Origin of the sequence: Microbacterium sp. Leaf159, assembly GCF_001423615.1 — a bacterium.
GTDB lineage: Bacteria > Actinomycetota > Actinomycetes > Actinomycetales > Microbacteriaceae > Microbacterium.
Window position 1 is genome coordinate 1,543,590 of record NZ_LMOU01000001.1, and the last position, 113,849, is coordinate 1,657,438.

Annotated in this window: 112 protein-coding genes (1 of these 112 only partly in view); 48 read left to right on the forward strand and 64 right to left on the reverse strand. The window is 67.7% G+C overall.

Annotation, left to right across the window (positions count from 1 at the left end; translation table 11 throughout):
• The coding region (locus tag ASF80_RS07375) for a sugar ABC transporter substrate-binding protein (RefSeq protein WP_056309368.1) at positions 1-1,274 on the reverse strand (1,274 nt) is incomplete at its 3' end.
• Between the two features lie 144 nt (positions 1,275-1,418).
• On the opposite strand from ASF80_RS07375, the gene ASF80_RS07380 reads away from it, so the two are divergent.
• From ASF80_RS07380 to ASF80_RS07395, 4 genes are all read left to right on the forward strand, one after another.
• Positions 1,419-2,678: an LCP family protein gene (locus ASF80_RS07380; RefSeq protein ID WP_056309370.1), complete on the forward strand. Its 1,260-nt coding sequence runs from the start codon at positions 1,419-1,421 to the stop codon at positions 2,676-2,678.
• A 17-nt stretch (positions 2,679-2,695) separates the two neighbouring features.
• Positions 2,696-3,556: a spermidine synthase gene (locus tag ASF80_RS07385; protein ID WP_056309373.1), complete on the forward strand. Its 861-nt coding sequence runs from the start codon at positions 2,696-2,698 to the stop codon at positions 3,554-3,556.
• Positions 3,557-3,658: 102 nt separating this feature from the next.
• Positions 3,659-4,186: a hypothetical protein gene (locus ASF80_RS07390; RefSeq protein WP_056309374.1), complete on the forward strand. Its 528-nt coding sequence runs from the start codon at positions 3,659-3,661 to the stop codon at positions 4,184-4,186.
• Positions 4,187-4,232: 46 nt separating this feature from the next.
• Positions 4,233-4,721, forward strand: a complete 489-nt coding sequence (locus ASF80_RS07395; RefSeq protein ID WP_056309376.1) for a SprT-like domain-containing protein — start codon at positions 4,233-4,235, stop codon at positions 4,719-4,721.
• Positions 4,722-4,756: 35 nt separating this feature from the next.
• Here ASF80_RS07395 and ASF80_RS07400 read toward each other — a convergent pair whose 3' ends face one another.
• From ASF80_RS07400 to ASF80_RS07450, 11 genes are all read right to left on the reverse strand, one after another.
• Entirely contained in the window at positions 4,757-5,254 is a 498-nt protein-coding gene (locus ASF80_RS07400) for a DUF3054 domain-containing protein (protein ID WP_056309378.1), read from the reverse strand.
• A 72-nt stretch (positions 5,255-5,326) separates the two neighbouring features.
• A complete protein-coding gene (locus tag ASF80_RS07405; RefSeq protein ID WP_056309380.1) occupies positions 5,327-5,983 on the reverse strand; it encodes a 2-phosphosulfolactate phosphatase in 657 nt (218 codons plus the stop codon).
• A 96-nt stretch (positions 5,984-6,079) separates the two neighbouring features.
• A complete protein-coding gene (locus ASF80_RS07410) occupies positions 6,080-7,552 on the reverse strand; it encodes an ABC transporter permease (RefSeq protein WP_056309382.1) in 1,473 nt (490 codons plus the stop codon).
• The gene (locus tag ASF80_RS07415) at positions 7,549-8,310 is read right to left on the reverse strand and encodes an ABC transporter ATP-binding protein (RefSeq protein WP_056309384.1); all 762 of its coding nucleotides are present in this window, start codon (positions 8,308-8,310) and stop codon (positions 7,549-7,551) included. The genes ASF80_RS07410 and ASF80_RS07415 overlap by 4 nt, the downstream gene beginning before the upstream one ends.
• Before the next feature lie 92 nt (positions 8,311-8,402).
• On the reverse strand, positions 8,403-9,038 hold the full coding sequence (locus ASF80_RS07420; protein ID WP_056309386.1) for a response regulator: 636 nt from the start codon (positions 9,036-9,038) through the stop codon (positions 8,403-8,405).
• Positions 9,035-10,210 (reverse strand): histidine kinase, encoded by a 1,176-nt coding sequence (locus tag ASF80_RS07425; protein ID WP_056309388.1) that lies wholly within the window; start codon positions 10,208-10,210, stop codon positions 9,035-9,037. Before ASF80_RS07425 ends, ASF80_RS07420 begins: the two co-directional genes overlap by 4 nt.
• Positions 10,211-10,274: 64 nt before the next feature.
• Entirely contained in the window at positions 10,275-11,066 is a 792-nt protein-coding gene (locus ASF80_RS07430) for a class I SAM-dependent methyltransferase (protein ID WP_056309390.1), read from the reverse strand.
• 43 nt (positions 11,067-11,109) lie between these two features.
• Positions 11,110-12,270 (reverse strand): AMP-binding protein, encoded by a 1,161-nt coding sequence (locus ASF80_RS07435; RefSeq protein ID WP_056309391.1) that lies wholly within the window; start codon positions 12,268-12,270, stop codon positions 11,110-11,112.
• A 31-nt stretch (positions 12,271-12,301) separates the two neighbouring features.
• Positions 12,302-13,213: a 1,4-dihydroxy-2-naphthoyl-CoA synthase gene (locus ASF80_RS07440; protein WP_056309393.1), complete on the reverse strand. Its 912-nt coding sequence runs from the start codon at positions 13,211-13,213 to the stop codon at positions 12,302-12,304.
• Between the two features lie 80 nt (positions 13,214-13,293).
• Positions 13,294-14,253, reverse strand: coding sequence for a permease prefix domain 1-containing protein (locus ASF80_RS07445; protein ID WP_056309395.1), 960 nt, complete (start codon positions 14,251-14,253; stop codon positions 13,294-13,296).
• 1 nt (position 14,254) lies between these two features.
• Entirely contained in the window at positions 14,255-14,587 is a 333-nt protein-coding gene (locus ASF80_RS07450) for a PadR family transcriptional regulator (protein ID WP_056309397.1), read from the reverse strand.
• Between the two features lie 89 nt (positions 14,588-14,676).
• Here ASF80_RS07450 and ASF80_RS07455 point away from each other — a divergent pair, with 89 nt between their 5' ends.
• Positions 14,677-15,696 carry a GNAT family N-acetyltransferase gene (locus ASF80_RS07455; protein WP_056309399.1) on the forward strand — a complete coding sequence of 340 codons (1,020 nt, stop codon included), beginning with the start codon at positions 14,677-14,679 and terminating at the stop codon, positions 15,694-15,696.
• 59 nt (positions 15,697-15,755) lie between these two features.
• Positions 15,756-16,733, forward strand: coding sequence for an o-succinylbenzoate synthase (locus ASF80_RS07460; RefSeq protein WP_056309402.1), 978 nt, complete (start codon positions 15,756-15,758; stop codon positions 16,731-16,733).
• Between the two features lie 99 nt (positions 16,734-16,832).
• Here the strand turns inward: ASF80_RS07460 and ASF80_RS07465 are convergent, their stop codons facing one another.
• Entirely contained in the window at positions 16,833-17,456 is a 624-nt protein-coding gene (locus ASF80_RS07465; protein ID WP_056309404.1) for a TetR/AcrR family transcriptional regulator, read from the reverse strand.
• A gap of 121 nt (positions 17,457-17,577) precedes the next feature.
• Here ASF80_RS07465 and ASF80_RS07470 point away from each other — a divergent pair, with 121 nt between their 5' ends.
• From ASF80_RS07470 to ASF80_RS07480, 3 genes are all read left to right on the forward strand, one after another.
• Complete coding sequence (locus ASF80_RS07470) at positions 17,578-20,367, forward strand: MMPL family transporter (protein ID WP_056309406.1); 2,790 nt, start codon at positions 17,578-17,580, stop codon at positions 20,365-20,367.
• Positions 20,364-22,247 (forward strand): YhgE/Pip domain-containing protein, encoded by a 1,884-nt coding sequence (locus ASF80_RS07475; protein ID WP_056309409.1) that lies wholly within the window; start codon positions 20,364-20,366, stop codon positions 22,245-22,247. Before ASF80_RS07470 ends, ASF80_RS07475 begins: the two co-directional genes overlap by 4 nt.
• Before the next feature lie 185 nt (positions 22,248-22,432).
• On the forward strand, positions 22,433-23,029 hold the full coding sequence (locus tag ASF80_RS07480; protein ID WP_235559905.1) for a 2'-5' RNA ligase family protein: 597 nt from the start codon (positions 22,433-22,435) through the stop codon (positions 23,027-23,029).
• 31 nt (positions 23,030-23,060) lie between these two features.
• Here the strand turns inward: ASF80_RS07480 and ccsB are convergent, their stop codons facing one another.
• The 5 genes from ccsB to ASF80_RS07505 all read right to left on the reverse strand — a co-directional run bounded on the left by ccsB (position 23,061) and on the right by ASF80_RS07505 (position 27,840).
• Positions 23,061-24,050 (reverse strand): c-type cytochrome biogenesis protein CcsB, encoded by a 990-nt coding sequence (ccsB, locus tag ASF80_RS07485; protein ID WP_056309411.1) that lies wholly within the window; start codon positions 24,048-24,050, stop codon positions 23,061-23,063.
• A gap of 4 nt (positions 24,051-24,054) precedes the next feature.
• Positions 24,055-25,893, reverse strand: coding sequence for a cytochrome c biogenesis protein ResB (locus ASF80_RS07490; RefSeq protein ID WP_164481741.1), 1,839 nt, complete (start codon positions 25,891-25,893; stop codon positions 24,055-24,057).
• Between the two features lie 28 nt (positions 25,894-25,921).
• Positions 25,922-26,701: a cytochrome c biogenesis CcdA family protein gene (locus ASF80_RS07495; protein ID WP_056309414.1), complete on the reverse strand. Its 780-nt coding sequence runs from the start codon at positions 26,699-26,701 to the stop codon at positions 25,922-25,924.
• Between the two features lie 16 nt (positions 26,702-26,717).
• Complete coding sequence (locus ASF80_RS07500; protein WP_082488215.1) at positions 26,718-27,371, reverse strand: TlpA family protein disulfide reductase; 654 nt, start codon at positions 27,369-27,371, stop codon at positions 26,718-26,720.
• A gap of 64 nt (positions 27,372-27,435) precedes the next feature.
• Positions 27,436-27,840, reverse strand: coding sequence for a MerR family transcriptional regulator (locus tag ASF80_RS07505; RefSeq protein WP_056309416.1), 405 nt, complete (start codon positions 27,838-27,840; stop codon positions 27,436-27,438).
• A gap of 6 nt (positions 27,841-27,846) precedes the next feature.
• Between ASF80_RS07505 and ASF80_RS07510 the strand changes: the two genes are divergently transcribed.
• Positions 27,847-28,800 carry an NAD(P)/FAD-dependent oxidoreductase gene (locus tag ASF80_RS07510; protein ID WP_235559906.1) on the forward strand — a complete coding sequence of 318 codons (954 nt, stop codon included), beginning with the start codon at positions 27,847-27,849 and terminating at the stop codon, positions 28,798-28,800.
• Positions 28,801-28,874: 74 nt separating this feature from the next.
• On the opposite strand, the gene ASF80_RS07515 is transcribed toward ASF80_RS07510, so the two are convergent.
• Both ASF80_RS07515 and ASF80_RS07520 read right to left on the reverse strand, forming a co-directional pair.
• Positions 28,875-29,504, reverse strand: a complete 630-nt coding sequence (locus ASF80_RS07515) for a histidine phosphatase family protein (protein WP_056309420.1) — start codon at positions 29,502-29,504, stop codon at positions 28,875-28,877.
• Position 29,505: 1 nt separating this feature from the next.
• Entirely contained in the window at positions 29,506-29,880 is a 375-nt protein-coding gene (locus tag ASF80_RS07520; protein ID WP_056309422.1) for a DUF5684 domain-containing protein, read from the reverse strand.
• 130 nt (positions 29,881-30,010) lie between these two features.
• On the opposite strand from ASF80_RS07520, the gene aspS reads away from it, so the two are divergent.
• Positions 30,011-31,792, forward strand: a complete 1,782-nt coding sequence (aspS, locus tag ASF80_RS07525) for an aspartate--tRNA ligase (protein ID WP_056309424.1) — start codon at positions 30,011-30,013, stop codon at positions 31,790-31,792.
• Positions 31,793-31,847: 55 nt separating this feature from the next.
• On the opposite strand, the gene ASF80_RS07530 is transcribed toward aspS, so the two are convergent.
• A complete protein-coding gene (locus ASF80_RS07530) occupies positions 31,848-32,675 on the reverse strand; it encodes a sulfite exporter TauE/SafE family protein (RefSeq protein ID WP_056309427.1) in 828 nt (275 codons plus the stop codon).
• Between the two features lie 25 nt (positions 32,676-32,700).
• Between ASF80_RS07530 and ASF80_RS07535 the strand changes: the two genes are divergently transcribed.
• The 6 genes from ASF80_RS07535 to ASF80_RS18690 all read left to right on the forward strand — a co-directional run bounded on the left by ASF80_RS07535 (position 32,701) and on the right by ASF80_RS18690 (position 37,580).
• Positions 32,701-33,231: a GNAT family N-acetyltransferase gene (locus tag ASF80_RS07535; RefSeq protein ID WP_056309428.1), complete on the forward strand. Its 531-nt coding sequence runs from the start codon at positions 32,701-32,703 to the stop codon at positions 33,229-33,231.
• Positions 33,232-33,362: 131 nt separating this feature from the next.
• Positions 33,363-34,502 (forward strand): ABC transporter substrate-binding protein, encoded by a 1,140-nt coding sequence (locus ASF80_RS07540; protein WP_056309430.1) that lies wholly within the window; start codon positions 33,363-33,365, stop codon positions 34,500-34,502.
• Positions 34,499-35,449 carry an ABC transporter permease gene (locus tag ASF80_RS07545; RefSeq protein ID WP_082488359.1) on the forward strand — a complete coding sequence of 317 codons (951 nt, stop codon included), beginning with the start codon at positions 34,499-34,501 and terminating at the stop codon, positions 35,447-35,449. Before ASF80_RS07540 ends, ASF80_RS07545 begins: the two co-directional genes overlap by 4 nt.
• A complete protein-coding gene (locus tag ASF80_RS07550; RefSeq protein WP_056309434.1) occupies positions 35,446-36,240 on the forward strand; it encodes an ABC transporter permease in 795 nt (264 codons plus the stop codon). The genes ASF80_RS07545 and ASF80_RS07550 overlap by 4 nt, the downstream gene beginning before the upstream one ends.
• Complete coding sequence (locus ASF80_RS07555; protein WP_056309436.1) at positions 36,237-37,316, forward strand: ABC transporter ATP-binding protein; 1,080 nt, start codon at positions 36,237-36,239, stop codon at positions 37,314-37,316. The genes ASF80_RS07550 and ASF80_RS07555 overlap by 4 nt, the downstream gene beginning before the upstream one ends.
• An 87-nt stretch (positions 37,317-37,403) precedes the next feature.
• Positions 37,404-37,580, forward strand: a complete 177-nt coding sequence (locus tag ASF80_RS18690; protein WP_082488216.1) for a YegP family protein — start codon at positions 37,404-37,406, stop codon at positions 37,578-37,580.
• Positions 37,581-37,670: 90 nt separating this feature from the next.
• Here ASF80_RS18690 and ASF80_RS07560 read toward each other — a convergent pair whose 3' ends face one another.
• From ASF80_RS07560 to ASF80_RS07595, 9 genes are all read right to left on the reverse strand, one after another.
• Positions 37,671-38,426: an amino acid ABC transporter ATP-binding protein gene (locus tag ASF80_RS07560; protein WP_056309438.1), complete on the reverse strand. Its 756-nt coding sequence runs from the start codon at positions 38,424-38,426 to the stop codon at positions 37,671-37,673.
• A complete protein-coding gene (locus tag ASF80_RS07565; RefSeq protein WP_056309440.1) occupies positions 38,423-39,220 on the reverse strand; it encodes an amino acid ABC transporter permease in 798 nt (265 codons plus the stop codon). Before ASF80_RS07565 ends, ASF80_RS07560 begins: the two co-directional genes overlap by 4 nt.
• 34 nt (positions 39,221-39,254) lie before the next feature.
• Positions 39,255-40,067, reverse strand: coding sequence for a transporter substrate-binding domain-containing protein (locus ASF80_RS07570; protein WP_056309442.1), 813 nt, complete (start codon positions 40,065-40,067; stop codon positions 39,255-39,257).
• Between the two features lie 149 nt (positions 40,068-40,216).
• Entirely contained in the window at positions 40,217-40,516 is a 300-nt protein-coding gene (locus ASF80_RS07575) for a Dabb family protein (protein WP_056309444.1), read from the reverse strand.
• Positions 40,513-40,803, reverse strand: a complete 291-nt coding sequence (locus ASF80_RS07580; RefSeq protein ID WP_056309447.1) for a glutaredoxin family protein — start codon at positions 40,801-40,803, stop codon at positions 40,513-40,515. The genes ASF80_RS07575 and ASF80_RS07580 overlap by 4 nt, the downstream gene beginning before the upstream one ends.
• Positions 40,800-41,102: a rhodanese-like domain-containing protein gene (locus tag ASF80_RS07585; protein WP_056309450.1), complete on the reverse strand. Its 303-nt coding sequence runs from the start codon at positions 41,100-41,102 to the stop codon at positions 40,800-40,802. The genes ASF80_RS07580 and ASF80_RS07585 overlap by 4 nt, the downstream gene beginning before the upstream one ends.
• A gap of 81 nt (positions 41,103-41,183) precedes the next feature.
• A complete protein-coding gene (locus ASF80_RS18695) occupies positions 41,184-41,282 on the reverse strand; it encodes a 30S ribosomal protein bS22 (RefSeq protein ID WP_003792170.1) in 99 nt (32 codons plus the stop codon).
• A 135-nt stretch (positions 41,283-41,417) separates the two neighbouring features.
• Positions 41,418-41,609, reverse strand: coding sequence for a helix-turn-helix domain-containing protein (locus ASF80_RS07590; protein ID WP_042538977.1), 192 nt, complete (start codon positions 41,607-41,609; stop codon positions 41,418-41,420).
• Between the two features lie 284 nt (positions 41,610-41,893).
• On the reverse strand, positions 41,894-42,310 hold the full coding sequence (locus tag ASF80_RS07595; protein ID WP_056311905.1) for an ArsR/SmtB family transcription factor: 417 nt from the start codon (positions 42,308-42,310) through the stop codon (positions 41,894-41,896).
• 104 nt (positions 42,311-42,414) lie between these two features.
• On the opposite strand from ASF80_RS07595, the gene ASF80_RS07600 reads away from it, so the two are divergent.
• Positions 42,415-43,845: a TrkH family potassium uptake protein gene (locus ASF80_RS07600; protein ID WP_056309453.1), complete on the forward strand. Its 1,431-nt coding sequence runs from the start codon at positions 42,415-42,417 to the stop codon at positions 43,843-43,845.
• Positions 43,838-44,509 carry a potassium channel family protein gene (locus tag ASF80_RS07605; RefSeq protein WP_047520565.1) on the forward strand — a complete coding sequence of 224 codons (672 nt, stop codon included), beginning with the start codon at positions 43,838-43,840 and terminating at the stop codon, positions 44,507-44,509. The genes ASF80_RS07600 and ASF80_RS07605 overlap by 8 nt, the downstream gene beginning before the upstream one ends.
• Positions 44,510-44,527: 18 nt before the next feature.
• Here the strand turns inward: ASF80_RS07605 and ASF80_RS07610 are convergent, their stop codons facing one another.
• Entirely contained in the window at positions 44,528-44,815 is a 288-nt protein-coding gene (locus ASF80_RS07610; RefSeq protein WP_056309454.1) for a DUF1905 domain-containing protein, read from the reverse strand.
• A gap of 1 nt (position 44,816) precedes the next feature.
• Positions 44,817-45,656: a pyrroline-5-carboxylate reductase gene (gene proC / locus ASF80_RS07615; RefSeq protein ID WP_056309456.1), complete on the reverse strand. Its 840-nt coding sequence runs from the start codon at positions 45,654-45,656 to the stop codon at positions 44,817-44,819.
• Between the two features lie 60 nt (positions 45,657-45,716).
• Here proC and ASF80_RS07620 point away from each other — a divergent pair, with 60 nt between their 5' ends.
• A complete protein-coding gene (locus tag ASF80_RS07620) occupies positions 45,717-46,688 on the forward strand; it encodes a cation diffusion facilitator family transporter (RefSeq protein WP_056309458.1) in 972 nt (323 codons plus the stop codon).
• Positions 46,689-46,709: 21 nt separating this feature from the next.
• Here ASF80_RS07620 and tadA read toward each other — a convergent pair whose 3' ends face one another.
• On the reverse strand, positions 46,710-47,165 hold the full coding sequence (gene tadA, locus ASF80_RS07625) for a tRNA adenosine(34) deaminase TadA (protein WP_056309460.1): 456 nt from the start codon (positions 47,163-47,165) through the stop codon (positions 46,710-46,712).
• A 93-nt stretch (positions 47,166-47,258) separates the two neighbouring features.
• Between tadA and upp the strand changes: the two genes are divergently transcribed.
• On the forward strand, positions 47,259-47,891 hold the full coding sequence (gene upp, locus ASF80_RS07630; protein WP_056309462.1) for a uracil phosphoribosyltransferase: 633 nt from the start codon (positions 47,259-47,261) through the stop codon (positions 47,889-47,891).
• A gap of 40 nt (positions 47,892-47,931) precedes the next feature.
• On the opposite strand, the gene ASF80_RS07635 is transcribed toward upp, so the two are convergent.
• The 3 genes from ASF80_RS07635 to nadE form a co-directional block, all read right to left on the reverse strand.
• Positions 47,932-48,657, reverse strand: coding sequence for a hypothetical protein (locus ASF80_RS07635; RefSeq protein WP_235559907.1), 726 nt, complete (start codon positions 48,655-48,657; stop codon positions 47,932-47,934).
• 78 nt (positions 48,658-48,735) lie between these two features.
• Positions 48,736-52,206, reverse strand: coding sequence for a TM0106 family RecB-like putative nuclease (locus ASF80_RS07640; protein WP_056309465.1), 3,471 nt, complete (start codon positions 52,204-52,206; stop codon positions 48,736-48,738).
• 70 nt (positions 52,207-52,276) lie between these two features.
• Positions 52,277-53,095, reverse strand: a complete 819-nt coding sequence (gene nadE, locus ASF80_RS07645) for an ammonia-dependent NAD(+) synthetase (RefSeq protein ID WP_056309467.1) — start codon at positions 53,093-53,095, stop codon at positions 52,277-52,279.
• 112 nt (positions 53,096-53,207) lie between these two features.
• Here nadE and ASF80_RS07650 point away from each other — a divergent pair, with 112 nt between their 5' ends.
• On the forward strand, positions 53,208-53,765 hold the full coding sequence (locus ASF80_RS07650) for a nucleoside phosphorylase (RefSeq protein WP_056311907.1): 558 nt from the start codon (positions 53,208-53,210) through the stop codon (positions 53,763-53,765).
• A gap of 64 nt (positions 53,766-53,829) precedes the next feature.
• On the opposite strand, the gene ASF80_RS07655 is transcribed toward ASF80_RS07650, so the two are convergent.
• The 5 genes from ASF80_RS07655 to ASF80_RS19275 all read right to left on the reverse strand — a co-directional run bounded on the left by ASF80_RS07655 (position 53,830) and on the right by ASF80_RS19275 (position 60,697).
• Positions 53,830-56,826, reverse strand: a complete 2,997-nt coding sequence (locus ASF80_RS07655) for an AAA family ATPase (protein WP_056309469.1) — start codon at positions 56,824-56,826, stop codon at positions 53,830-53,832.
• 72 nt (positions 56,827-56,898) lie between these two features.
• Positions 56,899-58,053 (reverse strand): exonuclease SbcCD subunit D, encoded by a 1,155-nt coding sequence (locus ASF80_RS07660; protein WP_056309472.1) that lies wholly within the window; start codon positions 58,051-58,053, stop codon positions 56,899-56,901.
• A 109-nt stretch (positions 58,054-58,162) separates the two neighbouring features.
• On the reverse strand, positions 58,163-59,608 hold the full coding sequence (locus tag ASF80_RS07665; RefSeq protein WP_056309474.1) for an MFS transporter: 1,446 nt from the start codon (positions 59,606-59,608) through the stop codon (positions 58,163-58,165).
• 329 nt (positions 59,609-59,937) lie between these two features.
• Positions 59,938-60,405, reverse strand: a complete 468-nt coding sequence (locus ASF80_RS07670; protein WP_056309476.1) for a DIP1984 family protein — start codon at positions 60,403-60,405, stop codon at positions 59,938-59,940.
• 52 nt (positions 60,406-60,457) lie between these two features.
• Positions 60,458-60,697, reverse strand: coding sequence for a GNAT family N-acetyltransferase (locus tag ASF80_RS19275; protein ID WP_056311909.1), 240 nt, complete (start codon positions 60,695-60,697; stop codon positions 60,458-60,460).
• Positions 60,698-61,097: 400 nt separating this feature from the next.
• Here ASF80_RS19275 and ASF80_RS07680 point away from each other — a divergent pair, with 400 nt between their 5' ends.
• Genes ASF80_RS07680 through ASF80_RS07690 form a run of 3 tightly spaced genes read left to right on the forward strand, consistent with a single transcriptional unit; the run spans position 61,098 to position 63,029 of the window.
• A complete protein-coding gene (locus ASF80_RS07680; protein WP_056309478.1) occupies positions 61,098-61,799 on the forward strand; it encodes a winged helix-turn-helix domain-containing protein in 702 nt (233 codons plus the stop codon).
• 34 nt (positions 61,800-61,833) lie between these two features.
• Positions 61,834-62,793 (forward strand): DNA-3-methyladenine glycosylase family protein, encoded by a 960-nt coding sequence (locus tag ASF80_RS07685; protein WP_056309480.1) that lies wholly within the window; start codon positions 61,834-61,836, stop codon positions 62,791-62,793.
• Between the two features lie 38 nt (positions 62,794-62,831).
• Positions 62,832-63,029: a hypothetical protein gene (locus ASF80_RS07690; RefSeq protein ID WP_056309485.1), complete on the forward strand. Its 198-nt coding sequence runs from the start codon at positions 62,832-62,834 to the stop codon at positions 63,027-63,029.
• Between the two features lie 6 nt (positions 63,030-63,035).
• Here the strand turns inward: ASF80_RS07690 and ASF80_RS07695 are convergent, their stop codons facing one another.
• The 4 genes from ASF80_RS07695 to ASF80_RS07710 are packed head-to-tail and all read right to left on the reverse strand — an operon-like array spanning position 63,036 to position 66,836.
• Complete coding sequence (locus ASF80_RS07695) at positions 63,036-63,791, reverse strand: ABC transporter ATP-binding protein (protein WP_056309487.1); 756 nt, start codon at positions 63,789-63,791, stop codon at positions 63,036-63,038.
• The gene (locus ASF80_RS07700; RefSeq protein WP_056309489.1) at positions 63,788-64,813 is read right to left on the reverse strand and encodes an iron chelate uptake ABC transporter family permease subunit; all 1,026 of its coding nucleotides are present in this window, start codon (positions 64,811-64,813) and stop codon (positions 63,788-63,790) included. Before ASF80_RS07700 ends, ASF80_RS07695 begins: the two co-directional genes overlap by 4 nt.
• On the reverse strand, positions 64,806-65,792 hold the full coding sequence (locus ASF80_RS07705; RefSeq protein WP_056309491.1) for an iron chelate uptake ABC transporter family permease subunit: 987 nt from the start codon (positions 65,790-65,792) through the stop codon (positions 64,806-64,808). The genes ASF80_RS07700 and ASF80_RS07705 overlap by 8 nt, the downstream gene beginning before the upstream one ends.
• Before the next feature lie 54 nt (positions 65,793-65,846).
• Positions 65,847-66,836, reverse strand: a complete 990-nt coding sequence (locus ASF80_RS07710; protein WP_056309493.1) for a siderophore ABC transporter substrate-binding protein — start codon at positions 66,834-66,836, stop codon at positions 65,847-65,849.
• A gap of 103 nt (positions 66,837-66,939) precedes the next feature.
• On the opposite strand from ASF80_RS07710, the gene ASF80_RS07715 reads away from it, so the two are divergent.
• Together ASF80_RS07715 and ASF80_RS07720 are read left to right on the forward strand one after the other, a co-directional pair.
• Positions 66,940-67,707, forward strand: a complete 768-nt coding sequence (locus ASF80_RS07715) for a siderophore-interacting protein (RefSeq protein WP_056309495.1) — start codon at positions 66,940-66,942, stop codon at positions 67,705-67,707.
• A 242-nt stretch (positions 67,708-67,949) separates the two neighbouring features.
• Entirely contained in the window at positions 67,950-68,261 is a 312-nt protein-coding gene (locus ASF80_RS07720) for a hypothetical protein (RefSeq protein ID WP_056311910.1), read from the forward strand.
• A 2-nt stretch (positions 68,262-68,263) separates the two neighbouring features.
• On the opposite strand, the gene ASF80_RS07725 is transcribed toward ASF80_RS07720, so the two are convergent.
• Together ASF80_RS07725 and ASF80_RS07730 are read right to left on the reverse strand one after the other, a co-directional pair.
• Positions 68,264-69,718, reverse strand: a complete 1,455-nt coding sequence (locus tag ASF80_RS07725; protein ID WP_056309497.1) for an MFS transporter — start codon at positions 69,716-69,718, stop codon at positions 68,264-68,266.
• Between the two features lie 58 nt (positions 69,719-69,776).
• Complete coding sequence (locus ASF80_RS07730; RefSeq protein ID WP_056309499.1) at positions 69,777-71,120, reverse strand: M20/M25/M40 family metallo-hydrolase; 1,344 nt, start codon at positions 71,118-71,120, stop codon at positions 69,777-69,779.
• A gap of 140 nt (positions 71,121-71,260) precedes the next feature.
• On the opposite strand from ASF80_RS07730, the gene ASF80_RS07735 reads away from it, so the two are divergent.
• The 4 genes from ASF80_RS07735 (at position 71,261) to ASF80_RS07750 (ending at position 73,548) form a co-directional block, all read left to right on the forward strand.
• On the forward strand, positions 71,261-72,271 hold the full coding sequence (locus ASF80_RS07735; protein WP_056309501.1) for an FUSC family protein: 1,011 nt from the start codon (positions 71,261-71,263) through the stop codon (positions 72,269-72,271).
• 38 nt (positions 72,272-72,309) lie between these two features.
• Complete coding sequence (locus tag ASF80_RS07740) at positions 72,310-72,708, forward strand: DUF1801 domain-containing protein (RefSeq protein WP_056309503.1); 399 nt, start codon at positions 72,310-72,312, stop codon at positions 72,706-72,708.
• Between the two features lie 63 nt (positions 72,709-72,771).
• The gene (locus tag ASF80_RS07745; protein WP_056309505.1) at positions 72,772-73,038 is read left to right on the forward strand and encodes a thioredoxin family protein; all 267 of its coding nucleotides are present in this window, start codon (positions 72,772-72,774) and stop codon (positions 73,036-73,038) included.
• An 81-nt stretch (positions 73,039-73,119) separates the two neighbouring features.
• Complete coding sequence (locus ASF80_RS07750; protein ID WP_235559908.1) at positions 73,120-73,548, forward strand: VOC family protein; 429 nt, start codon at positions 73,120-73,122, stop codon at positions 73,546-73,548.
• A 118-nt stretch (positions 73,549-73,666) separates the two neighbouring features.
• Here the strand turns inward: ASF80_RS07750 and thrC are convergent, their stop codons facing one another.
• Complete coding sequence (gene thrC / locus ASF80_RS07755; protein ID WP_056309507.1) at positions 73,667-75,070, reverse strand: threonine synthase; 1,404 nt, start codon at positions 75,068-75,070, stop codon at positions 73,667-73,669.
• An 86-nt stretch (positions 75,071-75,156) separates the two neighbouring features.
• A complete protein-coding gene (locus tag ASF80_RS07760; protein WP_056309509.1) occupies positions 75,157-75,663 on the reverse strand; it encodes a methylated-DNA--[protein]-cysteine S-methyltransferase in 507 nt (168 codons plus the stop codon).
• Positions 75,664-75,791: 128 nt separating this feature from the next.
• Between ASF80_RS07760 and ASF80_RS07765 the strand changes: the two genes are divergently transcribed.
• Genes ASF80_RS07765 through treZ form a run of 4 tightly spaced genes read left to right on the forward strand, consistent with a single transcriptional unit; the run spans position 75,792 to position 82,382 of the window.
• Positions 75,792-76,076: a hypothetical protein gene (locus tag ASF80_RS07765; protein WP_056309513.1), complete on the forward strand. Its 285-nt coding sequence runs from the start codon at positions 75,792-75,794 to the stop codon at positions 76,074-76,076.
• Positions 76,073-78,283: a glycogen debranching protein GlgX gene (gene glgX / locus ASF80_RS07770; RefSeq protein WP_056309515.1), complete on the forward strand. Its 2,211-nt coding sequence runs from the start codon at positions 76,073-76,075 to the stop codon at positions 78,281-78,283. The genes ASF80_RS07765 and glgX overlap by 4 nt, the downstream gene beginning before the upstream one ends.
• Positions 78,280-80,628 (forward strand): malto-oligosyltrehalose synthase, encoded by a 2,349-nt coding sequence (gene treY, locus ASF80_RS07775; RefSeq protein ID WP_056309517.1) that lies wholly within the window; start codon positions 78,280-78,282, stop codon positions 80,626-80,628. Before glgX ends, treY begins: the two co-directional genes overlap by 4 nt.
• Positions 80,625-82,382, forward strand: a complete 1,758-nt coding sequence (treZ, locus tag ASF80_RS07780; protein ID WP_056309519.1) for a malto-oligosyltrehalose trehalohydrolase — start codon at positions 80,625-80,627, stop codon at positions 82,380-82,382. Before treY ends, treZ begins: the two co-directional genes overlap by 4 nt.
• Before the next feature lie 6 nt (positions 82,383-82,388).
• Here treZ and ASF80_RS07785 read toward each other — a convergent pair whose 3' ends face one another.
• Entirely contained in the window at positions 82,389-82,871 is a 483-nt protein-coding gene (locus ASF80_RS07785; RefSeq protein ID WP_056309522.1) for a GNAT family N-acetyltransferase, read from the reverse strand.
• 123 nt (positions 82,872-82,994) lie between these two features.
• Here ASF80_RS07785 and ASF80_RS07790 point away from each other — a divergent pair, with 123 nt between their 5' ends.
• Together ASF80_RS07790 and ASF80_RS07795 are read left to right on the forward strand one after the other, a co-directional pair.
• A complete protein-coding gene (locus tag ASF80_RS07790; RefSeq protein WP_200934749.1) occupies positions 82,995-83,327 on the forward strand; it encodes an ArsR/SmtB family transcription factor in 333 nt (110 codons plus the stop codon).
• Positions 83,327-84,004, forward strand: a complete 678-nt coding sequence (locus ASF80_RS07795) for a cation transporter (RefSeq protein ID WP_056311914.1) — start codon at positions 83,327-83,329, stop codon at positions 84,002-84,004. The genes ASF80_RS07790 and ASF80_RS07795 overlap by 1 nt, the downstream gene beginning before the upstream one ends.
• A gap of 214 nt (positions 84,005-84,218) precedes the next feature.
• Here the strand turns inward: ASF80_RS07795 and ASF80_RS07800 are convergent, their stop codons facing one another.
• Together ASF80_RS07800 and ASF80_RS07805 are read right to left on the reverse strand one after the other, a co-directional pair.
• Positions 84,219-84,821: a response regulator transcription factor gene (locus tag ASF80_RS07800; RefSeq protein WP_056309526.1), complete on the reverse strand. Its 603-nt coding sequence runs from the start codon at positions 84,819-84,821 to the stop codon at positions 84,219-84,221.
• The gene (locus ASF80_RS07805) at positions 84,818-86,041 is read right to left on the reverse strand and encodes a sensor histidine kinase (protein WP_056309528.1); all 1,224 of its coding nucleotides are present in this window, start codon (positions 86,039-86,041) and stop codon (positions 84,818-84,820) included. Before ASF80_RS07805 ends, ASF80_RS07800 begins: the two co-directional genes overlap by 4 nt.
• 154 nt (positions 86,042-86,195) lie before the next feature.
• Here ASF80_RS07805 and ASF80_RS07810 point away from each other — a divergent pair, with 154 nt between their 5' ends.
• The gene (locus ASF80_RS07810) at positions 86,196-86,735 is read left to right on the forward strand and encodes a hypothetical protein (RefSeq protein ID WP_056309530.1); all 540 of its coding nucleotides are present in this window, start codon (positions 86,196-86,198) and stop codon (positions 86,733-86,735) included.
• 98 nt (positions 86,736-86,833) lie between these two features.
• On the opposite strand, the gene ASF80_RS07815 is transcribed toward ASF80_RS07810, so the two are convergent.
• The 4 genes from ASF80_RS07815 to ASF80_RS07830 form a co-directional block, all read right to left on the reverse strand.
• Positions 86,834-88,432: an Ig-like domain-containing protein gene (locus ASF80_RS07815; RefSeq protein ID WP_157520999.1), complete on the reverse strand. Its 1,599-nt coding sequence runs from the start codon at positions 88,430-88,432 to the stop codon at positions 86,834-86,836.
• 146 nt (positions 88,433-88,578) lie between these two features.
• Complete coding sequence (locus tag ASF80_RS07820; protein ID WP_056309536.1) at positions 88,579-89,397, reverse strand: carbohydrate ABC transporter permease; 819 nt, start codon at positions 89,395-89,397, stop codon at positions 88,579-88,581.
• The gene (locus tag ASF80_RS07825; RefSeq protein WP_056309538.1) at positions 89,390-90,316 is read right to left on the reverse strand and encodes a carbohydrate ABC transporter permease; all 927 of its coding nucleotides are present in this window, start codon (positions 90,314-90,316) and stop codon (positions 89,390-89,392) included. Before ASF80_RS07825 ends, ASF80_RS07820 begins: the two co-directional genes overlap by 8 nt.
• Positions 90,309-91,649, reverse strand: coding sequence for an ABC transporter substrate-binding protein (locus ASF80_RS07830; RefSeq protein WP_056309541.1), 1,341 nt, complete (start codon positions 91,647-91,649; stop codon positions 90,309-90,311). The genes ASF80_RS07825 and ASF80_RS07830 overlap by 8 nt, the downstream gene beginning before the upstream one ends.
• Before the next feature lie 179 nt (positions 91,650-91,828).
• Here ASF80_RS07830 and ASF80_RS07835 point away from each other — a divergent pair, with 179 nt between their 5' ends.
• The 4 genes from ASF80_RS07835 (at position 91,829) to ASF80_RS07850 (ending at position 96,612) form a co-directional block, all read left to right on the forward strand.
• Positions 91,829-93,325, forward strand: a complete 1,497-nt coding sequence (locus ASF80_RS07835; protein ID WP_157521000.1) for an LLM class flavin-dependent oxidoreductase — start codon at positions 91,829-91,831, stop codon at positions 93,323-93,325.
• On the forward strand, positions 93,322-94,548 hold the full coding sequence (locus tag ASF80_RS07840; RefSeq protein WP_056309544.1) for an acyl-CoA dehydrogenase family protein: 1,227 nt from the start codon (positions 93,322-93,324) through the stop codon (positions 94,546-94,548). Before ASF80_RS07835 ends, ASF80_RS07840 begins: the two co-directional genes overlap by 4 nt.
• Positions 94,548-95,771 (forward strand): acyl-CoA dehydrogenase family protein, encoded by a 1,224-nt coding sequence (locus ASF80_RS07845; protein WP_056309546.1) that lies wholly within the window; start codon positions 94,548-94,550, stop codon positions 95,769-95,771. Before ASF80_RS07840 ends, ASF80_RS07845 begins: the two co-directional genes overlap by 1 nt.
• Positions 95,772-95,922: 151 nt before the next feature.
• Positions 95,923-96,612 carry a GntR family transcriptional regulator gene (locus ASF80_RS07850; RefSeq protein ID WP_235559909.1) on the forward strand — a complete coding sequence of 230 codons (690 nt, stop codon included), beginning with the start codon at positions 95,923-95,925 and terminating at the stop codon, positions 96,610-96,612.
• Between the two features lie 109 nt (positions 96,613-96,721).
• Here the strand turns inward: ASF80_RS07850 and ASF80_RS07855 are convergent, their stop codons facing one another.
• A complete protein-coding gene (locus tag ASF80_RS07855; RefSeq protein WP_056309551.1) occupies positions 96,722-97,861 on the reverse strand; it encodes a zinc-binding alcohol dehydrogenase family protein in 1,140 nt (379 codons plus the stop codon).
• Between the two features lie 78 nt (positions 97,862-97,939).
• Between ASF80_RS07855 and ASF80_RS07860 the strand changes: the two genes are divergently transcribed.
• Entirely contained in the window at positions 97,940-98,503 is a 564-nt protein-coding gene (locus ASF80_RS07860; protein WP_056309553.1) for a TetR/AcrR family transcriptional regulator, read from the forward strand.
• A gap of 338 nt (positions 98,504-98,841) precedes the next feature.
• Here the strand turns inward: ASF80_RS07860 and ASF80_RS07865 are convergent, their stop codons facing one another.
• From ASF80_RS07865 to ASF80_RS07895, 7 genes are all read right to left on the reverse strand, one after another.
• On the reverse strand, positions 98,842-99,054 hold the full coding sequence (locus ASF80_RS07865) for a hypothetical protein (protein WP_056309555.1): 213 nt from the start codon (positions 99,052-99,054) through the stop codon (positions 98,842-98,844).
• 259 nt (positions 99,055-99,313) lie between these two features.
• A complete protein-coding gene (locus ASF80_RS07870; RefSeq protein ID WP_056309557.1) occupies positions 99,314-100,507 on the reverse strand; it encodes a hypothetical protein in 1,194 nt (397 codons plus the stop codon).
• A 262-nt stretch (positions 100,508-100,769) separates the two neighbouring features.
• Positions 100,770-103,013, reverse strand: coding sequence for a hypothetical protein (locus ASF80_RS07875; RefSeq protein ID WP_056309559.1), 2,244 nt, complete (start codon positions 103,011-103,013; stop codon positions 100,770-100,772).
• 245 nt (positions 103,014-103,258) lie between these two features.
• Positions 103,259-104,341: an SIR2 family protein gene (locus ASF80_RS18705; protein WP_162239118.1), complete on the reverse strand. Its 1,083-nt coding sequence runs from the start codon at positions 104,339-104,341 to the stop codon at positions 103,259-103,261.
• Positions 104,342-104,510: 169 nt separating this feature from the next.
• Positions 104,511-105,617 (reverse strand): hypothetical protein, encoded by a 1,107-nt coding sequence (locus ASF80_RS07885; protein ID WP_157521001.1) that lies wholly within the window; start codon positions 105,615-105,617, stop codon positions 104,511-104,513.
• 205 nt (positions 105,618-105,822) lie between these two features.
• Positions 105,823-106,458 carry a hypothetical protein gene (locus tag ASF80_RS07890; protein ID WP_056309566.1) on the reverse strand — a complete coding sequence of 212 codons (636 nt, stop codon included), beginning with the start codon at positions 106,456-106,458 and terminating at the stop codon, positions 105,823-105,825.
• Between the two features lie 308 nt (positions 106,459-106,766).
• A complete protein-coding gene (locus ASF80_RS07895; protein ID WP_056309568.1) occupies positions 106,767-107,345 on the reverse strand; it encodes a TetR/AcrR family transcriptional regulator in 579 nt (192 codons plus the stop codon).
• Positions 107,346-107,491: 146 nt separating this feature from the next.
• Between ASF80_RS07895 and ASF80_RS07900 the strand changes: the two genes are divergently transcribed.
• The 5 genes from ASF80_RS07900 to ASF80_RS07920 form a co-directional block, all read left to right on the forward strand.
• A complete protein-coding gene (locus ASF80_RS07900; RefSeq protein ID WP_056309570.1) occupies positions 107,492-108,619 on the forward strand; it encodes an alkene reductase in 1,128 nt (375 codons plus the stop codon).
• A gap of 94 nt (positions 108,620-108,713) precedes the next feature.
• Complete coding sequence (locus tag ASF80_RS07905) at positions 108,714-109,271, forward strand: MarR family winged helix-turn-helix transcriptional regulator (protein WP_056309573.1); 558 nt, start codon at positions 108,714-108,716, stop codon at positions 109,269-109,271.
• A gap of 83 nt (positions 109,272-109,354) precedes the next feature.
• Complete coding sequence (locus ASF80_RS07910; protein ID WP_056309575.1) at positions 109,355-110,665, forward strand: MFS transporter; 1,311 nt, start codon at positions 109,355-109,357, stop codon at positions 110,663-110,665.
• A 23-nt stretch (positions 110,666-110,688) separates the two neighbouring features.
• Complete coding sequence (locus ASF80_RS07915) at positions 110,689-113,361, forward strand: alpha-L-rhamnosidase (RefSeq protein ID WP_056309577.1); 2,673 nt, start codon at positions 110,689-110,691, stop codon at positions 113,359-113,361.
• Between the two features lie 163 nt (positions 113,362-113,524).
• On the forward strand, positions 113,525-113,849 hold the start of the coding sequence (locus ASF80_RS07920) for an MFS transporter (RefSeq protein ID WP_162239120.1). It continues 899 nt past the right edge of the window; 325 of the gene's 1,224 nt are visible here — the first part of the coding sequence; its start codon is at positions 113,525-113,527; the stop codon falls past the right edge of the window.

A 113,849-nucleotide genomic window follows, 5' to 3' on the forward strand; every position in this document is an offset into this window, starting at 1 on the left:
GTCATCTCAGCAGCGGCATCCTTCGTCGCCGTGGCGACGTCCTTCTGCCCGCTGAGGATCGCCTGGATCATCGAGTTGGTGGTCTTCTTGGCCTGCACGGCGCCGAAGTTCGGGGTCACCGGCACGGATGCGCCACCCTCGACCATCTGCTGCGCGAACGGAGCGACGAGCGGGTCGGTCGAGGCCAGGGCCTCTTCCATCGCCGACTGGACTCCGGGGAAGTATCCGGTCTCGTCGGCCCACTTCTCGGCGAACTCGCCCGTGGTCATGAGCTTGACGAACTGCCACGCGAGGTCGGCGTTCTCGGTCGTGTTGAAGACCGACAGGTGCGAGCCGCCGAGCACGGACGGAGCGATTCCGCCGTCCTCACCGGGGATCACAGCGGCGCCGATCTTGCCATCGAGCTCGGGGTTCGCCTCGATCAGAGCCTTCGGAGTCCACGAGCCCGAGAGCATCATGGCGACGTTGCCCTGCGTGAACGAGTCACGGAGGTCCGTCTCCTTCCACGTGGTGGCGCCGGCCGACGAGAAGCCGTGCTCGGTCGCGAGTCCCGTGTAGAACTCGATGCCGGCCTGCGACTCCTTGCTGTCGAGCTCACTCGTCCAGGTCTTGCCGTCGAGGGTCGCGACCTCGCCGCCCGCGCCCCACACCCAGGGGTAGACCTGGAACTCGGCGTCTCCGGCGACGGGGAAGGGGAGCATGTCGGGCTTGGCGGCCTTGATGGCCTCACCGGCGGTGACGATGTCGTCCCAGGTCTTCGGGGCCTCGAGGCCGAGCTCCTCGAACACGTCGGTGCGGTAGACGATCGAGCGGACACCGGCGTACCACGGCATGCCGTAGAGCTCGTCCTCGTAGGTCCCGGCGACCGCGAGGCCCTCGACGAGGTCGTCGCGCAGGCCCTTCTCGGCGTCGACGTACTCGTCGAGCGGCTCGAGCGCGCCCGCGTCGGCGAACTCGGCGGTCCAGGTCGTGCCGGTCTCGGCGATGTCGGGCGTGGTGCCACCGGCGATCGACGTGACGAAGCGGTCGTGGGCGTCGGCCCACTGGATCTCCTCGATCTTGACCGTGGCTCCGGTCTCGTCTTCGAAGGCGTCCGAGACCTCGTCGTAGAACGCGCTCGCGTCGGGGTTGGTGCCCTTCATGATCCAGACGGTGAGCTCCTGGCCCTCTCCGTCGACGGCTCCACCGTTGTCGGCGCCACCGCCGGCGCAGGCCGCCAGGCCCAGGGTGGCCACGGCGCCGAGCGCCACGGCCGGAAGAATGCGCTTGTGCATCAGGGTTCTCCTCTTTGAACGTCCTGGCGGCATCGGGTGCCTACCACGTAGGAAAAAGTATTCATCACTAACTAATTCCCTGCAAGTTATTCTCAGAAACGTCATGCGGCCGTAACATCGTGCTCCGCGGGTAGGCTCTGCGGCATGTCAGGGGCTCTCGACGACGCGAAGCGCACCACGGTCGCGCGCCATGCCGACCTGCCGACACCGAGTGCGCTGTCGACCTTCCTCAAGCTCCTCGGCGTCGCGCTGAGCGTGCTCCTCGTCTCCTCCATCGCCGTGGCCGGCTTCGTCTTCGTCGATGTACTGAACAGGGTCGGCGAGGGCGCGGTCGCACTGGAGGACGACGCGGAGGTGGCCCCTCCCTCACTCGGCGCCTACCCGAGCGACAAGGCCTTCAGCATCCTCATCGTAGGCACGGACGAGTGCGGAGAGGTCTCGACGCAGCTGCTCGGTGAGCGCTGCGAGAAGAGCGACGAGGGGTCACGCAACGATGTGAACCTGCTCGTGCATGTGTCGGCGGCTCCCCGCAACGTCACCGTCGTGTCGTTCCCCCGCGACCTGATGGTCGAGGTTCCCGAGTGCACGCGCGACGACGGCTCGACCGCGTCGTCGATGGCGAAGGCACCGCTCAACTCGCTCTTCGACCACGCCGGCATCTCGTGCATCGCGAAGACCGTCAGCGACCTCAGCGGCATCCCTATTGAGTTCGCGGCCAAGATCAGCTTCGACGGCGTGATCGCGATCACCGACGCGATCGGCGGGGTCGAGGTGTGCGTCGCCGGCGAGGGCATCCATGATTCGCAGGCGGGCATCGATCTACCCGTGGGGACCCACACCGTCTCGGGAGCGAACGCTCTCGCCTTCATCCGCACCAGACACGGTGTGGGCGACGAGAGCGACCTCGCCCGCATCTCGAACCAGCAGCAGTACATGTCGCGTCTGGCGAAGAAGATCCTGAGCGCAGAGACGCTGACCGATCCGTCGAAGGTGCTGCGACTGATGAACACGGTCGCCGACAACATCGTGCCCAGTGAATCGCTCAGCAACGCGCTCACCCTCACCCAGCTCGCGCTGGCATTGAAGGACGTGCGGTTCTCGGACTTCGTCTTCGTGCAGTACCCGAATCTGGACGACCCCGACAACCCGGGGATCAAGGTCGTTCCCGACTATGACGCCGCCGAACCGCTCTGGGCGGCGCTGATCGCCGGCGAGCCGATCACGCTCTCGGGCGACGTCGCGACGAATCGCAGCGTCGAACTCGCGACCCCGCCCGCGACCGGAGAGACCCCCGAGACCGCCGCCCCGTCCGAGGTGCCCGAGACCCGCGCGACGCTGCCTCCGGAGATCTCGGGTCAGAGCGTCGATCAGGACACCTGCTCGGTCGGCAACCAGGCGAAGTGAGCGCGTAGTCTCGGATCATGGGCAGGACGCGAGCACGAGACACCGAGCATCCTCAGGCCCGACTCGACCACGGCGGCATCGCGCGCATCGTGCCGTCGGAGTTCACGAGCGGGTTCGAGCTCATCGTCGACGACACCCCGCAGTCGCACGTCGACCTGGACGACCCCACCCATCTGCACTTCGAGTACATCGTGCGCATGGGCGCGGTGATCGACCAGCTGCCGACCGGTCCCCTCACCGCCGTGCATCTCGGCGCCGGCGCACTGACCATCCCCCGTTACATCGATGCCACGAGGCCCGGCTCCCGCCAGCAGGTCATCGAGCTCGAGGCGCCGTTGGCGACCCTCGTGCGCGAGCACCTTCCGCTGCCCAAGGGCGCCGCGATCCGACTGCGCATCGGTGATGCCCGCGAGGGCGTCAAGCGACTGCCGGCGGCCATCATCGGCAGCTGCGACCTGGTCGTCTCGGACGTGTACTCGGGTGCGCAGACGCCCGCCCACCTGACCAGCCTGGAGTTCTACCGCGAGCTCGCAGAACTGCTCTCCCCCGGCGGCGTCCTGCTCGTGAACGTCGCAGACGGCCCCGGCCTCGCCTTCGCCCGCCGACAGGTCGCGACGATCGCGGAGGTGCTTCCCGAGATCGGAGTCCTCGCCGACACGCAGGTGCTCAAGGGACGCCGCTTCGGCAACCTCGTGATCGCCGCCTCGGCCGCACCGCTGCCCACCGAGTGGCTGCCGCGGATGCTCGCGGCAGGCCCCCATCCGGCCAAGATCGCCCAGGGCGCCGAGGTGACCGCCTTCGTGCAGGGCGCGCGAGTCGTGACAGATGCGGATGCCGTGGCATCCCCCCGCCCGGACGCATCGCTCTTCCTGCGCTGAGCGCATCGATCTCGATCCGGATGCGAGCCCGTGGGGCGTGCCGCCCCGACGAGCGCGCGGTCGCGAGGCACACTTGTCGGGGGACGCTGCGGAAGGAGAGCAATGAGTTTCATCCAGGGTTACGACCAGGAGAGCCTTCGCGAGCTGGTCGACCTCGGTGAATGTGCGGCACGGCTCGAGGAGATCGAGGGCCAGCGCAGTCTTCCCGCACTGCTGGAGCGCGTCTGGCTGCTGAAGGTCCTCGACCGTCTCGACGAAGCCCTTCCGCTCGCCGATGAGGCCGTCCGCCAGTCGCGCATGGCCGGCACCCGCAAGGACGTCCTCCGTGCACGCGTGCTGCACGCCACGATCCTGCAGCACCGCGGAGCCTATGCCGCGGCCGAGCAGGAGCTCGCGACCTGCGCGGCGGAGGCCGAAGGGCAGCGCTGGGTGTCGATCGCCGCTTTCGCGCACCACCATCACGGCAAGAACGCGTACGAGGCCGGCGACTACGAGACGGCCCGCGAGAGCTTCAAGCAGTCCCTGTTCCTCCGGCGTGAAGCAGGCGCAGAGGATCGTGAGCTCGAGACCGTTCTGCTCGCGATCGAGGCCGCCGAACGCCGCCGTACGTCACAGCTCGTCTCGGGCTGACGCGTTCCTGCGTCGCGATGTCGGCGGCATGGCTTAGCCTGATCGCATGGCGGAACTTGACCGGGTGCGCGTCTGGGGCGAGGCACTGATCACGCTGCATCTCGATGACAGCTGGTCGTTCGGCTTCGACAATGCGAAGCGTCGTGCCGGGCAGTGCGATTACACGAAGAAACGCATCACCGTGTCGCGCTATCTGGCGGCGCGTTTCGAGGACGACGAGATCCATCAGGTGCTGCTGCACGAGGTCGCGCACGCGCTGGCCGGGCATGAGGCGGCTCATGGCTCAGCCTGGAAGCGGGTGGCCCGCGACCTCGGCTACGTCGGCGGAACGACGCACCACGGCGAGACAGCGGTCGAGCTCGCACCGTGGGTGGGTGCATGCCCCTCGGGTCACGTCACCTACCGCCACCGGCGTCCCTCGCGGGCGACGTCGTGCGCGCGGTGCTCGCGGTCGTACGACGCTCGTTATCTCTTCGAATGGACGCGCCGCGAGATCACGGCCGACACCCGGCTCGCAGCGCAGATATCGCGCTGAGCCGCCGTCGCACCGGCACGGTCACTCGGAACGGGTCAGCGTGAGTGCTGGTCCGAGTCGGGATCATCGTCGCGTGTCTGCGACGGCTCTGCGGCTGCGCTCCCTTCGGCTGCGTCCGCGTCGGCGGGGGTCGCGTCATGCGCCCTTTCGTCCGCACTACGGTTGTCGCGAGCACGTGCCGCACGGCGACGGAGCAGTGCTGCGACAGCGCGCCACCCGATCAGGAAGACTCCGAGCACGAGCGTCGCGACGATGATGAAGGCGACCTGAGCGGTGTCGCCCGAGGCGACGCGAAGGAGCAGCCCCCCGACGACCGTGACGGCCCAGACGACCGCGCCCCAGGCGAGCGACCAGGGCCGGCGCGGCCTGCCCGGAAGCAGCGCGGCGACGAAGTGGCCGACGAGGAGCGCGACGATGAAGGGCCAGGCGGTCAGCAGGAATCCGCCGGGATCCTCGTCGTGCGACGCACGACCGATCACGGCGAAGACGAGCACCAGGACGGCGTCGAGGACGAGAGCGGGGACGAACCTCATGCCACGACCCTACGTCGAGGGCGCCGAAACAGGTGCCGAGTGCGCGGCCTGTTGCCCGAGTGGGTCGACGTATCAGTCGAAGGCGACGAACAGCCCGTCGCGGAGCACGGGAACGACATCGTGCGCGTCGAGTTCGGCGGCGGCGACGGTCGACGTGGGGACGAGCCCTGCCGATGTGATCCGCCCTGTCGCGTCCACACCTTCAGCGATCTCGCGCGCGGATCCGCTGGCGCTGATCATGTGCCGCAGAGCCCTCTTGAGAGCCCGGAATCCTTCAGCGGCGACCGCCGCGTCCGGAGCGGTGTGGTCGATGCCGAGATCCGTCAAAGCGGCGATGACCGCGCCTGAGCCGAGGTGGTCCTCCACCGCGAAGCGCACGACTCCTGCAGCATCCGCCTCTCCTGCGGCGATCACGGCGACCGAGGTGCGGGCCTGCCTGCGCTCCTGCACCGTCGCCACGGCGCGCGCCACGGCCGAGGCGTTGCGAAGGCTGCCGACGAGCACCACGGATTCCGCCGCACGCGCGGCGACCGCGGCACCGTTGCGGGACCAGCCGACGGCATCCTCGAGAGAGACCGACGATCCGGATGCGACCGCATCCGCCACCGTCGACGAGAAGCGCAGGACGTCGACGACCACGACGACGTCGGCGGACGCGAGACGGTCGAGCCCGTCGACGCCCCAGTCGAGGCGCACCTGATACGTGGACTGATCGAACGGAGACGGCATCCGTCCAGCCTAGAACGACGCCGCACGAGCCCAGGCCCCGATGACGAACCGAGTCATCGGGGCCCGGGCGGCTGCAGCTCCCCCGGCCGGCTCGAGTCAGTCGGCGGCGAGCGCCTCGACAGGAGCCACCCGGGTGGCGAGCCTGGTCGGTGCGGCGGCGGCGACCAGGGTGAGCACGGCGGTCGCCGCGACGATGATGACGATCGGCAGCCAGGGCACGTGCGGTGCGACGAGCCCCGCCGGTTCGAAGTCCGGAAGCGTGGGCGTCGAGCCGAGCAGCGACTGCGCCGCGATCCATCCGTAGACGATGCCGAGGACGAGACCGGTCAGAGTGGCTGCGACCGTGATGTGTGTGGCCTCGAGCAGCACCATGCGGCGCACCTGACCGTTGGACAGGCCGATCGATCTCAGCAGCCCGAGTTCACGGCGGCGCTGCACGACCCCGATCGTGAGCAGGTTGACGAGTCCGACGGCGGCGATGACCGCCGACACGGCCACGAGGACCATCATCACGGCGGCGAACGCGTCGAACGGCGTGAAGAACTCTGCGGGGATGTCGCCCTCGACCTGGCCTATCAGCATCTGTTTGACCGACTCGAGCGCGACGGCGAACATCGTGACGAGCGTGACGCCCATGACCACGCCGATCGCCATGCGGGACGACCGCTCGGGGTAGCGCAGCGCGTTCTCTGCGGCGAGCCGCGCGGTGGCGCTCGATCCGAACATCCGCCCCACCAGACGCAGCACGGGCGGCATGAACAGCACCGAGCCGAGTGCGAGCCCTGTGAACGAGAGCAGTCCTCCGAAGAAGGCGACGACGACACCGAGCGGATGCACCAGCCCCACCACCACGCCCGCTGCGAGGAGGACCGCGCCCGAGACGAGCAGCACCCAGGCACCGATGTGGCGACCGGCGCGCGAGACCTCTTCGTGGGTGCGCTCGACCGAGCCGCCGATCGCCTGCAGCGGCGTGACCGCGAGGACCCTGCGGGATCCGGCCCAGGCCGCAGCCCATGTGGTCAGGGCGACGCCCACGGCAGGCAGAGCGATGAACGGCTGTGCGAGCGAGAACCCCTCCGACACGTTCGCGATGAGGCTGCTGCCGATCTGGACGCCGATCGCGGCGATTCCCAGTCCCGCGAGCAGGCCGAGGGCTGCGCCGATGACGCCGACGACGAATCCCTGCTTCCCCACCTCCGCGCGCTGCGACCGAGCGGTCGCACCGATCAGGCGCATGAGTGCGATCTGACGCGTGCGGCCCGCGATGATCGTCGAGAACGTGTTGGCGGTGACGATCGCCGCGACGTACATCGCGACGCCCGTGAGCAGGATCGAGAGCAGGCCGACGATGAAGGCGAGGGTCTCGCTGTCGCCGATGAACGGGTCGGCCTGCAGCACTGCGCCCAGATAGGCGGTGGTCTCGACCAGCACCACTCCGAACGCAGCAGAAAGAGCGGCGACGAGGATGCTGGCACCCATGCCGCGGTCGCGCAGCCAGCTGAGGCGCGGACCGGTCGCCGTGGTCTGCGGCACGACCGTGCGGGTCGGGGAGTCGATGACGGCGCTCATGCCGCCACCTCGGCGGCGAGCATGTACGCCGAGATCTCCTCGGCGCTCTGGCGGGGGTGGTCGGCGACGATGCGTCCGTCACCGAGGAAGAGCACGCGGTCCGCGTGGCTGGCCGCGATCGCGTCGTGGGTCACCATCGCGATGGACTGCCCGTGCTCGCGGCTCGCCGTGGCCAGCAGCTGCAGCACCTCGCGCCCGGTCTTGGAGTCGAGGTTCCCGGTCGGCTCGTCCGCGAAGACGAGATCGGGCGCGGTGGCAAGGGCTCTCGCGATCGCGACGCGCTGCTGCTGTCCTCCCGAGAGCTGATGCGGACGGTGCTGCAAACGGGAGCCGAGCCCGAGCGTCTCGATCAGTCCGTCGATGCGGGCCTTCTCGATCGCGCTGGGGCGTCGGCCGTCGAGTTCGAACGGCAGCATGATGTTTCCGAGCGCCGTGAGAGTCGGCACCAGGTTGAATGCCTGGAAGATGAAGCCGACGCGGCGGCGGCGCAGGATCGTCAGATCGAGGTCGCCGAGGCCGGTGATCTCGGTGTCTCCGATCCAGGCGCGTCCCTGCGTGGGGGTGTCGAGGCCCGCCATGATGTGCATGAGCGTGGACTTGCCCGAGCCGGAGGGGCCCATGATCGCGGTGAACTGACCGCGGCGGATGCCGACGCTGACGTCGTCGAGCGCGCGGACGGTTCCCTCGCCGGCGCCGTAGGTCTTGTCGAGGTGCTGGACGCGGGCCGCGAGCCCGAGGTCGGTGGTCGTGATCTCCATGCTTCGACGCTACGGAGCGCTCCCCCGTCGCCGCGTCGCCCTGGCGACGCATCCGCGTACATCGCAAGGATGATCCCGCGATCGACCTCGAGTCAGGCGAGTCCGTGCTCGAACGCGAAGACGACGAGCTGCACACGGTCGCGCAGGGCCAGCTTCGTCAGGATGCGGCTGATGTGCGTCTTCACGGTGGCCTCGCTGAGATACTCGCGGGCGGCGATCTCGGAGTTCGAGAGCCCCCTCGCGGCGAGCGCGAAGATCTCGCGCTCACGATCGGTCAGCGACGCGAACTGGGCGGGAACCGGCTTCGGAGCCTCGGCGAAGTGCTCGAACAACTCGCGCGTGGCGGATGCCGCGATCACGCTCGACCCGGAGTGGACGGTGCGGATCGCGGCGAGCAGGAACTCGGGATCCGCATCCTTCAGCAGGAAGCCGCTGGCTCCCTGGCGGATAGCGCGGGCCGCCGCCTCATCGAGGTCGAACGTGGTCAGCATCACGATCTTCGGCGGGTCGGGCTGCCCGAGGATCTCCGCTGTCGCGGTGAGACCGTCCATCACCGGCATCCTGATGTCCATCAGCACGACGTCCGGTCGGGTCACGCGGACCAGTTCGATCGCCTCGCGCCCGTCTCCGGCTTCACCGACCACGTCGATGTCCGGCTGTGATGCGAGCAGCATGCGGATGCCGGCGCGGAAGAGCGACTGATCGTCGACGAGGACGACTCTGATCATGCGGCTTCTCCGATCGGCAGCGAGGCGTGGACGACGAACTGCACGCCCTGACGCTCCGCCTGAAGGCTACCGCCGACCAGCTGGGCGCGTTCGCGCATGCCGATCACGCCGTGCCCGCCGCTCCCCTGCGTCTGCTCGCGGCCGACGGTGTTGCGCACCTGGATGTCGACCCGCTCGGGGAGCCACGCGAGGTGCACGTCGACTGCGCCGTCGCCATGCCGGATGGCGTTGGTGAGCGCCTCCTGCAGGATCCGGTACACGGCGAGCTGGATCGCCCCGGGCGGTTCGCCGGGAGGAGTGGGATCGACCGTGATGCGCGGTTCGATGCCCGCCTGCCGCACCTGAGCGAACAGTGCTTCGAGGTCGGCGAGGGTCGGTTGCGGGCCGTCTCCCTGCCGGTGGCGCAGCTGCGTGAGCAGCAGCCGCACGTCGCTCAGCGCCCCGCGCGCGGTCTGGGCGATGGTGCCCAGCGCCTCGGTCGCCATCTCCGGCTTCGCTGCGGCGGCATACCGGGCGCCGTCCGCCTGCGCGATCACGACGGCGAGAGAGTGCGCGACGATGTCGTGCATGTCGCGGGCGATGCGCACGCGCTCCTGCTCCTCGGCTGCGAGAGACTCCGCCTGCAGCTGCGCAGACCTGGTGCTCCGTGCACGCAGGACCACGCGCCAGAGCAGGCCGCAGACCCAGGCGAACCCGAGCGCGAGCACCGAGAGAACGAGGAGCAGCGTGCCGGTCGTCAGCTGATCCCAGCCGCTCGCACCGGAGGCGACACCGTTGACGGCCACCATGTAGACGGCGGCGACGAGGCCACCGAAGAGCGCCGAGCCGAAACCCCACCAGAGCACGACCCGCGAGCCCCAGGCAGCGGTCGCGTAGAGCACCATCAGGATCGCCAGGTCGATGGGGAGCGGACCGAAGCTCGCCGACATCTGGATGATCGCACCGGCCCAGGCGGCGACGAGTGCGAGCCCCGGGGCGAGTCTGCCGATCGCGACGCCGCCGCACATCAGCAGACCCGCGACGATGACTGCTGCGGCGCCTGCACCGTCGACTCCCACGCCACCCGCCCCCGGTCCGTAGAAGGCGACGGAGAACGGGGTGAGGATGACGAAGAGCAGCGCCGCCCCGACGATGTCGAGGATCAGCGCCGTGCGGGAGAGCGGGCGGATCACTCCTCCACGCTACGGGGCACGGCATCCGCCCCGCATCCGCCTGCAGATGTATCCGCCGGATGCGTCAGGCGCGCGCGATGATCTCTCCGTGCGGCACCAGGTACCAGCCGTCGCCGTCGTCGGCCCAGCGCTTCCAAGCGTCGCTGATCGCCTGCAGGTCCGCGGAGGTCGCCATGTCGCTGTCGACCAGCTGCCGGGCGAGCGCGGACTCGAGGATGCGGTCGGCCCACATGCCGCCCCACCAGGCGCGCTCCTCCGGCGTCGCATAGGTCCAGGTGGAAGTGCTCGCCGTGATGTCGTCGAAACCGGCGGCCCGCGCCCAGGCGAGCAGTCGACGGCCCGCATCGGGTTCGCCGCCGTTCGCCCGCGCGGCTCGTCGATAGAGGTCGAGCCAGCGGTCGAGCTCGGGGATCACCGGGAACCAGATGAAGCCCGCATAGTCGGCGTCGCGCACGGCGACGACCCCGCCCGGCGCCGTGACCCGGCGCATCTCACGGAGCGCCTGCACGGGATCGCCGACGTGCTGCAGCACCTGGTGCGCGTGGACGACGTCGAAGCTGTCGTCGGCGAAGCTCAGGGAGTGGACGTCCTCGACCGAGAAGTCGAGATTCGTGAGACCTTGACTCGCCGCGAGGCCACGCGACAGCGCGAGCGCGTTCTCATCGATCTCGGTGGCCGTGACGTGGCCGACCACGCCGGCGAAGTCGACCGTGATGCTCCCGGGCCCCGCTCCGACGTCGAGAAGCCTCGTGCCGGCCGTGAGGTGCGGGCGCAGGTACTCCGCCGAGTTCGCGATGGTGCGACTGCTGTGAGAGCGGAGGACGGTCTCGTGATGTCCGTGCGTGTAGGTGGCCATGCCTCACTCTTGCAGGAGGTTTCCCGCCCCGGCGAATCGACGGTCAGTGCAGCTCGGCGACGGCTCGTCTGATCGCCTCGCGATCGGGCTTGCCCGACGAGAGCACATCGAGCTCGTCGACGAGGATCAGCCGCGTGGGCCTCGCGTGCTTGCCGAGTTCTTCGGCGACCACGTCCCGAGCATGCGCGAGCTGCTCGGACTCGCTGCGCCGCAGAGCCTCGCCACGAGGAGCTACGATCACCGAGGCCTCACCCCAGTGCTCGTCCTCGACACCCACCACGACCGCTCCGGTGAGCCCGGGGACGCGACGCACCAGCCTCTCGACGCGGTCGAGTGAGATGTTGAGGCCACCGGAGACGATCACGTTGTCGGCTCTGCCGTGCACCCGCACCACGCCGTCGTCCAGGAGCCCGAGATCGCCGGTGTGATACCAGCGGATGCCGTGCTCGTCGTGCGAGAAGTTCTTCGCCGTCAGCTCACCGTCACCGAGATACCCGTCGGCGAGCATCGGACCGGCGATGCGCAGTTCGCCGTCGACCGTCCGCACGCCGACGGTGTCGAGCGGGACGCCGTCGTACACGCATCCTCCGCTGGTCTCCGTGGAGCCGTAGGTGCGCACCAGCCGGATCCCGAGATCGGCCGCGCGGTCGCGCAGCGGCTCGGGCAGCGCCTGACCGCCGACGAGGATCGCGCGGTACGCCTGGAGCGCGGCACGTACGGGCGCATCGTCCGCCGCGTCGAGCAGGGTCGAGAGCTGGGCGGGCACGAGGGACGTGTAGAGGTCGGGCAGGGAGCCGGATGCCCCCGACGACGGTCGGAGCATCGACAGCGTCGACTCGGCGAAGGATGCCGGCGAGAAGCGTCCGCTCAGAGCGACCGGATGCGTGCCCGCGACCAGAGACCGCACGACGACCTGGAGCCCCGCGACGTAGCCCGCGGGGAGGGCGAGCAGCCAGCGGCCCGCACCGATCCGCGCTGCCGTGGCATCCGCGCTCGCACGCAGGGCCTCACCGCTCAGGGCGACGCGCTTGGGGATGCCGCTCGACCCCGACGTCGCGATCACGACCGCGGTACCCTCGGACACCCAGCTCGGGGCGTCTCCGAGCATGCCGAATCCGAGCGCAGGGCCGCCGTCGAGCGCACGGGCGAGAGCCTCACGGAGCTCAGCCGGATCCTCGGCATCCGTCGATCTCAACGCGACCATGTGATCCTCGCTCCGCTCCGTCGTTCCAGGATCAGTAATGCCAGGGGAACGAGGTCCAGTCCGGATCCCGCTTCTCGAGGAACGAGTCCCGCCCCTCGACGGCCTCGTCGGTGCCGTAGGCGAGGCGCGTGGCCTCCCCCGCGAACACCTGCTGGCCCACGAGTCCATCATCGACGGCGTTGAACGCGAACTTCAGCATCCGTATCGCGGTCGGCGACTTGGTGAGCACGGTGCGCGCCATCTTCAGCGCCTCGCGCTCGAGCTCCGCATGCGGCACGACACGGTTCACGGCACCGGCCTCGTAAGCGCGCTGCGCCGAATACTCCTCGGCGAGGAAGAACACCTCTCGAGCGAACTTCTGTCCCGTCTGCCTGGCCATGTACGCCGAGCCGTAGCCCGCATCGAAGCTCCCGACGTCGGCGTCGGTCTGCTTGAACCGCGCTTCTTCGGCAGAGGCGATTGTGAGGTCGCACACGACGTGCAGCGAGTGCCCTCCACCGGCAGCCCAACCGGGGACGACCGCGATGACGACCTTGGGCATGAAGCGGATGAGCCGCTGCACCTCGAGGATGTGCAGGCGGCCGGCGCGGGCCGGATCGTGCACGGTCGTCTCGTCGTCGGAGTACTTGTAGCCGTCGCGTCCGCGGATGCGCTGATCGCCGCCGGAGCAGAACGCCCAGCCCCCGTCCTTCGGGCTCGGACCGTTGCCCGTCAGCAGCACGGCGCCGATGCGCGGATTCTGCCGTGCATCGTCGAGCGCTCGATACAGCTCGTCGACGGTGTGCGGGCGGAAGGCGTTGCGCACCTCCGGGCGGTTGAACGCGATGCGGGCGACCCCGCCATCGATGCTCACATGCGCCGTGATGTCGGTGTAGTCCTCGGCACCGGGCGCGAGCACCCATTCGTCCGGGTCGAACAGGTCTGAGACGAATGCGCTGGTCACAGCATCCAGCCTATTCCTGTGGAGGTTGCAGACGCAGACGGCGCCACCTGCGAGCAGGCGACGCCGTCTGTGCTCCGTGTTCAGATGCGGCGAGCGCGAGCGGTCTTGATCCAGCCGTCGACGATGTCCCAGGTCGGGAAGGCGACGAGGCAGAACCCTGTGATCACTGTGAGGATGCGCATCGTCTCGTCGGTCACACCGCTGTCGGTGAAGACGAAGCTCAGGAACTCGGGGTTGATCAGCGCTCCTTGCAGCAGCAGCGTCATCGACCAGGCGGCGAAGACGACGGCGAGCAGTGTGTTGACCACCGCAGCACCGACCGTCCACCGTCGCTTCGCGTAGACCACGACCGCCAGCAGCGCCTCTGCGGCGAACAGCACGAAGAAGAACGTGATGCCCCACGGCCAGAGCCCCGGGTCGAGGATCGCGATCGGGTCGCCGCCGGTCGGGAAGAAGCCGACGAGTGCGTCCCAGAACACCGCGCCGACCCCGAGAGCCAGGAACACGAGGGAGGCGATCGCATCTGCCCGCCCCGCGCCGTTCTGCGTCGGCTCGGGAAGCTGATCGACATCCCACTTCACACCGGTGTCCGTGCCGGCGCGCTCGAGGATGACGAAGACCAGCGTCACCCAGAAGCCGATGTGCACGACCGAGCCGAGTGTCGCGACGACCGCGGTGCCGATGATCTCGCCGGTCGGAGCACCGTCGAGCAGTTGCCCGAGGACCACCCCTCCGAAGACGCACACCGGGACGATCCAGAGCAGCAGCTTGAGCAGGCGCCACCACACGAGGTAGTACTTCGGGCCGATCAGGTGGAGCGGACGGTCGGCATAGCCGGCGGCGAGGATGCCGGGATCGCCGAGCTCCGTGAGGACCGCGCGCTCGGCGTCCTCAGGGGCCTCGCCCTGCTCGAGCCTGGCATCGATCGCGTCGGCGATGGAGCCTTCGAGTTCGGCGCGCACGTCGCCCTGCACCTCGGGGGTGAGGCTGCGGATCGTGGCGCTGATGTATCGCTCGGTGAGCGTGGCGGTCGTGTTCATGTCAGTTCTCCTCAGCTGTGAGGGTCGCGATCGCAGTCGTGAGCGATCGCCATTCTTCGGTCAGGGTGTCGGCGAGCCGGATGCCGGCCTCCGAGGTGCGGTAGAACTTGCGCGGCCGCGCCTCGTCGGTGTTCCACTCGCTCGTGAGGTACTCCTGCTTCTCGAGCCTGCGAAGCAGCGGGTACAGCGTGTTCGCGTCGGTGGCGAAGCCTCGGCGCTCGAGTTCCTCGAGCAGCGCGTAGCCGTACCCCGCCGTGCGCAGCAGCTGCAGACAGGCCAGCACCACGGTGCCGCGACGCAATTCCTGCAGATGCGTGTCGAGGGTTTCGTTCATGTCCGTCACAGTACTGTGTGTCACACACTATTGTCAATCACACATTTATGTAGCGCCCGTCAGTCACGTCCACGAAGTACCGTGGGCGCATGGCCATCGAGATCTCGCGCATCGATCCGTTCGATCCTGTCGAGATGGGTGCCTGGTGGGAGGCGTATTCGGCAGCCGAGCGCGCGGACCGCGGTGCGGACGCTGTCGTGTGGTCGCTCGCGGAATCCCGCAGCGAGCTGCAGCAGGAATCCGCCGTCGTCGATCGGCGGGCCTACCTGCTGCGCGACGGCGATGAGGTGGTCGGCTCCGCGAGCCTCGCTCTGCCACTCAAAGACAACACGCACACAGCCCACCTGGCGGTGAGCGTGCCGCCGCGCCACCGACGACGCGGCATCGGATCGGCCGCGCTGGCGTTCCTTGAGGGCGAAGCCGTGGCATCCGCCCGGACCACCGCGCACGGCTCGACGTCCTGGCCCTACGAACGCGGATCGGAGGGAGCCGATTCCCCCGGGCGCGAGTTCGCCCGCGCGCACGGATACGCGCTCGCCCTCGGCGACGTGCAGAGCAGACTCGACCTGCCCGTCGATCCCGCACTGCTCGATCGGCTCGAGACCGACATCGCCGGCTCGACCGACGGCTATGAGCTCCGCAGCTGGGTCGGTCGCGTCCCCGACGACGTCGTGGAACGCTGGACGATCCTCGACGCGACTCTCGAGACCGAGGCACCGACCGGCGAACTAGACATCGAGCCGCAGAAGCCCGATGTCGACAGCATCCGCGAGAGCGAGGAGCTGATCGACCGACAGCGGCGCCTCTCGTTCGGCACCATCGCCCTCGCTCCGGACGGCGACGCGGCCGCGTACTCCCAGCTGGTGGTCTCCCGCGACGACGGGAACGCCTACCAGTGGCGAACCCTCGTGCGCGCGGCCGACCGCGGGCATCGGCTCGGCCTCGCCGTGAAGGTCGCCAATCTGCGGATGCTGCACCGCGAGGCGCCCCGAACGACAGCGGTCTACACCTACAACGCCGAGTCCAACGCGCACATGCTCGCCGTCAACACGCTGCTCGGCTTCCGGCCGAGCGAGCGACTCGGCGAGCTGCAGAAGCGACTGACCTGACTCACCCCCTTCGGCACGGCGGATGCCGTCCGCGCGCGGGCACAGAGCAGAATGAGCACATGCTCCCACCGCTCGCAGACCTGCTCAGCTCGGCCCGGATCGTCGCGCTGCCGATGCACACCCGATTCCGCGGGGTCGACACCAGGGAGGCGCTGCTCTTCGAAGGACCGCAGGGCTGGGCGGAGTTCTCCCCGTTCCTCGAGTATGAGGACGCGGAGGCGGCGACCTGGCTCGCGGCTGCGATCGACTTCGCCTGGAGGCCGCAGCCCGAGCCGCTGCGCGAGCGGATCGGGGTCAACGCCACGATCCCGGCGATCGAGGCATCGCGGGTGGCGGAGGTGCTGGCGCGATTCGCCGGATGCCGCACCGCCAAGGTCAAGGTCGCGGAGCCCGGGCAGACGCTCACCGACGACATCGACCGAGTCCGAGCAGTGCGCGATGTCATGGGTCCCGAGGGTCGCATCCGCATCGACGCCAACGGACTGTGGAACGTCGACGAGGCCGAGCACGCGGTGCACGCTCTCAACGAGTTCGATCTGGAGTACGTCGAGCAGCCGTGCGCCACGGTGCCCGAACTCGCCGAGGTGCGCACCCGCGTGAAGTACATGGGCATCCCGGTCGCCGCCGACGAGAGCATCCGCAAGTCGTCCGACCCGCTCGCGGTCGCTCGCGAGAAGGCCGCCGACCTGCTCGTGATCAAGGCCCAGCCGCTCGGCGGCATCACACACGCGCTGCAGATCATCACCGCCGCGGGTCTGCCGGTCGTGGTCTCCAGCGCGCTCGACACCGCGGTCGGTCTCTCTCAGGGCGCGGCTCTCGCGGCCGCCCTCCCGACCCTCGACTACGACTGCGGGCTCGGCACCGCGTCGCTCTTCCTCGACGACGTCGCCGACCGCCGCCCCGTCGACGGCTCGATCCCCGCAGCGCGCGTCACCCCGGATGCAGCGGCGCTCACGCGTCTCGCAGCCTCGGACGAGCGTCGCGACTGGTGGCTCGATCGCCTCGCGCGGTGCTACGCGGTGCTCGACGCGCGCTGACCTCACGCTTCACCTGCATGCCAAGATCACGGATGCAGGTCGCGATCGCCCGTCTCAGCAGGCATCCGTCATCCCGGCATGCATTTGTGCCGGACGGGGTCACTCGGCGAGGAGCAGCTGCACGAGCCTTCCGAGTTCCTCACTGCCCGAGTGGCGCAGCTGGTCGGAGTCCTGACCGGCCATCGCGCCGCGAACGGTCATGCCCTCCCAGATGATCATCAGCATGCGCGCCGCTTCGTCTGCCGGGATCTTCAGCTCGAGCGAGCTCACCGAGACGATGTCGGTGATGATGACGGCGATGCTCGAGACCATCTCGCGCTCCTGCACGAGGTAGGCGGCACCGAACTGCGCGTCCCGCAGTGCACGGATGCGGATCTCGCTCATGAGCATCACGCCGAGGCGGTCGTCGCCTCCTGCATCCATGATCTGCTGCACCAGCTCGACCGGATCGCACCCTTCCGAGAGGCCGCCGTCGGCGGCGATCTCCTCGACGCGGGCGCGCACGGCGTTGACGCGCTGCTCGGCGACGCTTCCGGCGAGCATCAGGAACAGCTCATCCTTCGACTCGAAGTTCGAATAGAAGGCGCCGCGCGTGAATCCGGCACGGTCGCAGACCGCCTCGACGGATGCACCATCGAGGCCGACCTCGGCGAAGACCTGCGCTGCGGCATCCAGAAGCCTGGCTCGCGTGTTCTCGCGACTACGGGTGGCGGGTGTCGTCATCGAATCCTCCTGCCTCTCATTCTCACACCCCGCACACAGACTCCGGGGCTCGGATCACCTTACGATACATCTATGTATCGGATACACCTGTGTATCCAACCCGGATTCCCTGAGGTGCTTCGTGTCCACACTCCTGTCCTCGCTCGGCCGCTGGTCCTACCGGCACCCGTGGCGCGTCCTCGTCTCCTGGCTCCTCGCGCTCGGCATCGCCGGTGCGGGTGCACTCGTTCTCGGAGCGGGCACCGACAACTCGTTCTCGATCCCCGGGACCGAGTCGCAGGCGGGTCTCGAGCAGCTCAACCGCTCGTTCCCCGCAGTGAGCGGAACCAGCGCGCAGATCATCGTGGTCGCGGCCGACGGCGACTCGATCACCGACGACACGTATCGGGATGACATCGAGGATGCCGTCGCCGAACTCGCCGATCTCGACGACTCCGTGCTCTCGGCGACCTCGCCGTTCGACGAGATGGTCAGCGGCATGATCAACGACGACGAGACCGCCGGGATCATCCGCCTGCAGTTCGACGGCCAGGCGAGCGATGTCTCGGACGCGACGCAGGACGCCCTCCGAGCCGTCGTCGCCGACCTCACCGACGAGCTCCCGGCCGGATCCCAGACCGCGCTCGGCGGCGACCTCTTCGCGACGTCCATCCCCGGCGTGACCCTCACCGAGGCGGTCGGGCTCCTGATCGCCCTGCTGGTGCTGATCGTCACGTTCCGCTCGTTCGTCGTCGCGGGGCTCCCGCTCCTCACCGCCATCCTCGGTGTGGGCATCTCGATGGCCGGCATCTTCGCCGCCACCGCCTTCGCCACGGTCTCATCGACCACCCCCCTACTCGCCCTCATGCTCGGACTCGCGGTCGGCATCGACTATGCGCTGTTCATCATGGCCAGGCACCAGGACCAGGTCCGCGAGGGCGTCGACCCCGAGGAGTCCACGGCCCGCGCGGTGGGCACCGCCGGCTCCGCCGTCGTGTTCGCCGGCGTCACGGTGCTGATCGCGCTGATCGGACTCGGCTTCGCCGGCATCCCGTTCCTCACGACGATGGGAATCGCCGCATCCGCCGCGGTCGCCGTCGCCGTGGCGATCGCCGTTACCCTGACCCCCGCGCTGCTCGGCTTCATGAAGGGCCGCGTCGCGGGGCGCCCGCGCAAGGCGCCGAAGGCGAAGGAGGGCAAGCCCGCTCCTGCCCCGCGTCGCCGGTTCAGCGAGCGCTGGGTGACCGGGGTGACCACGCGTCCGATCCTCGTGTCGCTCGCCGTCGTGATCGGACTCGGCATCGTCGCGGTGCCGGCCCTGAGCCTGAACCTCGCCCTACCCAACGCCGGAGTGCTCCCGAAGGACTCCGAAGCCCGACAGAGCTACGACCTCGTCGGCGAAGAGTTCGGCCCCGGCTTCAACGGCCCCCTGATCCTCACCGGCACCATCGTCACCTCCACCGACCCGCTGACCCTGATGGACGACCTCGGCGATGCGGTCGCGAAGATCGACGGGGTCAAAGAGGTCGCCCTCTCGACCCCCAACGAGACCGCCGACACCGGCATCGTGCAGATCATCCCCGAGACGGCCGCCGACGACCCTGCGACCGCGGATCTGGTGCGCGAGCTCCGATCCCATCACGACGAGTGGCTCGACGAGTTCGGCATCGATCTGAAGGTCACCGGGTTCACGGCCGTGGGCATCGACATCTCCGACCAACTCGGCAATGCCCTGCTGCCGTTCGGCATCTTCGTGATCGGTCTCTCGCTGATCCTGCTGACGATCGTGTTCCGCTCGCTCTGGGTGCCGATCACGGCCGCCGCCGGCTATCTGCTCTCGATCGTCGCCGGGTTCGGCGTCGTGGGTGCGGTGTTCGAGTGGGGCTGGTTCGCCGACGCCCTGCACGTGGCGAAGGTCGGCCCGATCATCAGCTTCATGCCGATCATCCTGATGGGAGTGCTGTTCGGACTCGCGATGGACTACCAGGTCTTCCTCGTCTCGCGGATGCGCGAGGACTTCGTGCACGACCCCGAGGGCAGAAGCCCGGATCGAGCGACCCGCCGCGCCGCCGCGCTGCGTGCTGTGCGCACCGGTTTCACGGGCTCGGCCAAGGTCGTCACCGCGGCGGGGCTGATCATGTTCGCCGTGTTCGTGGCCTTCGTCCCCGAGGGCGACTCGTCGCTCAAGCCGATCGCGCTGGGTCTCGCCGCGGGTATCGCGATCGATGCGTTCCTCGTGCGGATGACGCTGATCCCCGCGCTCATGGCGATCCTCGGCGAGCGCGCCTGGGAGATCCCCGCCTGGCTGGAGAAGATCCTGCCCAGCGTCGACATCGAGGGCGAGGCGGTCGAGCGCGAACGGCACCTGGCCGCGTGGCCGGGAGACGGCTCGGTCGTGGCCGCCGATGACCTCGCGCTCGCAGATGCCGGCATCGACCGGCTCCACATCCGGCTCGCTCCCGGCGCTGCCGCCGTGCTGACCGGCACCTCGGCCGGCGCGCTCCGCGCCCTGTCGCTGGCGATCGCCGGGCGTGTGACCCCCGACGACGGCCGCCTCCGAGTGGCCGGACATCTGCTGCCCGGGCGGGCTGCCTGGGTGCGCTCGCACGTCGGCGCCGTGATGGCCGCGGACAGGGGAGACCTGTCCACCGATCTGTCGGAGGCGCTGCGAGGACGTCCTGCTCTCGTGGTGATCGACGGCGTCGATCGACTCTCCCGCCCCGAGCGCGATCAGCTCGCAGCCCGACTGCGCGACGCCCGTAGATCGACCGCGGTACTGCTCACCGCACTCTCCCCCGAGATCGCCATCGACGTCCTCACGGATGCCGGGCGCAGCCCCGCCGACGTGATCGACATCGATGCACCCGCCGCACTCTCTTCCGCCCTTCACGGCGCGGAAGAATCCTCCGAATCGACCGAGGTGAACGCATGACCCTCCCCATCGAGCGCGCCCGTTCGCGCAAGCCCATCACCTGGCTGACCATCCTGGGCATCCTGCTGCTGCCGGCAGCGGTCGGCGGCATCCTCGTCGCCGCGTTGCAGAACCCGACCGACCGCTTGGACTCGATGACGGCAGCGATCGTCAACCTCGACGAACCGGTCGAGATCGACGGGCAGCTCACTCCCCTGGGTCGCCAGCTCGCGTCAGGGCTCGTCGAGGGTTCCGACGAGCTCGACTCGAACCTCACCTGGGTGATCTCGAACGAGGATGACGCGGCCGAGGGGCTCGCGGACGGCTCGTACCAGGCGGTCATCACGATCCCCGAGGAGTTCTCCGCGGCAGCGACCTCCGCTGGTCAGGCGATCTCGGAGGGCGGCGGCGAGGCCGAGCAGGCCACGATCCAGGTCACGACGCCCGACGACGGCCTGGTCGCCGACGATCTGATCACCAGCCAGATCGCGAACGTCGCAGCCTCGAGCATGGGCACGCTGCTGTCGGAGGCGACGACCGAGAACATCCTCGTCGGCTTCACCACCATCGGCGACCAGATCGGCGAGGCCGCAGACGGTGCCGTGCAGCTCGCCACGGGAGCACGGGATGCCGCGACCGGTGCCGCAGCGATCCCGGACGGTGCGACCCAGTTGGCATCCGGGGCTGCCGAGCTCGGCACGGGCGCCTCATCGCTCGCCTCCGGTCTCGACACGCTCGCTGCGAGGACCCGGGAGGCCGCCGGCGGAGCCACGACACTCGGTCAGGGCCTCACCGCAGGCGCGGCGGAGTTGCAGAGCCGCGCGGCCGGCGCGCAAGAGGTCGCAACCGGTTCCGCGGGCGTCGCCGCGGGCCTGAACAAGCTCTCGAGCGAGTGCGTGGCGAGTGGGGCGGCTCAGGCCTACTGCGACCAGATCGCCGCGCTGTCGGCTGGCGCGACGGAGACGGATGCCGGAGTACAGCAGCTCGCTGCTCTGCCGTCCACCATCGCCGCCCAGATGGGCCAGGCCGGCGCCGGCGCAACCACCCTCGCCGACGGCCTGAACCAGCTCGCGTCGCAGGGTCTCGACGAGTCGGCCGCCGGTGCGCGCGCGCTGTCGAGCGGGGCGGGTCAGCTCTCCGGTGGAGCGACCGAGCTCGCCACCGGAGCCACGGAGCTCTCGACCGGACTCGACACGCTCGCGACCGGCACCGGTGACCTCGCCGGCGGCCTGCGCACGGCAGCCGACTCGCTCCCCTCGTTCAGCGACTCGGAGTCGACCTCGCTCGCGTCCGTGATCGCCGACCCTGTCGCATCGAAGGGTGCCGACGGAGCAACGATCTTCGGGCCCACCGCCATCCCGCTGCTCGCCGCGGTCGTGCTGTGGTTCGGTGCTCTCGCCTCGTTCCTCGTCATGCGCGCCCATACGGCCCGCACCCTGACGTCGCGTCGATCCTCCGCCGGCCTCGCTCTCCGCGCCTTCGCCCCCGCCGCCGCCATCGGTGCGGCCCAGGGCCTGCTGGTGTCGCTGATCGTGCAGATCGTCGCGAGCTACGACGCCGGCACCTGGTGGGCGTTCGCGGGCATCGCTGTGCTCGCGGGAATCGTCTTCGCGGCCGTCAACCAGGCCCTGGTGGCGGTGTTCGGCGGCATCGGCCGCTGGATCAGCGCTCTGGTGGGAGTCCTCGCCATCGCGACGGGTCTGATCTCGACGGTGCCGGGATGGCTCGCCGACCTCGGAGCTGCGCTCCCGACCGCACCCGCCTTCACCGGCCTCATCGCCGCGACCGGAGGCGCCGCCGCGGGACTCGTCGTCTGGGGTGTGCTGTCGCTCGTCGCCACCACCGTGGCGGTGGCGCTGCGTCGCACCACCTCGGCCAAGGCGGCACTCGCGACCGCCTGAGCATCCGATCCGATCGTCCCTCCGGGCACAGTTTCAGACCTCGCCCGAGCACAGCTTCGGACGCCATCCGCTGACGCGCCGCGCATCGTCCTCGATGCGCGGCGCGTCGCGTATCCGCTCCGAATCCGTGCCCGCCGGGCAGGAGGCGGTATTCAGCCCTCCCTCGACGCACGTACGATCAGGAGATGCGCCGCCCCTTCATGACCTCGCCCACCCAGCTCGCTTCGCTGGAAGGGCAGCAGTACCTCGTGCTGCGCCCGACGAGGGCCGTCTCCGATGTGTACCGAGCCGAGCAGAGGTCCGCGCTCGGCCGCATGGATGCACCGCACCCGCACACCGAGCACGTCACGCTCCGCGCCTTCCACGAGCCCGAACGGCGCGACGAGCTGCTCTCGCTGATCCGCGAATGGGCGGTGGCGCAGCGTCCGATCGAGGTCGTCGCAGAGGCCGTCGACGTGTTCCCGACACCGTGGCAGACCGTGATCCTGCGACTGACGCGCACGTCGTCCCTCGTCTCCGCCTATGCGAACCTCAGCACAGCGCTGGAGGCCACAGACTTCCGCCGCCTCGACGAGCGCAGCACGGAGGAGTGGACGTTCCACCTCTCCGTGATCTACGCGAAGACCCTGTCGGTCGCGGCCTGGACCGAGCTGTCGCACAAGTCACGCCGGTCGCTCAGCAAGCGCCCTGCAGAGACCATCACCGAGGCGGAATTCGTCTGGTACGAGGACGGCGTCGAGCACTCCGAGGTGATCCCGTTCGGACTGCGCTCGTTCCGCTGACGCGCGGTCAGCCGGTGTTCGATCGGGCGGTCTAGCTCAGGCCCGAGTATGCGTGCAGACCCTTGAAGAACACGTTGACGATCGTGAAGTTGAAGAGCACGGCCGAGAAGCCGACGATCGCCAGCCAGGCCGACGGGTTTCCGCGCCAGCCGCGCGTCGCACGGGCGTGGATGTATCCGGCGTAGAGCACCCAGATGACGAAGGTCCAGGTCTCCTTGACGTCGAAGCCCCAGAAGCGGCTCCACGCGTAGTAGGCCCAGATGGATCCGGCGATGAGGGTGAACGTCCAGAGGATGAACCCGATGATCGTGAACCGGTAGGCCATGCTCTCGAGGCGGTCGGACCCGGGGAACGTGCGCAGGAACCCGGGGCCGGTCTTCTCCGCACCCTCGGAGATCAGGCGCTCGCGGCGCGACTGCATCAGCTGGATCACCGAGAGCGAGAACGCGAGAGCGAAGAACGCGGTGCCCAGCGAGGCCACGAAGACGTGGATCACGAGCCACACGCTCTTGAGCGGGTCCATCAGCGGCGACACATCGACGTAGAAGTTCGTGGCGGCGAGGCCGAGGAGGATCACGACGAGGCCCGTGATGAACGTGCCGAGGAAGCGCAGGTCGATGCGCGTCAGCACCACGAGGAACACCGCGACGATCAGCAGCGTGCCCATCATCGCGAACTCGTACAGGTTCGCCCACGGCACGCGGCCGGCGGCGAAGCCGCGTGTGAGGGTCGCCGCGAGGTGGAAGACGAATGCCAGGACGGTCAGCGAGGTGCCGATCCGGGCCATCACGAATCGCTGCGGGGCGGCGTCGGAGTCGGATGCCGCTGAGGCGCCCTTCGCTGCCTTGCCCCCGCGTGCGGCAGCGCCGGCACCGACGAGCTCGAATTCGCGAACGCTCGCCGAGTCGGCCGACAGCTGCGACCGGCGGGCGAGGTCGAAGGCGAAGGCCACGAAGGCCGCCGCGTAGATCGCGATCGCCGTCCACAGCAGGATCGGCGAGATCACTTCGAGGTCGAACATGATGTCAGTCTACTTTCGGGATGTCGGATGCGGGGCGGTCGGGGTCGCCCTCGGATTCGGTCGCAGGGGTCGTGCCCGGCTCGATCTCGGACTCGTCGGAAGGAGCCGCGGGCTCGCCGGGACCCTCGGGCTCCTCGGCATCCTCAGGCTCGGCATCCTCAGGCTCGGGCACAGCCGCGGTGACTCCTGCCGCGTCGAGCAGTCGGGCATGACCTGCCACGAGGTCGTCGACGGCCGTGGCGAGCGTGGGGTCCTCGCCTCGGGCGAGACCGGCATACTCGATCGAGACGGCGCCGTCGGCAGCCGTCGCCTTGACCCACACGCGGCGGCGCGGGATGAACAGCGCGAGCATCAGGCCACCGAGGGCGAGCAGCGCGAAGCCCAGCACCCACGGCCCGGAGGCATCGCGGTGGATCTGCAGCGACGCGAAGCGCTTGACCGACTGCGAGGCGTCGGTCGCCCCCGCCGGGGACTCGTCCTCGAACGTGACGGTCCCGAGACCGTTCGGCAGATCGGCGGTCTGTCCTGGAGTCAGCTCGATCGACTCGAGGTCGGTCGTGCGGCCCGTGACCTTCGTCATTCCGGTGGTGTCGAGCACGTAGACCGACCGCGGGATGCCCTCGTTGATGCCGAGGTCGCCCGTGTAGACGTCGAGCGTGAGAGTGGGGTTCGTCAGATCACCGAAACCTGAGAAGAAGGCCCCCGTGTCGAGCACACCGGTGGTCGGGTAGAAGAAGCCGACCAGGCCGACCTGCTCGCTGAGTCCGTCGGGGATCTTGATGACGCCCAGCGAGGTCATGTTGTTGTCCTGGGGCAGGAACGGCGTGCTGTTCGTGAACACGACATCTCCGGCGGGGTCGCGCACCGTGATCGTCGGCGCGTAGCCGTTGCCGAGCAGGAAGACGTTGTCGTCGGCGACCCCGAGCGGCTCGTTCACCTTGACCGATCCGGTGCGCTCCTCACCGTTCTCCTGCACCGTGACGTTGGCCGAGAAGTCGCCCGCCTGTCCCGATCCCGGCTCGCCGAACGGCTGGTAGGTGACGTCGAAGCTGTCGAGGCGCATCGAGTACGGGGCGAGTGCGCCGTCGCTCACGAAGCGTCCGCGGTTCATCGAGTCGTAGTCGAGCAGGGTGTTCGCGAAGGTCTCGCCCTCGACCAGCACGCGCTGACCCGTGTAGGCGAATCCGCCGCCGACGCCCACCGTGATGAGCACGCCGACGAGCGCGAGGTGGAAGAGCAGGTTGCCGGTCTCGCGCCAGTAGCCGCGCTCGGCCGAGACCGATGACGATCGCTTGTCGTCATAGCGCTCGACGCGGTAGCCCAGGGCTTTGAGCTGCTTCTGCGCGATGTCGATCGACGCGGCAGCCTCGGCAGGAGCATCCGTCGACGTGCGCTCGACCGCGCGGAAGTCGGCGAGCCGCTTCAGACGTGCGGGAGTGCGCGGCGGTCGCGCCTGCAGAGCCTTGGCGTGGTGGCGGATGCGCGGAATGACGCAGCCGACGAGCGAGGCGAACAGCAGCAGGTAGATCGCCGAGAACCATGGCGACAGGTAGACGTCGAAGAGCTTCAGGCCGTCGAGGATCGGGAAGAGATCGGGGTTGTCGCGTTCCCACTGCGTGACGCCGTTGGGGTCGGCCATCCGCTGCGGGAAGATCGAGCCGGGGATCGCCGCGATCGCGAGCACGAGGAGCAGGATCAGCGCGGTGCGCATGGAGGTCAGCTGACGCCATCCCCAGCGCAGCCAGCCCACGAAGCCGAGGCGGGGCTGGGTGATCGACTCTTCGCCGTCGACGTGGTCTGACGGTCGGAGCGGATCGCTCGACCTGTCGGTAGTGCTGCTCACGTCATCCTTCCGATGCGTCTTCTTCTGATCAGAACGGGAGGGGGACACTGCTGATCACCGCCGTCAGTCTCGACATGATGTCGGTCCACAGCCCGGTCACCATCAGCACGCCGAGGACGATCAGCAGCACGCCGCCGATGATGTTCACGACGCGGATGTGGCGACGGAGGAACCCGATCGTCTTCGTGGCCCACCCGAATCCGAGGGCGACGAGCAGGAACGGGATGCCGAGGCCGAGCGAGTAGGCGAGGCCGAGGAACCCGGCGCGCACCGGGTCGCCGGCGTTGAACGAGAGCGCGATGATCGCGCCGAGGGTGGGCCCCATGCACGGCGCCCAGCCGATTCCGAGGGCGACTCCCAGCAGCGGTGCGCCGATGATGCCCACCTTGGAGTCGACATGGAAGCGGATCTCTCGCTGCGCGAACCCGAAGGCTCCCAGGAAGATCAGGCCCATGACGATGATGAAGGCGCCGAGGATGCGGGTGATCAGATCGCCCCAGCGGATGAAGAAGACTCCGAACGTGCCGCTGAGCACCGTGTAGAGGATGAAGACGACGGTGAAGCCCAGGATGAAGAGCAGCACGCCGAGAACGAGCCGGCTGCGGGCGGGAGCCTCGACCGTCGAGACGCCGGTGCCGTCTGCCGTGTTCGGCGCGCGACGCGGAGCGACCGCTCCCCCGAGGAACCCGAGGTAGCCCGGCACGAGCGGCAGGACGCACGGCGACAGGAAGGAGACGAGGCCGGCGAGCATCGCGACCGGGATCGCGAGCCAGAGGGCCCCCGATCCGATGATGGCTTCGGGGTTCACGCCGCTCCCGAGAGACTCACGAGTCCTCCGCGAGCGCGTCCTTGACGAGCGTCGAGAGGATCGAGGTGCCGTCGATGGGGCCGATGATGCGCGCGGCGACCCTGCCCTGCTTGTCGAGCACGAGGGTGGTCGGTGTCGCTTGGATCGGCACGGAGGACGAGAAGGCGAGCTTCGCCTCGGCCGTGTCGACGTCGATCAGGCTCGGGTAGGTCACGCCGAACTCGGCGGAGAACGCCTTGGCGGTGTCGGCCTGGTCGCGCGTGTTGATGCCAAGGAATGCGACATCGTCGCCTCCGTGCTCCTGCCACACGCTCTCGAGGTCTTCCGCCTCGACGCGGCACGGCGCGCAGCCGGCGTACCAGAAGTTGACGACCGTGACCTTGCCCTCAAGGTCCGAGCTGCTGAAGTCCTCGCCGTTCTCGGTGACCCCACCGAACTCGGCGACCGGCTCACCGCGGTCGGCGACGGGGATCTCGACGATCGCTCCGTCTGCGGCCACGTATCCCGGGTTGTCGCCGCTGAGGAACGAGTCGTTCACGGGATCGGGAGCGCAGGCGCTCAAACCGATGGCGAGCACCGCGGCGAGCGCGACACCGACCGCGCGGCGGGAAGGCCGGATGCGGGAGGAGCGGCCGCTGCGGATCGGACGGACCGTCGAGGCGAGTGGCACGATTCCCAGTTTACGCAGGGGTTCCTATGCGTGGGCCGGGCGCGCGAGGGCCGCAGAACGTCGGTCAGAGGCGGGCCAGCACGTCGTCCACACTCGCGCGGAAGCGTGGGCAGGTGGCGATGTCGTGCGAGCGGCATCCCATCGCATGCTCGGTCATCTCGCGCGAGCGGCGCATGTCCTCCATCCGCCTGTCGAGATCATCGAGATGCTGCTGCAGCACCTCGTGACGCCCGGCGCTCCCGTCGTCGAGGAGCACGGCGATCTGGTCGAGCGTCATGCCCGCCGCTTTGCTCCGCTGGATCACCGCGATGCGCACGACGTCGTCCTGTCCGTAGCGGCGGCGACCGGCGGCATCGCGAGCAGGCGTGAGCAGACCCACGGTCTCCCAGTGCCGCAGCACGTTCGTCGGCAGCTCGAAGCGGGCGGCGACGTCACCGACGGACCAGGGACTCTCGACACTTGACTTCATGTTGACATGAAGTCACAGACTGGGGACGAACGCAAGCGCGACCCCTCGGAAGGACCCCACATGTACGACGCGATCGTCATCGGCGCAGGCCCCGCCGGCCTGCAGGCGGCACTGACACTCGGGCGGATGCACAGGAGCACCCTGCTTCTCGATTCCGGCGAGTACCGCAACGGCACCGTGCGGCACATGCACAACGTGGTCGCGAACGACGGCACTCCTCCGGCCGAATTCCGGGAGACGGCCAGGACGCAGCTCGCCGAGTACTCCGACGTCGAGATCCGCGACGTCAGCGCACAGACCGTCACCGCGATCGAGGGCGGACACAGCGTCATGCTGGCGGACGGGGATGCGGTCGGTGCACGCCACGTGGTCCTCGCAACCGGAGTCGCCGACGACCTCCCGTCAATACCGGGGTTGCAGGAGCTATGGGGCACCCAGGCGTTCAGCTGCCCGTTCTGCGACGGTCACGAGCATGCGGGCCGATCCATCGGCATCCTCGGGCCCGCTCCCCGCGCCGAGCATCTGATCGGGCTCCTCGGCCGGATCGTCTCGGACATCACTGTCTATCCCGTGGAGGCCACCTTCACCGCCGACGAAGCCCGGACGCTCGAAGAGTTGGGCGCGCGGGTCAGCCCGGAGCCCGTGACCGCCGTGGCCCCGGACGCCGACGGCGTGCGCGTCACCACGGCGTCCACTGAGCGCTCTGTCGCCGGCGTGTTCGTCGCTGCCGCCTCCCTGCGTCACCGCGCCCCGTTCGCCGATCAGCTCGGTCTGCAGATGCTGCCGTCCGGCTCGATCGAGGTCGACGAGTTCGGTCGCACCTCGCTGCCCGGCGTATACGCCGCAGGAGACCTCGCGCACCGCGCATCCCTGCCCGGACCGATGGCATCCGTACTGCTGGCCGCCGCGGCAGGTCAGATGGCGGCGGTCGGGGTCATCCAGTCGCTGATGACCCCCTGACCGGTACGAATCGCGCACTTTGCGGATGGGGAGCCCCGTGAGCCGCCAGGTGCGCGACTCGAACGCGGAGGCGGTCAGACCGCCCCGACGTCGACCGCACCCCCGGTCGCCGCAGGCTCGGCGTAGGCGACCTCGCGCCACACGTCACCGACGAGTTCGAACGATGTGACGCTCGACAGCGCGCAACGGCGAGTGCGCGGATCGTGCCGGAGGGGCAGGCCCGCGACCCTGAGGTGCGTTATCCAGATCGGCGCCTGATGCGACACCATCACCAGATCGCCGTCGTCGACGGATCGCCAGGCCTCACCCATCGCGCTCAGCATCCGCTCGGCGATCGACGTGTACGGCTCACCCCAGCTCGGAAGAGCCGGCTGCCGCAGATGCCACCAGTTGAGCGGGTTCATCAGGGAGCGCCGCATCTGCGTTCCCTCGAACACGTTGGTCGGCTCGATGATGCGGATGTCGATCTCGGGCACCAGATCGAATCCGGAGGCGAACGGCTCCGCCGACTCCTGGGCACGCTCCAACGGAGAGGAGTACAGCGCGGCGACCGGCCTGTCGAGCGAGGCGACGTGGTCGGCGGCCGCCTGGGCCATCTTCCGACCTTCCCTGCTCAGGTGATAGTCGGGCAGTCGACCGTAGAGGACGCGCTTCGGGTTGTGCACCTCACCGTGGCGGACGAGGTGCAGTCGCGACGCCACCATGTCAGACCTGGCGGTAGCGGGACTCGCCGAAGCCGATGATCAGGTACCCGATGTAGGGGAAGACGAACAGCAGGAAGAACGAGAAGAACCCGCCCTTGCCGAACCGTTCGCCGAGCTTGATCGCGACGATGATCCCGAAGATGAAGCCCACGATCGGGATGATGTAGAGCAGCGCGAGCCAGCCCGACATCCCGGCGATCTTGACGAGGAAAATGATGTTGACGAAGGGGATGATCGCGAGGATGCCGGGGTATCCCGCCTTCGTGAACACCTTCCACAGACCGATGACGACGAGGACGTAGAAGGCGAGCGTGATGAGGCCTGTCGTGCCGGAGAAGATCTGGGCGTAAAGTTCCGAGATGCCGTTGGAGTCCATGATGACCCTTTCGCTGGTCGAGCGGCTGTCGTGGCGATCCTACTGAGCGATATGCCGCGCGCGAAGGAGGCGACACCCGCGCACGTAGAATGGGCGGGTTCATCATTTCCCAGATCAGGAGGAATCCTCCGTGCTTCGCACCCACTCGGCAGGCTCACTGCGAGCCGAGCATATCGGTCAGACCGTCACCCTCTCGGGTTGGGTCGATCGCCGTCGTGATCACGGAGGAGTCGCTTTCATCGATCTTCGGGACGCGTCGGGCATCGCCCAGGTCGTCATCCGCGATGAAGAGGTCGCACATCCGCTGCGCAACGAGTTCGTCCTCAAGGTCACCGGCGAGGTCTCGCGTCGCCCCGAGGGCAACGCGAACCCGAACCTGCCGACCGGCGACATCGAGCTCATCGCGACCGACGTCGAGGTGCTGAACGAGTCCGCTCCCCTGCCGTTCCAGGTGTCGACCGCTGTCGCCGACACCGAGACGGTCGGTGAAGAGGCTCGCCTCAAGTACCGCTACCTCGACCTGCGTCGCCCCGCGACGGCATCCGCTCTGCGTCTGCGCTCGAACGTCTACAAGGCCGTCCGCGACGTACTGCACGGCGAGGACTTCACCGAGGTCGAGACGCCGACGCTCACGCGTTCGACCCCTGAGGGCGCCCGCGACTTCGTCGTGCCCGCTCGCCTGCACCCCGGCAGCTGGTACGCGCTGCCGCAGTCGCCGCAGCTCTTCAAGCAGCTGCTCATGGTCGGCGGCGTCGAGAAGTACTACCAGATCGCCCGCTGCTATCGCGATGAGGACTTCCGCGCCGACCGTCAGCCGGAGTTCACGCAGCTCGACATCGAGATGAGCTTCGTCGACCAGGAAGACGTCATCACGCTGATGGAGTCGCTCATCCAGGCGATGTGGAAGACCATCGGCGTCGAGGTGCAGACCCCGCTGCCGCGCATGACCTACGCCGAGGCGATGGCCAAGTACGGCTCCGACAAGCCCGACCTGCGGTTCGGACTCGAGCTCGTCGAGGCGACCGAGTACTTCGCGAACACTCCGTTCCGCGTCTTCCAGGCCGAGTACGTCGGCGCCGTCGTCATGCCGGGTGGCGCGAGCCAGCCCCGCAAGCAGCTCGATGCGTGGCAGGACTGGGCCAAGCAGCGCGGCGCCCGCGGCCTCGCCTACGTGCTCTTCAACGAAGACGGATCGCTCGGCGGCCCCGCCGCCAAGAACCTGTCCGAGGCCGAGCAGGCAGGGCTCGCGGAGTTCGTCGGCGCCTCCGCCGGCGATTGCGTGTTCTTCGCCGCAGGATCGACGAAGGAGAGCCGTGCGCTGCTCGGCGCCGCCCGCGTCGAGATCGGCCGCCGTCTCGGGCTGCTGAGCCCCGACGAGTTCGCCTTCACGTGGGTCGTCGACGCACCGATGTTCGAGCCGGCAGCGGATGCCGTCGCATCCGGTGACGTCGCCGTCGGCGCCGGAGCCTGGACCGCGGTGCACCACGCGTTCACCGGCCCGAAGCCGGAGTTCCAGGACACCTTCGACACCGACCCCGGTTCGGCTCTCGCCTACGCGTACGACATCGTGTGCAACGGCTCGGAGCTCGGCGGAGGATCGATCCGCATCCACCGCGAAGACGTGCAGAAGCGCGTGTTCGAGGTCATGGGCATCAGCGACGAGGTCGCGCAGGAGCAGTTCGGATTCCTGCTCGACGCGTTCAAGTTCGGCGCCCCGCCCCACGGCGGAATCGCGCTCGGAATGGACCGCGTGCTGCAGCACCTCTCGAAGACCGAGTCGATCCGCGACGTCATCGCGTTCCCGAAGTCGGGCAACGGCTTCGACCCGCTGACGGCGGCTCCGGCTCCCATCACCGCGGAGCAGCGCGCCGAGGCCGGCGTCGACTTCGAGCCTGAGGACGACGAGGCCTGACCCTCGCACCCCGAGGCCCTCTCCTGCGTACGCGGGAGAGGGCCTCTTCGCATGCTCAGCGCAGCGACGCGAGCGCGGGCGCGATGTTCTCATTCCACACGTCGACACCGAGCTTCGCGATGAGGGCGACCACCACGATGAGGAACACGACGCGGATGAAGGTCGTGCCGCGCGAGATCGCCATCCGCGAGCCGAGGTAGCTGCCGGCGACGTTGGCGACCGCGAGGATACCTCCCAGCAGCCACAGCACGGCGCCGTGGGGGATGAAGAGCAGCAGGGCGCCCGTGTTCGTGGCGAGGTTGACGATCTTCGCCTTGGCGCTCGCCTGCAGGAAGTCATAGCCCAGCAGCGCGACGAGCGAGATCACCAGGAAAGTCCCGGTGCCGGGCCCGATCAGACCGTCGTAGAAGCCGATCACGAGACCCGACAGCCCCGCCATGATGTGGTGCTTGTGCCCGCTGAAACGCAGACGGGTCGCGGCGCCCATCTGCGGGCGGAACGCAGTGAAGAGTGCGACGGCGAGCAGCGCGACCACGATGATCGGCTTGAACGCCGCAGCCGGCAGCACGGTGGCGACTGCGGCTCCGCCGAACGACCCGACGAGCGCGATCGCGGCCATCGGCAGAGCTGTGCGGATATCGGGTTTCGCGCGCCGGTAGTAGGTGACGCTGCTCGTCGCCGTGCCGAAGACGGAGGCGAGCTTGTTCGTCGCGAGCGCCTGGATCGGCGAGATGCCGGGGATCAGCAGCAGAGCGGGAAGCTGCAGCAGCCCTCCCCCACCCACGACGGCGTCGATCCACCCGGCCGCGAACGCCGCGACGACCACGAGGATCAGCGTGCCCCAGGTGAGCTGCTCGAGCCCGAGCACACTGCCGATGTCCATCCGTCCAGGATGTCAGACTGGGCGCATGCTCGACGCTCTCCCGCTGCCCTTCTCCATCGATTCCCGAGCGGGCACCGCGACCCTGCGCAGAGCCGTCACCGGCGACACGGATGCGATCATCTCGCTGCTCTCGGACGACCCGATCAGCGCCTCGCGCGGCGACGTGGCCTCGGTAGCGGATCGCCCCGCCTACGCATCCGCCCTCGACGAGATCCTCGCCGAACCGTCGAACGACCTGCTCGTGGTCGAGTTCGACGGAGCGGTCGTCGGCACGCTGCAGCTCACGTCGATCCCCGGGATGGCCCGCAGGGGCGCGAAGCGCCTGCTCGTCGAGGCCGTGCGGGTGCGCAGCGACCTGCGCTCCGCAGGCATCGGGTCGGCCGTGATGCGGTGGGTGTCCGATGACGCGGCACCGGCTCTCGGCACGGCGATGGTACAGCTCACCTCGGATGCCGCTCGCGCCGACGCACACCGGTTCTACGAGCGCCTCGGCTATGTCGGTTCGCACGTCGGCTTCAAGTACTCGGTGCCGCAGCGCTCGGTGCCGCGCGACTGAGCTCCGCTCCGACCCGCCACGACCCGGACATCTCTCGTTCACCAGGCTCGCTGCGATCGGCAACCCTCGGCTCATAGTGTCCTCTCGCAACCCGAATCCGGCTGACAGCGCCGGGCACCGAGAGGACCCTGATGACGAACTTCCACCGCCGCGCGCGCATCGGCGCGGGCATCGCCCTGTTCACCACCGCCGCGCTCGGCCTCACCGCCTGCGCCACGGGTGCGGAGACGCCCGCCGCCGGCAGCGACGCGGTCGACGCCGCAGCCGCGACTTCAGTCGAGGACTTCGGCTCGTTCGCCGACCTCGAAGAGGCCGCCAAGGCCGAAGGCCAGCTCAACGTCATCGCGCTTCCGCGTGACTGGGCGAACTACGGCGAGATCCTCGACCTGTTCACCGAGAAGTACCCCGAGATCACGATCAACGAGGCATCGCCCGACGTCTCGAGCGCCGAGGAGATCCAGGCTGCCAAGACGAACGAGGGCCTCGACACCGCACCCGACGTGTTCGACCTCGGCCTCACGGTCGCGCTGCAGAACACCGACGTGTTCGCGCCGTACCAGGTGCAGACGTGGGACGAGATCCCCGATGCCCTCAAGGAGCCGACCGGTCTCTTCGTGGGCGACTACGGCGGATACATGTCGATCGGCTACGACTCCTCGAAGTTCGACGCTCCCGAGTCGCTCGACGACCTGACGGACGCTGCCTACAAGGGCGCCGTCGCCATCAACGGCGACCCGACGCAGGCCGGTGCGGCCTTCGCCGCCGTGGGCCTCGCCACAGTGCAGTCCGACGGCACGCTCGACGACTTCCAGCCGGGCATCGACTTCTTCTCCGACCTGCAGAAGGCGGGCAACCTGCTCAAGGTCGACGTCACCACTGCGACTGTCGCGAGCGGCGAGACCCCCGTCGTCTTCGATTGGGACTACCTGAACGCCTCGCACACGGCCGACAACAAGGACTGGAAGGTCGTCGTGCTCGACGGCACCGGATACGCCGGCTACTACAACCAGGCGATCAACAAGGATGCCCCGAACCCCGCGGCCGCACGTCTGTGGCAGGAGTTCCTCTACAGCGACGAGGTGCAGAACCTGTGGCTCAAGGGCGGTGCTCGCCCGGCACGCATGGAGGCCATGACCGAGGCCGGCACGATCGACGCCGATCTGGCAGCAGCCCTTCCCGAGGTCCCGAGCGAGACGGTCGTCCCGACCGAGGCGCAGTCGACCGACGCCGGCACGCTTCTCGGCGAGAAGTGGGCAGCGGCGGTCCAGTGACCACTGCCACCGCAGCGGGGGCGGATGCTTCGGCATCCGCCCCCGTCTCCCCCGCAGCGCACAGCGCTGGGCCGGCGACGTCGTCGCGGGCCCAGCGCTCCGCGCCGTCCATCGCGTGGCTCGGCCTCGTGCCGTTCGCGGCATATGTGCTGCTCTTCCTCGCCGTGCCGACCGTTCTCGCGATCGGCTCCGGCTTCTTCGCCAAGGACGGGAGCTTCACCTGGTCGAATGTCTCCGCTCTCGGGGATCCCGTCGTCCTCAACACCTTCGCGAACTCCGCCGGACTGTCGTTGCTGACGGCTGTCGTCGGCGCGATCATCGGCGCGCTCGTCTGCTATGCCCTGCTCGGCATGAACCCGGACGGCGCCGTGCGCTCGACCGTGGATGCCGCGGCCGGCGTGCTCGCCCAGTTCGGCGGCGTCATGCTCGCGTTCGCGTTCATCGCCACGATCGGCATCCAGGGCGTGCTCAAGCTGTTCCTCCAAGACTCCTTCGGCATCGACATCTACGCGAACGGGACGTGGCTGTACGAACTCCCAGGGCTCATCCTGCCGTACATCTACTTCCAGATCCCGCTGATGGTCATCACCTTCATGCCCGCTCTCGCCGCTCTCAAGCCTCAATGGGCCGAAGCGAATCTCACGCTCGGCGGAACCCGCTCGAGCTTCTGGCTGCGCATCGGCATCCCGGTGCTGGCCCCCTCGTTCCTCGCCAGCCTCCTGCTGCTCTTCGCCAACGCCTTCTCGTCGTACGCGACCGCCGCCGCTCTCGCCAGCCAGGGATCGCAGATCGTGCCCCTGCAGATCCGCGCTTCGCTCACGAGCGAGACAGTGCTCGGCCGTGAGAACCTCGCTGGCGCCCTCGCGCTGGGCATGATCGTGATCGTGGGAGTCGTGATGGCCCTGTACTCGCTCATCCAGCGCCGGGCAGCGAGGTGGCAGTCGTGAACCGTCTCGGTCCGTCCGTCGTGACCCGGTGGGTCATCGGCATCGTCGTCGGCGCGTTCTTCGCGATCCCGCTCGTCTCGACCTTCCTGTACACGCTGCGCCAGACCGACGGTGCCCTCGGCTTCGAGCGCTGGGCGGCGCTGTTCGACCCGGCGAAGTCCGCCGCGATCAAGCCGATCTGGATGGGTCTCGGCAACTCGCTCATCCTCGCCGTGGTGACCGTCGCGATCGTGTTGCTGCTCCTCGCACCGACGATGATCCTGGTGAACCTCCGCTTCGCGAAGCTCAAGCCACTGTTCGAGTTCGCCGTCCTGCTGCCGATCTCGATCCCCGCGATCGTGCTGGTCGTCGGTCTCGCCCCGATCTACCTGCAGATCGGCCGCGCGCTCGGCACCGGCACCTGGACGCTGGCCTTCGCCTACGGCATCACCGTGCTGCCCTTCGCCTATCGCTCGATCCAGGCGTCGATCGATGCGGCCGACCTCCGCACACTCGCCGAGGCTGCTCGCTCACTCGGCGCCAGTTGGCCGACCGTCGTGCTGAAAGTCCTCGCCCCGAACCTGCGTCAGGGCCTGCTCGCCGCTTCGCTGATCTCGATCGCGGTCGTGCTCGGCGAGTTCACGATCGCCTCGCTCCTGAACCGTCAGGTGTTCCAGACGGCCATGGTCGTCGTGCAGAAGCAGGATCCCTACGCCCCGGCGATCTTCACCCTCCTGGCGCTGCTGTTCGTCTTCCTGCTGCTCCTCCTCATCGGCCGCGTCGCTCGCGGCACCGGAAAGGCCCGCTCATGACACTTCCCCACACCGCCGACAACATGCTGCTCGCCGAGGCGGGCGAGGGCACCCGGGTGCAGTTGCAGGGCATCGTGAAGAGCTACTCGGGCACCACCGTGCTGCACGGGGTCGACCTCGACATCGCGCCCGGTGAGTTCGTGTCGCTGCTGGGGCCCTCGGGGTGCGGAAAGACCACGCTCCTGCGGGTGCTCGCCGGTCTCGAAGGGCTCGACAGCGGCGCGGTAATGCTCGACGGCGGAGACGTCTCTCGGGTGCCGACGAACAAGCGCGACATCGGCATGGTCTTCCAGTCGTACTCGCTGTTCCCCCACCTCCGCGTCGCGGAGAACACCGCGTTCGGGTTGCGTCGGCGGGGCATCGGAAAGAGCGAGGCCGCGAAGCGCGCGCTCGACGCCCTGGCGCTCGTGGGGCTCTCCGACTTCGCCGACCGCTTCCCGCACCAGCTCTCCGGCGGACAGCAGCAGCGCGTGGCGCTCGCGCGGGCACTGGTCACCGAGCCGAAGGTGCTGCTGCTCGACGAGCCTCTCTCGGCGCTCGACGCGAAGGTGCGTGTGCAGCTGCGCGATGAGATCCGTCGGATCCAACTGCGCCTGGGCATCACGACCGTCTTCGTCACGCACGACCAGGAAGAGGCCCTCGCAGTCTCCGACAGGATCGCCGTGATGAACTCGGGCCGGATCGAGCAGATCGGAACTCCGGAGCAGCTCTACACGACACCGTCCACGACGGGCGTGGCTGCCTTCGTCGGCCTGTCGAGCGTCGTCTCCGGCGTCGCCGAGGGCGACCATGTCGTGGTGTGGGGCCAGCGGCTGCCCCTGCAGTCGCCGGCCGATGGCCCCGTCGATGTCTACCTGCGCCCCGAGAACGTGCACTTCGCGTCCGAGGCGGATGCCGCGACCGACGCGCTCGTGCAGGAGAGCACGTTCCTCGGCAGCATGCGCCGCACGCTCGTCCGCACGGAATCCGGTGAGCTGGTGCGTCTGCAGCACTCCCCCGGCATCCACCCCTCTTTCGGCGACCGGGTGCGCATCGCCGTGGCGCCCGAGCCCGTGGCCGTGCACCCTCGGGGCTGAATCGTGCTCTAGCCCTGGGCCAGTACTCCGGGATACCGTGATCGTCGAGGGCGTCACTCCCTCGATCCGTCAGAGAAAGGACGCCTCATGGCAGGCAAGTTCGAGCTGTACACCGACAAGTCCGGCGAGTACCGGTTCCGCCTCAAGTCCGGCAACGGCGAGGTCATCGCGATCAGCGAGGGCTACTCCTCGAAGGCCGCCGCGTTGAACGGCATCGACTCCGTCCGCCGCAACGCTGCGGATGCCGAGGTCGTCGAGGCCTGACGCCCCATACGACACCTTCATACGAAGACCCCCTCCTGCTGATTCCGCAGGAGGGGGTCTTCGTGTGAAGCGGGTCGTGAGACCGAGAACTCAGAGCACGCGGGCCAGGAAGTCCTGCGTTCGCGGATGCTGCGGGTTGGCGAGCACCTCGCGCGGGTCGCCCTCTTCGACGATGTGCCCGCCGTCCATGAAGATCAGACGCGAGCCGACCTCGCGGGCGAAGCCCATCTCGTGCGTGACGACGAGCATCGTCATGCCCTCGTCGGCGAGCGAGCGCATCACCTGCAGCACCTCGCCGACCAGTTCGGGGTCGAGCGCAGAGGTCGGCTCGTCGAACAGCATCATGTCGGGGTTCATGCAGAGCGCCCGAGCGATCGCGACGCGCTGCTGCTGACCACCCGAGAGGTGACCGGGGAATGCATCCGCCTTCTCGGCGAGCCCGACCCGGCCGAGCATCTCCTTCGCGACCCGCTCGGCCTCAGCCTTGGAGCGCTTCTTCACGCGCTGCTGCGCGATCATGAGGTTGCCCATCACATCGAGGTGCGGGAACAGGTTGAAGCTCTGGAAGACCATGCCGATACGGGTGCGCACGCGGTCGATGTCGACATCGGGATCGGTGATGTCGATGCCCTCGATGAGCACCTTGCCGCCGGTGGGCTCCTCGAGCAGGTTCACCGAGCGCAGCAGCGTCGACTTTCCCGAACCCGACGGGCCGATGATGCAGACGACCTCTCCGGCGGAGACGGTGAGGTCGATGCCCTTGAGCACCTCGTTGTCGCCGAAGCTCTTCACGAGCCCCTGCAGGTCGATCGCGGGCGCGTGGACGTCAATCAGATCGGTGATCATCGCTGCCTCGACATCCTTCGTTCCAGGTACGCGCTGAAGCGCGTGAGGGGGATCGTCACGATCAGGTAGAGGGCCGCCGCCATGATGAGCGGCGTTCCGTTCGCGTTCTGCGTGCTCGCGTCACGGGCGAAGTTCGTCAGCTCCTTCGACCAGATGAAAGACCCTGCGACGAAGAGCAGCGAGGTGTCCTTCAGCAGCAGGACGAACTCGTTCGTCAGCGGCGGGATGATGATGCGGAACCCCTGCGGGACCACGATCCAGAACGTCGTCTTCATGGGCGACATGCCGAGCGAACGTGCCGCCTCGGTCTGCCCCTTGGGAACGGCCTGGATGCCGGCGCGGATCGTCTCGGCCATATAGGCCGATGCGACCAGGATCAGACCGATCAGTCCGAGCACCACAGGTCCGCCGAGCTTCGTTCCCGGCACGCCGAGTCCGATCGGCAGGATGAAGGCGATGGCGAAGATCGTGAGGATCGCGGGGAGCCCGCGGAACAACTCGATCCACGCCGTCGCGATCCATCGGAAGGGTCCGATGCTCGACAGCTTCAGCAGCGCCAGTATGACGCCGAGCAGCAGGCCGCCCGCGAACGCGACGGCCGTGAACCACAGCGTGTTCACGAGCGCAGTCGTGATGATGCCCGGGAGCATCTTCGCCGCGATCTCCGGGTTGAAATACAGCTGCGCGATCCGCGGCCAGTCGGTGCTGACGATCAGCCATACGGCGACCGCGATCAGCACCACATAGACGGTGTACCGATACAGCTTGCTCTTCGTGGTGCGCCTCAACGCCATTGTCAAGGTCTCCCTGTCCTACGTCGCTCGCCGATTACTTCGCGGTGAAGTAGGTGTCGTAGATCGTCTGGTAGTCGCCGCTGTCGCGGAGATCCTGCAGAGCGCCGTCGATCGCCTCGCGCAGAGCATCCTTCTCGCCCTTCGCGAAGGCGAAGCCGTAGGACTCGCCGGTCTCGTACTCCTCGACGATCTTGTAGGCGCTGTCGGCCTTCTCGTGCTCGAGGTTCACCGGCTGGTCCTGCAGGATCGCGTCGATCTGACCGGCCTGCATGGCGGGCCACAGCTCACCGTCGGAGGGGTACTGCACGAGCTGCGCACCCTCGGCGTTCTCGGTCGCGTACGACTCGCCGGTCGTGCCCTGCTGGACACCGACGTTCTTGCCTGACAGGTCGTCGATCGACTCGATGCCCGAATCCGTGCGGACGAGCAGCGACTGCAGCGACTCGTAGTACGGCTCGGAGAAGTCGATGTTCGCCTTGCGCTCGTCGGTGATCGTCATCGCGGAGGCGCCGATGTCGCACTGGCCTGCGGCGAGGGTGGTGCCCGACTGCAGAGCGTCGAAGCCGACATCCTGCACCGCGAGCTTGAGGTCGAGCTCCTTGGCGATCGCGTCGAGCAGATCGATGTCGAAGCCGGTGTAGCCGGTGCCGTTGTCGCCGCCCTCGAACTCGAACGGAGCGTAGGGGATGTCGGAGCAGACCGTCAGCGTGCCGGCCTCGATGAGGTCGTACTCGTCGCCCGCCGCCGGCTCACCGGATCCGGCACCTGCCCCGGTCGCACAGCCTGCGAGGGCGAGGGTGGCGGTCGCGGCGAGCGCGATCCCGGCGATGATGTTGCGACGCTGCATGTCAGCTCCTGAAGGACGAGGGTGTGTTTCCCACGGACGGGTAGGAGAACATCTAAACATGCGCCACCGGGCCGAACATGCCGCCAGCCGCCCTCAGCGGATCACATTTGTGTTGCAAGTGTGACCGAATATGACAGCCGTGTTACAGGTCAGACCTCGAAGTCGACAGCGGCACGCGAAGCGACCACCGACCGCACGTAAGCGACGACTTCTTCATGCGCCGGATGCACCTGGTACTCCTCGAGTGCGGCGATCGAGTCGAAGTCCGCGACGAGGGTGACATCCCAGTTGGTGTCGGGATAGGCGGCGTTCGCGCCCGCCGAGATCGAGCGCAGCTGCGGCACGACGCCGTCGAGGGCGTTCAGCCGCCGGGCGACCTCTGCGGCCTGCGCGGCGCGCTCGCCGGCGTCCTCTGCAGCCAGCTTCCAGGTGACGACGTGACGGATCATCGCGAATCCTTTCCCAGCGCATCCTCTTGGACGGCCTCTTCGAGAGCCTCACGCAGCCGGTCGGCGGACAGCCGCCAGTGCGCGTGCAGGTCGCCGTCGATCAGGACGACGGGGATCTTCTCCCACCACAGCTCATAGAGTGCGGGGTCGTCCTGGATGGACGCCTCGACTATCTCGATGCGCTCAGCCGCGGCATCCGGAAGTTCCGCGACCACCGCATCGATGATCTCGGAGGCGACGTCGCACAGGTGGCAGTCGGGCTTGCCGATGAGGGTCAGCGTGGTCACGCCGAAGGCACCTCGACAGAGCGCCCCTGTGCGATCCACTCGCCAGTGCCGCCTTCGACGTTGGTCGCGTCGTAGCCGCGCGACTCGAGCGCCTCGACGACGCGGGCCGAACGGCCGCCCGCCTGGCAGATCACGTCGAACGACTCCGACGGAAGCTCCTCGAGCCGGTTGCCGATCTCGGACATCGGGATGTTGACGGCTCCCGGGACGTGACCCGCCGCGAACTCGTCGACCTCGCGGACGTCGATGAGCGGGGTGTTCGAGCGCTCGGCGAGCTCGGTGACGGTGATCGACTTCATGGCGTGCTCCTGCGACGAGTGGGAAACCGGGGGTAGAGACACAAAGCGCCCGTCCGGAGACAGGCGCTCGTGTCTGGTCGCTTACTTCTTGTTGCGACGCTGGTGGCGAGTCTTACGAAGCAGCTTGCGGTGCTTCTTCTTCGCCATGCGCTTGCGGCGCTTCTTGATGACAGAACCCACGGAAACCTCACTAAGTCAGTGGCTGGGTGTCGTCGGTGACGGACACCCGGGTACGGGCACGGAAAAATGCCTCGGATCAGTCTAGCAAATCGTGGAGCTCCTGCTGCACGCCTCTGCGAGACCGACGTCGAGGGGTCAGCCCACGTCGGCGATGGGCCGCTGCAGCGCGTCGGCGACCGCAGACTCCGGAACCCGGAAACTGCGACCGAAGCGGATGGCAGGCAGCTCCCCAGCGTGCACCATCCGATAGACGGTCATCTTCGACACGCGCATGAGCTCGGCGACCTCGGCCACCGTAAGGAACCGGACATCAGGAACCTCGGGCATCCCACGTACCCCTTTCTCGATTGTGCACACTCTATGGGGAACCTGGGACGCGTGTAAACCCATGTGGCCTGTGTGATCAGTGAGGATCTGCCTGGTCAGTGAGGATCAGCCTCGATCTCAGCAGAGACATAGGATGTATGCCGGATCCGCTCAGAATCCTCTGAGAAGCTGATCGCACGACTCACGATGGCACCATCCCGAGTCCACGCGGGCTGGGGCCCGCGGCTTCGCCCCTGACGACACGCCCCCCGATCGTCAGGGGCGACGTGTGTCTGCGGTCGGAGTCAGGCCCCGAACCGCTTGAGCGCCGTCTCCACGACGTGCTTCGCGGAAGCGGCCGCACGACCGACGACCTCGGCGGCGTGCGCAGCGCTGCCGGTCAGCGGCTGACCCGGGTAGTCGATGTCGGGTGCGTCGTCACCGTAGGCGTCCATCAGGAAGGGCACGAGCCAGTCGTCGACGACCCCGAGCGGCTGGACGGCGAGGCTATAGAACCGACGCTGACCGTCTTCTCGCACACTGACGAGTTCTGCCTCGCGGAGCACCTTCAGATGCTTCGAGACGGTGGGCTGGCTGATGCCCAGATCGGCGACGATCTGGCTGACGCTCGTGCCGGCATCCCCTTCGGTGGTGCGACGCAGGAGGAGCTGGAGGATGTCTCGCCTCGTACCGTCTGCGATCACGTCGAAGATGTCCGTCATGTGATCAGGGTAGTCGTCCCCGGCACGGAGTACCATGACGAAGGCTCGGCGATCGGCGTCGTGCTGCCGCAGAGCGCGGAGCAGGAAGAACAAAGGGGGACGCGATGTCGGGCATCGTTTCGGCGTCGTCCCCTCGACAGCGGCTCCAGAACGCCGCCTCCTGGGGCAAGCACCTGATCACGTCGTCGCCCTCGCGCTTCGCGATCGTCATCTTCGCCCTCCTCATCCTCGTCTTCACCGTGCTGCTCTCGCTGCCGATCGCGTCGGCGTCACGAACCGTCACACCGCTGGCAGACGCACTGTTCACCGCGGTCTCCACCATCTGCGTCACAGGCCTCGCGACCGTCGACATGGCCACGCACTGGTCGCCGTTCGGTCATGTGCTGATCTTCGTCGGCGTGAACATCGGCGCCCTCGGCGTGCTGACCCTCGCGTCGCTTATGGGCATGCTGATCTCCAAGCGGCTCGGCCTGCGCGCCAAGCTCATGGCCGCCGGCGACACGAACCCGATGCGCGCACACGGCGGCGTGGTCAACGAGAGCCAGACCGTGCGACTGGGCGAGGTCGGCCAGCTCCTCACCACCGTCGCCGTCTCGGCCCTGATCATCGAGGGCGCGCTCGCGATCCTCCTCTACCCCGCGCTCGTGATGGCCGGTGTCGAACCGATCGCCGCGCTGTGGGAGGCGCCGTACTTCGCCGCCATGGCCTTCACCAACACCGGCTTCGCGCCGAACGCCGGTGGTGTCGCGGTGTTCGCGGACGACTACCTGGTGCTGTCGCTGCTGATGGTCGGAGTGTTCCTCGGAAGCATCGGCTTCCCGGTGATCTACACCCTCGCCAAGCACGTCTGGCACGTGAAGAAGTGGTCGCTGCACACCAAGCTCACCCTCGTCACCACCGTGCTGCTGTTCGTGCTCGGCGCGGTCGTGTTCCTGGTCCTCGAATATGCCAACCCGAAGACCTTCGGATCGATGGATGCGGCGGACACCACGTTCCAGGCTTTCTTCCTCTCGGCGATGACCCGCTCCGGCGGCTTCAACGTGATCGAGATGGACGACCTGAACGGGTCGTCGCTCCTGGCCGCCAGCATGCTGATGTTCGTCGGCGGCGGCTCGGCATCCACCGCCGGCGGTATCAAGGTCACCACGCTCGCGGTGCTCGCGATCGCCGTGTGGTCGGAGGCGAAGGGGCGCCAGTCGGTCGAGGCATTCGGTCGCCGCATCCCCAGCGACGTCCAGCGCGTCGCGCTCAGCGTCGTCGCGTGGGGCGCCACGATCGTGGCGCTCTCGACGATCATCATCTCCCAGATCACCAAAGCCGACATCAGCCACGTCCTCTTCGACGTGATCTCGGCCTTCGGTACCGTGGGCCTGTCTACCGGGCTCACCGCGGAGCTCCCGGACTCCGCCTCATACGTACTGGCGACCACCATCTTCATGGGGCGCGTTGGTACAGTGACTCTCGCCGCGGCGGTCGCCGCGACATCGCGAACGCAGTACTACTCACTGCCCGTGGAAAGGCCGATCGTTGGTTGAAGTCCTCCGGGGCGACGCGCCCGTCCTCGTCATCGGTCTCGGCCGGTTCGGCGCCGCCTGTGCGGGCGAACTCGACCGCCTCGACCGCGAGGTGCTCGCGATCGACGACAACCTCGAGCTCGTGCAGAAGTGGTCCGACCGCGTCACGCACACGGTGCAGGCCGACGCGAAGAACATCGACGCCCTGCGTCAGATCGGTGCTCAGGACTTCCAGGTCGCCGTCGTCGCCGTCGGCTCGTCGATCGAGGCGTCGGTGCTGATCACCGCGAACCTCGTCGACCTCAAGGTGCCGCAGATCTGGGCGAAGGCGGTCTCGCAGTCGCACGGCAAGATCCTCGCCCGCGTCGGCGCCAACCACGTCATCTACCCCGAGCGCGAAGCCGGCGAGCGCGTCGCACACCTCGTTTCGGGTCGCATGCTCGACTTCATCCGCTTCGACGACGACTTCGTGCTGGCAAAGATGTACCCGCCGAAGTTCATCCGCGGAGTCGGACTCAACGAATCGGGCGTGCGCAGCAAATACAAGGTCACGGTCGTCGGTGTGAAGAGCCCCGGCAAGCCGTTCCGCTACGCCGAGGCGAACACGATCGTCACCAATCACGACCTCATCATCGTCTCGGGCACCAACAGCGACATCGAGCGCTTCGCCGCCCTCGACCGCTGAGCGGCGTCGGCACGCGCGTCAGGCGTCGATGTCGAGCGTCAGGTCGACGATGTCATCGATCGTGATGCTCTCGCGATCCTGAAGGACCTTCTTGATCGGCACGATGTATCCGCCGTCCTTCGGCCAGAGGGCGGTCGTCACCGTGGTGCTCCCGATCGTCACGGATGCCGGGATCATGCCCCATCCGTAGGTGACCACGCTCGCCACGTCACCGATCATCTCGCTCTCGGCAGGCGGCACGGTCACGAAGTGGAACGGCGCGGGGCCGCGCCAGAACCAGATCGCGCCCGAGAACCGCAGCTGCATGTCAGGCTCCGGCCGCCAGTTCCTTCGCGCGGGCGAGGGCCGCGGCGGCAGCCTCGGCGAAGGTGCGGTCGAGGTGCGCGTCCTGCAGCACGGCGACCGCTCGCTCGGTGGTGCCCTTCGGACTCGTGACGCGGCGACGGAGCTCAGACGGCTCCTCCCCCGACGCATCGAGCAGCGCGGTCGCCCCGATGAACGTCTGCTCCACCATGGTGCGCGCGTCGGTCTCACTGAATCCCATGCCGACAGCGGCCTTCGTCAGCTCCTCGATCAGCAGGTAGACGTAAGCGGGACCGGAGCCCGAGATGGTCGACAGCGCATCGATCTGCGACTCGGGAACCTCGACGACCGCCCCCACGGTCTCGAAGAGGCGGTGCACGAGGGCGAGGTCGTCGGCGGACGCCGATGCCCCCGCGGCGAGACCTGTGACGCCCTTGCCGACCGTCGACGGCGTGTTCGGCATCGACCGGATGACCCGCACGTCGGCGCCGAGGTTGTCGGCGAAGGTCTGGAGGGTGACGCCCGCGGCGATGCTCACGACGATCGCGTCGTCGGCGAGATGAGGTGCGATCTCGCGCAGCAGATCGGGCACCATCGCGGGCTTCACGCCGACAAGGACGATCCGGGCCTTCGCGACCGCATCCGCGTTGCCGTCCGTGGTCTCGGACAGGGCGATGCTCCTGACCCCGTCGAGGTCGGCGAAGGCCGCCGCCTTCTCGGGCGTGCGGTTCGTGGCCGTGATTCCGCCCTCGACCCGGATGCCGGATGCGACCACCCCTCGGAGGATCGCACCGCCCATCGAACCGGCACCGAGGAACGCGAGAGCGGGAAGAGAGTCAGCCATGTCGTCATCCTACGGCGGGCGCACCCGGCGTCAGCCGGGTGGCGGACCTAGACTCGACGCATGAGTGCATCCGGCGGCGGCAAGGCCATCATCGCGGCGTTCCTGGCGAATCTCGGCATCGCCCTGGCGAAGTTCCTCGCGTGGGCGCTCTCGGGATCCGCATCGATGCTCGCCGAGGCGATCCACTCGGTCGCCGACTCCGGCAACCAGCTGCTGCTGATGCTGGGCGGACGGAAGGCGCGTCGAGAAGCGGATCGGGCGCACCCGTTCGGCTACGGACGCGAGCGCTACGTGTATGCGTTCGTGGTGTCGATCATCCTGTTCTCGGTCGGTGGCCTGTTCGCGATCTACGAGGCGATCGACAAGCTCACCCACCCGCACGAGCTCGACAAGACGTGGTGGTGGCTCCCGATCGTCGTGCTGGTGATCGCGATCGGACTCGAGTCGTTCTCGCTGCGGACCGCGGTGAAGGAGAGCAACCTCGTCCGCGATGAGGATCAGTCCTGGGTGTCGTTCGTCCGGCGCGCGAAGGCGCCGGAACTGCCCGTCGTGCTGCTGGAGGACGTCGGGGCTCTCACCGGACTGACCTTCGCTCTGCTCGGTGTCGGTCTGACAGTCATCACCGGCAACCCCGTCTTCGACGCCCTCGGCACGCTGATGATCGGCATCCTGCTGGTGGTCATCGCGATCGTGCTCGGGATCGAGACGAAGAGCCTGCTCGTGGGCGAGGGCGCGACCGCTGCGGATCACGACCGCATCGTCGACGCCATCAACGCCGGCGACGAGATCGAGAAGATCATCCACATGAAGACGCTGTATCTCGGGCCCGATGAGCTGATGGTCGCGGCGAAGATCGCGCTCAACGCCGACAAGCCGCTGCGCGAAGCAGCCGTGGACATCGATGCGATCGAGGCTCGTATCCGCGAGGCGCTGCCGATCGCGCGCGTCATCTACATCGAGCCCGACGTCTACCGGCCCTCACTCGACCCCGAACCGTCCACCGACGTGTTCGTGCTCAAGTCGTCCGACTGACCTCGGTCGCTCCCCGCCGCCTCAGCGGCGCTGCTCGAAGAAGTCGCGCAGCAGAGCGGTGGCGGCGTGCGCGTCGACTCCGCCGATGACCTCCGCCCGATAGGGAAGACGCCGGTCGCGGAGAACGTCGTACATCGACCCCGCCGCACCCGCCTTCTCGTCCCAGGCGCCGAACACCACGCGTCCGATGCGGGCCTGCAGGATCGCCCCCGCGCACATGACGCAGGGTTCCAGCGTCACCACGAGAGTGTGGCCGTCGAGATTCCAGGAACCGACGGATGCCGACGCCGCACGCAGCGCTTCGACCTCGGCGTGCCCTGTCGGATCATGCGTCGCCTCGCGGTTGTTGCGCCCCTCGCCGACTACTCGGCCCTCGGCGTCGAGCACCACGGCGCCGACGGGGATCTCGGATGCCGACGCGGCTTCGGCCGCGAGCTCGAGCGCACGGCCCATCGCGATCTGGTCGGCGGCGGTCATGCGTCGAGCCTACCGACAGCGCGACCGCCCTCGTCGGGCCGCTCCCGCGCATCCGATGTCGTGCGGGAGCGTCCGGCGCATTAGCCTGTATCCATGCGTGTCCACGTCGCCGACCACCCTCTCGTCACTCACAAGCTGTCGGTCCTGCGCGACCACCGCACCCCGTCGCCCGTGTTCCGCCAGCTGACGGAGGAGCTCGTGACGCTCCTCGCGTACGAGGCGACACGCAACGTGAGGGTCAGCCCGGTCGAGATCACCACGCCGGTGACGACGACGATGGGCGTGAAGATCTCCGAGCCTCGCCCGATCGTCGTGCCCATCCTGCGGGCGGGGCTGGGCATGCTCGAGGGTCTCGTCAAGCTGCTGCCGACCGCCGAGGTCGGCTTCCTCGGCATGGTCCGTGACGAGACGACGTTCGAGCCGACGACCTACGCCGAGCGTCTTCCCGACGATCTGAGCGACCGCCAGTGCTTCGCGATCGACCCGATGCTCGCCACCGGCGGTTCGCTGGCCGCGGCGATCCAGTTCCTCTTCGACCGAGGGGCCAAGGACGTCACGGCGATCTGCCTGTTGGGCACGCCTGAGGGCGTCGCCGCGATCGAGGCACTCGTCGGCGACCGCGACGTCACGCTCGTGCTCGGAGCGCTGGATGAGCGTCTCAATGAGAAGGGCTACATCGTCCCCGGTCTCGGCGACGCCGGTGACCGCCTCTACGGCACGGTCTGACGCACGCCACCCCCTCGGCGCGACTCACACGTCGCGCGATTCATACGGTCAGCAGGTAGGCGCGTTCGTCTCCGTAGTGCGTGAAACCGGCTCTCGCGAGGATCGGTGCAGACGTCGCGGTGCGTCCTTTCACGAGCGCCGTGGTCGCTCCGAGTGACGCGCTGACGCGCAGGCGTTCGGCGAGGACCGCCCGATAGGCGCCTCGTCCACGAGCCTCCTCGAGGGTTGCGGCGCCCCACAGGCGCGCGAACCCATCGACGATCGTGCACCCTCCGGTGCTCACCGCCAGACCGTCGAGGCGCGCGAGCACGCGGACGTGCGTTCCGGCCTCGAACGCCGAGACCACGTCATCGAGTTCGGTCCTCAGCCCGTCTTCGTCGAGTGGCTGCTGCTGCCAGACGGGAACGTTGATCGCGTCGACCTCGCGCACCTGGTCGATCGTCCGCACGATCTCTGCGGTGGTCTGCGACGGAACGTCGATCACCGTGCCGTCGATCTCGCGGGCGAACACCGCTACCGTGTCGATGTGCTCGGCTCCGCGGCGGCGGATCTCGTCTTCGAGGTCGGGGCGATCGGAGGCGTTGGTCCAGAACCGGAGCTCGCCCTCGCCCCAGGCCCTGGTGCGGTCGATGGCGCGTTCGAGGACCGCGCCCGCATCAGCATCGGAGTCGACCTGAGATGCTCGCACACCACCACCGAATCGCTGGGGGTAGCGAACCAGCTGCAGATCGGTCTTCTCCTGCTCGCTGTCGCGAGGAAACCACACCCATGCGGCTGAGGCGCGTAGGACTTCGTCCGTCGTGTGCATCGTGATGTCTCCGGTCTCCCGCCGACCAGCGCCGACTCAGCCCGCGGCGCCGACGAGTCGGGCGAAGGCGCTCAGACGCGCCACGCCTTCGGGCGTGCGGGGAAGATCGTCGAGGAGCGCGGGCGAGTGGATCAGGTAGGCCGCGACCTGTGCTCTCGAGATCGCCACGTTCAGTCGGTTCTGAAGCAGCAGGAACTCCGGACCGCGCGGGGCGTCGCGCCCGCTGGAGGCGGCGAGCGACGTGATCGAGACCACAGCCTCCTTGCCCTGGAAGTTGTCGACGGTGCCGACGGGCACATCCGGGAGACCGGCCACCGCGAGCGCGTCGAGAACCAACTGACGCTGCGCGTTGTAGGGCGCGACGACGATGATGTCGCTCTGCGCGAGAGGCCGCACCGTGGCGTCCGCGTCGTTGTCGGTGAAGCTGCGACCGACGAGATCTCGCACCAGCGCCACGACCGCTGCCGCCTCTTCGGGCGACTGCGTGGCATTGCCACGATGACGGAGCGGAACGATGTGCAGCCCCGGGTCGATCCCCTCGAGCGACCTCAGCTCGGTGCCAGGGGCTGAGGCCAGCTGGCCGGCGTAGGCGAGCTTCGATACCGGGGCGGCGACGTACGGGTGCATCCGCCAGGACCGCGCCAGGAAGTACCCGTGGTCGGGCCGGACGACCGGATCGCCCTCCATGACCCAACCGAGAGCGGAGGTGTCGACGGGCTCGGGGTGTGCTCCCTGGCTCACCTGCGGAAGCTGCTGAGGGTCGCCGAGCAGCAGCAGCCGCTGAGCCCCCGCGGCGACCGCGATCGTGGACGCGAGGGAGAACTGGCCCGCCTCGTCGACCACGAGCAGGTCGAGGCCCCCGCGCTGGACGCGCGACGTGTTGCTGAAGTCCCAGGCTGTGCCGCCGACGACCGCCCCGTGCTGCGCGTGCTCCCCCAGGAACGACGCCATGCCGTTCTTCGGGATCACCGTGTACGAGGGATCGACCGAGGGATCCTTCGGCGCTTTCGCGACCTGCGCCGCGGGGACGCCGTCGGCGACCACGCGCTCGAGCAGGTTCTCGATGATCGCGTGCGACTGCGCCACGACACCGACGGTGAAGCCGTGGTCGTTGACGAGGCGCGCGATCACCTGAGAGCCGGTGTAGGTCTTGCCCGTGCCCGGAGGGCCCTGGACCGCGAGGTAGCTGCGGTCCAGATCGAGGATGCCGCGCAGGATCGCGCCGATCGTGTCGTCGCCCTTCGTCGGCAGCGAGTCGCCCGAGATCGTGCGCGGCGGGATGCGACGCAGGATGTCGGTCGCGGCGTCGTGCGGGAACCCCGGCGCGGCAGCGTGCACCGTATCGGCCCACTCGTCGATCGCGCCCTGCAGCGAGACGACACGCGGAGGCGCCGCCGGTGTCACGGCGAGCGGCAGCTCATCCCACGTCTGCCCCTGGATCGCCGTCTCTGTGATCAGGTAGCCGTCGTCGAGCACCTCGGCGACCGTGACCGTGTGCGGCACGTGCACAGCGCGAGACGGCGCCTCGGTGTCGAAAGGTGCAGGAACGGGGTAGAGCGCGAACGGTTGGGATCCGACACCGAGCGTGGTGCCCGGCGAGACCTCGCCGCGGACCTCGATGTCGCGCGACATCACTCGACGCCCCTCGGCGACGCTCCACTCACGCCGGACGGTCGAAGAGGTGCGGTCGATCCTCACCACGTCACGCGTGCCGTCCCACATCGTGACGGGCTCCCGGAGCCGCTGGAAGTGCGACACCCAGAAGCTCTTCGCCTCGCGGGGGAAGTAGTCGATCGCAGCGGCCGCGATGCGGTGCACCTGACCGTCCTCGCCCGCATCGACCGCGCGCTCGGCATCGGCGAGCAGGGCCACCGACCGCGGAGACGGCTCGTAGATCACCTCGTCGGCCTCGTCGGGCGGCGCGGGGTTCACTCCCTCTTTCTTCGCGATCTCGATCAGCCAGTTGCGCAGGCGTCTCGTCGACACGCAGTCGTAGCGGTTGTAGTCGGCGAGGTCCGCGAACACCGCGTCGGCTTCCGCCTGCTCCCCCGCGGCGGCGAACTCACGCGCCGCGACGTACTGGACTATCGAATCGTCGCCCTTCTGGACATCGCTCGTGCGGACGTCTTCGCCCATGTACAGAGGCTCGAGCTTCTTGATCGAATACGACCGCGATCCCACACGCACGGTGCGCAGCACCAGTGGATAGAGGTCGACGAACACCCCCTCGCGCAGCAGCCGATCGATCTCGCCCTCGCGCACGCCGTGTCGCGCCGCCATCGCCACGAGGTGCGCGGTCTCGTACGGGGCGTAGTGGTAGATGTGCATGCCGGGGTGCGCGGCGCGGCGCACCTTCACGAAGTCGAGGAATCGCTCGAACGCCTCGCGCTCCGCGGCGAAGTCATGCGCCCAGAGCGCGGTGTACTGATCGGTGTTGTCGACCCAGCCGAAGAGGTAGTCGATACCCCAGTGCGCCTGGCCGTCCGCCGCGGGCTCGGTGTAGAGGGGGTCGCCCTCGAAGTCGAAGAAGATGTCACCGTGGCTCGGCACTGGAAGCGTATGGATCGCCGCTGCGTAATGCACGTCGTAGGTCGGTGCGCCCTCGGCATCCGCCCTCAGCTGCAGCTGCGCCTGTGCGCGCAACGTCTCGAAGGTGTCGGTGTTCATGCCCTCCGGCACATCGGTCGCCGCGGCCAGCGCATCGATCGTCTCGATGCCTGCCGTGCGCAGCCGCGCGCGCTGCACCGGCCGCATCCGCGCGACCATCAGCAGGTCGCGATGCGCGATCACCTGCTCTTCGCAGGTCGCGCAGCGGCCGCATGCCACGATCTCGAGGTCACCGCGGTCGTCGCCCCACGCGAGCGCCGCGCTGGAGGACGGATCGTCGATCCTGCGGTCAGCGATCAGCGCACGCAACCGTGCCCTTCTCACCTGGAAGAGCGGGAGAAGGTCATCGACCGCATGGGTGCTGGTCGATCCGTCGCCGAGCAGGAGATCGACCTCGTCGGACCGGGGGATGCCGAGCCGGTCGAGCTGGTCGACGTATGCCGCGAGCTGCATGAGAGCCGTGACCCTGGCCTTGCGGGCGAGCTTGGAATCCTGCACCCGCCAGCGCCCGTCGTCATCGCGCTTCAGGAAATCGGCGAACCCGACGAACTCCGGGGTCGCGAACGCCGCCTGGAACACGACGACGGCGTCGGACCCGAGCGCCTGCACCGTCTCGTCGACGGCTGCCGCGAGAGCCTCGGCGTCGACCGACGAGACCTTATCGACGCGGTGCACGCGATCGTCGCCGAGATCATCGATGTATCGCTCGAGGACGTTTTGCTCGTGGACGTCTCCGAGCAGCGCAGCGCGCGCGAGGGTCGCGTCTTCAGGCTCTTCGACAGCCGGCACGCGGCCGAGCTTGGCGTCGATCGCCCGACACCACGCGAACTCGCATTCGGCGGCCGCCTTGAGGTCGCTCGCGCTCCAGATGACGCGCTGCGCCTGAGTGTCGATCCGCACGATGCTCCCGTTCTCTCGGATGCTTCGACACTAGCCGCGGCATCCGACACGGGATCACGATGGGCTCGTGTCAGCGCCACCAGGTGTCGTCGGGCGTCACCGGGAGGTTCCGCTTGTGCTGGGTGGCGAGGTAGCGCGATTCGATGCGCCCTGCGACGTCGGGATCGACCTCGCGCCCTTCGAGGAAGTCGTCGATCTGCTCGTATGTCAGGCCGAGCTCGTCTTCGTCGGCGCGCCCCGGTTGACCGTCGAGCAGGTCGGCGGTCGGCACCTTGTAGGCGAGTCGATCAGGGGCACCGAGCAGCAGGAGCAACGAGCGCCCCTGTCGTTTGCTGAGACCCGACAGGGGAAGGATGTCGGCGGCACCGTCTCCGAACTTCGTGTAGAAGCCCGTCACGGCCTCGGCCGCATGGTCGGTGCCGATCACGAGGAGGCCGTCGTGCCCCGCCAGCGCATACTGCGTCACCATGCGGACGCGTGCCTTGATGTTGCCGCGGTTGAAGTCGCTGATGTCGCTCGTGACGGCGAACTCGATGTCCTCCTCGACGCCGTCGACGCCGTTCTGGATGTTCACCTCGACCGAGGAGTCCGGTGCGATGAACTCGAGCGCCGCTTCGGCATCCGCCGCGTCCTTCTGCACGCGATACGGCAGGCGAACCGCGAGGAACTTCGCCTCTCCGCCTTCGGCGCGCACGCGCTCGACCGCGAGCTGCGCCAGACGGCCGGCGAGGGTCGAGTCCTGTCCGCCCGAGATGCCGAGGACGAAGCCCTTCGCACCGGTGACGCGCAGGTAGTCGACGAGGAAGCCCACGCGGCTCTCCACCTCGACCTCCGGGTCGATCTCGGACTTCACACCGAGTGCTTCAGAGATCTGCTGCTGCAGGGTCATGTCTTCCTCCGGTCTACCCGACGCCAGTATCCTCCCCCAGTGTTACATCGAGATGACGTCGGTCGCACGCGCCGGACTTCGCCGCGATCGATCCACCTGGCAGGATGGCTGGGTGAAACTTCTCGTCGCAGCCATGGCCTCCGAACTCTCAGCGTTCCCGGAGGAGCTCGAGGGATTCGACCAGCTCGTCACCGGCGAGGGCAAGATGCAGGCGGTGTTCGCCCTCACCCGAGCGCTCGACGCCAAGGAGTACTCCGAAGTCGTGGTCGTCGGCACAGCCGGCGGCATCGACCCTGAACTCGAAGCGACCGCGCACGAGATCGGCAGCGCGCTGCAGCACGACGTGTTCGACCTCGACGGTGTCGCCGGCCAGCATGTGTCCTTGCCCGCGCGTGTCTCCACGGGCCGCGAGGGCGTGCTGATCGCGACCGGTGACAGCTTCGTCGGCGATGCCGGGATCACCGCCGTCATCCGGCCTTCCGGTGCCGGACTGGTCGACATGGAGACCTACGCGTACATCTGGGTCGCGCAGCAGTTCGGGGTACCGATCCGCGCATTCCGTGCGATCTCGGACCGGGCCGAGGACGGCGCACTCGTCGACTTCCGCGAGGCGATCGCTCGCTGCAGCGTGCAGCTGCGCGACGTGATCCGTCGGGAGTACGGCGTCTGAAGAACGTTCGCCGTCCGGCTCGCGCTGTCGGAAGGCGCACCGCGGCGAGGACACGGCGGGATTCTCAGCGCGCTTCGATGACGCTCGGTCCTTCTGGAGTCGCGCGCACTCGGAGCTGAGCAGGAATCTGCTCCTGCATCGCCTCCACATGACTGATCACGCCCACGGTGCGCCCGCCCTGCCTGAGCTCGTCGAGCGTGCGCATCGCGACGTCGAGCGTATCTCCGTCGAGAGATCCGAATCCCTCATCGATGAACAGGGTGTCGAGACGGATGCCGCCGGCGCGCGCCGTGACGACCTCTGCGAGGCCGAGCGCGAGCGCGAGCGAGCTCAGGAACGTCTCTCCTCCTGACAGCGACTGCGCAGGGCGAGTCTGCCCGGTGAAAGCGTCGAACACGACGATTCCCAGGCCCGACGCTGCTCCGCGGGCGGCGAGTGCGTCGGAGTGGCGCAGTTGGTAGCGCCCCGTCGACATGTCTCCGAGACGGCGGTTGGCCGCATCGACGATCTCTTCGAGCTCGGCGGCCAGGACGAACGTCTCGAGCGTCATCTTGCGAGTGTTCGCCCCTCGCCCCGCGATGGTGTCGGCGAGGCTGCGGAGCACCTCGTAGCCCGCGGCTTCGGTCGCGGTGCGCGCATGTTCCGCGGCTGCGGCCTCGATGATCGAGCCGAGCTGCTCGGCGACACCGGTCGCTCGCCCTGCCTCATCGACCGCCGCGGACCAGCGCTGCCGCGCGGTGTGCGACGCCAGCTCGGCGGGTCCGAGATCGATCGCCTCTTCCGGAAGGGTGCGGAGCTCGAGCGGCAGGAGGATCGCGCGCTCCTTCTCCTTCTGGACCGTGTGCTCCGTGACCCGGACCTCGAGCGCCGACTGCGCGGCTGTGGAGCGGAGCGCCCGCTCGACAGCGGCGACTCCGTCGAACTCGGAGGCCTCGAGCGCCGCATCCTGCTCGGCGCGCGCAGCTGTCGCGGCTTCTGCTTTGCGCGCTCGTTCCGCGGCCGCCTCGACCAGCACCACCGCGTCCCGGACCTCGGCGAGTGTCGCCGTGAGCCTGTCGGCCACGGTGTCGAAGGAGCCCCGCGCTTCGGCGACCGCCGTTCGCGTCTCCTCGATCCGCTGAGACACGAGCGCGTGCGCTTCTCGCGCCGCGGCCAGCGTTGCAGAATCGCGTTCGCGGTCGCCGTCGAGACGACGGATGCGTTCGATCAGAGCGTCGCGCTGCTGCTCGAGCGCGGTCAGTCGAACCGACGCCTCCGTGCTCTGCGCATGTGCGGTGGTCGCAGCGGTGAGTTCCGCGACGGCGTCGTCGACCTCTCGCCCATCTGCGCGGGTCGTCGCCGCGGCGAGTTCGGCGCGTCGTGAAGACGCTGCCTCCACGGCATCCCGCTCACGACTCGCGAGCGCATCGCGGGCGGCTTCGGCCTCGTCGACGTCGTCCGCTGAGACCGGGTCAGCGTGCACAGCGGGGGCCGGATGCTCGTGCGACCCGCACACCGGGCATGCATCGCCGTCGTTCAGCGAACCGGCCAGCTCGCCCGCGAAACCGTCGAGTCGCCGCTGCCTGAGCCGGGCCAGGGCGGTCTGTGCACCGGCGAGCGCCGTGCTCGCCTCCGCGAGAGCGCGGTCGGCATCGGCGAGGGCGGCCTCAAGACGGACGGCTTCGAGCGCCGCCGCATGCCTCGCCGCGGCAGCATCTCGTGCTGCGGCGAGGTCGTCTGCACGGTCGGCGAGCTGCCTGGCGGCGTCGCGCGCGATCGTGACGCTGTCGAGCCGGGCGGGGAGCTCGACGCGATCGGCCTCTGCCGCCTCGATGCGCGCTGCGGCCGCCACCACGGCGTCAGAAGCTTCGGCGAGCTCGGCATCGAGCGCCGGGGCTGTCCGTTCCAGCTCTGCCGCTCGCTGCCACGCGCCCGTCAGCCTGGTGCGCTCGGCGACCCATTCCGCAAGGTCGTCCACGACGATGTCGCGTGCCTGCCAGGTCGTGCGTGCCTGCGCCTCGGCGTCGGTCGCCGCGTCGAGGGCCGACGCGGCGGCCGCCGCCGTGGCGATCGGAGCTCGCAGCAGCTCTGCGGCCCTGGCATGGTGCAGCTCCCTGCGCGCGTTCGCGATCAGGGGCTCTTCGGCCTCCAGACGATCGAGCGCTGCTCTCGCCCGATCCCGCTCGATCTGAGCCCGTTGCTCGTCGCGCAGGGTCGCGAGCGCGGCATCTGCGGCATCGGACTGCTTCTCCGCCTCGACGCGCTCCGCTGCTCGTCGCTCGGCGCGGTAGTCGGCACGAGCCTTCGCCCGGCGCAGACCCTCGAGGCGTTCGTCTGTGGTCACCGCGAGCGGCTCTTCTTCAGCGGCGCTCGTCTCGTCTGTCTGGGCCTCGCCGTCGTGCCCGAGGTCGGCACTGTCGACCAGCCTCTGCGCATCGTCGAGGCGAGCGGACACCGTGGCGAGTCGCGCACCCAGCGACTGCTCTGCCGCCCTGCGTCGCTCGTCGAACCGCGCCTGCACGTCTTCGAAGCGCTCGGTGCCGAACAGCCGCCTCAACAGAGCCTGTCGTTCTCTGCTGCCCGCAAGCAGGAACTCCGAGAATCGGTTCTGCGCGAGCAGGATGACCTGCAGGAACTGCTCGCGACTGAGCTGCAGGATCTCGTCGAGCTCGTACGCCGCCTCACGTTCCTTCGCGGCGAGACCGATCCATTCGCCGCCGACGATGGTGTCGAGCTGCACGGCCGCCGACTGTGTCGTCATGCCGCCGCCACGCTTCTTGGGACGCTCGTAGTCGGGTGACCGTCGCACGCGATATCGACCGGCAGGCGTGCTGAACTCGACCACGACCTCGGTGACGTCGTCGGGCTCGCAATGATCACTGCGCAATCGCTTCTCGCCGCCCTCGTACCGCGGAACCCCGCCGTAGAGGCCGAAGCAGACGGCGTCGAGGATGCTCGACTTGCCCGCACCCGTGCGCCCGGCGATCAGGAAGATCCCGTCGTCGGCGAACGCGTCGAAGTCGACGGTCTGCCGCTCGCGGAACGGGCCGAATCCTTCGACCTCCAGTCGGTGCAGCTGCATCAGAGCACCTTCTTCACTGTCGGAGCATGATCGCGGTCACGCGTCACCGGGCTGGGTCGAGTCGTCACCGGACTAGATGAGCGCTTCGGCGCGGACGCGGTCGTCGAGGACCTCGCGGATCAGCTCGCCCTCACGCTCCGTCGCGCCGTGGCCCGAGCGCACGTGCTCGAGGAAGGCCTCGATGCGCTCGGGGTCGGTGACGGCACCGCGCAGTCTCTCGACGTAGGAGCGCTCGACCGCCTCGGACGTCTCGGAGGGCTGGTGCTGCACCATCGCGCAGTGCGGGTACCGCTCGCGAAGCCTGCGCATCGGCTCGGTCTGGGCGAGCGCGTCGGTGTACACCGCGCACACCCAATCGTCGGCGTGCGCCGAGACGTTCTCGGGCGACAGGATCTCGTCGAGCGTGCCGGTCAGGGTGACGAGGCGGCGCGGCACGGGCAGATCGAGCCAGTCGACCGACGCGAGGCCTGCCGCATCGAGCTCGACCAGCCACGACCCTCGAGGCTTGTTCTGCTCGCCGAAGCTGTAGTGCAGCGGAGCGCCCGAGTAGCGCACGCGCTCGCTGATCTGCTGGCGACCGTGGATGTGACCGAGGGCGACGTAGTCGGGGCCGTCGAACACGGCCAGCGGCACGACGTCGAGGCCGCCCTGGCGCACCTCGCGCTCGAGGCCGATCGTGGCGTCGACGCCGGCGGAGAAGCAGTGGGCGATCGCGACCGACCGACCGGGGTGCTCGGCCATGCCTGCGCGGACCAGATCCATCGCGTGAGCAAGGGTCTGCGCCTGCGTGCGCAGGTCGACCCCGCTCCAGTGCTGACGGACGATCGCCGGTTCGAGGTACGGGATGCCGTAGAACCGCACCGGACCATCCGCATCGGTCAGGGTCACCGGGGTGCCGATCGCGAGAGGATCGGTCAGCACGTGGATTCCGTCGCGCAGCAGACGTGCCTGGAATCCGAGGCGAGCGGCGGAGTCGTGGTTGCCGCTCGTGACGATCACCCGTGCGCCCGTCTCGTGCAGCGCCACCAGTGCGTCGCCGAGCAGTGTGTATGCCGCGCCCGCCGGTGTCGCCGAGTCGAAGACGTCACCCGCGACGATCACGACATCGACCGCGTTCTCCCGCACCTGCTCCGTGAGCGCCTCGAGCACCTCGGCCAGCGCATCCATGGTCGAGTTGCCATGGAAGGTGCGGCCGATGTGCCAGTCGGAGGTGTGCAGGATTCGCATACTCACACGGTACGAAGCGCCACCGACATTCGGTCCGAGGCGTGCCGCAGCGACCGTTCCTGGCCGTCGATCTCGTCGGATCCGACCAGGAACGGAGGCTGCGTGCGCGTCAGTGAGCGCCGACCGCGATTCCCGGGTGCGCCGGCATCAGCTCGTCCTTCGTGCCGCGGACCATCACGGCGGCGATCACGGCGGCTGCGACCATGAGGATCGACGCGACGATGAAGATCCAGCCGTATGCGTCGGTGAGCTGCCAGAGCGAGAGCTCCGCCTGTGCGTGGCCGCCGACGGATGCCGCATACACCGCGGTGAACACCGACAGGCCGATCGATCCGCCGATCTGCATCGCGGAGTTGGCGACGGCCGATGCGACGCCCGCATCGTGCGGTGCGACTCCGGTGAGCGCGAGGTTCTGCAGCGGGATGAACACGAAGCCCATACCGACACCGAGGAGCACGAGTGCCGGAGCGATCTGGACGATGTACGCCCCGTCGGGGGTGATTCCCGACAGCAGGAACAGACCGGCCGCGGCGATCAGCGGTCCCACGATCAGCATCGGACGCGGGCCGATCACGGTGAGGAGCTTCGTCGCGATGGGAGCGATGACCATCGTGGCGATCGGGAGCGGAAGGGTCGCTGCACCCGCCGGGAGCGCGCCCATGCCGAGCACGAACTGGAGGTGGAAGGTCAGGTAGAGCGTCGCGCCGATCATGATCGCTCCGGCGACTCCCTGGATCAGGAACGCACCGCCGCGCACGCGGTCCGCCACCACACGCAGCGGCAGCAGCGGCTGCGCGACCCGACTCTCGACCCACACGAACACGCCGAGCAGCACCACACCGAGCGCGAGGAACGTGATCGTCAGAGGGTCGCCCCAGCCGTTCTCCGCGAGGCTGAACCCGTAGACGAGAGCTCCGAGTCCCAGGGTCACGGTGACCGCGCCCCAGACGTCGTAGCGGTTGTCGCCCTCGGCGCGGCTCTCGGTGAGGAAGAGCGCGCCGCCGACGAGGCCGACGGCGACGAAGAAGAGGTTGACCAGCAGGCACCAGCGCCAGTCCGTGAACTCGGTGAGGAACCCGCCCAGCAGCAGTCCGATCGCTGCGCCCGTTCCCGCGACCGTTCCGAAGACCGCGAACGCGGTGTTGCGCTCCCGTCCGGACGGGAAGGTCACGGTCAGCAGAGCGAGCGCCGCCGGGGCCAGGAGCGCGGCGAAGACGCCCTGCAGACCACGCGCGAGGATGAGCTCCCATCCCTGCTGGGCGAGACCGCCGAAGAGGGATGCCGCACCGAACCCGACCATGCCGATCATGAACGTGCGTTTGCGACCGAGGTAGTCGGCGATGCGACCACCGAGCAGCAGCAGTGCGCCGAAGGCGAGGGCGTAGGCGGTGACGACCCACTGCCGCTGGCCGTCGCTGAGGCCGAGAGCGGCCTGGGCTCGCGGGAGGGCGATGCTGACGATGGTGCCGTCGAGCACGACGATCAGCTGCGTGAGAGAGATGACGGCGAGCGCCCACCATTTGGTCTGGGGGCGGGCGCGCAAGGACGATGACATGGAAGAACCTCCGGTGTCGGGGACGATGCCGGAGGTTTCGAGCCTCGGACCAGCACGCTGCGAGCGCCTGACCACCTCAGCCGACGGGGCTGAGCAGAAGATCCACATTACCCGAGGTGAGACTCTGCGAGTGCGAGCGGAAGGTCCCCTGACCCACCCTCGTCACGAAGATCGGCACGTGGTGATGCGACATGCGCGATGCGCGGTCACATGTGCGGGGTGCGGGGCTGCGCGATGCGAATCTGGGCTGCCCTCCGCCCGACATGTGCCGGAATTGCCCCTCCGGCTGGGGTTGTGCCCGCCTCGTCGTGACTACCGACTTCCGCTCGCTACTCCTTCAGGTCATGCAGCCAATTCGCCTGCTGGATCCGATTGTCGAGTTCGCGCAGCTCCTGCGCTACCGCGTCCGCGCGCGAGCGCAGCTCGGCGACGGGGAGCGCGGAGATCTGGCGCAGCTCCGATCGCATCTGCCGGAGGAACTGGTCGTTCGCCCCGGATGCCGCGGCGGCAGCATCCGCCAGCAGCGAGTGCTGCAGACGGAGCACGTCCCGGGCGGCGAGCGCGTCCGTCATCGTTCCGTCCGCGCCCAGGTCGAGCCGGGAGTTGGTCGCATTGATGCGCCTGATCAGGTCTCGGAGCTGCGCCAGGGCGGCATCCGCCTCGACGAGCAGAGCCGATGCGTCTTCTGCCGGCTCCTCCCCTTCCTGATACCTGGCATTCGCGGTGATGCGCGCGCGCAGTTGCTCGATGCGACGCTGCAGATCGGCTCGGGCGGTGAGTGCCTCTGCGAGTTTCATGCCTTCATCCTGGCAGGACACCGCGTGTAACAGAGCGTCACACGGGCGGAGGTCAGCGAGAACGCAGCAGGGGGGCGTGCTCGGGGTGTGCGGAGAACCAGTCGGAGACGTACCAGCACACGGCGTCGACCTGGCGGTCGCCTCGCGATTCGATGTCGGCGACGGCCCCTTCGACGACCGTGCCCGCATAGCCCTTTCCGCGGAAAGTCGGGATCGTGAACGCTCTCGTCAGGGCGATCGTGTGTCCGTCGTCTCGGTAGTCGAGGACGCTCACGAGCTGCCCGTCGCGCATCAGCGTGTACCGCGATGCATCCTTCTCGTCGGTGAGGATGAAGCCGGAGGCGAGGGTCGAGGTGGTCACCCGGACCACGTTACGCCCGACTCCCCCACCGACGGCCGTTTTGACACGCACGGACTTCTTCCGACATAATCCCCCCATGACTACCAACGCAAGCCCTTTGTCCGCCCAGGAGGCGAACAGGACTGCCGGGATGATGATGCCCGGTCGCGTTGGCATGTGTTGCCGAATGTGTCGCTGAACGAACAGCCACTCCGTCTGACCTGACTTCTCGCGATCTGCGAGGTACTGGTCTTCGAGCATCCACCCTTTGCTCGCTCTTCCGGCTCGCCCGGTCATTCATGCAACGCATCAGAGCCCGTCTCCCGGCTCACGTCCTGAGGACTTCATCATCATGTCGAACATCGCACTTCTCGAGCGTCCCGCCGTCTCCGCCGCCGTCCGCACCGCACCGGCGCCCACGACCGCACCGCTCGACGCAGACCTTCCCGCCGTCCGCTCGCCCCGCGGCTTCGCCCTCTACGTCGGTCTCGACGAGATCAAGGCGGCCGAAGCAGGGGTCAGCCTCCCGCTTCTCGTCGATGCCCTGCGTCGCACCCTCGCCGAGCTGGCGCCCGGCGCCGAGACGCACGCCACCGTCGCTCTCGCCCCGCACGGATCGGGTGGTCGCGACCTCGACGTCGTCCGCCTCGCACTGCACGAGCCCGGCGCGATCGCTCGCACCAAGGCCGCGGCCGAGGAGGAGACCACCGACGAGGAGGGCGGCGTCGTCGTCGACATCTCGCGCAAGCGGGTCCTGATCGACGGTGAATCCGCTGCCTTCACCTACAAGGAGTTCGAGCTCCTGCAGTACCTCGTCCTCCGCGAGGGACGCACGATCGAGCGGAGTGAGCTCGTCTCCGCACTGTGGCAGGCACAGGACGACGAGACCCCGGGCGAGCGCACCATCGACGTGCACGTACGGCGACTGCGCGCCAAGCTCGGCCGCTACGAGGACATCGTCCGCACCGTGCGCGGAATCGGCTACCGATTCGACCGTCATGCCGACGTCGTCATCCGCTACGGCCACGGAACCCCCTCGCCCGACCGCTTCTGACCCCGGTGTCAGGCCCGCCACGTATGGTGGGCGCATGACCCTGACCGCGGATGCCGGAGCTGCCGACGCAGCTCCGCAGAGCCCTCCGCGGGAGACCGTCTACCGCCCGACCCAGCCGGTCGATCTGCGCGCCACGGTGGGGATGCTTCGCCGAGGTCCAGGCGACCCGACCATGGTCCACGACGGTCCTGTCATCTGGCGCACGCTCCGCACTCCCCTGGGGCCTGCGACGCTCGCTCTCCGAGTCCACGGCGACGAGATCAGGGCGACCGCGTGGGGCGCCGGAGCGGAGCACGCTCTCGACAGCGTGCCGTCGCTCTGCGGCGCCGACGACGACCCCTCCGGTTTCGACCCGTCCCCTCATCCGCTCATCGCCGAGGTGTCTCGCCGCACGCGCGGATTGCGACTCGCTCGCACAGGCGTCGTCTTCGATGCTCTCGCCTGCGCCATCATCGAGCAGAAGGTCACCGGACTCGAGGCGTTCCGCGCCTGGCGACTGCTCGTCACGAAGTTCGGCGAACGCGCACCGGGGCCGACGCCGAGACCGATGTACACCGCACCCGCGGCGGCGGAATGGCGTCGTATCCCCTCTTGGGAGTGGCATCGCGTCGCCGTGCAGCCACCGCAGTCGAAGACGATCGTGCGAGCGGCCGAACGGGCCGACAGCATCTCTCGCGCTCTCCTGGCCGCGTCCACCGGCGACGATCGCGACCGCGTGCTGACGAGCCTCCCCGGGGTGGGCCCGTGGACTTCGGCGGAGACACGCATCCGCGCACTCGGCGACCCTGATGCGGTGAGCGTCGGCGACTACCACCTCGCGCACGAGGTCGGCTACGCGCTCACCGGCCATCGCACCGATGACGACGGGATGCTCGAGCTCCTCGAACCGTGGGCCGGGCACCGGCAACGGGTGATCCGACTCATCTTCGCGAGCCGGGTGAGCGAACCCCGCCGCGGACCCCGCCTCTCCCCGGAAGACCACCGCGGTCGCTGACCCGCGCGCCGGACGACGATCGCCTCTAGGCTGAGCCCATGTCCCGCACCGCGCTCCGCTTCTCCGTCACCGCCGGGCTCCTCATCCTCGGCGTCGTGATCGGCCTGATCTTCCAGAACGTCTGGCTCGGCATCCTCCTGGCCGCCATCGTCTGGCTCGGGTGGTTCATCGGCTACGAATCCCGTCGAGGGCGCAACGAAGGCGTCAACGACGAGGACCACGGCATCGAGCTCTGAGCGACCTCAGTAGTAGACGGCGAGCGGGCCGGAGGGACCCTCGACCACCTGCACGTCGGTGTCGAACACCCGGGTGAGCACCTCACCGGTCATGATCTCGGCCGGAGAGCCGAACTCGACGACGGCGCCGTCCTTCATGGCACAGATGTGATCGGCATAGTGCCCGGCGAAGTTGATGTCGTGCAGCACGATGACGATCGTGCGCCCGAGCTCCTCCGACGCACGCCGCAGGTGCTTCATCATCTGCACCGCGTGCTTCATGTCGAGATTGTTGAGGGGCTCGTCGAGGAGGACGAACTCGGTGTCCTGTGCGAGCACCATCGCGACGTAGGCGCGCTGCCGCTGCCCGCCCGAGAGCTCGTCCAGGTAACGGCCCTCGAGCTCCCCCAGGTCGAGGAAGTCGATCGCCCTGCTGATGACCTGCTCGTCTGCGCGGTTCAGCCTGCCCTGGGAGTGCGGGAACCGCCCGAAGCCCACCAGCTGACGAACGGTCAGACGCGTGACGAAGTGGTTCTCCTGGCGGAGCACCGAGACGATCTTGGCCAGATCCTTCGACTTCGTCGTCGCGACGTCGTATCCCGCGATCTCGATGGCACCGGCATCCATCCCGCCGAGACGGCCGATCATGGTGAGCAGCGTCGACTTGCCCGCGCCGTTCGGACCGATCAGCGCGGTGATGCCGCCGGCGGGGATCTGGAGATCCACGGGGCCGATCGCGACCTCGCTGCTGTAGTCGCGGCGCACGCCGTCGAGTGTGATCACAGTCGGCCCTTTCTGAGGATGACGATGAGAAAGACGGTGCCGCCGACCAGTTCGATCAGGATCGACACCATGCCCTGCGCGTAGAAGACGTTCTTCATGACGAAGTACGCCCCGGCGAGGATCGTGAAGGCGGTGAGCACGGCCACGGGGAAGATGAGCCGGTGGTCGTGCGTGTCGGCGAACTGGTAGGCGAGGGTCGCGACGAGGAACCCGAGGAACGTCATCGGCCCGACGAGCGCCGTCGATGTCGCCATCAGGACGGCCACCAGGAAGAGCACGATGTAGAGCTCGCGCTTGTGGTCGAGGCCGAGCGAGCGGGACACATCGGGGCCCAGCGCCAGCAGGTTCAGCCTCCGCGACCTGAGCCACAGCAGCGCGGACGCCGCGACGCACAGCGGAATCGCGAGCGGCAGGTACGACGCGTCGGCGTTGGAGACGTTGCCGAACAGCCGCGCCGCCAGCACGTCGAACTCGCTGGGTGTCAGCAGTCGCTGCATGAAGGTCGAGATTGCGCCGAGCCCTCCGCCGATGATGATGCCGATGAGCAGCATGATCTGCAGGTTGCCGTAGCGACCCGAAAGCAGCCATCCGTACAGCGCCATCGCGAGCCCGACCATGATGACGACCTGCAGGCCGAACTGCCAGACCCCCTGGATCGCGACGAGCCCCGCCACGCCGAACAGGTACACGGTGGTGGTCTGCACGACCCGGTAGAGAGACTCGAACCCCATGATCGACGGGGTGATGATGCGGTTGTTCGTGACCGTCTGGAAGCTCACGGTCGCGATGGCCTGCGCCACGGCGACCACCGCCATCACGATCACGTTCGTCGTCCTGAGCTTCGCGATGCGCCAGAAGCCCGGAGAACCCACGGGCATCGGGTTCTCCCACGCCAGCAGCGCGAACGCGAAGACCGCGGCGAGCACGATGAGGATGCCGAGCACGATCGCGTACCGACGCCGTGCGCGAGGCGTCGTGAAGGATCCGGAGGTGCGGTCGTGTGCCGCGATCGCACTAGCCACGACGGCGCTGCCTCAGCAGGAGCAGGATGAAGACGATCGCGCCGACGATTCCGAGGATCAGCGACACCGGCACCTCGAACGGCATGATGATCGTGCGCCCGATGATGTCGCAGACCGTGACGATCGCGATGCCGAGCAGGCAGACCCACGGGAGGTTGCTGCGCAGGTCGTCGCCGCGGACCATCGAGACGATGTTGGGGACGATGAGTCCCAGGAACGGCAGGTTGCCCACGACCACGGTGACGACGCCGGTCGTGATCGCGATGAGCACGGTTCCGAGGAGGATCACCCGGTTGTAGTTCACGCCGACGTTCGTGGCGATCTCCTCGCCCAGCCCGGCGATCGTCAGACGATCCGCGACGAGGAACACCACCACGCCGACGATCGCGACGATCCAGAGCATCTCGTACTGCCCCCGCAGCACCGAGGTGAAGCTGCCAGCGAACCAGACGCCGATCGCCTGCAGGGAGTCCGTCGCCAGCGCGAAGTAGGTGGAGACCGCTCCGACGACAGCGCCCAGCATGATCCCGACGATCGGCACGATGAGCGACGACCTGAGCGAGACCCGGCGGAGGAAGGCGAAGAACACCATGGTGCCGATGAAGGCCGCGACGATGGCGCCGATCATCCGCAGCGGGATCGACGGGTTGGGCACGAGCACCATCACGGTCAGCAGCCCGAGGCCCGCCCACTCGGTGGTGCCGGTCGTGGTGGGCTCGACGAAGCGGTTCTGGGTCAGCAGCTGCATGACCAGGCCCGCCATGGCCATGGCGGCGCCCGCGAGGACCAGCGCGATCGTCCTCGGCACGCGGGTGATCTGGAACATCTCGGCGCCGTCCGCGGCTCCGGCGATGTCGTACACGCCCGTGAAGAGGGACACGACGAGGAGGGCGACGACGACGAGGACGCCGATGAGGAGTCTCACGTCGAAGAGCCGCCCGACGGTGCGGGACGGCGCGGGAGAAGCGGTGCGGGTCATGATCGAACGCCGGATGGCGGCATCCGCCGTGGAGCGGATGCCGCCATGCAGCTGCTACTTCTGTGCCGCCTCGAGCGCGTCGGCGAGGTCGTTGAGGAACGTCGTGTACGTCTGGATGCCCTCGTTCAGGTAGGTGTCCGTGGGCATGTAGACGATCTGGTCGTCTGCGACAGCGGTGACGGAGGCGAGTGCCTCGGAGTTCTCGAGGATCTCCGATGCCTGCACGTAGTCGGGCGTCTCGGCTGCGAACACGGCGTCACGGTCGAGCACGAGCATCCAGTCGGGGTTCGACGAGGCGATCGCCTCGACCGAGATGTCGTCACCCTGGTGGTCGTCGCTGGCGTCGTCGACCTCGAGGGCCGGCGTGAGGCCGAGGATGTCGTAGATCGGGCCGAGCGAGCGACCGACTGTCGGTGCGAGGTATCCGATCTCACCGCCAGAGGTGTTCACGGCCATGACGGTGTCGGAGTCGTCGTAGGCGGCCTTGGCGCGCTCGACCGCGGCGTCGAAGTCGTCGACGAGTGCCTGCGCCTCATCCTGCTTGCCGAAGATCTCGCCGAGCACGGTGACCTGCCGCTTGAGCTCCTCGTCGAAGGGCTCGCCCTCGCGGGGTTCCAGGTCGATGATCGTGGCATCGGGAACGAGCTCGGCGATCGCCTCGTTGTGCTGAGTGAAGCGCTGACCGCTGATGATCAGATCCGGCTCGACGGCGACGATCGCCTCGAGATCGGGTTCGCTGTGCAGGCCGATGTCGACGATCGCGTCGTCCTCAAGGTACGACACCGTGTCGGGCATGAGCGAGACCGCGCCGGCCGAGAGCTCGACTCCCCAGTCCGACAGCGTCTGGAAGGTGCGGTTGTCGAGTGCGACCACCGACGTCGGCGGAGTCGCGATCTCATGCGTGCCCGTGTTGTCCTCGATCGTGACCGAGGATGCCGCCGCCTCGGTCTCCTCCGGTTCGGATTCGCCGGAGGCGCACCCGGAGAGGGCGAGGAGGCCGACGAGACCGATGCTCGTGGCGGTGAGGATTCTGGGCATGGACATGGAGAGACTCCTGTTCTGCGGTGTGGAAACGCGCACGAGTGGCGCAGGACGATCGACTTAGGCTTACCTAACTCCGACCTGAAAGATAGGTTAGCCTTACTTTATGAGCGATACGAAATCCGGCTTCTCGATCGAACGTCGCGGCCTCGACCTGCGGTTCCGCACGGTGACTCTCAGTGCCAGAGAGTGGCTCGCCCCCGACTTCGTCCGTGTACGCCTGACCGGCGGCGATCTCGAGGGATTCGACTCCCCCGGATCCGACGACCACATGCGCCTGTTCTTCCCCACCGGCCCCGTGAGCTCGATCGAGGAGATGCGGGCGGCGCCGAGTCGCGAGTACACGCCCCTCGCCTGGGGCGCGGACTGGCTCGACGTCGAGTTCGCGGTGCACGGTGACGCCGGCATCGCTGCACCCTGGGCAGCCACCGCTCCCCTCGGCTCATCGATCGGCGTCGGCGGGCCCCGCGGATCGATGGTGTTGACGGGCGCGCCCGGCTCCTGGCTTCTGGTCGGCGACGAGACCGCGATCCCCGCGATCCGGCGGTTCGCGGCGCTCGTCCCCATGGATGTCGACGCACGGATCGTGATCGAGACGGTCTCGACCGGGCGCGAGATCGACATCGACGCGCCTGTCGACGTCGAGTGGCTGCATCGGGGTGATGCCCCCTCGGGCTCGGCACTCATCGCGTTCCTCGACGGGCTGACGGCGGAGGATTCGATCGGAGACGACCCGTTCGTGTTCATCGCGGCCGAGCAATCGATCGTCAGGCCCGGGCGCGCACTGCTGGAACGGTGGGGCATCGACACGGCGCGCGCCGTGGTGAAGGGCTATTGGAAGCGCGGCGAAGCCGAGTACCACGCGCCGCACTAGTGCGACTCCGGCGCCGCTACTACGCCTCCTTCGTGGAGGACGACGACGGCATCCGGATCGAGTTCATGCACAATCCGCCCCGCGCGGCAGGGTGACGCCAGGGCGGGCCACCGAGCTGTTGCGCCTGTCCTGCACATCTCAGCTGCAACTCACGTTTTCCCCTGTACTCGGGATGACGGTATACAGCGACGTCGATCTCGATGCGTCGTCTGGAACGATGCGAAGATGACACGGTGCACCTCATGAACGACGCTCAGATCTGGACGATGATCGGCTCGTTCACTGCGCTCATGCTGAGCATGATGACGGTCGTCTCGACGCTCTTCATCCGTGTCGTCCGCGCAGAGATCGGCGGGCTCCGCGGGGAGATCGGCGGTCTCCGCGGCGAGATGAATGCCCAGATCGGCGGACTCCGCGGCGAGATGAACTCCCAGATCGGCGGACTCCGCAACGAGATGAACGCCCGCTTCGACACCGTGAACACCCGCATCGACGGGCTCGACCGCGACATGCAGGCCGTGGTCAAGCGCTCGTTCGGCCTCGACCGCGACTGACGTCAGACCACGGGGGCGGCGACCGCCTCGGCATCCGCCCGGTCCGTGAACGCCTCTTTCGGGACGAACACGAGGATCGCCGCCGCCACGAGGGCGGTGACACCGCAGACGACCCAGACGGTGATGTACCCGGCGAAGGAACCGGCGGTGCCCTCGACCGCGCCGCTCACGCCGTTCAGCAACGCGATGCCGAAGATGCACGAGGCGATCGCCCCGCCCACGGTCTTGACCGAGTTCGTCAGTCCCGTCGCGACCCCCGTCTGTGTGGCGGGAGCCGCCGACGCGGCCGCAGCAGGAAGCGCAGCGACGAGCGCCCCGGATCCGAGTCCGACGACGACCATGTTCGTCACGACCTGCACGTACGAGTCATGGAAGGGGAGGAACAGCAGGAATCCGACGCCGACGAGCAGCGATGCGCCCATCAGCGTGACGCGCGGGGTGAGGAGTCGGGCGATCACCGGGAACAGCAGAGCACCGGCGATCATCGCGATCAGATACAGGCCGATGATCAAGGAGGTCGCGAAGCCTGTGGTTCCGAGTCCGTAGCCGTACACGCCCGGGTCGGTGCGAGCGAAGGTCGACAGCGGCGCCTGGGCGCCCAGGACGCTCACGCCGAACAGGCCGGCGGTCAGGAACACCGGGCCGAGCGCCGGCGAACGGAACATGCGCACGTCGATGAGCGGGTCGTCGCAGCGGAGCTCCCAGAGCACGAACGGGATCACGAGCAGGAGGCCGAGCGCGACGACCGCCCACGACCACGGGTTCACCAGTCCACCCTCGAGACGCAGCAGGCTGAGTCCTCCGGTGAAGCAGATGAGCGCCATCGAGATCAGCACGACGCCGACCGTGTCGAACACGCCGCCGGTCGGGTCGGGAGACTCCTTCACTCCGAACAGGATCACGAAGAAGCAGACGACGATGAGGATGGCGGGGATCAGGAGCACGACGGTGAGTGGCAGCACGTCGATGAGCGCGCCGCCGACGAGTGCACCGATGATCGCGCCACCCTCGAGTGCCGCGACCAGGAGCCCTGCGGCCTTCGCCGTGATCGAGGAACGACCCTCCATCCGACGCGAGCGCGACCAGATCAGGGCGATCTCGAGCGGCAGCCAGACGACGTAGAACCCCATGAGCGTCCAGCCGATGAGGAAGACCGGGAAGGAGTCGGTGAAGGGCAGGACGAGTGCCGCCGCGGCGGTCAGCGCGGTCGAGATCAACAGCATCCGCTTGTGGCCGACCATGTCGCCGAGCTTCGCGAATGCCGGCACGACGAGCGCCGAGAGCATGAGCTGCGTGCCCTCGAGCCAATTGACATCCGCGTCGTGGATGCCGAGGTGCCGCGCGATGTCGGTGAGCATCGGCGTGTAGTAGCCCTGCAGGACGCCGCTGGTGAATTCGACGAAGGCCAGGAAGCCCACGACGGTGGCGAGGGTTCCCAGAGTTCGGGTGCGCGTCATCGCGGCTCCTCTGTGGAAGGGCTGAGTCGGGCGTCGAGACGCCAACGAAGGGGTGAGATCACACTAGCCGCTCGATGAGAGCGCGATGGAACCGCTCCCCCCGCTCGAGGGCTGCGATCTCGACGTTCTCGTCCACGCCGTGGATCGACGCCCTCTGCGCGTTCGACATGTCGAGCGGGGCGAAGCGATAGACGGCGGGCGCGAAGCGGTGGAAGTGACGCGAATCCGTCGCCGCCATCATCACGTACGGCACGGCCGGAACGCCCGGATGAGACACGGCGAGCGCGTCGGCCAGCAGGGCGAACTGGGCGTTGTCCGTCGCAGACTCGGGCGAGGGCTCGCTCGCCTCCTCGACCTTCACCACCACCAGCGGATCGCGGATGCGCCGACGTACCCGGAGCACAGCCTGCTGCGTCGTCTCGCCCAGGGCGATCCTCAGATTCACGGTCGCTGACGCCTGCGAGGGCAGAACGTTCGCCGCCGTTCCGCCTGACTGCATCGTGGGCGCCACCGTCGTGCGCACCAGGGCGGCCGGCTCACCGCCGAGCGCCGCGAAGAGCTGGCCGGTGAGGAACGGCGCGGATCCGAGCACACGGAGAAGGTGCCGAGTCGGCCCCGGCGTCTGGGCGCCGAGCTGTGTCAGCATCCGCCCGATGGCTCTCGAGGGCCGAGGGCGGAACGTGGTGGGCCCGAGCCGGTCGACGGCCCGCGCCACTCGACGCACGGCGGTGAGCGCCGGGGGCGCCGAGGCATGACCGCCCTCGCCGCGCGCCGACAGAGTGAGCGTCATGACGCCCTTCTCCCCCACGCCGATCATGGCCGCGCGTCCGGGCACGAACGGCAGCGGAGCGTCGACCACCGCGCCTCCTTCATCGACGACCAGCCACGGGACGATGCCGCGCTCGCGGAGCACCCGTGCGATCTCCTCCGCCGCGCGGCCGTAGGTCTCCTCGTTTCCCCCGAACGAGAGGTAGACGTCGCGGGCGGGGGCGAAACCGTCGGCGAGCAGGTTCTCGACCGCTTCGAGCACGACGATCAGCGGACCCTTGTCGTCGAGGGCTCCGCGTCCGTAGACGATGCCGTCGGCGATGACACCGGCGAACGGCGGATGCGTCCACGCGTCGCTCTCATCGACCGGCACCACGTCGTAGTGCGCCATCAGCACGACGGGCTCCTCGGAGGAGAGCCCGGTGCCCTCCCAGTGGAAGAGCAGTCCGAAGTCGGTGTGCCGCTCGAGCGTCAGCTTCTCGTGGACCAGCGGATAGAGGTCGGCGATCAGCGCGACGAAGTCCTCGAACGGCCCGGACCCGCGCTCCTCGAGCTCGGCCGAGACTGTCGGCAACTGGATCATCTGCGCGAGGCGCTCGGCGATTCCTGGGCGAGGTTCGGTCACGTCGGCCATCGTATCGCCGGGCCTCCCTGTCTCCTTCAGCGCTCCGGGCGCACTTCCTGCCGTCTGACGCGTGTTCCGGCGGCACGAACTGCGACCGGAGCGAGTCCGCCGCGTCCCACGGATCGCACGGGACGCGAGACAATCGAGGGATGAGTCTGTTCGCCCTGGCCCCCAAGCGCGGTCCGCGTTGGCACCTGGCGACGCAGGCGGCTCTCGGAATCGCCGTCCCGATCGCCGTCATGACCCTTATCGGCGAGCCGTCGCTCGGCTACATCGCGGCATCCGGAGCCTTCACCGTCCTGTTCGCCGGCACCGCGCCGGTCATCGACCGGGCGAGGATCCTGCCGTTCGTCGCCGCGGGCCTGGTCGCCAGCGCAACCCTCGGCGTCGCTCTCTCAGCCAACGCCTGGCTCGTGAGCATCGGCGTCGTCGTCGTGGCGATCGTCAGCGCAGCTCTGGCATTCGGCTTCCGCCTCGGTCCTCCAGGGCCCCTGTTCTTCGTGCTGGTCTTCGGGCTCTCCGCCCATGTCATCGCCAGTTCGCCGATCGCACCGCTCGTCTACATCGCTGCGCTCGCGGCGGGTTGTCTGTTCTCGTATCTGGTCGCGATGGCTCCCCTGCTCCTCCCCCGCTCGCGCAGGATCACGGCGCGACCGCTGCGGGAGCTGCTGCCCGGTCCGGCCTTCACGCCCGATTCGCGCATGCTCCTCATGCGGGTCGCCATCGTCGCCGTGATCGGAGTGCTGCTGGGCCTGGTGATCGATCCGACGCGGACGTACTGGATCGTCGGTTCCGCCGTCGCCGTGATCGGTGTCGCCGCCGCGCGTCGTGCCGCCGTGCAGCGCGGACTGCACCGGATGCTCGGCACCGTCGTCGGCGCCGGCGTGTACGCGCTGCTCGCACTGCTGCATCCGTCCGGCCTCTGGCTGGCGCTGCTGCTGGGCGCGCTGCAGTTCACGATCGAGCTCGTCGTGGTGCGTCACTACGCCCTGGCGCTCGTCTTCATCACTCCGCTGGTGCTTCTGCTGACCGGCGCAGCGACCGGGGACATCGGATCGATGGACGTCGCGTTCGAGCGGATCGTGGACACCGTCGTCGGCGCAGCCCTCGGCGCCGCATCCGGACTGCTCCATCCGCGCGCCGGCGCGAAGACCGGCTGACTCTCGACGCCGGTCGACCCGCAGGCCATACTCGCACCATGAGCCGCGCACCCGAGATCGACGAGTACCACCGCAACCTCACTCCGGAGGACCGCGAGATCTGCGACCTTCTCGTCACCGAGATCGAACAGGGACTCCCCGAAGCTGCGGGCAAGGTGTGGCACGCGCATCCGGTCTGGTTCCTCGACGGCAATCCGATCGTCGGCTATCACCGGTTGAAGGATGCCGTGCGCCTGATGTTCTGGAGCGGCCAGTCGTTCGCGGGCGCCGGCCTCACCGCATCCGGGACGTTCCAGGCGGCCGAAGCGAGATATCTCGACGCCGCCGAGGTCGACACCACAGCCCTCGCCGGCTGGCTCGCCGAATCACGCCTGATCCAGTGGGACTACGAGCACATCCGCACGAACCGCGGATTGGTGAAGCGCACCGATTTCTGACCCGGCACGGGGAACACCCAGCGCCCGCCGCCGGTTGCACCGGGAGGACGGAAAGGGATCCCGATGGAACTGACGCTCGTCACATCCGCGTTCTGCGGAGCCTGCTCGCGCACCCGCTCGGTTCTGACCGATGCCGCACGATTCCTGCCCGATGCCACGATCACCGAGATCGACGTCGCGCGCGAGCCCGACGCCGCCGAAGCGCTCGACATCCGCTTCACGCCGACCGTCATCATCCGCGACTCGTCGGGCGTCGAGGTGTTCCGCGCCGAAGGCGTGCCGACCGTGCCACAGGTGCTCACGGCGGCGGTGAAGGCACTCCCGTCCTGAGCCGCCGCGCATGCTCTTGCGGATGTCCGACCCCCGGCGAAGAATGAGCGAGCAGCGGGGTCGTCGTCGACTCCGCATCACATGACTGGGGGCAACACCATGGCGAATCTCAACCCGTATCTCTCGTTCCGCACCGAGGCGCGACAGGCGATGGAGTTCTATCAGAGCGTGCTCGGCGGTGAGCTCGACATCAACGTCTTCGGCGAGTTCCCCGACATGGTCCAGAACCCCGACCAGAAGGACCTCGTGATGCACGCGCAGCTCACGACCGCCGACGGGCTCGTGCTCATGGCGTCGGACACACCCGACGGAATCCCGTTCGAGCCGCCGCAGGGCTTCTCGGTGTCGCTCAGCGGCAACACCCAGGAGCGCACTCAGGCCGTCTGGGACGCGCTGGCCGACGGCGCCGCCATCACGATGCCGCTCGACACCCCTCCGTGGGGTGGCACGTTCGGGATGCTCGTCGACCGCTTCGGCGTGCCGTGGATGCTGCACGGCGACCCGGAATGACCCTGCACCTCACAGTCGCTCGGCCCACTGCCGACCGGAATACGACCCGGTGACTGCGAGACCCCTCCTGCCGTGATCGGCAGAAGGGGTCTCAGGCGGTCGCTGCTCGGCTGTCGGATCAGCGCAGCGCCTTGGCCTCGATGAAGGCCCGGAGCTCGTGCTCGTCGTCGGCCATCTCGGTCGTGCGCTGCGGGGCGTCGAGCATCGTGCGCAGCTCGGACGAATACTCGAGCTCGACGCCGATCGCCTCACGGATCGTCTCGGCGAACTTCTGCGGCTTCGCGGTCTCGAGCACGAGCATCGGAACGCCGGGCTCGAGGTACTCGCGGGCGACCTTGACGCCATCAGCCGTGTGCGGATCGATGATGTCGCCCGACGCGTCGTACACCGCCTTGATGGTCGCGAGTCGGTCGTCGTGGGTGGAGGTTCCGCTGACGATGCCGAACTCCTCGACGAAACGCTCGAGGTCTGCGGTGAAGTCGAAGTACCCCTGCGTGTCGAGCTCCTGCCACGCGCTCACGACGCGAGCGGCATCGCGGCCGACGAGCTCGAAGATGAAGCGCTCGAGGTTCGACGCCTTCGAGATGTCCATCGACGGGCTCGACGTGGCGAGGGTCTGGGCCGCGCTGCGCGGACGGTAGACGCCGGTTCGGAAGAACTCGTCGAGGACGTTGTTCTCATTCGCTGCGAGCACCAGGCGACGGATCGGAAGACCCATCTGCTTCGCGAAGAAACCCGAGAGGATGTTGCCGAAGTTGCCGGACGGCACCGTGAACGACACCTCGGTCCAGCCGCCGGCATCCGTCGCACGCAGCCACGCCCAGAAGTAGTACACGACCTGGGCGGTGATGCGGGCGAGGTTGATCGAGTTGACCGCGCCGAGGTGCTGGGCGCGCTTGAAGTCCAGGTCGCCCGCGAGCAGCTTGACGAGGTTCTGGCAGTCGTCGAAGACGCCGTCGACCACGATGTTGTGGATGTTCTCGTCATCGAGCGAGAACATCTGCGCCCGCTGGAACGCGCTCATGCGCCCCTTCGGGGAGAGCATGAAGACCGAGATGCGATCCTTGCCGCGCAACGCGTGCTCGGCAGCGGATCCGGTGTCACCGGACGTCGCGCCGAGGATGTTCAGCACCGACCCCTTGCGCTCGAGCGCATACTCGACGACCTGGCCGAGGAACTGCATGGCCATGTCTTTGAACGCCAGCGTCGGCCCCTCGGACAGCCCCACGAGAGTGAGGTCGTCGCCGATCGAGCGCAGCGGCACGACCTCTTCGGGGAACGGCTCGTATGCTGCGGCCGTCATGCGCGCGAGATCGACACGGGGGATGTCGGTGGCGAAGAGCGCCAGCACCTCCGTCGCCAGCTGCGGGTAGGTCAGTGCACGCCAGCGCTCGAGCGTCTCGCCGTCGACCGTGGGCATGGTCTCGGGAACGGCCAGCCCGCCGTCGGGGGCGAGTCCTTCGAGCAGGGTCTCGCAGTACGGCAGCGGCTGCATGCCGCCTCGGGTGGAGATGTACTGCACGGGTACTCCTCGGATCGGAATCGGCACGGGACTTCCATTGTCGCAGGTGGCCGGGAGGTGATTGCGCGAACGACGAAGGGCCGTGATCAGAACAGTGAGGTGGGGAGCGCGCCCTCGTGCTCGAGCAGCCAGCGCTTGGTCGCCAGCCCCTGTCCCGGGGCGCCGCCGGAGTATCCTCCCAGCCCGTCGCCCGCGACGACGCGATGACAGGGCACGATGATCGGCACCGGATTGGCACCCATGATGGCGCCGATCCCTCTCGCGGGCACCTCGGTGCCGCTGCGCCGAGCGAGACCGCCGTAGGTCAGCGTCTCGCCATGCCCGACCGTCTCGTAGAGCGCGAGCAGCACCGCCCTGGTGGTGTCGGTCTGTCTGCCGAGATCGACGGGCAGGTCGAACTCCCGCAGCGCGCCGTCGAAGTACGCCGTCAGCTGGTCGAGCGCTTCTGCGAGAAGCGGATCCGGCTCCGCGTCCGTCTCGGCATCCGTCCGGGCCGGCGGATCCGAACGCCAGGTGACCCTCCGGATCGCCGTCCCGTCGCTGACGACGCCGATCTCGCCGATGGGAGAGAGCACGGTTCCGAACGAGGGCATGGCGAGAGGCTACCGCGCACCCCGCACAGCGGCGTGGACCTAGCGCCTTTGAGGTGTGGAGGCAATGGTATTCCGCTTCCGGTTCTCACCTCTTAGCGTGGAGCCCATCAACAGAATCAGGAGCCCTCATGACTGCGAAGACCCATACCGCGCATGACCACCAGCCCGTAGAAGGCCAGGCTCCCGTGAAAGCGCCCACGCCTGTCGAGCCCCTGTACGAACGCGTCGACCTCGACCGCTACGTCGTGCTCCACGAGGGGCCCGTCGGCTACGTGGAACACGTGCATCCGGTGTTCGTCTGCTACGTCGGACACCCGTATCACCAGGCCGACGAGGTCGCGCAGGTGCATGACTTCCATGACGCCGTGAACACCGTCCTGCACCGCGCCGTCGCGACTCGGCGCGCTCTGTGAGCCACGACGTCTGGCCCGGTTCGCCGTACCCCCTCGGGGCGACCTTCGACGGACAGGGCACGAACTTCGCGCTGTTCAGCGAAGGAGCCGAGAAGGTCGAGCTGTGCCTCTTCGATGACGACGGCACCGAAGAGCGCGTGCTCCTCGAAGAGGTCGATGCGTTCGTGTGGCACGGCTATCTGCCTTCGGTGCAGCCGGGCCAGCTCTACGGCTACCGCGTGCACGGCGCGTACGAGCCCGCGCAGGGTCAGCGGTTCAACCCGAACAAGCTCCTCCTCGACCCGTACGCCAAGTCGGTGGCCGGGCGCATCGACTGGGGTCAGCCGCTCTTCGGATACGACTTCGGCGATCCCGACTCGCGCAATGACGAGGACTCGGCCTCCACGATGGTCAAGGGCGTCGTCATCAACCCGTTCTTCGAGTGGGCCGGCGACCGCCTCCCCAAGACGCCGTACGCGCAGACCGTCATCTACGAAGCCCATGTGAAGGGCCTCACCGAACTGCACCCGGACGTTCCCGAAGAGCTGCGCGGCACCTACGCGGCGATCGCACACCCGTCGGTCATCGAGCACCTCGTGCATCTGGGGGTCACCGCGATCGAACTGATGCCGGTGCACCAGTTCGTGTACGACTCCACCCTGCTGGAGAAGGGCCTGACGAACTACTGGGGCTACAACACCCTCGCGTTCTTCGCGCCGCACAACGACTACTCGTCCAGCGGACAGCACGGTCAGCAGGTGCAGGAGTTCAAGGCGATGGTGCGCGCTCTGCACGCCGCGGGCATCGAGGTCATCCTCGACGTCGTCTACAACCACACCGCCGAGGGCAACCACATGGGCCCGATGCTCTCGATGAGAGGCATCGACAACGAGGCGTACTACCGCCTCGAAGAGGACCGTCGGTACTACACCGACTACACCGGCACCGGGAACAGCCTCAACGCGGGCAACCCGCACGCGCTGCAGCTGATCATGGACTCGCTTCGCTACTGGGTCACCGAGATGCACGTCGACGGCTTCCGCTTCGACCTCGCCTCGACTCTCGCACGCGAGTTCTACGACGTCGATCGCCTCGCTGCGTTCTTCGAGCTGGTGCAGCAGGATCCGATCGTCTCTCAGGTGAAGCTCATCGCCGAGCCGTGGGATGTCGGCCCCGGCGGGTACCAGGTGGGCAACTTCCCGCCGCAGTGGACCGAGTGGAACGGCAAGTACCGCGACACCGTGCGCGACTTCTGGAGAGGAGAGCCGCAGGCCCTTGGCGAGTTCGCCTCGCGTCTGACGGGCTCCGCCGACCTCTACGAGCACTCGGGCAGACGCCCGGTGGCATCCATCAACTTCGTCACGGCGCACGACGGCTTCACGCTGCGCGACCTCGTCTCGTACGACGAGAAGCACAACGACGCGAACGGCGAGGACAACAACGACGGCGAATCCCACAACCGCTCGGAGAACAACGGAGTGGAGGGGCCGACCGACGACGAGGCGGTGAACCGCATCCGCGCCCGGCAGCAGCGCAACTTCCTGGCGACGCTGCTGCTGTCGCAGGGCGTGCCGATGATCGCGCACGGCGATGAACTCGGTCGCACGCAGGACGGCAACAACAACGGCTACGCCCAGGACAACGAGCTGACCTGGGTCGACTGGGATGCTGCGGATCGCCCCCTCGTCGAGTTCACCGCTGCGGTCGCCAGGCTCCGCCGCGCGCATCCGACCTTCCGGCGCAGCCGCTTCTTCGACGGACGCCCGGTGCGCTCCGAAGACGGCGAGCGTGTGCCCGACGTGGTCTGGCTCCGCCCCGACGGCCGACGGATGCAACCGGAGGACTGGGACTCGGGCTTCGGCCTCGCGATCGGCATGTTCCTCAACGGTCAGGGCATCCGCGAGAAGGATCGCCGCGGCCGACCGGTCGCGGATCAGAACTTCCTGATCTATTTCCACAGCGGGGCGGAGGCGATCGACGCCGTGCTTCCCGACGACCGCCACGGACTCGCCTGGGAGGTGGCGATCGACACCGCCTCAGACCGAGCCGGTGGCACGCCTCTCGATGCGGGATCTCCCGTGACCCTCGAGGCCCACTCCCTGCTGGTGCTGCGTGAGGTCGACCAGACCGAGGTGCCGACGGACGACTCGGTCGAGGCCTCCCTGCGCATCCAGACCGAGCGCGCCGAGACGCCCTCGCCCGCACCGAGCCCGGAGCTGCCTCGATGACCCGACGCCCTCTCTCGACGTATCGGCTGCAGATCAGGGCGGGCTTCACGCTCGACGACGCCGCGGCGGTCACGGACTACCTGGCCGACCTCGGCGTCTCCTGGGCGTACCTGTCGCCACTGCTCGCGGCCGTGCCAGGCTCCGACCACGGATACGACGTCGTCGACCACTCCCGGATCGACGACGCCCGCGGTGGCCCCGAGGGCCTGGTCCGGTTCGCCGCCTCCGCACGCGCGGCGGACCTCGGCATCCTCGTCGACATCGTCCCGAACCATGTCGGGGTCGCGATCCCCCGCGCCAACCCCTGGTGGTGGGACATGCTGCGGCTCGGTCGCGCATCGCGGCACGCGGTGGCCTTCGACGTCGACAAGACGGTGTCAGAGGGTCGGGTGCGACTCCCGATCCTGGGGTCCTCCCCCGCCGAGGTCCTCGCCGCAGGGGAGATCGTGATCGACACGACCCCCGCGGACGATGCTCCCGACGGGACCCTGAGTTACTTCGATCATGTTCTGCCGCTGGCTCCTGGAACAGGAGCCCTGGCGGAGGATCTCCCTGCTCTGCTCGACGCCCAGCACTACGAGCTGCGGTTCTGGGAGGATCAGAACACCGACCTCGACTATCGCCGCTTCTTCGCCGTGTCGGAGCTGGCGGGGATCCGGGTCGAGCTTCCGGACGTGTTCGACGAGTCGCACCGGGAGATCGCGCGGTGGATCACCGACGGACTCGCCGACGGACTGCGGGTGGACCACCCGGACGGGCTGGCGCACCCCGGCGACTATCTGGAACGTCTCGCCGACGCGACCGGCGCCGCCTACACCCTGGTCGAGAAGATCCTGGAGCCCGGCGAGGAGCTGCCCTCCTGGTGGCGCACCGACGGCACGACCGGCTACGACGCGCTGGTCGAGATCGATCGGGTCCTGATCGACCAGTCGGGCGTCGACGAACTCGACGCCCTCGACGCCCGGTTGCGCGCCGAGACCGGTCTGCCGGTCGCGCAGCCGTGGCACGATCTGATCCTCACCACGAAGCGGAAGGTCGCCGACGAGATCCTGCAGTCCGAGATCCGCCGACTGGTGCGCGCGCTGCCGTTCGGCATCGTCGGAGCGGAGGATGCTCTGACCGAGATCGTCGCGAGCTTCCCCGTCTACCGGGCGTATCTGCCGGCGGGACGCGAGCATCTGCAGCACGCGATCGATGACGCCGCCCGCCGACGGCCCGATCTCGCCGAGTCGATCGCCGAGCTCGCGCCGCTGCTCTTCGACACGACGCTCGAGGTCGCGGAGCGGTTTCCGCAGGTCACCGGAGCGGTGATGGCGAAGGGCGTGGAGGACACCGCGTTCTACCGCTTCACCCGGCTGGGCACGCTGACCGAGGTCGGCGGCGACCCCTCGATCGGGTCTCTCTCGGTCGAGTCTTTCCACGATGCCCAGCGGTCGCGACTCGCCTCATGGCCGCACTCGATGACCACGCTGTCGACGCACGACACGAAGCGCTCCGAAGACGTGCGTGCCCGGCTGTCGGTGCTCGCCGAGGTGCCTGAGCGCTGGTCCGAGACGCTGACGGAGCTCCGCGCCGTCGCCTCGACCGGACACGGCCCCCTCGACGCGCTCCTGTGGCAGGCGGTCGTGGGAGCGTGGCCCGTCTCGACCGAGCGACTGACCGCCTATGGGCTGAAGGCCGCTCGCGAGGCCGCCGAGGGCACCGGATGGCAGCACCCGGACGCCGAGTTCGAGAAGGGCGTCACGGCGATCGCCGAGGCCGCCAACGGCTCCGCGCGAGACATCGTCGAGCGGTTCGTGAACGAGATCGTCGCCCCCGGCCGCGTCAACTCGCTGTCCGCGAAGCTGCTCCAGCTTGCGGCGCCCGGCGTTCCCGACGTCTACCAGGGCACCGAGCTGTGGGACCACTCGCTCGTCGACCCCGACAACCGTCGACCGGTCGACTTCGCCGAGCGGTCCGCACTGCTCCGCCTCCTCGACGAGGACGCCGCCCGCGGCATCCTCCCTCCGATCGACGACTCCGGACTCGCGAAGATGCTCGTCACCTCGCGGACTCTGCGCCTGCGCCGCGACCACGCCGACCTCTTCCACGGCTATCGCCCCGGTGCGATCGCCGGAGAGGCGGCCGACCACGCGATCGCCTTCGATCGCGGCGGAGTGCTCGCCGTGGCCACTCGCCTGCCGGTCGGTCTGGCGCGTCGGGGCGGATGGGGAGACACCGTGCTGATGCGGCCCGACCTCGCCGCTGTCGATGTGCTGACGGGCCGACGCGTCGACGGCGGTCCTGTTCCGCTGGCGGAGCTGCTCGACACCTATCCGGTCGCGCTCCTGGTGGAGGAACGATGATCTCGGTCTGGGCACCGCGCGCGAAGACCGTGCGGCTGCGGCGCCTGACCCCCGCGTGCGTGCTGATCTCCGAGCACGACATGACGCCGACCTCGGCGGAACCGGGATGGTGGAGCAGCGACGTCCCGATGTCCGAGGGCGAGCGCTACGGCTTCCTGCTCGACGGGAGCGATGACCTTCGGCCCGACCCCCGGTCTCGGCGACAGCCTCGCGGTGTGCATGGACCGTCCGCGCTGTTCGACGCCGCACGTTTCGAATGGACCGACACGAGCTGGGCGGGTCGAGCGCTCGAAGGCGGAGTGATCTACGAGCTGCACGTGGGCACCTTCACGCCGGAGGGGACCCTCGACGCGCTGATCGGCCGCCTCGACCACCTCGTCGGGCTCGGGATCACGCACATCGAGCTGCTCCCGGTCAACGCGTTCAGCGGCACGTGGAACTGGGGCTACGACGGAGTGCTCTGGTACGCCGTGCACGAGGCCTACGGCGGCCCCGCCGGATATCAGCGCCTCGTGGATGCGGCGCATGCCCGCGGCCTCGCAGTGATCCAGGACGTGGTCTACAACCACCTGGGCCCGAGCGGCAACTACCTGCCCGAGTTCGGGCCGTACCTGCGCGACGGCGAACACACCTCCTGGGGCGAATCGGTGAACCTCGACGAGCCCGCGGTGCGCGAGTACATCATCGAGAACGCTCTGATGTGGCTGCGCGACTTCCACGTCGACGGGCTGCGTCTCGACGCGGTGCACGCCCTCCACGACGACCGCACTCCGCACATCCTGCACGAGCTCGCCGAACGCGTCGATGCACTCTCCGCTCAGGTCGAGCGACCGCTCAGCCTGATCGCGGAATCCGACCTGAACGACCCGACGCTCATCCTGCCCCGCGAAGCCGGCGGATACGGGCTCACGGCGCAGTGGTCGGATGACTGGCATCACGCGGTCCATGTGGCCCTCACCGGTGAGACCGACGGCTACTACGCGGACTTCGCCGCACCGGATGCCGTCGCCAAAGTGTCGGAGGGCGGCTTCTTCCACGACGGCACGTACTCCTCTTTCCGCGGCCGCACGCACGGTGCTCCCCTGCCAGCGAACGTGCCCGCCTGGCGCCTCGTCACCTTCGCACAGGATCACGACCAGATCGGCAACCGGGCCGCCGGCGACCGGCTCGCGGCCTCGCTGTCGCCCGGGCGCCTCGCCGTCGCCGCGGTGCTCACGCTGACCGCCCCGGGAACGCCCATGCTGTTCATGGGCGAAGAGTGGGGCGCATCGACGCCCTGGCAGTTCTTCACCTCGCACAAGGAGCCGGAGCTCGCCCGAGCCACCGCCGAGGGGCGCATCGCCGAGTTCGCGCGCATGGGCTGGGACCCGGCACTCGTGCCCGATCCGCAGGATCCGGCGACGTTCGAGCGCTCGCATCTCGACTGGAACGAGCTCGGCGACGGGCCGCATGCTCAGCTGCTCGACCTCTACCGCCGCCTGATCTCGCTGCGGCAGGAGCGCGACGAACTCACTGATCCCGACATGGCGCACACGACCGTCGCGGTGTCGCATCGGGATGCGGCCCCGGATGCCCGCGCGTACCGCATCGACCGCGGACGCCTCTCGGTGCTCGTCAACCTGACGGCGGACGAGGTCGAGTTCGACCTGGAACCGGATGCCCGAGTGCTGCTGGAGACAGCACCCGGCCGGATCATGGCCCGCACGATCTTCGTCCTGCCGGAGTCGGCGGTGATCGTCGGCCCGCCCGACTGATCGACGTCACCCCGCGGCGAGCGCCTTCGCGAAGCAGAGCGAGAGGTCGCTCTGCACGTAGTGACCGTAGCGCGGGATCGGCGCGTACCCCTCACGCTCGTAGAAGCGCACTGCGTCCGGCTGCGCCGTGCCGGTCTCGAGCACCAGGCGTCGGAGGCCGAGTTCATCGGCCGCCCGCTCGAGAGCGCTGAGCAGCGCGGTGGCGGCTCCCGTTCCGCGCGCCTGCGGAGCGGCGTACATCCGCTTGATCTCCGCGACGCCTTCGCCCAGCACATGGTCATCGAGCGGGCGCAGGCCACCGCACACGATCGCCTCTCCGTGCGGGTCTCGCGCGAGCAGGAACACCGGCACATCCTCGGCCGAGGGGATGACGCCGGGCTCGTGATCGTCGCTGCCGTACCGAGCGTCGAGCTCAACTCGCTGGGCTGCGCGCAGCCGCTCGGCATCCGGGTGGGTCCAGGCCACGCGCTCGATCGTCACACTCGTCATCAGTCGTTCTCCTTCGCTCCCTCGTCCGTTCGCAGAGCCACGCTATCGATCCGGAGTTTCGGCGATGTTGCCGACTTCGAGTTCAGGTTTCGCTGAATTCAGGATTTTCTGTACTGTTGTGGTGTGACTCTCACGGCCTCCCCCACCCACACCGCCGCCGTCGCCCGGCTGGGACACGCGCTGTCGGACTCGACGCGCGCGTCGATCCTGCTCGCGCTGCGCGAAGAGCCCGCATATCCCTCGGATCTCGCCGAGCAGCTCGGCGTGAGTCGGCAGCTGCTGTCGAACCACCTGGCGTGTCTGCGCGGGTGCGGTCTCGTCGAGAGCATCCAGGACGGCCGGCGCAGCCGATATCAGCTCGCGGATCCGCACCTCGTCCCGGCACTCGACGCACTGCTGCAGGTCATGCTGGTCGTCGAGCCCGACTGCTGCGACGGCGAAGGGTGCACCTGCTGATGACCACGATTGCCCCGAGCTCTGCCCGTCGGGCGACGCTGCACCGTCGCATCCGGCTCATCGTGGCGTTCACGATCGTTTACAACGTCATCGAGGCGATCGTCGCGATCACGGCCGGATCCGTCGCGTCCTCCGCCGCGCTCATCGGCTTCGGCCTCGACTCGAGCATCGAGGTGCTGTCCGCCGCCGCGGTCGCCTGGCAATTCACCCGCCGCGACCCCGAGCGGTGGGAGAAGCCGACGCTGCGGGTGATCGCCGTCGCCTTCTTCGCCCTCGCGATCTACGTCGTCGCCTCCTCGGCGCTCTCCCTGATCGGCGGTGACCGCCCCGCACACAGCACGGTCGGCCTCGTCCTCACCGCCGTGAGCGTCGTCGTCATGCCTCTCGTCTCCCTCGCGGAGCGACGCGCAGGGCGCGAGGTCGGCTCGGCCACCGCGGTCGCCGATTCGAAGCAGACGCTGATCTGCACCTACCTGTCGGCCGCCGTGCTGATCGGTCTCGCGCTCAACAGCCTGTGGGGTTGGTGGTGGGCGGATGCCGTCGCGGGACTCGTCATCGCGATCTTCGCCGTGCGCGAAGGCGTGGAGGCGTGGAAGGGCGACGCGTGCGCCACCTCGGTGGGCATGATCCTCGAGGACGGACATGACCACGAGCACGAGCACGAGGATCACCACTGACCTCACGATCTGCGGTGACTTTCGACGGCCGCGTCACGATTCCCGCATCCCCGGGTCTTGCTTGTGAGACCTGAAGTGAGCCTGGGGGACATGTGCTCGCTCCACGTCTTGGGCCGCACTCTCCCCTTTCTGAGCGGCTCGCGGGTGGGGCATCTCCCACGGCCCCACCCGCACTCCCCTCCCTGAGGCGCTGCGATGCGATGAGCCGAGCCGCTCAGATCCAGCCGCGCTCCTCGGCGAGCAGCACGGCCTGCTGCCGGGTTCCGACCGACAGCTTCGCGAGCACGGCCGAGATGTGATTGCGCACCGTCCCGGGGGCGAGCGACAGCGCCTTCGCGATCTGACCGGTCGTCTGACCACGGCGGCCTGCGCGCAGCACGTCGAGTTCGCGGTCGGTGAGCGGGGATCGTTCGTCGCTCAGGGCGTCGGCCGCGATCTCCGGATCGACGTACCGCGCACCGGCTGCGACCCTGCGGATCACGTCGGCGACCTGATCGGCGCCACGCGACTTCGGCAGGAAGCCGGAGACGCCGGAGGCGAGCGCCCGACGCAGCACACCGGGACGGGCGTGCCTCGTCACCACGACGCACCGGGTGGCGATCGCCCTGTTCAGCCTCTCGGCCACTTCGACGCCGTCGAGTCCCGGCATCTCGAGATCGAGCAGGCACACGTCCGGCGTCAACCTCAGAGCCTCGGCGAGCGCCTGCTCTCCGTCTTCGCACTCGGCGACGACCTCGATGTCGCCCTCCAGCCGCAGCAGGGCGGCAAGCGCGGAACGGATCATCCCCTCGTCGTCGGCCAGAAGCACCCGGATCATCGCGATCCTCCTCGGTCGGCGGACGCACCCTCGTCCGCGGGAACCGTGACCACGACCGCGAAGTCGCCGCCCTCGTCATGGATCTCCAGGGTGCCGCCCGCCTCGGCGATGCGCCGCCTGACGCCGTCGAGCCCCGAGCCGACCGGCTCCCCCGCGGCTTCGGCATCCACGTCGTTCGCGACTTCATAGCGCCATCCCTCCGGCACTCTCTTCAGCGTGAGCCGCGCGTGGCGTCCGGCACCGTGCCGCAGGACGTTGGTGGTCGTCTCGCGGATCACGGGCCCGAGAGCGGATGCCGGTGCGTCGTCGGCATCAGCCGCGATCTCCGCCTCCACTGCGAGGCCCGCGGCACTGAGGAGGTCCCGCGCGTTCGCCACCTCGTCGCCCAGCGGCACCGAGCGGAACCGGGTCGCGAGATCGCGCGTGCCCTGCCGCGCCTCATCGACGCTCACCCTCGCGGCCTGCAGCTGTTCGAGTGCCGCATCAGGATCGAGCCCCATGAGTCGCTCGGCCAGCTCGAGCTGCAGCGCGATCACCTGCAGGTGGTGTCCCTGCAGATCGTGCACGTCGGTGGCGACGCGAAGTCGCTCCTGGGTCGCGGCGAGCCGCGATTCTGAGGCGCGCGCCCGATCGAGCGTGACCAGGACGTCCCACCACCACAGAGAGCTCACCGACATCGCCGGGATCAGGATCGCGTACAGTGCCGGCAGCCACCCCGGCGCACCGGGCTCCATGGCACCGCGGGCCCCGTCGATGAACGCCAGGCAGAAGAGCAGCACGGTCGTGAGGACCACGATCCGCACCCGCACGCCCTTCGGCCAGTTGAGCAGCACGACCGACTGCGCGATCGGCATGAGCGCGAGTAACCAGCTGTCGGTCACGAAGCCCGCCAGCGCGCCATAGGCGGCGGCGATCAGCAGCGGAAGAGCGATGCGCGTCCACGGGATCCCCGGGTCGGCGTCGACCCGGTGCCGATACGCCCACAGCAGGATCGCGGTCGACAGCCACCAGACGATACCCCCGGCGCCGACGACCACCGGCGCGGTCGCGTCACCCGGCGAGGCGAACGCCTCGAGCGTCCACACCAGCACCAGGAACAGTTCGAGGAACACGACGGCCGAGAACGTGTACCACCAGGTCGCGGTGATGCCGCGAGCCAGCTGCCGGGCTCCGAGCGACGGGTCGCCGGGTGGCTCGACCAGCGGGGATGTGCTCTGCATGCCCCCACGATACGGGCGTGACACATGTCACGGATGCCGTGGACGAACCACCCGGAAACGAGTGACGCCCCGACACTGCCGCCGGGAGCGGAGGAGCGGTGGACTGGATACATCGCGGCGGAGACACCGGCGCTCAGACCATAGGAGCAATCCCATGAACCTCATCGAGACCTTCCAGGGCTTCGTCGCCCAGGTTCCCGAACTCGTCCAGCCGCTCATCGTCGCCCTCGCGGGTGCCATCCCCTTCATCGAGGGTGAGGGTGCCGTCTCGATCGGCATCATCGGCGGCATCCACCCCGTCGTCGCTGCCATCGCGGCGATGGTGGGCAACTTCCTCTGCGTCGCCGTGCTCGTGATCGCGAGCTCGGGTGCCCGCACGGCGATCGTGAACCGCAATCGCAGCCGTGAGGCCGTGCTGGCCGGAACGAGCGGCGGCGCGGTCGAGTCGACCGCCGCGGAGTCCGAGCGCGGCGGGGCACGCAAGGAGAAGTTCCAGCGGGCGTTCGAACGCTACGGCGTTCCCGGCGTGAGCCTCCTGGGTCCACTGCTGCTCCCGACCCAGTTCACCGCCACGATGCTCGCCGCCGCCGGCGTGGGCAAGGTCCGCATCCTGATCTGGCAGGCCGTCGCCATCGTCGGCTGGACCACGATCGTCGCCGTGATCGTGGGCAGCGCCGTGTACGCGATCCGCTGATCGGGCGAATCACAGCGGAGCAGACGCACGCAGCGCCTGGAACACAGCAGCGGGTGGCCACCGACCGGTGATCACCCGCTGCTGTGTGCGTGCGGCTGTCAGCGTCGTGCGACGCCCGACCGCCGCTTCACCGAGACCGCGGTCGCGAGCCCACCGCCGACGATCAGTGCGGTCGCGAGGGCGAGGAAGCCCGACCCGTCGCCGCCGCCCGTCAGCGCCAGCTCGCCAGGAGTCGTGGCAGACGCGGGCGTGCGAGTCGGGGTCGGAGTGGAAGACGGCGACGGTGTCGGGGTCGGCTCCACGACCGGAACCGGGTTCGCGACGTTGGTGAGGGTGAGCGCCACACCGGCTGCTGCTCCGGGCGTCACCTCGTAGGTGCCGTTCCCGGCATCGACGACTCCGTCACCGGAGATCGTCCACGTGCCCCAGGTCACTCCCTCGACGACGGGAAGATCGATCTCCTCGATCACGAAGGTCGATCCGAGGGGAGCACGCTCACTGACGATCGACTGTCCGACGGGCACGACCATCGTCTTGGCAGGGACGTCGGCCCCCTTCACCGAGTACCGCACGGTGTACGTCGCCGCTTGGGCCGCAGCAGCCTGCGGCCCGGTCAGCGCCTTCGAGATCGAGAAGCTCGTGTACGTGACCCCGGTGCCGTCGCCGCCACCCGACTCGGTGATCGTGTGGGTGGCCGACGTCGCGACGGTGTCGACGACGGCATGGTTGCCGAAGACGTCGCCCTTCACGACCGGACCGTCTGCCTGCGTGTAGTAGAGCAGCTCATATGCGAAGCCGCCTGCCGGCAGCCCGGTCGCGGCGAACTCGAAGGACTGGCCGTCGGCGGCGAAGACGATCTGATACTTCGACGGATCGACGATGCTCCACTTCCCGACCTGCACCCCGTTCTCGACGGCGCGCTGGCTCAGCCGCACCTCACCGGTGTAGTGATGATCGGCGAGACCGGGGTCGAGCGTGTCGGTGATCGTGAAGGCGCCGTCGCTCGCGAACCCGCTCGGGACTCCGACGACCCACTTGAGCCGCCCGTCGGTCGCGGTCTCGCCACCGTACTTGTAGGGCTCCTCCTGCTCTGTCGGGTCGACGGGCACGATGCCGCCGTCACCCGGAAGGTCGACGATCTCGACCGTGTCGCCGAGGTCGAACTCGACCGTCTCGTTCGTCGTGGACTGCGAGGCACGTGCCTGCATCCAGAAGGTCCCCCCGACGTCTTCCTTGCCGTTGACGGCCTCGGTCAGGGTGCACACCATGTCAGGCCCTTGACCGGCGCCGACCACGCAGTTCGCCATGATCTCGCCGGTGGCGGGATCGGAGACGGTGAACTCCCCCGCGGAAAGTCGGCTGAACTCCGCCGGCAGCGTCATGCCGAACGTCTCGCCGGCCTGCGCACCGGACGGGACTCCCCACTCTCCCGAGATGTGCACGGTCTCCCACTGCTCCAGTGGACCACCGCCGTTCTCCGCCTCGAGCGACAGGTTGCCGATCGCGCCCGGATAGGTCACAGTCGGCGCTGCCGCAGCCGGCAGAGCCGCCCCCAGCATCCCGATCACGCCCATGATCATCCCCACGATGATCGCGACGGACTTTCGGCCTCGCGGCGTCTTCTTCTCCCCATCGATCGGCTTCCCGCGGCCGATCGTCCTTCCGTACGCGCGCACGGCAGTGTTCTCCCCAGTCATCGTCATCCCCAGTCCGATTTCGAGTCGCTCCCAGTCGCGACTCATCTAAGAGATCAGACAATGGCGATCTGATTACGGCGTTACCGGAATACAGCACCGATATACCGGCACAGCAGGTGTCTGCAGAAGGGCGGATCCCCGGTCTCTCAGCGCACCGCGCCCGTCGTCAGCCCACCGACGAGCCAACGCTGGAAGAACACGGCGGCGGCGAAGACCGGGATCACGCCGATGAACGACGCCGCCGCGATCTTGCCGAAGTGCGGCGTGCGGTCGCCGTAGAAGAGCGACAGCGCCACGGGGAACGTCTGCGCGTCCACGCTCTGCGTGAGGAAGGTCGCGAGCAGGAACTCGTTGTAGTTGAGGATCGCGACGATGATCCCGATCGCGACGAGGCTCGGCAGCAGCAGAGGGACGACGACGGACCAGAGCATCCGCAACGTCCCCGCGCCGTCGATGCGCGCCGCCTCCTCGATCTCGACCGGCAGCCGACGGATGAATCCCTCCAGCAGCCAGACAGCGACCGGGACGTTGACGAGGGCGTACACGAGCGTCAGGCCGAGGAGCGTGTTGTTGAGACCGACCGCCCGCAGAAGCGTGAGCAGCGGCACCACGGCGACGATAGGAGGGAGCAGCCACGGGCTCATCAGGGTCGCACCCAGCGTGCGCCCGCCGGCATTGTGACGGACGATGGCCCAGGCTCCAGGGACGGCGATGACCAGCGAGACCAGGGCGCCGCCGACCGCGGCCGCGAGCGAGTTCAGGATCGACCGGGGGATGTCGGTGGCCAGCACATCGCCCCAGTTCTCCCAGTGCGGAGCGGCGCTCCACAGGACTCCCGAGACCGTCTCGTCGCGCCCCATCAAAGACACCGAGAACAGGTAGGCCAACGGGACGAGGGTCACCGCGAGCGCCACGAAGAGCACGGTGCTCGCGACGGGCCGCAGCCGGGTGCGTCGCTCAGTCATGTCGGGCCCTTCGTGCGAAGACCGCCACCACAAGGGTCACCGCGGTGACGATGACCGCGAACACGAGGGTGATCGCGGAGGCGCGGCCGATGTCGAACTCCTTGAGAGCGACCTGCTGGATGAGATAGGTGGTCACGGTCGAGGCCTGACCGGGTCCACCCGACGTCATCACGAACACGAGGTCGAAGACCTTCAGCGCGATGACGAGCCGGATGAAGAGCGCGGCGATCACCGTGCCCGCGATCGCCGGCCAGGTGATGTGCCGGAACAGACCGGCTCCATGGGCCCCGTCGAGGGATGCGGCCTCCCGCACCGAAGGATCCTGCGTGAGGAGCGCGGCGTACACGAGGATCACGATCAACGGGGTCCACTGCCAGACATCGGCGAGCCCGATCGCGGGGAGCGCCCACGCCGTCGTCGAGAGAGGCGCGAGCGACAGGCCGGGCAGCACGGTCGCGAGCAGTCCGCCGCCGGGGTTGAAAACGAGCTTCCACAGGGTGCCGACCACCACCGGCGGGGTGATCAGCGGCAGCAGGAGCAGCGTGCGCACGACGGCGCCCGCTCGCGTCGCCCGCTCCAGTGCGACGGCGATCGCGACCCCCAGCACGACGCTGACGACGGCCACCACGACGGCATAGGCGACCGTCCGCCCGAACGACGCGACGACGTCGGCATCCGCGAGGATCGCCTCGAGGTTCGCGGTGCCGACCCACTCCTGGAAGGGCCGCCCGAGCGTCGAGTCGGTGAACGCCGCCGCGAGGATGAACACGAGCGGATACGCGCCGAGCACGATGATCGACAGGATCGTCGGCGCCGTGAGCAGCCGTGCGGTGCCCGATCGCGCGCGGCCGCCCGCCCGTCGCGGCACTCGGCCGGACGCGCGGGCGGCACTCACGCGGATCGCGGAGGCGTCAGCCAAGGATCTCTTCCCACTCGGCCTGGACGCGGTCGAGGGTCTCTTGTGCGGTACCCCCGTCGCCCGCGATGAGCTTCGCCAGCTCGTCGGTGAGGATCTGCGCGGCCTGCGAGGCGTTCTCGCCCGTGGGCCAGGCGAGTGATCCGCTCAGCGTCGTGCGGTTGACCCGCTGCAGGTCGGGGTACGTCTCGCCGTAGGCCTCGCTCTCGAGCGACGACTCGCGGTTCGGGTCGATGCCGGTCTGCGGGTCGGCGACGATCAGCTCGGAGTTGACCTCGCTGGACGCGGCGTACTCGATGAACGCCTTCGCGAGATCGGTCTTCTCGGTGTTCGCCGCGATCACCCAGGTGAATCCGGCCACCAGCGACGCGCGCGCCTCGGTGTTGTCCCCGCCGACGGGAAGCGTCGTCACGCCCCACTTGCCCGCGACCTTCGAGTCGGGGTTCGTCTCCGACCCCACCCCGAGGTCGGTCCAGTTCTCGATGAAGCCGACCTTGCCGTCGTACCAGGCGCCGTTGCCGACTCCGAAGTCGGTCTCGGCAGCCGTCGGGAACGCGTAGGGCACGGCATCCACCAGCGCCTCCGCGGCGGCGACGGCCTCCGGGGAGTTGATCGTGGGCTTGCCGTCTTCATCGACGAACTCGCCGCCGAAGCCCGCCAGGCGGTTCGCGTAGGCGGCGCCGAGGATCAGCGGCGACTTCTGACCGAAGATCGCGGAACCGTAGACGCCCTCGTCACCCTCGTTCTCGGTGATCGTCTTCACGTCGGCCAGGTACTCGTCCCAGGTCGCCGGCGGCTCGGTGATGCCGTTCCGCTCGAGGATCTCCTTGTTGTAGAACAGCACGTGGGTGTCGCCGTCGAAGGGCAGACCGTAGCGGCGGTCGCCGACCAGCGTGTACGGGTCGTTGATCGAGGGGATGAAGTCGTCCTCCTCGAGCGAGGGGGTGTCGGCGATCCAGTCGGTGAGGTCCTGGATGGAGCCGCCCTCGGCGAGGTCGCCGATCGAGACGTACCAGGGAGCCGCGACGTCGAACGTGTTGGCACCCGACTGCTGGTCGAGGGCGAGGGTCGAGCCGATCTCGTCGTAGGGCACGATCGTGAGGTTCACCTCAGCGCCGGTCTCCTCTTCGAAGTGCTCCTTGAGCCAGTTTCCTGCGCCCTCGTGCGACGTGATGAGCAGCGCGTTGAGGGTCTGGCCCGAGAAGTCGCCGTCCGCGCCCTCGCCACCGGACTCGGGCGCCTGAGCGGCGCAGCCGGCGATCACGAACGTCGCGGCCGTCAGGGCGGCAGCACCGAGAAGGAGGCGGCGTCGGCCGCTGCTCGGAAGGAAGGACATGGGGGCTCCTCAGGCGTCGGGTCGGGGAAGCGATCGGCGCTCAGGCTAGGAGGCCCGCGCCGCCGCTCGCATCGCGGTCGTAACAGTTCGTCGTCGTGCGACGCGCGAAGTCATGCGGCGCAACATCGCTCGGCTCGAGTGGCTATGGTCGCGAAGTCCCTACCCTCCAGAGGAGCACCGTGCCCAGCCGCATCATCCTGAACGCCTTCGACATGACGTGCGTGACGCACCAGGCCCCCGGGCTCTGGCGACACCCCGACAACCAGGCCGATCGCTACCACGACCTCGACTACTGGGTGGATGTCGCCAAGACGCTGGAGCGCGGCAGGTTCGACGCGATCTTCATCGCCGACGTGCTCGGCACCTACGACGTCTACCGCGACTCGGCGGCCACGGCACTCGGCGATGCGACGCAGGTCCCCCTCGGCGACCCCGTCGTGCAGATCTCGGCGATGGCGCACGCGACAGAGCACCTCGGATTCGGTGTGACGGTCGCCACGACCTACGAGCAGCCGTACGCGCTCGCCCGCCGCTTCTCGACGCTCGACCACTTCACGCGCGGACGCGTGGGCTGGAACGTCGTCACCAGCTACCTCGACTCCGCGGCCCGCAACCTCGGGCTCGACACGCTGATCGACCACGACGACCGGTACGAGATCGCCGAGGAGTTCCTCGACGTGACGTACAAGCTGTGGGAAGGATCGTGGGAGGACGGTGCGATTCTGCGCGACCGCGAGGCCGGCGTCTTCGCCGATGCGGCGCGGGTGCATCCGATCGGCCACGAGGGCCGGCACTACCGCGTTCCCGGCATCCACCTCGCCGAGCCCAGCCCGCAGCGCACGCCGGTGATGTTCCAGGCGGGCGCGTCGCCCCGCGGACGTCAGTTCGCGGCGAAGCACGGCGAGGCGATCTTCATCAACGGTCTGCGCCCCGAGTCGACGCGCCCTGTGACGGATGACATCCGTGACCGGGCCGAAGCGCTCGGCCGCCCGCGTGACTCGGTCAAGATCCTCACGCTCGTGACGGTCGTGGTCGCCGCGACCGACGAGGAGGCCCAGGCGAAGCTCGAGGACTACCGCGGTTACGTCTCGGTCGAGGGCGCACTGGCGCTCTACGCCGGGTGGACGGGCCTGGACCTCTCGCAGTACGACCCCGACGTACCGCTGGAGTACGTCGACACGGATGCCGGGCGATCCGCCCTGTCGGTGTTCACCAAGGCCGATCCGGACCGCAAATGGACCCCGCGGGACATCGCGCACTACGTCGGAATCGGCGGCATCGGCCCCGTCATCGTCGGAGGCCCGCAGACGGTCGCCGACGAGCTGGAGCGCTGGGTCGAGGTCGGCGGCGTCGACGGCTTCAACATCGCCTACGTGGTCACGCCCGGATCGTTCGAGGACATCGTCGAACACCTCGTGCCCGAGCTGCGCCGTCGCGGACGCACGTGGGACGACTATCCCGAGGGAACCCTGCGTGGACGGCTCTCGGGCGACGGCTCCCCCGTCGTGCCCGAGTGGCACCCCGCGCACTCGTACCGCGGCGCCTACGTGGGTGGCGCGTCAGCCCTCGACGGCACGCGCGGCGGCCCGCTGGTGGATGCCGTGACCGAGTCCCCCGGCGACGCTGCCGACTTCGACGATCTGACCGCACTCACCGAGAAGGAGGACGCCCGATGAGCGTCATCGCAGAGACCACGAACCGCAGCCGGTGGACGGGCACCGCCGATGCCGCGGAGCGCGCGCACTGGCGCGGAGTCGCCGAGCGCGTCGCCGCCGAGCTCGCCACCGACGCGCTGCAGCGCGACCGGGCCAACGACGACCCCACGGTCGAACTCGACCTGCTGCGCGACGCGGGCCTTGTGACGCTGCTGCAGCCTGCCGAGTTCGGCGGCGGCGGAGCGCACTGGGAGACGGCGTTCCTCGTCATCCGCATCCTGTCGCGTGCCGATGCCTCGGTCGCGCAGGTTCTCGCGTACCACTACATCAACTCGGGCAACATCGGCTTCGCGGCCGACCCGTCGGTGCAGGAGGCCTGGCACCGCAAGACCACCGAGGGGCGCTGGGTGTGGGGCGACTCCGTGAACCCGACGGATCCCGATCTCGAACTGACCTCAGACGGCGACGGATATCGGTTGAACGGCCTCAAGCGCTTCTCGACCGGCGCCTCGGCCGGAGACGTGGTGCTGGCTGCGGCGCTCGTGCGCGGCGGCGAGCGCGACGGCCAGGTGCTGTTCGTCGTGCTCGACCACGACCGCGACGGCATCCGCTATCTCGGTGACTGGGATGCGCTCGGGCAGCGCCTGTCGGCGAGCGGCTCCGTGCACTTCGAGGACGTGCGCGTGGCCGCGGAGGATGTGCTCGGCGAGCTCGGCGACGAGCCGTTCTCGACGCTGATCACCCCCGGCATCCAGCTCGCCTTCGGCAACCTGTATCTCGGCATCGCCGAGGGGGCGCTCGCGCGCGGACTCGACCTGGTGCGGGCGCGCCCCCGCGCCTGGTTCCTCAGCCAGGCCGACTCGTACCGCGACGACCCGTTCGTGCAGCGCGTCGTCGGCGAGTTCTCATCCCGCATCGCGGCCGTCGAGGCACTGGCGGACCGCGCCGGCCGCCTGTTCGACGAGGTCGTCGATGAAGGAGACGCCGTCACAGCCGAGCGCCGCGGCGAGCTGGCGATCGAGATCGCCAAGGTCAAGGTCGTCTCGACCGAGGTCGGCATCGAGGTCGCGAACCGGATCTTCGAGATCACCGGCTCCAGCTCCGCCCGCGCCGACGTGGGACTCGACCTCTTCTGGAGGAACGTCCGCACGCACTCGCTGCACGATCCGATCGACTACAAGAAGCTCGAGGTCGGCGCCTGGGCGCTGAACGGCGAGCTGCAGCCGATCTCGCTGTACACCTGATGGGCGCGCAGACGCAGCGGCTGCAGGCCGCCCTCGACCGGTTCCGTCCCCTGTTCGACGAGATCGCGGCAGGCACGGTCGCCCGAGAGCAGAGCCACGAGCTGCCGTTCGTCGAGGTCGAGAAGCTGCGGGATGCCGGCTTCGGCAGGCTTCGACTGCCGATCGAGGACGGCGGATTCGGGCTCGACTGGACGTCGTTCGCCGAGGTGCTCATCGAGCTCGCCACGGCCGACTCGAACCTTCCGCAGATCTTCCGGGGTCACATCGCCTACGTGGAGCACATCCTGGCCGCGTCACCGAGTGAGCGACGCTCACGGTGGATCGACCGACTGGTCGGCGGCGAGCTCGTCGGCAATGCGTGGTCGGAGAACGGGGCGGCTGCGGTCGGCACGAATGCGACGCGGGTGACCCGGCGACCCGACGGCACGTGGAGAGTCGACGGTCGCAAGTTCTACACGACGGGCAGCATCTTCTCGGAATGGATCGACGCGACCGTCGACCTCGACGGCGAGACCGTCACCGCCCTCATCCGGCGACACCAGGAAGGCGTCGAGATATCGGACGACTGGGACGGCTTCGGCCAGCCGCTGACGGGAACGGGCACGGCCGTCTTCACCGACGCGAGCGTCGACGACGACGACGTCGAGCCGTTCACGTCTCGGTTCCCGTATCAGACGGCCGTCTATCAGCTCACCCTGTTGTCGGTGCTCGCCGGGATCGCGGCGGCGATCGAGCGCGACACCGTCGCGCAGGTGCGTGCGCGCACCCGCACCTACAGTCACGGAAGCGCGAACCTCGTGGCCGACGACCCGCAGGTGCTCCAGATCGTCGGCGAGCTGACGGCGACGAGGGCGACCGCCAGGGCGCTCGTGCTCGACGTCGCCCGCGCGGTGCAGCATGCCGCCGACGTGCTGGGCACGCCGGAGACGGAGGATGCGGTGATCGCGGCCGAGCTCGGGTCGGCGCAGGCGCAGATCGTCCTCACCGACCTGGTGCCGCGTGCGGCCTCTCGCCTGTTCGACACGCTCGGAGCCTCTGCCGTGCGGTCGGGCACCGCACTCGACCGGCACTGGCGGAACGCCCGCACGGTGTCGTCGCACAATCCGTGGATCTTCAAGGCGCGCCAGCTCGGCGACCATGCCGTGAACGGTCGGGCGCCGGAGTTCGTCTGGGCGGTCGGAGAGTCGAAGGTCCCGGCCGGGAGCGCTGCGTTGCAGGGCTGAGTCGTTTCGCGTGTGGCGGGGGTGCCCCTGATATCCACAGGATTAATACTCTAGAATGGATGTCGTTCACACTCGATCCGGCAGGGGCGCCCGATCAGAGCCACGTGCATCGTCGAGAAGGCGCTGCACACACCGCATGCGGAGGTCCTCAGTGCCGGTTCCCACGTCGTCGAAGCCCGAGCTCAAGCGTCGGTTGTTGAAGGACGAGGCGTACGACGCCATCCGCGATGCGATCATGGACGGCTCCTTCCAGCCGGGCGAGCACCTCGACGACATCGCCCTGCAGGAGTGGCTGGGGATCTCGCGCACGCCCATCCGCGATGCGCTGATGAACCTGCAGCGGGACGGACTCGTCGAGATCGTCCCGCAGGCGCATACGAAGGTCGTCGATGCTCATCCCGAGGTCGTGGAAGCCAACATCCAGACGCTCGGTGTCGTGCTCGGCGGTGTCGTGCGCGTCACGGTGCCGACTCTCGATCCTGCCGCGATCCCCGGGCTTCTGTCCGTGGTCGCCGAAGCACGCGACGCCGTGACCGCGCGGAACGCTCGAGCGCACATGGATGCCGCGCTCCGGATCTACAGCACCATGATCGGACTGTGCCCGAACACCGTACTCAAGGGCGTCGCCGTCGAGACGGTCGCGCGTCTCACCTTCCAGGTGCAGCTCACCATCGACTCCCGTGAGCCCAACTGGGATCTCCTCGCCGACTGCTGGCAGCGCTTCGACGCCGCGATCACCGCCCAGGACCCGATCGCGGCCGAGCTCGCCTTCGAGGAGTTGCACCGTCTGCCGCTCCCCTACGCGACACAGTGGGCTCCGGCGACCTGGGCGAAGAAGTAGCCGCCAGCCATATCGGCGTCAGCGGTCGGCCGCATTCGTTCTGCCCGTCGCGCGCTGTGCACTCACGCCCCTTCTGCACCGCCGAACGAGGACGCACGGCGTCACCGGGTCAGGAGCTCGTCGGCGTCGACTCAAGGGTGACGACGAGCTTCTGCGCGGAGACGCCGACGCGAAGCGTGTCGATCGCTCCCTGAACCGCGGGGAGCCCCTCCCCCGCGATGTGGGGTCGCGGATACGCACGATGACGGCCTGAGGCGAGCGCTGCGCCGAGGTAGTCTCCCCAGACGGCGGGGCCGACGGGAGACGTCGCGATCGCGCTCCCCCAGATGAACGAGGCTCGGATCCCTCGGGCACGGCTGCGCAGTTGCAGCATCGCCGTTCGCGTTCCCAGGCGCAGGAACAGGCGCATCCGGCTCAGGGAGAAGCCGCGCCTGCGGGGCTGTTCGTAGAAGGACACCGGAGGGCTCGCCATCGCGATCCGCGTGGCGCCCGTCGCGCGCGCGATACGCAGACAGGGTTCTGCCGACCCGACTGCGACCGCGAGGATGCCTGCGACGATGGATCCGTTCACCGCCTCGACGATCCGGTCGACCACCTCGGGGTCGTGGTAGTCGAATGCGGCCTCTGCGCCGAGTTGGCTCATCCGATCGTGATTACGGACGGATGCCGTCGTGATGACACGGTAGCCGGCTGCTCGAGCAAGTTGGATCGTGTTGCCGCCGACAGCGGTCGCACCGCCCCACACCACGACGATCTCGTCGCGTGGCTCGGGGTTCCCGAGGCTGGCGTAGCTCAGATCGAGTTGCTCGCTCTCGAAGAGCCCGGCAGCTGCCGTGGACACCGCCAGGGGCAGCACGACAGCATCCTCGAAAGCCATGGCGTCCGGCAGAGCGGCGGCAAGGCCCGCATCGACAGCGACGTAGGCCTGGAACCCGCCCTCCGCGATCGCATCCCTGCCCTTCTCCAAGCCGATCGCATACGCGACGATGCGATCGCCGACGGAGAAGTCGGCCACCTCGGCGCCGACCCCGACGACGGTGCCCGCGACATCCTCTCCAAGGATCACCGGATAGTGCAGCCACCCGTACATGACGGCGCCGTTGGACTGGATGATCGCATCGAGAGGATTCACTGCGACCGCGCGCACCTCGACGAGCAGCTGACCGGGATCGATCCTGGGCATCGGTGCGTCTCGGACCACCAGGTCGGCGTAGGGGGAATCGATCCATGCCGCGGTGTTGTCGTTCATACTCGTCCGTTCTTCGCGTTCGATGACATCTCGTGTCATCACTGTACACGTGACGACACGTCGTGACATCATGGTCAGATGCCACGATGGTCACCGGATGCTGCACTGCGACTCGAAGCTGCGGCGATACTCCTCTTCGAAGGACAGGGGTTCTCGGCGACCACGGTTCCGCAGATCGCCGAAGCGGCCGGTTTGACCACTCGGACGTTCTTCCGGCACTTCGCGGACAAACGCGATGTCCTGTTTCTGCGCGATCGCGAGTTTCCGCACGCGGTCAGCGACTTCATGGCGTCGGCCCCGCCCGAGAGCTCGGCGCCGGCAACGGTGCGCGCCGGGCTCGCCGCGGCGGCCCGAGGCATCCAGGACTGGCGGAAACCGATCGCACGTCGGCACAAGGTCGTCCACAGCGAGCCTGCGTTGCACGAGCGTGAGCTTCTCCAACGCCATCACCTTGCCCGCGCGATAGAGGAGTCGCTGATTCAGCGCGGTACCGACCCTCGTCAATCGCACACGCTGGCAGCTGTAGCCGTGACGTGCTTCGACCTGGCGATGGAGCGGTGGCTCGAAGGGCCGCCCGATCGTCTGTTCGAGGAGTGCGTGGAGTCCGCGTGGAACGACATACGCGACTGCATCGACGGGTGATGCGAGGGGCGTCAGTGTCCGATCTCATAGAAGTTGACAGCGCGTGAGACGCAGGTCTCGCGGAATTCCGCCACTTCCGTACTTTGTAGTCACGGCCATTCGTCTCACGAAAGCTGTCAGTAACCACATCGGAGCAGCAGGCCGGAAGGCGAGGCACGGAGATCTACGGGAGGGCGAACCGGGGCGTACCTTCCCCAACCTCGGTGGGGAAACTCTGCGCTAGCGACGTAATCCCGACACATGGGGCAGGGCGGTCGCTCTCCAGTGCGCCGACACAGCGACACCTTCACGGTGAATTCATTCGGCCGCAATCGCTAGCGGCAGAGCATCGGCCTCGATCAGATGGGAGCGTCGTCTTCCGAAAGGCCCATCGTCGCTTCGACCAACGCGAGCAGTTGCTGCGCCTGCGCGATAAGGCGAACTCCGTAGGACGCGTCGCCCAAAGCAGGAAACAGAAATCGGAGCGACCCCACAATCACGGTTTGCGTGGTTGTTGCGTCTGGAAGGCATCGCTGCTGCCACTCATCCCAGAGCGCAGGCACCAGCGCCATATCGGCAGTGGCATTGTGCAAAGCAGTCTCGCCAGGGGGCGCGGAGAAGGCAAGGAATGCCGGCGCACCAGCGTGGAGCGCGCAAGCCTGCCGTGCACAGGCAGTCACGGACTTCACACCCCGAGGACACCGTTGTTCAGCGGATCCCCGAACCGGTTTGTGAGGTGCTCAAAGTAGAAGGCCGTGCTCGGATTCTGGCACGTTGTTGCACGGGTCACGCGCGGAGTTCAAGCCCTGTTACGACACGTTGGAGATCTCCTCAGCCACCCGCGATCCTCGAAGCCTTCGACGTGGCGTCGCTGCCCTTCGCGACGAGATCCACGATCTGGTTCAGTTGCTCGTTGGTGGGACCGGAGTGCTTCGCTGCGTCGCGGTTACTGAACCGAGACAGCGTGTTCTTGATGAAGACTGTCTCGCCGAGCACCCGACGAACCTCCGAACGCTCCTCGTCGTTCGCCCCGGCGTAGAAAGGCTCGAGCGCGGCGAGTGCGAGTTTCACGTCCTCGGCACTGTCCGCTTCACGGAAGTGTCTTCGAGCTTCGACGGTGAGGAACGAGCCCACGCCCGCAAGAGCAAGCACGAGCGCGCCCCGGAGAATTCCGTCCCCAAACGTCAGTTTGAGATCCTTATCGATCGCGATCCACAGCACCCAAGCACCGACGATCACGGCGAAGGCAAAGAATACGAACGAGGCCCACCGAAGACCGTGAGCATTCCAGCGCTCACGCTTCGCGCGGCCGGCCCAGTCCGCCGCGGTCAGGTGACCAGCCGCCTGCTCGACCAGCCGACGTCCGGTCAGCGCCGCAGCCGAAAGCAGCTGAATACGAGCCGACATCTCGTTATCGATCTCGGTGCCATGCGTATCTCGGTCCTGCTTCCACGCTGCGAGAGCGGCCTCCCACTCCCTTCGAAGCTGTTCGTCGGCGGTGCTCACGACCTGACTGATTGTCGCGGCGTCGGCTGTGAGCTTGTCATGTTGGGCTTCAACCTTCTTCGTCAAGGCGGCGACCTCTTTCGTCTTCGCGACGACCTCACCGTTCAGCGCCGCTAGGGACGATCGAACCTCCTCAAGCTCCCGCTCCCGCGCCATGACCGCAGTGTCGAGTGCTGCGACGTACGACTCGTTGACTTGACGGGGCGGTGGGCCAGGCAGATCGCGCACCCGCGCCCTCAGATCGTTCATGTACGTCTGCTGCGACCAGGATCTAAAAGACTGCTCATCGGTGGCCAGCTGATTGAGAATGTCGCGAATAACATCCAGTACGTCGTCGTACAAAGTGGGTTGCGGATTAGCCTTCGACCGCGCGGCGGCCTCTAGCATCGTTATGACCTCAACACGCGATTTCTCGTACGGCTGTTGAGAGTACTTGACGGTCTCGAGCGCCCCGCGCTTGAGCTCGATTAGCCCCCACACTTCGTGCTGCCGATAGCGCTCGATCTGAGTCTGAGTCATGAGTCGAATGTATCGGCGGCTGCCGACGAGGGCGATCGCGACTTGCGGGAGCGCGTGGGGAATCGGGCCCCATCCTTGTTATCGCGGAAGCCTGACGCACCTGCACGGTGTTTGACCGCGCCCGGGCACTCTCGCCCTGCCTCTGTTGACGGCTCCGAGAGTCTTCCCTCCCGCAACGATAGGAGTCATGGCGTGACCATCTGCGCTGAGTCATCGGACGCGATCATGCCCGTTCGTACCGCCGCCGCGGACTCCAACCTGATCAACTGGGTGGCATCCATGTGAGCGCTTCACCAATCCCCTTTTCAAGCGCGGTCTCGACAAGCGAGCGAAGAACGTCATGTTCTACCTTCGTCCGAACTTCGTTAACCAACTCGCCCAGCTCGTTCCGCACGTGCCAGTCCGCGACCTCGGTCGCCTTCAACCGTGCTTCCGCTATGCCCACCAGTAGCGTCGCGTCTGCGGCGGAGCTAGATTCGCTCGTCCGTCCGAATCGCGTGCGACTTGTAATGGGGCCCGGTATCGGAGAGCTGATCTCTAGAGCGGCGCGTAGGGCGAGATCGAGCGCTAGATCGCCCCAAGTGGAGCGCTCATGGGCATCGAGCAAACCTGGCGCGGATGAGCAGCGCTCTCGCATCGAAGAGCCCAACCACTTGTCCCAAACCTCGCGAACGACCTCAGGTTCCTGCGCACCTAGGACCGCGCCTAGAGCGCGAAGATAACGGACGAGCACATCTGACTCTCGCCTGCGCGTAAATCCGTGAAGGAGTGAAGCCCTATCCACTGAGGCCGCTGTCGAGAACGCCGTGATGAAGGCAATGAGGCGCCAGTACTGCTCCTTGATGCTCGAGTCGCTGAGCGCGGTAACCGTCTCCTCCGCTTGCAACAAGAGTTCCCAGAACCCGGCATCGAGCATCTCTGGCGATGTCCGGGGGCTGTGGAGGAAGGCGAACCAAACATCCGCTGATTGCGGGAACCCTGCCGGATCGAACAAGGGAAGCAGTCGTTCGGAAGCGTAGCGACCGTCTGCTGCGAAAAGGAATGAAAAGTCTGCCGCGAGAACGCCGAGCGCAGCGTTTCCCGCCTCTGACTCCTCGACTTGCTGAAGCATCGCGTCGATTGCCGAACGCTCCGTCGTGTTGATTCCGCGCCAATCATCGCGATCACTCTGCCACCGTAGGGAGATCCTTTGAATCCAGTACTGAGCAAGGAAGCCCGGCCACGTATTCAATCCGCGCATCAGGGAGTCCGACCAGCCTGACCCCTCGAAACCCACGGAATGCTGAGTCCAGATGTCAGCGGCAAGCTGATCAAGTCGCTCAAGCACCCCGGGGCTCTGATCCTTTGGCAGTCTCCGAGCAGCTCCGAGCACGAACTGGCTCACGGCACGAGCGAGATCTGCCTGCGAGACATTGAACTGCAGAAGAGTCAGGATCGCGTTGAGCTGTGAATCGGTGGGCTGGCTCTCTGCCCAGCCATAGATACAGGCCGCAAGAAGGTCGCGATGCTGGCGGAGAGGGGTGATATTCAGAGCAGGGTAGAGCAGGAGACCACACCCCGGGTCCCCTGCTGCTGTCTCGCGAACTAGCCGGACGGCGTCGTCCCAGGTTGGTTCGTTGAACTCGCGCTCGCTGTAATCGCGAGCAATGATTGTGGCCACCGCCCTCCATGCACCGCGCTCGCTGATCATGCTCGCGAACTCTTCGACGTCGATCGGAAGCTTCCCGCCCCAAGTGCCCGATTCCATCCATGTGTCATGATCGGGATGTGGACGCACCCCCATGTCAGGGTTCGCCCGAAGCAGCGATGCAACTGCCTCGTCGAGCTCGGTCCAGCCCTCGGCGTATCTCTGCAACCACTCGAGTCGATCGAAGCGCGCCCTCGCATCGAATCGCTCCTGGTTGCCGTCGTCGTTGTCATTGACATTGCGCGGCGGCCCTCCGGCGATGGCGCTTAGCAGGCTTTCTCTTCCAGCCGTGGTGAGGGATCCCGCTTCCTTCGCAAGGAACCTGAAGACTTCGTGCTTCGCGTCGTAGTCGTAGAGCAAACCCTCGCCAAGAACCCGGACAAGGCGCGAATCTGCGCTTGTGTCGTCTTCTGTGAGGAGGTGGACGCCGAGGCGTCTGAAAAGAGGTAGGTCTGACCCGAGCCAGCGCTGAGCCAGGGAGGGGTCTTTTCGCGCTGCGATGACGCCGCAATCTCGAAGCATGTCGACGATGACGTCCTCATCGTGGCCGAACTGATCCTGCGCGTGCGGTTCCACGGCGCTCCGTCGGAAAGACCACGAGTCGAACGAACGCTCCGGTTCGAATGCTCTCTGCAGTGCGTACGCGTCTCGGAGGCCCTGTTCCGCGATCTGTAAGACGTCGGTAGCTATCCGATCTACTTCGGTCGCTAGTCGCTCCCAGAGCATCTTGAGTAGCCCCTCCGAGATCGACCATTCGACTGTCGCTGAGATTCCCGCAGGCGTCTGACTCTCATCGTCGTGGTCGGATTCGAATAACATCCAACCCCGTTGTTCGCCCAGGTTTATCCGTGGAACAAGCGCGCGACGCAACGAAGGCAACAGCTCTGCACCCTTGTATGGGTTGCTGTATGGCTGGTACCAGGTGCTATCGACTTCGCCGCCGTCGGTTCGAACTCCGGCCGCAAGCACCGCGGCCCACCGGTGGGCGTCCTCGGGGACGGTGGAGTGAAGTCGACCTTGTGCCCGCGAGATGCGCCAGATTAGGTCCTCGGATAGGACAGGTCCTAGGCGGGCAAGCGTTCCCATCCCGAGGTGGGAGTTGGCGGGGTCGGACACGAAATGTTCGACAAACCAGTCGCCCCAAATTGCTGAGACGTCATCGATGCGCCGGCCAGGAAAAAGAGTTGTTGAAAGCCTGCCTGCGACTCGGCCCATACCAACCAATCGTGGCCGCGGGCAAGCGATACGAAGCCGTTCAGCCCAGCTGTCGTAGTGATCGCGTCAGCGAGGTAGTCGATCTCTTCTGGTGCCTTGGGAGGAGAACCGGAGACTATCTCGCGGACCCTCGAGTAGTGGTCCAGCTGACCCATTCTCATCAGTTCAGCCCATGCGTCCAGGGCAACCGTCAGCGCCCTGTGACTGTCCGCCGGCGGGTAGGGAACCGGAGTGATACCCAGGGGCCGCCAGCGCTTATGATTCGGCTCGTCGGTGAGGACGAATCGCTTAGCTCCGGACGGAAGACCACGCGCAAGGTATGTCATGACCACGTCGTTGTGGCTATAGCCCACGAACAGCACGGTCCAATTCATAAAGAGTTCGTGCGCGAACCGTCGCGCCCACCCGTCCGTCAGGTACGCACGTCCGAAGTCTTCGTCGGTGAGCACTAGCGTCGCGGCATCTTCTGTCACGGAACCATGCAGGTAGATGATTCCTTCGAAATCTCGACCGAGCGGAAGCGCTGGCGCCAAGTATCGTCGCCCTAGCGAGATGCCCTCCTCTCGCGCCGCTGACTCGACGTGTTCGTCGTAGTTAGTCGAGACAACGCGAGCGCCCGACGCACTGGCAAGTCGGGCAATCGACCGGTGCGTGTCATTCGGCAACGATCCTTTGTTGGCGATGATTGCTCGCACGAGCTCCTTGACGGACTGGTGACGCGAGTGCAAATCACCCAGTTGAGAGTCTGGATTTTCTGTTCTCAGATAGGGCTCACCCAACGCCTCTGCGACACGCTTCGCAAGGCCGTCGAACAGCGGAAGTCCCGATGGCTCATTCAGTGAAACGCCCGCCCCGATAAACAAGACGAGCCGGCCGGATCGAGCTGCTTGCAATAGTTCGTTTGGGATCGCGACGTCCGCTGTGATCTGCAACACTCCCCCTAACGCAGTCAGGAGCGCGAGCGCCGCCTGCTGTATTCATCTGGTCTGCGTCAGCGTAGCGAATCAGGACATCGCGGCGGACGGCGCACAGAGGAAAACACTACCGCCGCTATCAGAGGTGGGTCATATATAGGTTGTTGACGAGCGCAAGACCAACTGCTTACAGGCCAGCATTCGTCGTCGCTCCTGGTGCTGCTCCTTCCAGCGCGGCAACGACGTGAGCGAGCTTCGTGTGCAGTTGCACGGGAACGCCCGAGCGTCGAACGGATTGACGAAGCAATCCGATGGTCCGGCGTTCACCAACCACGTGGTCGGCATAGGCGGCAGCGGTGCAGAGGTACATCAGATCGGTGAGATCGTTCTGTTCCCAGCGAGCGGCAGCGAGCAACTTATCGACCATCACAGAGCGGAAGAGAGTGATGGCGGGGGCGCCGAGACTCGTCTGGTCCCATGCCCCCGCGAACCACTCGGTTGCCTGCGCGGGCGTCGCGCCGATCTCTGCAGCAGCGGTTGCGATCTCCTTGGTCGCGTCCACGGCAGCGAACAGCCTTGCGGCCTTGCGGCGATTACTCTTGCTACGGTGTCGTTCTCCGTCGAGCCACGAGGAGAAGCCCTCTACACGCGCCAACCATCCGGCAAGGGAGCCACGCGGCGTCGGCTCGCGGTCCAGGAGACATGCGACGTGGACAGTATTCGAAAGGGTCGACAAGTAGCCGAACTTCCACGCCTCGGGAAGACCGTTAGGGAGCGATAGTCCGTCTTCCTCGCCTCGGACGCTCGAGTCGAGCGCGGCGTATGGCTCCAGCGTGATCACGGGGGCCGGGGGCGCGATATCGATACCCGCGAGGGCAGCCAGGCAGTGCCGAAATTCATGCGCGCGAACTTCCAGCACATCCCGCATTTGCCAACCGCGACTGCCCGCGAGTATGGTCCGCGCAAGCTCTGACCGCCCAGCGTCGTTTGACCAGGCACCGGTCTCGGACAGGTGGGCCGATGACAGCGGCAGGATGATGTCACCCGCTTCGGCCATCGTGAGCAGTCGCACTGCGGCGAGACGCTCGGTGTCGGAAACTCGCTGAGGCGCGAAGAGCGACTTGCTAAGAGTGCTCCACTGATTTTGATCCAGGTACACGATCGGACGACCACGAACCGGGGAAGCGTTCTTCTCAGTTCCGAGTTCACACTCAAACCCGTAGCCGTCTCGAAACTTGAAGATCAAACGTCGGCGCCAAGGCTGGTACTCAACCACCGAGAACTGCTCGAGCATGCCGGTTAGTCCGGCTGGAGCCGACTCGGCAGCCACTCGGCCATCCGAATACTTGAGTGCGACCAGATCATCGTCGCGCCATTGGATCGCGCTGATACGTCTGGAGAGCTCTCTACCCTCCCGCGCTGACGGCTTCAGGCTCGCACCCGACGGTTTGGCCGCTCCGAAGTCCATATACGCGTTACGAGCACGATGAACGCTCTCGTCATCGCCACCGCTCGCCTTCGAGGATCATCTCGACGCGATGAGGACTAGCGCCGCGGAGCAGCCACTGAACGGGCGTCTGCCACTCACCGCGATAGATCAAGCTGTCCTTCGGGACGGTCATGAACCCTTCGACGCTCGCGGGGTGCCAATCTTCGATGAGCAACGTCACGACCCGCGAGAGGTGCGGCAAGAGTCCGTCGTGTGTCTGGTCTGTGAACTGCCATTTCGCGTACACAGTGATCCCGGACGCGTCGAACGCGTACAGGTCACCCTCCTGTCGGCGCTTATGGAGTTCGTCACGGTCCAGATTCAGTCTTGCGGCAACCGTGTGCTCACCGTACGAGCGCGCGATCGTTCCGAGCCGAGTGCGGTTCTCGTCCTCGCGCAACTCGCCTCGAGCAACCCGATGTTCCGTTTCCGCGAACTGCTCCGGGGTGAAAGCGCCTGACTCGATGAGAAAGGCACGCTGATCCGGCGACAAGCCCGGACTCGACGGACGTACGTGCGCCGACAACTGAGCCGCCTCGAGCTGAAGCGCCTCCAAGACCTCGGGGTCGCACTCGCTGACATCGATCGATCCAAGCAGCTGAACGGCAGCATCATCCAAAGTGAGAGGTCGCACCAGATCCGACATTCGGTCCTCCTGTCTGAGACTCGAGCCGATATTGCGATCGTACGCCGCCCAGCGGTTGGCTTCACCCGCTCACGTGCGGCAGACCTCGTCGTGGCGATAGCGTCGACCACGCCAGCCCCATCTCACTTCAACGTCTGGCCCGTTGGCCACGCTAAGAACAGTTATCCCGACTATCGGCGCGAACCCATCTCCGTTCCCCGCCTGGCCGTTTATCGACGATAAGACCACTTATCGCAACTATCAGATCGCCTCATCTCGGCGCCGCGCCAGCCTGACGACGTCGTCGGAACAGCCCCGACGGAGCAGGCTCACTCAGGGCAGTGCGCTTGGACGAGCATCGCGGCGGCGGCCTTCGCCGCGCCGGGGGCGCGCTCATCCGTGTCGGAGAGAGCACCCGCGAGAGCTCCGTCGATCAACAAGACCAGCTGAGCGGCGAGCACGTCCGGCTGGGCAGCCTCGGCGCGGCGGCAGGTATCGGTGATCCAGTCCCGCACGATGGCTTTGTTCTCCGCGGTCCGCCGTTGGACCGGACTGCCCGGCACTGCTTCAGCCGCCGCGTTCAGCTGGGCGCATCCACGATAGTCGTCCCGCCGATACTCATCATCGATCGCATCGAACATCGCCACGAGCTGGCCACGCGGGTCGTCACCCCCTGCCCGTGCACATGCACGCACCGCATCGAACCAGAGGCCGTGAACGGTGTCGAGGTACGCCAGAATCAGATCGTCTTTGCTCGGGTAATGCTTGTAGAAAGTCGCCTTGGCCACGGAGGAGTCCGCAATCACGGTGTCGACGCCCACCCCTCGAGGACCGTTCGCGTAGAACAGTCGGATCGCCGAATCGAGGATCCTCTGGCGAGCGGGGCGTGCGTCCGTTGCCGTGACCATCCGCGCCTCCACCACTGTTTCCGTCTCCCGAGTCCGTGCGCAGGACAGGGGCCCTGGCGCTCCAAGTCTACTCCGATTTGACAGGTAGACAGACCTGTCTGTTAGTTTTGCCGATGTCCCGCTTTTGCCGCCATCGAAGGAAGACCATGTCACACCCTGCCCCCACCGACTACTCCACGTCGCCACTGTTCGACGGCGTCTCGCTCGGCGCCATCGACCTCCCGAATCGGATCGTCATGGCACCGCTCACCCGCGTGCGCGCCGGATCCGAGGGAGTGCCCAATGACCTGATGGTCGAGTACTACCGCCAGCGCGCCAGCGCCGGACTGATCATCACCGAGGGCACCTACCCTGATCACGCATCCCAAGGATGGATCGGTGCACCTGGGATCGCGAACGACGAACAGGCGACGGGCTGGAAGAAGGTGTTCGATGCAGTGCACACGGCTGGCGGCCGAGTCGTCGTTCAGCTCATGCACGCCGGGAGAGCAACGCACCCAGCACTGAACGGCGGCGGCCGCGTGCTCGCACCGAGCGCGATCCCCATCGATGGCGTGGTCTTCACCGGCGCCGGGGAAGAGCCCTACCCCCAGCCCGAAGCCATGACCACACAGGACCTGGAAGCGGTGATCTCCTCCTTCGTCAGAGCGGCAGAACGTGCGATCGCCGCAGGAGCGGACGGAGTCGAGATTCACGGAGCCAATGGATACCTGCTGCATCAGTTCCACAGCCACGCCTCGAATCACCGTACCGATCGGTTCGGCGGCAGTCCGGAGAATCGAGCACGCTTCACCCTCGCCGTCACGTCAGCCGTCGCGGACGCAGTCGGAGCGGATCGGGTGGGCATCCGACTCTCTCCGGAAGTCGGCCTCGGGGGCGTGGTGGAGGATGACCGAGCCGATGTTCTCGACACGTACGGAGTCCTTGTCGACGGCCTCAGCTCGCTAGGACTGGCGTACCTCTCGATCCTGCATGCCGACCCGGGTTCCGGCTTCATCCAGGACCTGCGGAGACGCTTCGACGGCCCCGTGATCGTCAACAGCGGCGCTCCCGGAGGACAGACGACCCGCGATGAGGCCCATGAGCGCATTGCCGTCGGTCACGCCGACGCCGTCGCCGTCGGCAGAGCACTCATCGCCAACCCCGACCTGGTCGCGAGATGGCGCGAGGGCCACCCTGAGAATGAGCCGCGGTACGAGCTGTTCTACGCGGACACTGCGGAGGGCTACACCGATTACCCGACTCACGACGAGACCTCGATCGTGGTTCACTGACCGCACCGCGGGGAGGGCGCCTCCGCGAGAGGAGAACCGCCCTCTCGGCGCCGTCAACTGCCGCCCGCGTGCGCGTGCGCTTTAGGGTGATGACATGCGTGATCCGAGACGTGATGCGACCGAGACTTCGCCCGCCGATGTCGAACCTCTGGTCACCGAGCAGGCGGCCGGCCTCCGGGTGGCGCTGCATGCCCTGGTCACCTGGTCGACGTCGAAAAGCTCGCGAGAGCGACTGATGGTCGAGAGTGACTTCCCGCTCCGGGGCGATCTTCCTGCGTTCCTTCTGGTCAATCACCTACTGTTCCGCGGGGCCGTTCGACCTTCGGAGATCGCCGACGCCATTCAGACCGGCCCGTCCAATGTCAGCAAGATCGTGCGTCGCCTGGAAGGCGCCGGCATCGTGCGACGAGTCCCCGACCCTCGGGATGACCGGGCAGTAGTCGTCGTGCTCACGACACCCGGACGCAGTGTGGCGCGGCGCATCAGCGAAGCGATCGAGCGCGCGAACGCTCCGGCGACCGACGGGTGGACCGCCGAGGAGTTCACGGCGCTGGAAGAGCTCATGCTCAAGCTCGTCCGCTCTTTGGACGCGCTCCCTGGCGCACCGCTCTCTGCCGCCTCCGGCGTCGACCTCGGCGAAAACCGTCCCTAGGACATTATTTTACTGGCCTGAGGACAGCACTCCCGATAGAGTGTTCATGAATGAATCGTTTCATGACACTTCGAAGGAGAAGAATGTCTCAGCATCACAAGGGCTCAAGACCATGGTGGGTAGCCGTGGTGTCCGGCATGGCGTCGTACATCGACGCGGCCGCGATCATCAGCTTCGGGATCGCGATCGTGGTCTACCAGGAGGCATTCGGTCTTGACGAGCTTCAGGTCGGACTCACCTCAGGCGCGCTGACTTTCGGCATCGCCATCGGCGCACTCGTCGGCGGTCGGCTCGGAGACCGCTTCGGTCGTCGCCCCATATTCACCCTGACGATGGTCGTCATCCTCATCGCGCTCGTCGGACTCATCGTGGCACCCAACGCGGTGGTGCTGATGGCGTCCGCGCTTCTGCTCGGCTTGGGCACCGGCGCCGACCTCCCCGTGTCGCTGTCGACCATCTCAGAAGCCGCAAGCGAAAAGAATCGCGGAAGACTTCTCGGTCTCTCGAACCTGCTGTGGATCGCCGGAATCGTGGTGAGCACCGTGGTCGGGTCTCAGCTCGCCGCCCGCGGTATCCCCGGAGTGCAGGTCATCTTCGGGATCATCGGAATCGTCGCCCTGCTCACCATGCTCGCGCGCCTGACGATCCCTGAGTCTCCCGTGTGGCAACTCGCCCGTGCCGAGAAGACCGCTGGGCTCGCGACACCGCGAGGCAGTCGAGGCTCTCTGGGGCAGCTCCTCCAGGCCCCCTACCGCACACCCTTCATCGCGTTGATCGTCTTCTACACGCTGACGAATCTGGTCGCGAACACGACTGGTCAGTACGGCAACTACGTTCTCGTGAACTTCGGCGGAATCCCCATCGAGACAGCCGCATTGATCGGCCTCCCCCTGCTCCCCCTCTCGATCGTCGGCTTCCTGTGGTTCATGAAGATCGCCGACAAGCCCTCACGGTTCATGTATTTCACCATCGGCGGGGCCAGCCTTGTCGCGGCGCCCCTCGTCTATGCACTTTTCGGGGTGAGTATCGCCACCTATCTCATCCAGGCTGTGTTCGCCGCTGTCGGCAGCGCATTCGCGTTCGAAGGCATCATGAAGGTCTGGACCCAGCAGTCCTTCCCGACGCTCCTGCGCACGACAGCGCAGGGGATGGTGATCTCGGTGGCCCGCTTCGCCGCCGCGGCTCTCGCGTCCGTCACCCCGCTCCTCCTCACCCTCGGACCGAGCGTCATGTACGGAATCCTTGCAGCGCTCGCGCTCGTCGGTGTCGCCTGGGCGTGGGTCGTCTTCAGGAAGCGAGACTCTCACAGCGAGTTCCGCACTGAGGCAGTCGAACAGATCGAGTCGCCCACGGCGTCCCCGCGTGCGGTCGGCGCCGATCCTGCTGCCCACTGACCCTTTACCCGGAAAGCAGAACAATGTCCGCTCGCATCTCAGCCCTTCGCGTCGACGATCTCGTCACTCCCCTGGGCATCGATTCGCCCGCACCGCTCTTCAGCTGGGAGGTGGGTGGCATCGCCCAGTCCAGGTACGAGATTCGAGTGTCATCCGACGAGGAGTTCAGTCCTGTCGGCGAGGTATGGCGGTCCGGCTGGGTCGAGGACTTCCGGCCGTTCGGTCACCGATACGCCGGCCCGGAGTTGATCTCGCGAACGCGCTACTGGTGGAAGGTCCGAATCTCAGACGACCGGCTTGAGGGACGTGAGTCCCCGTGGAGCGACGCCTCGTGGTTCGAGACGGGCCAGTTGCACGAGCGCGACTGGTCGGGCCAGTGGATCTCGGACAGCAGGTCGCCGTCGGAAGGCACCCTGTACTTTCGATCGGAGTTCGCTCTCGACGCCGCACCGCTCAGGGCGCGCGCGTACGTGAGCGCCCTCGGGTGGTACAAGTTCTGGGTCAACGGCGAGGACATCACGGGAAGCGATCTCGTCCCCCGCTTCACTCCGTTCGATGAGTATGTCGAGTATCAGACTTACGACATCACGCGCCTTCTGCGCCCTGGGCTGAACGTGTTGAATGTGGTCGTCTCGGAGGGACGGTTCCGCGGTCGACTCGGCCCCCACTCCAAGCCGCAGCGCTTCGGCGATCGGCTGGGGATGATCGCGCAGGTCGAAGTCGAGAAACCCGACGGCGGTCGTCTCAGCGTCAACAGCGACCGCAGCTGGACCGTCGGCTCCGGCCGGATCACCTACGCAGATCCGAAGTTCGGAGAACGCGCAGATCTTCGGGTGGATGATGCCGCGTGGCTCGCTTCGGGGGGAACGGCGAAGGACGAGCGCGCCGTCGCTGTTCTTCCCACGCATCCGAGGCGTCTCATCGCCGAGGAGGTGGAGCGTGTCACCCGCGTCGACACACTTCAGGGCCACGTCACCACGACTCCGCGAGGCTTGCAGTTGATCGATTTCGGTCAGAACTTCAACGGATACGCGCGGCTTCCGCTGAACGGTCCCGCGGGTGCGACCGCGATCATTCGATACAGCGAAGTGCTCACCCCCGACGGCGAGCTGGATACGGAGTATCTGCATTTTCCGGGGGCCAAGCGCGAGGACTGGTTTCAGCGCGATGAAGTGATCCTCTCCGGCGAAGCCGTCGAGTACGCCCCTTCTTTCTCTGTTCGGGGTTTCCGATATGTATCGGTCGAAGGGAGCACTCATCCTCTGAGCGACGAGGAGGTCGAGGGCATCGTCATCTCGAGCGACCTCGTCCAGACCGCGACATTCTCGTGCTCCGACCCTCGACTCGAACGCCTCTGGGAGAACTCCCGGTGGTCGATGATCTCGAATTTCGCGGACACCCCGACGGATTGCCCCACTCGAGAGAGATCAGGATGGACAGGCGACATCCAGGTCTTCGGTCCCACGGCTGCGATCCTCGCCGACACTCAGGCGTATCTGCGGCGTTACCTTCGCAACGTGGCGGCAGATCAGTTCGACGACGGCACCGTGCCTCCCGTGATCCCTTCGGAGACATCCTCCTTCGTGGTCGAGAAGGACCGGATGCTGGAGATGGCGAAGACGTCTGTCGGGTGGGGAGATGTCACCGTGATGCTGCCCTGGACGCTGTACCGGTACTTCGGCGACACGGATGTCCTCGAACGCCAGTACGACAGTGCCCGCGCATGGGTCGAGTTCCTCGAGCGACGAGCACAGGCTCGCGGAGTCGCCCGCCGCTTCCGCCGGGGACTGGGATCCCTCGAGAACTACATCGTCGACACCGGCTTCAACTGGGGTGAGTGGCTGCGTCCGGGAGAGAGCCCGGCGTCGCAGATGGCGGGAAACCTGCTCACCGGCCGTCCCGAGGTGGCGACTGCTTACTTCGCTCACTCGGCTCGTCTCCTCAGCGAGATGGCGGGAGTCCTCGGGCGCGACGAAGACCACGAGCGTTTCGCGCTGCTCGCCCGCCGCGCCACCGAGGCATACAACGCGGCCTTCGTCCGACGCGGAGGTTCGCGTATCGGAGCAGACAGGCAGGACGACTACGTGCGTGCGCTCGCATTCGACCTGCTGGCTCCGGAGTCCAAGCCCGGGGCCGTGTCCCGCCTGGTGGAGCTCATCGAGGACAAGGGCGGACACCTGGACACCGGATTCCTGAGCACTGCTCTCCTGCTGCCTGTTCTCAGCGACAACGGGCACGAGGACATCGCATGGAAAGTGCTGCTCAACCCCACCTCGCCATCGTGGCTGGCTCAGATCGAAAGGGGAGCCACCACCATCTGGGAGACCTGGGAGGGGTACGGCAGTGATGGCCGCGCGAACGACTCGCACAATCACTACGCCTTCGGCAGTGTGACCAGATGGCTCCAGGAGTACGTCGCCGGGATCCGCCCCCTCGCGCCCGGTTATCGGACCTTCCTGGTTTCTCCGTCACTGGGAGATCTCACCTCTGTGCGCGCTTCGCTGGCGACACCCTACGGGGCGATCTCGGCGCACTGGGAACAAGCCGACAGCGGGCGTACATTGCACCTCGTCGTTCCCGTCGGCACGAGGGCCGAGGTCGCGCTCGGGGACTCCCGCCAATGGGTCGATCCAGGCGAGTACACCCTGTCCTGGCCCAGCGCCGCCGACACGACAGCGAGATCCGTGGTGGCCTGAGGGGCTAGATTGGTAGTCCCCACCGCACTCGCGGTGTTCGCGTCCCCGGCAGTCGGTGTGAGCAGGGTAACGGCTGGGCATCGCCGATATGCAGCACCGCCATCCTTTCCGATCGCCGCAGAGTCCACGCGAAGACCGGCTTCCGATCGTCAGCCTGCTGGCGTTGTCGATAGGAATCTTCGTCTCGCAGACGGCGGAGTTCCTGCCCGGGGGCCTCGTCCCTCCGATCGCCGAAGAACTCGATCTCGATGTCGGTCTCGTCGGTCAGATGGTGTCGGTCTTCGCCTTCACCGTCGTCGTGTCGACCGCGCCGATGGCCTTGCTCACCGCACGGATCGGCAGAAAGACTCTCGTGGTTACGGCGATGGCTGTCGTCAGCCTCAGCAACGTCGTGGTTGCCGCGTCACCGGGTTTTGAGGGCATCCTCGCCGGACGTGTCGTAGGTGCGCTCGCGCACGGACTCTTCTGGGCGATCGTCGCCACCTACG

Coding starts and splice junctions, on each gene's coding strand:
- ASF80_RS07380 (WP_056309370.1), top strand. CDS start 1,419: ATGTCAGGGGCTCTCGACGACGCGAAGCGCACCACGGTCGCGCGCCAT.
- ASF80_RS07385 (WP_056309373.1), top strand. CDS start 2,696: ATGGGCAGGACGCGAGCACGAGACACCGAGCATCCTCAGGCCCGACTC.
- ASF80_RS07390 (WP_056309374.1), top strand. CDS start 3,659: ATGAGTTTCATCCAGGGTTACGACCAGGAGAGCCTTCGCGAGCTGGTC.
- ASF80_RS07395 (WP_056309376.1), top strand. CDS start 4,233: ATGGCGGAACTTGACCGGGTGCGCGTCTGGGGCGAGGCACTGATCACG.
- ASF80_RS07400 (WP_056309378.1), bottom strand. CDS start 5,254: ATGAGGTTCGTCCCCGCTCTCGTCCTCGACGCCGTCCTGGTGCTCGTC.
- ASF80_RS07405 (WP_056309380.1), bottom strand. CDS start 5,983: ATGCCGTCTCCGTTCGATCAGTCCACGTATCAGGTGCGCCTCGACTGG.
- ASF80_RS07410 (WP_056309382.1), bottom strand. CDS start 7,552: ATGAGCGCCGTCATCGACTCCCCGACCCGCACGGTCGTGCCGCAGACC.
- ASF80_RS07415 (WP_056309384.1), bottom strand. CDS start 8,310: ATGGAGATCACGACCACCGACCTCGGGCTCGCGGCCCGCGTCCAGCAC.
- ASF80_RS07420 (WP_056309386.1), bottom strand. CDS start 9,038: ATGATCAGAGTCGTCCTCGTCGACGATCAGTCGCTCTTCCGCGCCGGC.
- ASF80_RS07430 (WP_056309390.1), bottom strand. CDS start 11,066: ATGGCCACCTACACGCACGGACATCACGAGACCGTCCTCCGCTCTCAC.
- ASF80_RS07435 (WP_056309391.1), bottom strand. CDS start 12,270: ATGGTCGCGTTGAGATCGACGGATGCCGAGGATCCGGCTGAGCTCCGT.
- ASF80_RS07445 (WP_056309395.1), bottom strand. CDS start 14,253: ATGAACACGACCGCCACGCTCACCGAGCGATACATCAGCGCCACGATC.
- ASF80_RS07450 (WP_056309397.1), bottom strand. CDS start 14,587: ATGAACGAAACCCTCGACACGCATCTGCAGGAATTGCGTCGCGGCACC.
- ASF80_RS07455 (WP_056309399.1), top strand. CDS start 14,677: ATGGCCATCGAGATCTCGCGCATCGATCCGTTCGATCCTGTCGAGATG.
- ASF80_RS07460 (WP_056309402.1), top strand. CDS start 15,756: ATGCTCCCACCGCTCGCAGACCTGCTCAGCTCGGCCCGGATCGTCGCG.
- ASF80_RS07465 (WP_056309404.1), bottom strand. CDS start 17,456: ATGACGACACCCGCCACCCGTAGTCGCGAGAACACGCGAGCCAGGCTT.
- ASF80_RS07475 (WP_056309409.1), top strand. CDS start 20,364: ATGACCCTCCCCATCGAGCGCGCCCGTTCGCGCAAGCCCATCACCTGG.
- ASF80_RS07480 (WP_235559905.1), top strand. CDS start 22,433: ATGCGCCGCCCCTTCATGACCTCGCCCACCCAGCTCGCTTCGCTGGAA.
- ccsB (WP_056309411.1), bottom strand. CDS start 24,050: ATGTTCGACCTCGAAGTGATCTCGCCGATCCTGCTGTGGACGGCGATC.
- ASF80_RS07505 (WP_056309416.1), bottom strand. CDS start 27,840: ATGAAGTCAAGTGTCGAGAGTCCCTGGTCCGTCGGTGACGTCGCCGCC.
- ASF80_RS07510 (WP_235559906.1), top strand. CDS start 27,847: ATGAAGTCACAGACTGGGGACGAACGCAAGCGCGACCCCTCGGAAGGA.
- ASF80_RS07515 (WP_056309420.1), bottom strand. CDS start 29,504: ATGGTGGCGTCGCGACTGCACCTCGTCCGCCACGGTGAGGTGCACAAC.
- ASF80_RS07520 (WP_056309422.1), bottom strand. CDS start 29,880: ATGGACTCCAACGGCATCTCGGAACTTTACGCCCAGATCTTCTCCGGC.
- ASF80_RS07530 (WP_056309427.1), bottom strand. CDS start 32,675: ATGGACATCGGCAGTGTGCTCGGGCTCGAGCAGCTCACCTGGGGCACG.
- ASF80_RS07535 (WP_056309428.1), top strand. CDS start 32,701: ATGCTCGACGCTCTCCCGCTGCCCTTCTCCATCGATTCCCGAGCGGGC.
- ASF80_RS07540 (WP_056309430.1), top strand. CDS start 33,363: ATGACGAACTTCCACCGCCGCGCGCGCATCGGCGCGGGCATCGCCCTG.
- ASF80_RS07555 (WP_056309436.1), top strand. CDS start 36,237: ATGACACTTCCCCACACCGCCGACAACATGCTGCTCGCCGAGGCGGGC.
- ASF80_RS18690 (WP_082488216.1), top strand. CDS start 37,404: ATGGCAGGCAAGTTCGAGCTGTACACCGACAAGTCCGGCGAGTACCGG.
- ASF80_RS07560 (WP_056309438.1), bottom strand. CDS start 38,426: ATGATCACCGATCTGATTGACGTCCACGCGCCCGCGATCGACCTGCAG.
- ASF80_RS07565 (WP_056309440.1), bottom strand. CDS start 39,220: ATGGCGTTGAGGCGCACCACGAAGAGCAAGCTGTATCGGTACACCGTC.
- ASF80_RS07570 (WP_056309442.1), bottom strand. CDS start 40,067: ATGCAGCGTCGCAACATCATCGCCGGGATCGCGCTCGCCGCGACCGCC.
- ASF80_RS07575 (WP_056309444.1), bottom strand. CDS start 40,516: ATGATCCGTCACGTCGTCACCTGGAAGCTGGCTGCAGAGGACGCCGGC.
- ASF80_RS07585 (WP_056309450.1), bottom strand. CDS start 41,102: ATGAAGTCGATCACCGTCACCGAGCTCGCCGAGCGCTCGAACACCCCG.
- ASF80_RS07590 (WP_042538977.1), bottom strand. CDS start 41,609: ATGCCCGAGGTTCCTGATGTCCGGTTCCTTACGGTGGCCGAGGTCGCC.
- ASF80_RS07595 (WP_056311905.1), bottom strand. CDS start 42,310: ATGACGGACATCTTCGACGTGATCGCAGACGGTACGAGGCGAGACATC.
- ASF80_RS07600 (WP_056309453.1), top strand. CDS start 42,415: ATGTCGGGCATCGTTTCGGCGTCGTCCCCTCGACAGCGGCTCCAGAAC.
- ASF80_RS07610 (WP_056309454.1), bottom strand. CDS start 44,815: ATGCAGCTGCGGTTCTCGGGCGCGATCTGGTTCTGGCGCGGCCCCGCG.
- proC (WP_056309456.1), bottom strand. CDS start 45,656: ATGGCTGACTCTCTTCCCGCTCTCGCGTTCCTCGGTGCCGGTTCGATG.
- ASF80_RS07620 (WP_056309458.1), top strand. CDS start 45,717: ATGAGTGCATCCGGCGGCGGCAAGGCCATCATCGCGGCGTTCCTGGCG.
- tadA (WP_056309460.1), bottom strand. CDS start 47,165: ATGACCGCCGCCGACCAGATCGCGATGGGCCGTGCGCTCGAGCTCGCG.
- upp (WP_056309462.1), top strand. CDS start 47,259: ATGCGTGTCCACGTCGCCGACCACCCTCTCGTCACTCACAAGCTGTCG.
- nadE (WP_056309467.1), bottom strand. CDS start 53,095: ATGACCCTGCAGCAGCAGATCTCTGAAGCACTCGGTGTGAAGTCCGAG.
- ASF80_RS07655 (WP_056309469.1), bottom strand. CDS start 56,826: ATGCAGCTGCACCGACTGGAGGTCGAAGGATTCGGCCCGTTCCGCGAG.
- ASF80_RS07660 (WP_056309472.1), bottom strand. CDS start 58,053: ATGCGAATCCTGCACACCTCCGACTGGCACATCGGCCGCACCTTCCAT.
- ASF80_RS07665 (WP_056309474.1), bottom strand. CDS start 59,608: ATGTCATCGTCCTTGCGCGCCCGCCCCCAGACCAAATGGTGGGCGCTC.
- ASF80_RS07670 (WP_056309476.1), bottom strand. CDS start 60,405: ATGAAACTCGCAGAGGCACTCACCGCCCGAGCCGATCTGCAGCGTCGC.
- ASF80_RS19275 (WP_056311909.1), bottom strand. CDS start 60,697: ATGCGCGACGGGCAGCTCGTGAGCGTCCTCGACTACCGAGACGACGGA.
- ASF80_RS07680 (WP_056309478.1), top strand. CDS start 61,098: ATGTCGAACATCGCACTTCTCGAGCGTCCCGCCGTCTCCGCCGCCGTC.
- ASF80_RS07685 (WP_056309480.1), top strand. CDS start 61,834: ATGACCCTGACCGCGGATGCCGGAGCTGCCGACGCAGCTCCGCAGAGC.
- ASF80_RS07690 (WP_056309485.1), top strand. CDS start 62,832: ATGTCCCGCACCGCGCTCCGCTTCTCCGTCACCGCCGGGCTCCTCATC.
- ASF80_RS07705 (WP_056309491.1), bottom strand. CDS start 65,792: ATGACCCGCACCGCTTCTCCCGCGCCGTCCCGCACCGTCGGGCGGCTC.
- ASF80_RS07710 (WP_056309493.1), bottom strand. CDS start 66,836: ATGTCCATGCCCAGAATCCTCACCGCCACGAGCATCGGTCTCGTCGGC.
- ASF80_RS07715 (WP_056309495.1), top strand. CDS start 66,940: ATGAGCGATACGAAATCCGGCTTCTCGATCGAACGTCGCGGCCTCGAC.
- ASF80_RS07720 (WP_056311910.1), top strand. CDS start 67,950: ATGAACGACGCTCAGATCTGGACGATGATCGGCTCGTTCACTGCGCTC.
- ASF80_RS07725 (WP_056309497.1), bottom strand. CDS start 69,718: ATGACGCGCACCCGAACTCTGGGAACCCTCGCCACCGTCGTGGGCTTC.
- ASF80_RS07730 (WP_056309499.1), bottom strand. CDS start 71,120: ATGGCCGACGTGACCGAACCTCGCCCAGGAATCGCCGAGCGCCTCGCG.
- ASF80_RS07735 (WP_056309501.1), top strand. CDS start 71,261: ATGAGTCTGTTCGCCCTGGCCCCCAAGCGCGGTCCGCGTTGGCACCTG.
- ASF80_RS07740 (WP_056309503.1), top strand. CDS start 72,310: ATGAGCCGCGCACCCGAGATCGACGAGTACCACCGCAACCTCACTCCG.
- ASF80_RS07745 (WP_056309505.1), top strand. CDS start 72,772: ATGGAACTGACGCTCGTCACATCCGCGTTCTGCGGAGCCTGCTCGCGC.
- ASF80_RS07750 (WP_235559908.1), top strand. CDS start 73,120: ATGACTGGGGGCAACACCATGGCGAATCTCAACCCGTATCTCTCGTTC.
- ASF80_RS07760 (WP_056309509.1), bottom strand. CDS start 75,663: ATGCCCTCGTTCGGAACCGTGCTCTCTCCCATCGGCGAGATCGGCGTC.
- ASF80_RS07765 (WP_056309513.1), top strand. CDS start 75,792: ATGACTGCGAAGACCCATACCGCGCATGACCACCAGCCCGTAGAAGGC.
- treY (WP_056309517.1), top strand. CDS start 78,280: ATGACCCGACGCCCTCTCTCGACGTATCGGCTGCAGATCAGGGCGGGC.
- treZ (WP_056309519.1), top strand. CDS start 80,625: ATGATCTCGGTCTGGGCACCGCGCGCGAAGACCGTGCGGCTGCGGCGC.
- ASF80_RS07785 (WP_056309522.1), bottom strand. CDS start 82,871: ATGACGAGTGTGACGATCGAGCGCGTGGCCTGGACCCACCCGGATGCC.
- ASF80_RS07795 (WP_056311914.1), top strand. CDS start 83,327: ATGACCACGATTGCCCCGAGCTCTGCCCGTCGGGCGACGCTGCACCGT.
- ASF80_RS07800 (WP_056309526.1), bottom strand. CDS start 84,821: ATGATCCGGGTGCTTCTGGCCGACGACGAGGGGATGATCCGTTCCGCG.
- ASF80_RS07805 (WP_056309528.1), bottom strand. CDS start 86,041: ATGCAGAGCACATCCCCGCTGGTCGAGCCACCCGGCGACCCGTCGCTC.
- ASF80_RS07810 (WP_056309530.1), top strand. CDS start 86,196: ATGAACCTCATCGAGACCTTCCAGGGCTTCGTCGCCCAGGTTCCCGAA.
- ASF80_RS07815 (WP_157520999.1), bottom strand. CDS start 88,432: ATGACTGGGGAGAACACTGCCGTGCGCGCGTACGGAAGGACGATCGGC.
- ASF80_RS07820 (WP_056309536.1), bottom strand. CDS start 89,397: ATGACTGAGCGACGCACCCGGCTGCGGCCCGTCGCGAGCACCGTGCTC.
- ASF80_RS07830 (WP_056309541.1), bottom strand. CDS start 91,649: ATGTCCTTCCTTCCGAGCAGCGGCCGACGCCGCCTCCTTCTCGGTGCT.
- ASF80_RS07840 (WP_056309544.1), top strand. CDS start 93,322: ATGAGCGTCATCGCAGAGACCACGAACCGCAGCCGGTGGACGGGCACC.
- ASF80_RS07845 (WP_056309546.1), top strand. CDS start 94,548: ATGGGCGCGCAGACGCAGCGGCTGCAGGCCGCCCTCGACCGGTTCCGT.
- ASF80_RS07855 (WP_056309551.1), bottom strand. CDS start 97,861: ATGAACGACAACACCGCGGCATGGATCGATTCCCCCTACGCCGACCTG.
- ASF80_RS07860 (WP_056309553.1), top strand. CDS start 97,940: ATGCCACGATGGTCACCGGATGCTGCACTGCGACTCGAAGCTGCGGCG.
- ASF80_RS07865 (WP_056309555.1), bottom strand. CDS start 99,054: ATGGCGCTGGTGCCTGCGCTCTGGGATGAGTGGCAGCAGCGATGCCTT.
- ASF80_RS07870 (WP_056309557.1), bottom strand. CDS start 100,507: ATGACTCAGACTCAGATCGAGCGCTATCGGCAGCACGAAGTGTGGGGG.
- ASF80_RS07875 (WP_056309559.1), bottom strand. CDS start 103,013: ATGTTATTCGAATCCGACCACGACGATGAGAGTCAGACGCCTGCGGGA.
- ASF80_RS07885 (WP_157521001.1), bottom strand. CDS start 105,617: ATGCTCGAGCAGTTCTCGGTGGTTGAGTACCAGCCTTGGCGCCGACGT.
- ASF80_RS07890 (WP_056309566.1), bottom strand. CDS start 106,458: ATGTCGGATCTGGTGCGACCTCTCACTTTGGATGATGCTGCCGTTCAG.
- ASF80_RS07895 (WP_056309568.1), bottom strand. CDS start 107,345: ATGGTCACGGCAACGGACGCACGCCCCGCTCGCCAGAGGATCCTCGAT.
- ASF80_RS07900 (WP_056309570.1), top strand. CDS start 107,492: ATGTCACACCCTGCCCCCACCGACTACTCCACGTCGCCACTGTTCGAC.
- ASF80_RS07905 (WP_056309573.1), top strand. CDS start 108,714: ATGCGTGATCCGAGACGTGATGCGACCGAGACTTCGCCCGCCGATGTC.
- ASF80_RS07910 (WP_056309575.1), top strand. CDS start 109,355: ATGTCTCAGCATCACAAGGGCTCAAGACCATGGTGGGTAGCCGTGGTG.
- ASF80_RS07915 (WP_056309577.1), top strand. CDS start 110,689: ATGTCCGCTCGCATCTCAGCCCTTCGCGTCGACGATCTCGTCACTCCC.